Source organism: Geobacter hydrogenophilus (assembly GCF_018501225.1).
Taxonomy (GTDB): domain Bacteria; phylum Desulfobacterota; class Desulfuromonadia; order Geobacterales; family Geobacteraceae; genus Geobacter; species Geobacter hydrogenophilus.
On sequence record NZ_JAHCZI010000013.1, the window covers coordinates 1 to 107,931 of the forward strand.

The 107,931-nt window shown below is 52.7% G+C and carries 102 protein-coding genes and 1 pseudogene; 40 read left to right on the forward strand and 63 right to left on the reverse strand.

The features are described from left to right. The 8 genes from KI811_RS15735 to KI811_RS15770 all read right to left on the reverse strand — a co-directional run. The coding region (locus tag KI811_RS15735; RefSeq protein ID WP_214187427.1) for a type I restriction endonuclease subunit R at window positions 1-3,188 on the reverse strand (3,188 nt) is incomplete at its 3' end. Further along, window positions 3,185-4,729, reverse strand: a complete 1,545-nt coding sequence (locus tag KI811_RS15740) for a Fic family protein (RefSeq protein WP_214187428.1) — start codon at window positions 4,727-4,729, stop codon at window positions 3,185-3,187. The genes KI811_RS15735 and KI811_RS15740, both read right to left, overlap by 4 nt. Next, window positions 4,726-5,451: an AVAST type 3 anti-phage protein Avs3b gene (avs3b, locus tag KI811_RS15745; RefSeq protein WP_214187429.1), complete on the reverse strand. Its 726-nt coding sequence runs from the start codon at window positions 5,449-5,451 to the stop codon at window positions 4,726-4,728. The genes KI811_RS15740 and avs3b overlap by 4 nt, the downstream gene beginning before the upstream one ends. Next, window positions 5,441-11,710 (reverse strand): AVAST type 3 anti-phage nuclease/ATPase Avs3a, encoded by a 6,270-nt coding sequence (gene avs3a / locus KI811_RS15750; RefSeq protein WP_214187430.1) that lies wholly within the window; start codon window positions 11,708-11,710, stop codon window positions 5,441-5,443. The genes avs3b and avs3a overlap by 11 nt, the downstream gene beginning before the upstream one ends. A 25-nt stretch (window positions 11,711-11,735) precedes the next feature. Beyond that, window positions 11,736-13,871, reverse strand: coding sequence for a GmrSD restriction endonuclease domain-containing protein (locus tag KI811_RS15755; protein WP_214187431.1), 2,136 nt, complete (start codon window positions 13,869-13,871; stop codon window positions 11,736-11,738). Then, window positions 13,868-15,208 (reverse strand): restriction endonuclease subunit S, encoded by a 1,341-nt coding sequence (locus tag KI811_RS15760; protein WP_214187432.1) that lies wholly within the window; start codon window positions 15,206-15,208, stop codon window positions 13,868-13,870. The genes KI811_RS15755 and KI811_RS15760 overlap by 4 nt, the downstream gene beginning before the upstream one ends. Continuing rightward, window positions 15,201-17,663 carry a type I restriction-modification system subunit M gene (locus KI811_RS15765; protein ID WP_214187433.1) on the reverse strand — a complete coding sequence of 821 codons (2,463 nt, stop codon included), beginning with the start codon at window positions 17,661-17,663 and terminating at the stop codon, window positions 15,201-15,203. The genes KI811_RS15760 and KI811_RS15765 overlap by 8 nt, the downstream gene beginning before the upstream one ends. Window positions 17,664-17,709: 46 nt before the next feature. After that, window positions 17,710-18,492 carry a type IV toxin-antitoxin system AbiEi family antitoxin gene (locus KI811_RS15770; RefSeq protein WP_214187434.1) on the reverse strand — a complete coding sequence of 261 codons (783 nt, stop codon included), beginning with the start codon at window positions 18,490-18,492 and terminating at the stop codon, window positions 17,710-17,712. Window positions 18,493-18,967: 475 nt separating this feature from the next. Between KI811_RS15770 and KI811_RS15775 the strand changes: the two genes are divergently transcribed. Together KI811_RS15775 and KI811_RS15780 are read left to right on the forward strand one after the other, a co-directional pair. Further along, window positions 18,968-20,314, forward strand: a complete 1,347-nt coding sequence (locus KI811_RS15775; RefSeq protein WP_214187435.1) for a tyrosine-type recombinase/integrase — start codon at window positions 18,968-18,970, stop codon at window positions 20,312-20,314. 143 nt (window positions 20,315-20,457) lie between these two features. Beyond that, complete coding sequence (locus KI811_RS15780) at window positions 20,458-20,739, forward strand: integration host factor subunit alpha (protein WP_214187436.1); 282 nt, start codon at window positions 20,458-20,460, stop codon at window positions 20,737-20,739. Between the two features lie 17 nt (window positions 20,740-20,756). Here KI811_RS15780 and KI811_RS15785 read toward each other — a convergent pair whose 3' ends face one another. From KI811_RS15785 to KI811_RS15895, 23 genes are all read right to left on the reverse strand, one after another. Beyond that, complete coding sequence (locus KI811_RS15785) at window positions 20,757-20,936, reverse strand: SAP domain-containing protein (protein ID WP_214187437.1); 180 nt, start codon at window positions 20,934-20,936, stop codon at window positions 20,757-20,759. 19 nt (window positions 20,937-20,955) lie between these two features. Further along, entirely contained in the window at window positions 20,956-21,600 is a 645-nt protein-coding gene (locus KI811_RS15790; RefSeq protein ID WP_214187438.1) for a YHS domain-containing protein, read from the reverse strand. Between the two features lie 34 nt (window positions 21,601-21,634). Next, window positions 21,635-22,066, reverse strand: coding sequence for a cytochrome c (locus KI811_RS15795; RefSeq protein ID WP_214187439.1), 432 nt, complete (start codon window positions 22,064-22,066; stop codon window positions 21,635-21,637). 22 nt (window positions 22,067-22,088) lie between these two features. Beyond that, window positions 22,089-22,943, reverse strand: coding sequence for a GerMN domain-containing protein (locus KI811_RS15800; RefSeq protein WP_214187440.1), 855 nt, complete (start codon window positions 22,941-22,943; stop codon window positions 22,089-22,091). Window positions 22,944-23,018: 75 nt separating this feature from the next. Further along, the gene (locus tag KI811_RS15805; RefSeq protein ID WP_214187441.1) at window positions 23,019-23,492 is read right to left on the reverse strand and encodes a hypothetical protein; all 474 of its coding nucleotides are present in this window, start codon (window positions 23,490-23,492) and stop codon (window positions 23,019-23,021) included. Window positions 23,493-23,829: 337 nt separating this feature from the next. Beyond that, complete coding sequence (locus KI811_RS15810) at window positions 23,830-26,967, reverse strand: efflux RND transporter permease subunit (protein ID WP_214187442.1); 3,138 nt, start codon at window positions 26,965-26,967, stop codon at window positions 23,830-23,832. A 38-nt stretch (window positions 26,968-27,005) separates the two neighbouring features. Continuing rightward, window positions 27,006-28,442, reverse strand: coding sequence for an efflux RND transporter periplasmic adaptor subunit (locus KI811_RS15815; RefSeq protein ID WP_214187443.1), 1,437 nt, complete (start codon window positions 28,440-28,442; stop codon window positions 27,006-27,008). A 26-nt stretch (window positions 28,443-28,468) separates the two neighbouring features. Next, window positions 28,469-29,872 carry a TolC family protein gene (locus KI811_RS15820; protein ID WP_214187444.1) on the reverse strand — a complete coding sequence of 468 codons (1,404 nt, stop codon included), beginning with the start codon at window positions 29,870-29,872 and terminating at the stop codon, window positions 28,469-28,471. Between the two features lie 216 nt (window positions 29,873-30,088). After that, window positions 30,089-31,456, reverse strand: coding sequence for a sigma-54-dependent transcriptional regulator (locus tag KI811_RS15825; protein WP_214187445.1), 1,368 nt, complete (start codon window positions 31,454-31,456; stop codon window positions 30,089-30,091). A 2-nt stretch (window positions 31,457-31,458) separates the two neighbouring features. Continuing rightward, window positions 31,459-32,562, reverse strand: a complete 1,104-nt coding sequence (locus tag KI811_RS15830) for an ATP-binding protein (protein ID WP_214187446.1) — start codon at window positions 32,560-32,562, stop codon at window positions 31,459-31,461. 128 nt (window positions 32,563-32,690) lie between these two features. Continuing rightward, window positions 32,691-33,194, reverse strand: coding sequence for a hypothetical protein (locus KI811_RS15835; protein WP_246551816.1), 504 nt, complete (start codon window positions 33,192-33,194; stop codon window positions 32,691-32,693). 26 nt (window positions 33,195-33,220) lie between these two features. Next, the gene (locus KI811_RS15840) at window positions 33,221-33,772 is read right to left on the reverse strand and encodes an OsmC family protein (RefSeq protein WP_214187447.1); all 552 of its coding nucleotides are present in this window, start codon (window positions 33,770-33,772) and stop codon (window positions 33,221-33,223) included. A gap of 9 nt (window positions 33,773-33,781) precedes the next feature. Continuing rightward, entirely contained in the window at window positions 33,782-35,146 is a 1,365-nt protein-coding gene (locus KI811_RS15845) for a nickel-dependent hydrogenase large subunit (protein WP_214187448.1), read from the reverse strand. Between the two features lie 18 nt (window positions 35,147-35,164). Next, on the reverse strand, window positions 35,165-36,346 hold the full coding sequence (locus tag KI811_RS15850; protein WP_214187449.1) for a hydrogenase small subunit: 1,182 nt from the start codon (window positions 36,344-36,346) through the stop codon (window positions 35,165-35,167). 32 nt (window positions 36,347-36,378) lie between these two features. Continuing rightward, window positions 36,379-36,957 (reverse strand): M23 family metallopeptidase, encoded by a 579-nt coding sequence (locus tag KI811_RS15855; RefSeq protein WP_214187450.1) that lies wholly within the window; start codon window positions 36,955-36,957, stop codon window positions 36,379-36,381. Window positions 36,958-36,973: 16 nt separating this feature from the next. After that, the gene (gene cysK / locus KI811_RS15860) at window positions 36,974-37,903 is read right to left on the reverse strand and encodes a cysteine synthase A (RefSeq protein WP_214187451.1); all 930 of its coding nucleotides are present in this window, start codon (window positions 37,901-37,903) and stop codon (window positions 36,974-36,976) included. 22 nt (window positions 37,904-37,925) lie between these two features. Then, window positions 37,926-38,327, reverse strand: coding sequence for a flagellar basal body rod protein FlgC (gene flgC / locus KI811_RS15865; RefSeq protein WP_214187452.1), 402 nt, complete (start codon window positions 38,325-38,327; stop codon window positions 37,926-37,928). Between the two features lie 30 nt (window positions 38,328-38,357). Next, complete coding sequence (locus KI811_RS15870) at window positions 38,358-38,750, reverse strand: DNA-binding transcriptional response regulator (RefSeq protein ID WP_214187453.1); 393 nt, start codon at window positions 38,748-38,750, stop codon at window positions 38,358-38,360. A gap of 20 nt (window positions 38,751-38,770) precedes the next feature. Then, window positions 38,771-39,445: an ABC transporter ATP-binding protein gene (locus KI811_RS15875; protein WP_214187454.1), complete on the reverse strand. Its 675-nt coding sequence runs from the start codon at window positions 39,443-39,445 to the stop codon at window positions 38,771-38,773. 13 nt (window positions 39,446-39,458) lie between these two features. Continuing rightward, window positions 39,459-40,619 (reverse strand): ABC transporter permease, encoded by a 1,161-nt coding sequence (locus KI811_RS15880; RefSeq protein WP_214187455.1) that lies wholly within the window; start codon window positions 40,617-40,619, stop codon window positions 39,459-39,461. A 23-nt stretch (window positions 40,620-40,642) separates the two neighbouring features. Beyond that, window positions 40,643-41,107: a DUF2318 domain-containing protein gene (locus tag KI811_RS15885; RefSeq protein ID WP_214187456.1), complete on the reverse strand. Its 465-nt coding sequence runs from the start codon at window positions 41,105-41,107 to the stop codon at window positions 40,643-40,645. Between the two features lie 27 nt (window positions 41,108-41,134). Next, window positions 41,135-41,563, reverse strand: a complete 429-nt coding sequence (locus KI811_RS15890; RefSeq protein WP_214187457.1) for a heavy-metal-associated domain-containing protein — start codon at window positions 41,561-41,563, stop codon at window positions 41,135-41,137. Window positions 41,564-41,575: 12 nt separating this feature from the next. Further along, window positions 41,576-41,971 carry a hypothetical protein gene (locus tag KI811_RS15895; RefSeq protein ID WP_214187458.1) on the reverse strand — a complete coding sequence of 132 codons (396 nt, stop codon included), beginning with the start codon at window positions 41,969-41,971 and terminating at the stop codon, window positions 41,576-41,578. Between the two features lie 179 nt (window positions 41,972-42,150). Between KI811_RS15895 and KI811_RS15900 the strand changes: the two genes are divergently transcribed. Beyond that, a complete protein-coding gene (locus KI811_RS15900) occupies window positions 42,151-43,404 on the forward strand; it encodes a hypothetical protein (protein WP_214187459.1) in 1,254 nt (417 codons plus the stop codon). On the opposite strand, the gene KI811_RS15905 is transcribed toward KI811_RS15900, so the two are convergent. Beyond that, on the reverse strand, window positions 43,405-44,379 hold the full coding sequence (locus KI811_RS15905; protein ID WP_214187460.1) for an HD-GYP domain-containing protein: 975 nt from the start codon (window positions 44,377-44,379) through the stop codon (window positions 43,405-43,407). It lies immediately after the preceding gene. Window positions 44,380-44,598: 219 nt separating this feature from the next. Between KI811_RS15905 and KI811_RS15910 the strand changes: the two genes are divergently transcribed. From KI811_RS15910 to KI811_RS15965, 12 genes are all read left to right on the forward strand, one after another. Further along, window positions 44,599-44,916 carry a hypothetical protein gene (locus KI811_RS15910; RefSeq protein WP_214187461.1) on the forward strand — a complete coding sequence of 106 codons (318 nt, stop codon included), beginning with the start codon at window positions 44,599-44,601 and terminating at the stop codon, window positions 44,914-44,916. A gap of 64 nt (window positions 44,917-44,980) precedes the next feature. Continuing rightward, window positions 44,981-45,160: a YHS domain-containing protein gene (locus KI811_RS18985; protein WP_214187462.1), complete on the forward strand. Its 180-nt coding sequence runs from the start codon at window positions 44,981-44,983 to the stop codon at window positions 45,158-45,160. A gap of 55 nt (window positions 45,161-45,215) precedes the next feature. Continuing rightward, window positions 45,216-45,377: a hypothetical protein gene (locus tag KI811_RS15920; RefSeq protein ID WP_214187463.1), complete on the forward strand. Its 162-nt coding sequence runs from the start codon at window positions 45,216-45,218 to the stop codon at window positions 45,375-45,377. A 19-nt stretch (window positions 45,378-45,396) separates the two neighbouring features. Next, window positions 45,397-45,567, forward strand: coding sequence for a hypothetical protein (locus tag KI811_RS15925; RefSeq protein ID WP_214187464.1), 171 nt, complete (start codon window positions 45,397-45,399; stop codon window positions 45,565-45,567). Window positions 45,568-45,649: 82 nt separating this feature from the next. Further along, on the forward strand, window positions 45,650-46,009 hold the full coding sequence (locus KI811_RS15930; RefSeq protein ID WP_214187465.1) for a hypothetical protein: 360 nt from the start codon (window positions 45,650-45,652) through the stop codon (window positions 46,007-46,009). Between the two features lie 133 nt (window positions 46,010-46,142). After that, complete coding sequence (locus tag KI811_RS15935; RefSeq protein WP_214187466.1) at window positions 46,143-46,649, forward strand: lytic transglycosylase domain-containing protein; 507 nt, start codon at window positions 46,143-46,145, stop codon at window positions 46,647-46,649. Next, the gene (locus KI811_RS15940; protein ID WP_246551817.1) at window positions 46,636-47,358 is read left to right on the forward strand and encodes a hypothetical protein; all 723 of its coding nucleotides are present in this window, start codon (window positions 46,636-46,638) and stop codon (window positions 47,356-47,358) included. The genes KI811_RS15935 and KI811_RS15940 overlap by 14 nt, the downstream gene beginning before the upstream one ends. Before the next feature lie 40 nt (window positions 47,359-47,398). Next, window positions 47,399-48,724 (forward strand): type IV secretory system conjugative DNA transfer family protein, encoded by a 1,326-nt coding sequence (locus tag KI811_RS15945; protein WP_246551818.1) that lies wholly within the window; start codon window positions 47,399-47,401, stop codon window positions 48,722-48,724. Next, complete coding sequence (locus tag KI811_RS15950; protein WP_214187468.1) at window positions 48,721-50,145, forward strand: HD domain-containing protein; 1,425 nt, start codon at window positions 48,721-48,723, stop codon at window positions 50,143-50,145. The genes KI811_RS15945 and KI811_RS15950 overlap by 4 nt, the downstream gene beginning before the upstream one ends. Then, window positions 50,130-50,969, forward strand: coding sequence for a conjugal transfer protein TraF (locus KI811_RS15955; protein ID WP_214187469.1), 840 nt, complete (start codon window positions 50,130-50,132; stop codon window positions 50,967-50,969). The genes KI811_RS15950 and KI811_RS15955 overlap by 16 nt, the downstream gene beginning before the upstream one ends. 37 nt (window positions 50,970-51,006) lie before the next feature. Continuing rightward, window positions 51,007-52,491 (forward strand): conjugal transfer protein TraH, encoded by a 1,485-nt coding sequence (locus KI811_RS15960; protein ID WP_214187470.1) that lies wholly within the window; start codon window positions 51,007-51,009, stop codon window positions 52,489-52,491. Window positions 52,492-52,514: 23 nt separating this feature from the next. Continuing rightward, a complete protein-coding gene (locus tag KI811_RS15965) occupies window positions 52,515-52,925 on the forward strand; it encodes a hypothetical protein (RefSeq protein ID WP_214187471.1) in 411 nt (136 codons plus the stop codon). 64 nt (window positions 52,926-52,989) lie between these two features. On the opposite strand, the gene KI811_RS15970 is transcribed toward KI811_RS15965, so the two are convergent. The 29 genes from KI811_RS15970 to KI811_RS18695 all read right to left on the reverse strand — a co-directional run bounded on the left by KI811_RS15970 (window position 52,990) and on the right by KI811_RS18695 (window position 83,235). Further along, entirely contained in the window at window positions 52,990-53,799 is an 810-nt protein-coding gene (locus KI811_RS15970) for a transporter family protein (RefSeq protein ID WP_214187472.1), read from the reverse strand. A gap of 481 nt (window positions 53,800-54,280) precedes the next feature. After that, entirely contained in the window at window positions 54,281-55,606 is a 1,326-nt protein-coding gene (locus KI811_RS15975; protein ID WP_214187473.1) for a hypothetical protein, read from the reverse strand. A gap of 265 nt (window positions 55,607-55,871) precedes the next feature. Further along, on the reverse strand, window positions 55,872-56,831 hold the full coding sequence (locus KI811_RS15980) for a hypothetical protein (protein WP_214187474.1): 960 nt from the start codon (window positions 56,829-56,831) through the stop codon (window positions 55,872-55,874). Between the two features lie 95 nt (window positions 56,832-56,926). Then, window positions 56,927-57,244 carry a hypothetical protein gene (locus KI811_RS15985; RefSeq protein ID WP_214187475.1) on the reverse strand — a complete coding sequence of 106 codons (318 nt, stop codon included), beginning with the start codon at window positions 57,242-57,244 and terminating at the stop codon, window positions 56,927-56,929. A gap of 207 nt (window positions 57,245-57,451) precedes the next feature. Beyond that, window positions 57,452-57,811 carry a hypothetical protein gene (locus KI811_RS15990; RefSeq protein ID WP_214187476.1) on the reverse strand — a complete coding sequence of 120 codons (360 nt, stop codon included), beginning with the start codon at window positions 57,809-57,811 and terminating at the stop codon, window positions 57,452-57,454. A gap of 68 nt (window positions 57,812-57,879) precedes the next feature. After that, window positions 57,880-58,278: a DUF302 domain-containing protein gene (locus tag KI811_RS15995; RefSeq protein WP_214187477.1), complete on the reverse strand. Its 399-nt coding sequence runs from the start codon at window positions 58,276-58,278 to the stop codon at window positions 57,880-57,882. Window positions 58,279-58,397: 119 nt separating this feature from the next. Then, entirely contained in the window at window positions 58,398-59,408 is a 1,011-nt protein-coding gene (locus KI811_RS16000; protein WP_214187478.1) for a transporter, read from the reverse strand. Window positions 59,409-59,621: 213 nt separating this feature from the next. Further along, window positions 59,622-60,194, reverse strand: coding sequence for a hypothetical protein (locus KI811_RS16005; protein ID WP_214187479.1), 573 nt, complete (start codon window positions 60,192-60,194; stop codon window positions 59,622-59,624). Between the two features lie 155 nt (window positions 60,195-60,349). Beyond that, entirely contained in the window at window positions 60,350-60,658 is a 309-nt protein-coding gene (locus KI811_RS16010; protein WP_214187480.1) for a hypothetical protein, read from the reverse strand. A 475-nt stretch (window positions 60,659-61,133) separates the two neighbouring features. Beyond that, window positions 61,134-61,496: a response regulator gene (locus KI811_RS16015; protein ID WP_214187481.1), complete on the reverse strand. Its 363-nt coding sequence runs from the start codon at window positions 61,494-61,496 to the stop codon at window positions 61,134-61,136. A 73-nt stretch (window positions 61,497-61,569) separates the two neighbouring features. Then, window positions 61,570-63,948: a heavy metal translocating P-type ATPase gene (locus KI811_RS16020; RefSeq protein WP_214187482.1), complete on the reverse strand. Its 2,379-nt coding sequence runs from the start codon at window positions 63,946-63,948 to the stop codon at window positions 61,570-61,572. A 76-nt stretch (window positions 63,949-64,024) separates the two neighbouring features. Beyond that, window positions 64,025-64,870, reverse strand: coding sequence for a c-type cytochrome biogenesis protein CcsB (ccsB, locus tag KI811_RS16025; RefSeq protein ID WP_214187483.1), 846 nt, complete (start codon window positions 64,868-64,870; stop codon window positions 64,025-64,027). Beyond that, on the reverse strand, window positions 64,867-66,246 hold the full coding sequence (gene resB, locus KI811_RS16030; protein WP_214187484.1) for a cytochrome c biogenesis protein ResB: 1,380 nt from the start codon (window positions 66,244-66,246) through the stop codon (window positions 64,867-64,869). Before resB ends, ccsB begins: the two co-directional genes overlap by 4 nt. A 577-nt stretch (window positions 66,247-66,823) precedes the next feature. Then, window positions 66,824-67,099, reverse strand: coding sequence for a hypothetical protein (locus KI811_RS16035; RefSeq protein ID WP_214187485.1), 276 nt, complete (start codon window positions 67,097-67,099; stop codon window positions 66,824-66,826). A gap of 179 nt (window positions 67,100-67,278) precedes the next feature. Next, complete coding sequence (locus KI811_RS16040; protein WP_214187486.1) at window positions 67,279-67,491, reverse strand: hypothetical protein; 213 nt, start codon at window positions 67,489-67,491, stop codon at window positions 67,279-67,281. Window positions 67,492-67,509: 18 nt separating this feature from the next. Continuing rightward, window positions 67,510-68,094 carry a hypothetical protein gene (locus KI811_RS16045; RefSeq protein ID WP_214187487.1) on the reverse strand — a complete coding sequence of 195 codons (585 nt, stop codon included), beginning with the start codon at window positions 68,092-68,094 and terminating at the stop codon, window positions 67,510-67,512. Between the two features lie 61 nt (window positions 68,095-68,155). After that, the gene (locus tag KI811_RS16050; protein ID WP_214187488.1) at window positions 68,156-68,497 is read right to left on the reverse strand and encodes a P-II family nitrogen regulator; all 342 of its coding nucleotides are present in this window, start codon (window positions 68,495-68,497) and stop codon (window positions 68,156-68,158) included. Window positions 68,498-68,527: 30 nt separating this feature from the next. Next, window positions 68,528-71,632 (reverse strand): efflux RND transporter permease subunit, encoded by a 3,105-nt coding sequence (locus tag KI811_RS16055; protein WP_214187489.1) that lies wholly within the window; start codon window positions 71,630-71,632, stop codon window positions 68,528-68,530. 14 nt (window positions 71,633-71,646) lie between these two features. After that, a complete protein-coding gene (locus KI811_RS16060) occupies window positions 71,647-72,903 on the reverse strand; it encodes an efflux RND transporter periplasmic adaptor subunit (protein ID WP_214187490.1) in 1,257 nt (418 codons plus the stop codon). After that, window positions 72,900-74,201, reverse strand: coding sequence for a TolC family protein (locus tag KI811_RS16065; protein WP_214187491.1), 1,302 nt, complete (start codon window positions 74,199-74,201; stop codon window positions 72,900-72,902). The genes KI811_RS16060 and KI811_RS16065 overlap by 4 nt, the downstream gene beginning before the upstream one ends. A 121-nt stretch (window positions 74,202-74,322) precedes the next feature. Next, window positions 74,323-74,691: a hypothetical protein gene (locus tag KI811_RS16070; RefSeq protein ID WP_214187492.1), complete on the reverse strand. Its 369-nt coding sequence runs from the start codon at window positions 74,689-74,691 to the stop codon at window positions 74,323-74,325. A gap of 170 nt (window positions 74,692-74,861) precedes the next feature. Beyond that, entirely contained in the window at window positions 74,862-75,434 is a 573-nt protein-coding gene (locus KI811_RS16075; protein ID WP_214187493.1) for a hypothetical protein, read from the reverse strand. A gap of 199 nt (window positions 75,435-75,633) precedes the next feature. Beyond that, the gene (locus tag KI811_RS16080; protein ID WP_214187494.1) at window positions 75,634-76,923 is read right to left on the reverse strand and encodes an N-acetylmuramoyl-L-alanine amidase; all 1,290 of its coding nucleotides are present in this window, start codon (window positions 76,921-76,923) and stop codon (window positions 75,634-75,636) included. Then, complete coding sequence (locus KI811_RS16085; RefSeq protein ID WP_214187495.1) at window positions 76,907-77,569, reverse strand: metal-dependent transcriptional regulator; 663 nt, start codon at window positions 77,567-77,569, stop codon at window positions 76,907-76,909. The genes KI811_RS16080 and KI811_RS16085 overlap by 17 nt, the downstream gene beginning before the upstream one ends. Before the next feature lie 36 nt (window positions 77,570-77,605). After that, the gene (gene feoB, locus KI811_RS16090; RefSeq protein WP_214187496.1) at window positions 77,606-79,600 is read right to left on the reverse strand and encodes a ferrous iron transport protein B; all 1,995 of its coding nucleotides are present in this window, start codon (window positions 79,598-79,600) and stop codon (window positions 77,606-77,608) included. Window positions 79,601-79,723: 123 nt separating this feature from the next. Continuing rightward, entirely contained in the window at window positions 79,724-80,098 is a 375-nt protein-coding gene (locus KI811_RS16095; protein WP_214187497.1) for a hypothetical protein, read from the reverse strand. 167 nt (window positions 80,099-80,265) lie between these two features. Then, window positions 80,266-82,317 carry a heavy metal translocating P-type ATPase gene (locus KI811_RS16100; protein ID WP_214187498.1) on the reverse strand — a complete coding sequence of 684 codons (2,052 nt, stop codon included), beginning with the start codon at window positions 82,315-82,317 and terminating at the stop codon, window positions 80,266-80,268. A gap of 140 nt (window positions 82,318-82,457) precedes the next feature. Continuing rightward, complete coding sequence (locus KI811_RS16105) at window positions 82,458-82,856, reverse strand: DUF302 domain-containing protein (RefSeq protein ID WP_214187499.1); 399 nt, start codon at window positions 82,854-82,856, stop codon at window positions 82,458-82,460. A gap of 94 nt (window positions 82,857-82,950) precedes the next feature. Next, a complete protein-coding gene (locus KI811_RS18695; RefSeq protein WP_281876291.1) occupies window positions 82,951-83,235 on the reverse strand; it encodes an ArsR/SmtB family transcription factor in 285 nt (94 codons plus the stop codon). A gap of 720 nt (window positions 83,236-83,955) precedes the next feature. On the opposite strand from KI811_RS18695, the gene KI811_RS16115 reads away from it, so the two are divergent. The 25 genes and pseudogenes from KI811_RS16115 to KI811_RS16235 all read left to right on the forward strand — a co-directional run bounded on the left by KI811_RS16115 (window position 83,956) and on the right by KI811_RS16235 (window position 106,856). Continuing rightward, entirely contained in the window at window positions 83,956-84,366 is a 411-nt protein-coding gene (locus KI811_RS16115; protein ID WP_192905740.1) for a single-stranded DNA-binding protein, read from the forward strand. A 109-nt stretch (window positions 84,367-84,475) separates the two neighbouring features. After that, complete coding sequence (locus KI811_RS16120; RefSeq protein ID WP_214187500.1) at window positions 84,476-85,432, forward strand: hypothetical protein; 957 nt, start codon at window positions 84,476-84,478, stop codon at window positions 85,430-85,432. A gap of 124 nt (window positions 85,433-85,556) precedes the next feature. Beyond that, entirely contained in the window at window positions 85,557-85,721 is a 165-nt protein-coding gene (locus KI811_RS16125; protein WP_214187501.1) for a hypothetical protein, read from the forward strand. Between the two features lie 12 nt (window positions 85,722-85,733). Further along, the gene (locus KI811_RS16130) at window positions 85,734-86,708 is read left to right on the forward strand and encodes a PD-(D/E)XK nuclease family protein (protein ID WP_214187502.1); all 975 of its coding nucleotides are present in this window, start codon (window positions 85,734-85,736) and stop codon (window positions 86,706-86,708) included. Window positions 86,709-86,792: 84 nt separating this feature from the next. After that, window positions 86,793-86,996 carry a hypothetical protein gene (locus KI811_RS16135; protein ID WP_214187503.1) on the forward strand — a complete coding sequence of 68 codons (204 nt, stop codon included), beginning with the start codon at window positions 86,793-86,795 and terminating at the stop codon, window positions 86,994-86,996. Next, window positions 86,993-87,262: a hypothetical protein gene (locus KI811_RS16140; RefSeq protein WP_214187504.1), complete on the forward strand. Its 270-nt coding sequence runs from the start codon at window positions 86,993-86,995 to the stop codon at window positions 87,260-87,262. Before KI811_RS16135 ends, KI811_RS16140 begins: the two co-directional genes overlap by 4 nt. Window positions 87,263-87,302: 40 nt before the next feature. Beyond that, window positions 87,303-87,707: a TSCPD domain-containing protein gene (locus KI811_RS16145; RefSeq protein WP_192905734.1), complete on the forward strand. Its 405-nt coding sequence runs from the start codon at window positions 87,303-87,305 to the stop codon at window positions 87,705-87,707. A 98-nt stretch (window positions 87,708-87,805) separates the two neighbouring features. After that, the gene (locus KI811_RS16150) at window positions 87,806-88,741 is read left to right on the forward strand and encodes an AAA family ATPase (protein WP_192905733.1); all 936 of its coding nucleotides are present in this window, start codon (window positions 87,806-87,808) and stop codon (window positions 88,739-88,741) included. A 2-nt stretch (window positions 88,742-88,743) separates the two neighbouring features. After that, window positions 88,744-89,151 carry a hypothetical protein gene (locus KI811_RS16155; protein ID WP_214187505.1) on the forward strand — a complete coding sequence of 136 codons (408 nt, stop codon included), beginning with the start codon at window positions 88,744-88,746 and terminating at the stop codon, window positions 89,149-89,151. 30 nt (window positions 89,152-89,181) lie between these two features. Continuing rightward, window positions 89,182-90,138: a DUF3150 domain-containing protein gene (locus KI811_RS16160; protein ID WP_214187506.1), complete on the forward strand. Its 957-nt coding sequence runs from the start codon at window positions 89,182-89,184 to the stop codon at window positions 90,136-90,138. Between the two features lie 9 nt (window positions 90,139-90,147). Continuing rightward, a complete protein-coding gene (locus tag KI811_RS16165) occupies window positions 90,148-91,875 on the forward strand; it encodes a VWA domain-containing protein (RefSeq protein WP_045667238.1) in 1,728 nt (575 codons plus the stop codon). Window positions 91,876-91,959: 84 nt separating this feature from the next. Continuing rightward, window positions 91,960-92,610 (forward strand): hypothetical protein, encoded by a 651-nt coding sequence (locus tag KI811_RS16170; RefSeq protein WP_214187507.1) that lies wholly within the window; start codon window positions 91,960-91,962, stop codon window positions 92,608-92,610. Beyond that, the gene (locus KI811_RS16175) at window positions 92,607-93,182 is read left to right on the forward strand and encodes a hypothetical protein (protein ID WP_214187508.1); all 576 of its coding nucleotides are present in this window, start codon (window positions 92,607-92,609) and stop codon (window positions 93,180-93,182) included. Before KI811_RS16170 ends, KI811_RS16175 begins: the two co-directional genes overlap by 4 nt. Then, complete coding sequence (locus KI811_RS16180) at window positions 93,154-93,378, forward strand: hypothetical protein (protein ID WP_045667240.1); 225 nt, start codon at window positions 93,154-93,156, stop codon at window positions 93,376-93,378. Before KI811_RS16175 ends, KI811_RS16180 begins: the two co-directional genes overlap by 29 nt. Before the next feature lie 92 nt (window positions 93,379-93,470). Then, the gene (locus tag KI811_RS16185; protein WP_214187509.1) at window positions 93,471-96,824 is read left to right on the forward strand and encodes a DEAD/DEAH box helicase family protein; all 3,354 of its coding nucleotides are present in this window, start codon (window positions 93,471-93,473) and stop codon (window positions 96,822-96,824) included. 76 nt (window positions 96,825-96,900) lie between these two features. Next, complete coding sequence (locus KI811_RS16190; RefSeq protein WP_214187510.1) at window positions 96,901-97,326, forward strand: hypothetical protein; 426 nt, start codon at window positions 96,901-96,903, stop codon at window positions 97,324-97,326. After that, window positions 97,323-97,844, forward strand: a complete 522-nt coding sequence (locus KI811_RS16195) for a hypothetical protein (protein ID WP_214187511.1) — start codon at window positions 97,323-97,325, stop codon at window positions 97,842-97,844. The genes KI811_RS16190 and KI811_RS16195 overlap by 4 nt, the downstream gene beginning before the upstream one ends. A 13-nt stretch (window positions 97,845-97,857) precedes the next feature. Beyond that, entirely contained in the window at window positions 97,858-98,373 is a 516-nt protein-coding gene (locus KI811_RS16200) for a CHC2 zinc finger domain-containing protein (protein ID WP_214187512.1), read from the forward strand. A 193-nt stretch (window positions 98,374-98,566) separates the two neighbouring features. Continuing rightward, a pseudogene (gene radC / locus KI811_RS16205) lies at window positions 98,567-98,941 on the forward strand (RadC family protein); the annotation flags it as partial. 139 nt (window positions 98,942-99,080) lie between these two features. Next, window positions 99,081-99,218 carry a hypothetical protein gene (locus KI811_RS16210; RefSeq protein ID WP_214187513.1) on the forward strand — a complete coding sequence of 46 codons (138 nt, stop codon included), beginning with the start codon at window positions 99,081-99,083 and terminating at the stop codon, window positions 99,216-99,218. Window positions 99,219-99,653: 435 nt separating this feature from the next. Beyond that, window positions 99,654-101,597, forward strand: coding sequence for an HAD family hydrolase (locus KI811_RS16215; protein WP_214187514.1), 1,944 nt, complete (start codon window positions 99,654-99,656; stop codon window positions 101,595-101,597). Next, entirely contained in the window at window positions 101,594-102,748 is a 1,155-nt protein-coding gene (locus tag KI811_RS16220; protein WP_214187515.1) for a phosphoribosyltransferase-like protein, read from the forward strand. Before KI811_RS16215 ends, KI811_RS16220 begins: the two co-directional genes overlap by 4 nt. A 10-nt stretch (window positions 102,749-102,758) precedes the next feature. Next, on the forward strand, window positions 102,759-104,699 hold the full coding sequence (locus KI811_RS16225) for an ORC-CDC6 family AAA ATPase (protein ID WP_214187516.1): 1,941 nt from the start codon (window positions 102,759-102,761) through the stop codon (window positions 104,697-104,699). Beyond that, window positions 104,696-105,787 (forward strand): hypothetical protein, encoded by a 1,092-nt coding sequence (locus KI811_RS16230; protein WP_214187517.1) that lies wholly within the window; start codon window positions 104,696-104,698, stop codon window positions 105,785-105,787. The genes KI811_RS16225 and KI811_RS16230 overlap by 4 nt, the downstream gene beginning before the upstream one ends. Window positions 105,788-105,800: 13 nt before the next feature. Beyond that, window positions 105,801-106,856 (forward strand): PfkB family carbohydrate kinase, encoded by a 1,056-nt coding sequence (locus tag KI811_RS16235; RefSeq protein ID WP_214187518.1) that lies wholly within the window; start codon window positions 105,801-105,803, stop codon window positions 106,854-106,856. Window positions 106,857-106,937: 81 nt separating this feature from the next. Here the strand turns inward: KI811_RS16235 and KI811_RS16240 are convergent, their stop codons facing one another. Further along, window positions 106,938-107,111 carry a hypothetical protein gene (locus KI811_RS16240; protein ID WP_214187519.1) on the reverse strand — a complete coding sequence of 58 codons (174 nt, stop codon included), beginning with the start codon at window positions 107,109-107,111 and terminating at the stop codon, window positions 106,938-106,940. 17 nt (window positions 107,112-107,128) lie between these two features. Then, window positions 107,129-107,842, reverse strand: coding sequence for a nucleotidyl transferase AbiEii/AbiGii toxin family protein (locus KI811_RS16245; RefSeq protein ID WP_281415243.1), 714 nt, complete (start codon window positions 107,840-107,842; stop codon window positions 107,129-107,131). Between the last annotated feature and the right edge of the window lie 89 nt (window positions 107,843-107,931).

Below are 107,931 nucleotides of genomic sequence, written 5' to 3' on the forward strand. Positions count from 1 at the left end.
TGAGAAGTTCTCTCCCAGGGAGTGGTACACTTTTCAATTCCCGTAACTGGTACACTTTTACGTTCCCATTGACACGGCTTCTTCCAGAAATCGATAATGCCGATGGTCCCTTGCAGCATCTCCACGATGCAGGCCATCAGCTTCTTCAGCCTTTGTCGGTGCATGGCGGGCACCTCGCCATTTTCGAAGGCGAGATGCACAACGTAGTCGTAGAAGGTAGTCGCTTCTCTGGTCAGTCCCTCCATGGTCTCGGTCCGGCCCGCCAATGCTTCATTGCGCAGGTGCTCGTACTCATGGACCAGCACCTCCCAGTTGTCCTTGTGCTCCTGGATCAATTTCTCCAGCTTTTCGCTCAGCCGCTTGTAGAAGGCCGGGTCTTCGTCGAAATGGACCGTGCAGTGTTTGCGGATCGCGTGCTCCATCTCGCTCGCTTTGGCCTCCGGGTTCCCCTGGGAGTGCTTCTGGACATTTGCGATAAAATCGTCCGACAGGAGTTCGATGGGTGGGATTTTTGGATTGATCCCCAGGTCGATCAGGTGCTCATTGATCAGCGCCTTCACCTTCTCTCCGGCGTCGGCAATATCAAGAGAATCGTCCTTGTAGCGCTCCTTGACCATACGGAGGAGATAGCCGAAGCGCCGCGCCGGTCCGCGATAGGTGTGCCCTGCCGTGTGGGGTAGGATCAGGTTTAGGCTCTGAAGAAACTTCTTCAGGTAAACCTCGAAGTCAGCCCGGCGCTTAATCTCCTGCATTGCCCCGACTGCCGCATGTACCACGGCCACATCGGCCTCTGGCGTTGGCAGCTCACCTTTAACGAATGCTTCGATTTTCCCCACGCCGGCCACCTGAAAATGCTGCACCAGACGCTGGTAGCGTTCTTCCAGGATCGGTAGCTCGGTGAGACGGTTTTTCAATCCCTGCTGGATGTCCTCAATGTCCTCATCGGAATAGATGCTGAGCGCCTCCATCAGGTGGTTGGCAAGGCCGATGTAATCGACGATGAAGCCCCGCTGCTTGTTGCGCGCCACGCGGTTCACCCGGGCGATGGCCTGCAGCAGGTTGTGTTCATACAATCGTTTGTCGATGTACATCACCTGTTCCACCGGCGCGTCAAAGCCGGTCAGGAGCATGTCACAGACGATCAGAAAGGCGATGCCGGTCAGATCCTTGTCCGGGTCGTCCAAACCGAACGGCTTGCAGAAGTTCTCCACCGCGTTCCAGCGCTTGGCCTCCTTGCGGGCCTCGGTGATGGCGGCCAGTTCGTTGGTGGCATCGGCGGAAACGACGACCACAGTCTTCAGGAAGGCGATACGGCGGATCAGCTCCATGTCGGGCTTTGGCTTGAGCCTTTCCCTGTCCAGGCGCTCGGCCAAAGCGTCGCGGATCGCCTTTTGATAGCGGATGGCCGCCAGCTTGGAGTGGCAGACTACTTGAGCCTTGAAGCCTTCAGGGAGGATGTTGTCGACGTAGTGATCAACCAGGTCACGGGCAATAGCGGCTATGCGCTGCTCGGCTTCGAGGAGGTCGCCGCTGGCGCCGTATTTCTTCTTGATGGCGAGAAGTTCCTCTTCGCTCCGGTCGCAGAAGAGATCCTCGAACTTGGTGTCGAAGCCGTGCTTGTCCTTCAGAGCAGTATCCGCCGTACGCCCCTCGTAGAGGATCTGCAGCGTCGCACCATCGTGCACCGCGTCCATCAGCTTGTAGGTGTCGATGTACTCGCCGAAGCGCTTCACCGTCCGCTTGGTGCCGTGCTTCTCGGTGATGAGCGGGGTGCCGGTGAAGGCGATCCGGGTGGCGTTGGGGAATGCCTCGAAGAGATTTTCCCCTAGGTCTGAGCCCTGGGTCCGGTGGGCCTCATCGATCATCAGCAGGATGCGCTCAGACGGATTGACCACGCCAAAGGTTTCCCCGGACGGCGGAGCGCTATAGGCGGCCAGTGCCTCGGCTACCATAGGGGGGAGCGACTCCTGACGCTCCATGAACTTGTGCACCATCACCATGTTGATGTCCGAGGCGTCGGTCGAAAGGTGCGCGCGGAGTTCGGCCGTGCTCTCGATAACGTTCACCTTCCCGCCGATGAGCTTCGCAGTTCGGGCAAGCTGATCCTCCAGGTCGATCCGATCGTTGACCAGCAGGATCTTTAAGTCCGCAAGGCCACGGGATGCCCGCAGCATCCGGGCCACAAACACCATGGTCAGCGACTTGCCGGATCCTTGGGTGTGCCAGACAACACCTGAACGTTCCTCCGGGCTCCTGCCGGTGCGCAGCCGCTCGATGATCCGACGGGCAGCGCGATACTGCTGATAGCGACAGACCACCTTGACCCGCTTCCCCGAATCGGTATCCATGAAGACGGTGCAGGTGCGGAGCACTTCCAGCAGCGTCTCCGGTGCAAGGAGACCTTGGATCAGCAGTTCCTGCTCCCGTTCGATGCCCAGCGGAGGGGTGTAGCTGCGGTGCTCCTCCCGACATATATCTTTCCAGGCGTAGAAGTGCTCGTGCCCCGAGGTGATGGTGCCGAATTCGGCCTTTTCGCCGCAGGTACGGATCAACAGGAGGTTCGTGTGGAACATCCGCGGCTCTCCCTCCCGCAACCCGGCGGCAGCCGTTTCGGGGCGACCGTTGCGGTAGCGGAGGAGTTGCTCGAAGGCGGCGTGCATCGGATTCGCCGTGGTGGCGTCGCCGATCTTGGCCTCGATCACCACCAGTGGGATGCCGTTCACGAAGAGGACGATGTCGGGGATGATGCAGCTTTTCACACCCCCGGGGGTATCGATACGGAACTGGTTGATGGCGTGAAATCTGTTTCGTTCGGGATGGGCGAAATCGATGAGCTGCACCACCGGATCGCTCTCGCCGGTGAGCTCGTTGCGGTCTACCTGGGCCTTGAGGAAAAGCGACTGGATTGCCTCATTGGCCTCCAGTAGGGTACGGTTCGGCTGGCGCAGGATCTGGGCGGCCAGGTCATCGAGCTGGCGGTCGGTCAGCCAAGGGGTGCCGTCGGCGGTGCGGTTGATGTCGTGTACGGTATTGCGGAACACCTCGGGGAGGAGCCATTCGCGGAAGGTGGTGCGCAGGCTGACCGTAGGGTCGGAGGGGATGAAGCCCTGGCCCTGGTCAATGACCATCCAGCCAAGCGCGGCAAGTTGATCGAGGAACGGTTTTTCGACGTGGAGGTATTCGCTCATTCCTCCCCCAGGTCTTTCAGCCGTTGGCGCCCCTTGTCGGTCAGTCGATAGCGCTGGTTGCTGCTGCGAGGTTTGTCGGGAATGGTCATTTCGACGAGACCTTCTTCAAGCAAGGGATTCAAAACTTGGTCCCTGAACTTGGTGCGGTCTGATCGTCCGACAACGACCATAAGATCGGTCAATGCTTTATTTTCAGAGCAATTACGCAGGATCTCAACTTGGTGCCGACTTAGTGCCAACTTGGTGCCGACTTGTGGGGTAACTTCCCCCTCAAGTTCCCTGGCAGCGCCTTCATGTACCGGTAGGCGAATCAGGAAGGATGTGCGATCATCATCCGTTTCGAATTCAGGCATCGGTGACCCATTCTCCTTCATGACCTTCAGGATCTTCGGAATCCCGGTGGAACGTCCTTCGGTTAGGTCGAGCTCCTTGAGGAATTCCCCGATCCGGCGATTGCGGTAACGGCGACTGACCGCCTTGCCTGCTTGCAGGTCTTCCAGCCGGATGGAACGGTCTGGGCCAGGGAAGCTCAAGACCACTAGGTCGTTCGGGGTAATGCGCACCTCGATAGGCTCCCGCTCCTGGTAGGAACGATGGTAGACAGCGTTGACCACAGCCTCTTCAACGGCAGCATATGGAAAGTTCCAGAAGCGTTCCGCCTCGGCCCGGTCCGGGTGCTTGACGACGGTCTCCTTGAGGTAGTTGCGCTGGATGAAGCCGAGCACCTCGCGGGTCATGCGAGAAAGCGGTCCCCGGAAGATTTTCTCGTCGAAGCGATCTCCTTCCGGACCTTCAGGGAACCAAACCACGTCGATCTGGGTAGCGGGGAAGAACTGGTGCGGCTCTTCGTTGAAGAAGAGGAGGCCGACGTTCTTCGGCAAAGGTGCTTCTGACGGGCCGACGACAATATTCATCTGCCGGCCGAGTGCTTCAATTGAAAGGGTGTGGGCCTCTTCCGCGAGAGCGCTCCCCACCTCGCGCAGGAATTCTTCGATCAGACGCGGCGAGAGATCAGCCAGCGATGCGGTTTGGTTGTAGCGGTCGTCAAAGGGGACCGTGGCGGCCAGACTGACCAACTCACGCTCGTCTTCACCCCTGGCCTCGATGGTGCTGGCATAGCGGCGGATGTAGTAGTGGTGCGTCTTGTGTTTCGCGGTTACGGCCTGCGGTGCCTTGTAAGGGCGATTCTGCCCGCCGGGCGCCCAGAGGACTATCAGTTTTTTCCCGACGTACTCCTCGACGCTCAGGATCGGAAAATAGGGAGGCTGGATCTGGTTACAGTAACCGAGCAGTTCCTGCTGGATTCTGTCCAACTGATCGTCGGGGAGCCCGACTGGCGGAAAGATCGGCCGGCCTGAGGCGTCGCAGTCCTGTCCAATGACGACATAGCCGCCACCGAGGTTTTCAAAGTCGTTGGCAAAGGCGCACAGAGTCCGGATGATCGGGTCGGGGTTCCAGCCCGCCTTATACTCTATCCGTTCGCCTTCGACGGTGCGTTGACGGAGGAGGTCGGTGAGGTTTATTGGGAGTTTGCTGGTCATTGGGGGGCCTCTGGCTGAGCAATGCAAGTACTGTTCAAGCAATCAGAGGTTGTCTCATTTGCTTGTAAGATGCTCAAAAAATGAGAATTGATTTTGCTGGCCATGCCAGAAAATGCTTCTAATCTATTTATCAGATCCTTAATTTTATCCTGTTTGATGTCTGCTGATGTTTTAGGCGTCAAAGTCTCTGCATCTTGAATGAGATTAATAACAACCCTAACATCAAAGTCGTTATTCTTCCCGGCAACATCTGCTAAGGCAACCCAATCTTTGCTCTTATCGACAGCCGCCTCTGCCGCCGCAGCCAAACAATAACGGATGAGTGCTCTTGCTGTGTAATCAATTCCAGAGGCAAGCCTCAGCCATTCAGCAGTTTCGGAAGACTCATCATGCTCGTCTTCTGCTGCAGATCTTATCTGACGGTAATATCGTGGCGTAGCATCATCTGGATCAAGACTCTGGAGTGCATTGAATACAGATTCGAACTCTTCAAATGGTCGCTTACCACTCGGCAGTTCGCTTCGATGAGTCCAAAGGTTCAAAATTGAGTCCGCGCAAATGGACATTTTCTTCTCACGATCTTCTCCGGTAGCAGATTCGACATCAGCTATCTTCTCTGAAATGTAATGGGCCATCCAGCGGCCAAGTGTATCCACCGACTGATCAAGACCGAGTTCCTCTACTATTTTTTCTCCAAGTTTTAAGACACCATCAGAGTGCATGTAATTCTCCGTTAGCCTTCAAAACTATGATTCTGGTATAGGGAGGTATGTATCCAAGACCGTCATCTTTGTAACCCTCGTAACGATAGCGGCGCATATCCCGTTCAATTTCGACTTCAACTATAAGGTCCATGTTCGATTTACCAAGCAATTCTTGGACAAAGGCAGATGAGGCAATAAGGCGCCTGCCACTTTCTGTTTCCGAGTCATCGTCCTTACTACGGCAACTGCCCCATACCTGTGACCAGAGCACTTCTTTACGGGTACCCTCTGATTGAAGATGCCACGATCGGAATTCACTGTCCGATTGAATCTGAAGAAGTTCGCAAACAAAATTTGCTGGTTTCAGTGTTGGATACCTGATGTCCCCCGCCCAAGGATCATATTGATCCAGCTTGCTATCATGATCACGGTTATTGACCCAACCTTTAAGCTGAAAACCCATAGAATCAAATTCCATACGATCATCATTAGCAGCAGGGATGCAATAGTCGTGGGGATTAGAGGCCGTTTGTAATGCCCTTAATAACGAAGCGGATCGATCTGATGAAACCAATGCACTACTGATATTCACGTTTTCCTCTCGTCGACCTGACATTGAAGTCCATCGCCCCCAGAGAGTCATTCTATCTTCATCGACGCTGAGAACACGGTTAAAATCCGTCTTGCATACGGACCACCGCCAAATATCTTCTTGCTTCTCATTTTTCCATTCTGGCCATTCTAAAGGGGTTGGGTCTCTTCGATCTGCCAACCAGAAGCCATCCGCCCGAGAAAGCAAGTGCCATTTAAGCCAGTCATTAAACTCATCGTCCAACTCATCAGGTTCCTGGTGAATAGAGACTGTTTCAAGTAATTTGCCGGCAACAGTCATCAACGCGTGATAAGAAAGGTAGAAATTGAGGTCATCCATCTGTGGATAGGACCCATGGGAATGGCTGGAAGCACCGTCACCGAAATAGCCACGTCGCGCACGAGCATCCTTATCCCAGTTTCCATACTCCAAAAGCCGCCAATCATCACATATGACCTTCTCTGCTTCAGTCTCTATCTCCGAAGAGCTCATCCCGAAACAATCGCCCAGATTCTCGAACCAATAACGACTAATATCGTATCCGAAGGTGAAGCGCTTTGCCCCAGACTCCCTGTGCATTGGGTGGACATGCTGTTTATGTCGCTCATATCGCTTTGATGAAATTACTGGCAAGGAAGGTTTATTCACGGCATTGAGTTGGTCAATCACGCCAACATCAAGCTGCAGGTTTCCACTAGTGGCTAATGCAAGAGCGGCCTTTGCAGCAAAATGCCGGACAAGAACGTGCCGCTCATCTTTCAGTGCACAGCGAACGAGGAAATCAGCGCAGGGAGTAATGGTATCTGGATGGTCCAACGCCGCTCGGGATAGAGCAATTAACAGCCATTGGCGCGCGTGGAGATGATAAAAATGGAGACGCGAATCTGCAAACGGCCCGCCTGATTTGCCATGAGTCAGTTCGATTAGATGACTTAAAACCGCCTGCTCACCGAGTGCGCAAAGCCCCCGAACAACGTGAGCAGCTTCCCAGCGAAGACTTGACTCGGGTGCGGCCAAAGATGACCAAATATAGCCAGCAAGAGCTGCATTAATGTCGTCTGGTGGCATTAATGCAGCAGCCCATGGACCGTCTCCGTCATCCTCATCAAGAATAGAATCGAAGAGACCTAAGCCGAATTTCAACGCTTCCAGGGCTTCGTCATGCGAGAGTTTGCCAGCCAGCAAACCGACAAGGGTGAAAAGTCGACCAGACCCAATGATTTCGCTAGCCTGACCGATTGAATCCAGAACAACGTCTATTAGGTCCTGCTCCGAGATTCCTGAAATTACTGAAGCGGTTTGCAGGGGAAGCTGCTGATAGTACCGGTTTTTCGTTATCTCCATGCAATGCCGACTTAAAACTCTTTTGACTGCGTCCGCAAGTGCTGATTTAATCGCCATGCGGGATTTCCATCTTTCGGGAAATTGCTCCAATAGAATGCGAACATGGTAAAGGTCAAATTCAGTTGATGCAGAAAAAGAGGCAATAAATTCGGGCTCTTTACCGACTGACACCCTGAGGAACAATTCTTCAAAAAATCTTTCGTGGAAGTAAGGGGGGGGATAACTCTTGAATCTAGCGTTTGCAGTAGAGAGTCCAGTCGAGGAGTGTAAGTCTAGGCCATCAAATATCACATCCCAATCTTTATCCTTATTTAGGACAGCACAATTGCCAGTGTAATGCTCCCTTTTGTAAGAATTGTTCTTGAGATTAGCAAATTGGATAATCTGATCGACATCTGGTATGCTGAGTCGATTTGCTGCCGCTATTTCTTTGAGATCTTCCCATACAGATGGATCTTGATTTTCCAGACGCACATAGCAAAGGACATGATTCAACACAGCTTCTCTGTCCCCATGAGAGGAACAGGCATTTAACGCCTTTCTTACCAGGTCAGAGTAGTCCCACTCCACCCTAAACCCGACCATTGCAGGTACAACCTTTGGGTCAAGGGCGCTTCGCTCGAGCAAATAGTGAATCGTTGTCGGAAGTAGGCGCTTTGACCACCCAAAATGCCTGTCTCGCCAACGGCTCATTATGGCTAGGCTCGAAGATGCACACAACCCCGCAATAGCGGTCATAGTGCCCTTCCATTCAAAGTGATCACTATTGTAGTTTTCCGCTACCTCTGTACATCTGGCCAAACGATAAGCGGTTTCCGGGACAGGACGGGTGGGATCGGCGGCACGGTCTGCTAAATCCAATAATGCTTGCCAGCGGTCGGGAATCTCATCTCCAATCTTGCTGGCAACCTCTACCGCTTTCTTAAAATACTCAGCAGCTTCCGATTTGTCCGCGCCTACAATAGCCCTTGCAAGCGCAATATATGACTGCGCTTTAGATTCGGCATCTTCTCTCGCATCCCTCGTACGCTCGTACGCTCGTTGCGCGAATTCATAAGCCGTGCTTTGAAAGGAAGTTAACTGGGCACACAGACGAGAGAGTCTTGTCAAAGTTGGAGTATAAAGTGGCCGTTTGAGCGAGTCTGCCCAGCTTATGTATTCCTGCAACTGAACGTCATTATAAATGCCGCTATCGACCAAGATGTCCAGCCAGATTTCCGCAATTTCATCCGAGGTATACGAATCTTCGCGATAGCTGATGCGCGTTGCGCTGGCAGATTCCTTCAGTACAGCCGCTATTTCGGTATCAAGGGCTGCAGAGTCTATTGGTGTGAGACGATTCTTCGCCCAAAGCACGTGCCAGGGGAGCAAAGCCCCGACGTTCTCCTTAAACTCTTGAACACCGCGAGAATCATGCGGACCTTTCTTGTCTTCAAGCTGTTTACGAAGTTCCGGATGAGCCAAATCTGCAGGTTGAAGGTTGCATTTCTGTAATGCAGCTCTCAGCGCATAAGCACGAAGGAAAGGAAGTCGATGTCCACCAAATCGCGAAGCCAAGCCAATTGGGGGCTTGTCTGGTAAATATCGCGTCAAGACTGACGCAAGAATGTCATTCCCACGTATCCTGTGCGAGTGTGCCGCCTCAACAAGAGATGTAATCGCTTGAAGCACCGTTTCTTGATGATCAAAACGGATAATCTCAACTCTTACTCGTTTATGGATAACAAGTTTCAGAGCTCGTTCAACAGCCCCTTTGGGTGGATTTTTATGGACTGTCCGTAGTTCAAGTGTGATTGCTAGCAGAAGGCAAAGATTGTTGGTAGCGTAGATGGCGAGTTCATCTAGATCATCGTATCGACAGTGGTCGATCAGTCGTTTCGCAATAATTCGTCCTGCTCTAAAGGAAACCTCTCTTGGTGTCCATCGGCGAAGTTCAGCAGCACATGCCTTTGGTCCATGCAGATTAAATTGTGCGATCGCTATCTCGGCGATATCGTCATCATCAACGCGTTCATGCTCTCGCTCTTCCTTTGGTAACTGACTCCAATTTTTTAGCCATTCGTAGGCCATACGGAGGCGGCTGCGGGCATCACCTCTGAAGTCATTAACATGAGAAAGAAGCCCTGCCTCGTAGGCATGATGGGCACCGACCCATCCGCCACCAAACGTCCTTCGCGAAACAATTTCCTGAATCCGCTCTGGTTCAAGGAGTGCCGCAACAAGGTCGGTATTGTCTTGGAAAAGTTTTTGTTGTCTGGCGTCTCCGGCTGTTTCCTCTCCGGCTTTGAGGGCGAGTTTGGTTGCATCGACATAGCGTCTTGCTCGAAGGCTTGCCTTGAGGGCAAATTGCAGCCGTTGGATCTCCACATCCCGCTTTTCGATTGGATTAGCTGGGAGAGAGGACGACGATAGAGCGAGTTCGACCAGTTCGGTTAGCTGGCCAGCTTCCAGCATCAGCTGTGGAAGGGTTGATGCTACATAGGCGCTTGTTGATGAAAGCGGCTGTAAAGCATCAACAAAGTTGGACAACCGTCGAGCAGCAGGTTTAAATCGCTCGCGGAACCATGTTTCAACGGGCTCATCCCTGAACTGAATTGCATCACCCATCAATAATAATGGGCGACCAAGGTCGTGCGCGAAACTCCTGACCGCTGAAACATGGACTCCAGAGACAGCAGCCAAAACCGTAACGGGGACGAGCGGCCGTAACACCGCGAGGGCCGCACAGATCGACTCAATTTGCGATTGCTCCGCATGGCCCACTCGATCGCGCATCTGAGCTATTGCGTGCTCTAGCAGAGCGGCTATCGTAGCATCTACAGTTGTCGGATTCGGTCCCAGAGACCGAAGAATTTCAGGAAGAGGACAAGCTTGTTCCAACGCAGTAGCCTGAACACGAGGGTTGTGCGATGTCAGACGATGGAATTCATCAACATCGTACTCAACTGCATCAGGATAAGTCTGTCGAAGAAGTGTTGCTGTCTCGTCACGGTTAAAAGGCTTCAGTTCGATAGGCAAAACTGATGGTGGGGGATCAAGCAGGTTTTGTCTTTCTGTTCGGCAAAAAACTACCAACCGCAAGCCGTCAGGTATTGGTTCCCGTAGTAGGTCGCGGGCAAATGAGTGTTCCCCGCCAAACTCTTCTGAGGCCATCTCAGCATTGTCGGCGGCATCGATGGCAATGCATAGAAGGGATTGTGTGTTCTTGGCTTTGATTGCCGAAATACTTTGCTTCACGCGATGGGCAAAGGCGCGCAGATAGTCCGTGCTGTCGGCATTAGTCGAAGGAATCAATGGATCACAGAGACCAAGCGAAGCAAGTTCATTGGCGATTTGAACAAGTGCATCCTTGTGCCGATGCCTAGGACTTCCCGCCCGCCTATATTCGCCGTTGCCGAAGCAGTCATAGACTACGGTAACCGAGTTCGCAGGCAAGTAGTCCTTAATCCTTTGTGACAGAACAGATTTCCCAACGCCTCCCTCTGCATGCACTATAACCGGTATCTGAGCCGCAACTATATTGGCCATAATTTCGGCTTCTTGAATGCGAGGTATAGATTTATCTGCAGATTCAATGCGAGAAGAGGCCGGGAAAAGCAAATCCTCGGTTATTCCCAGTACTCTCAATACATCAATTTTGGTTATGGATGGATTATTTTCACTTTCCGATAATGCTCTCCTAGTCACCAATTCCTTGAGCTGAATAGGAGCATCAACATCATTTCCGGCAAGATATGCTTTGGTTTCCAGTGCTAATATTTTACGTTGGATCCAGTAAGCTGCATGACCGCCTTCAAATTTCAAAAGCTGGCAAAATGCTGAAAGTTTCGAGCCTGTTAGTGACGTAAACCTTTCAAGCTTTTTAAGTTCGTTAGGATGCCGGCTTCTTGCCATAGAAGCTGCATCCTCGATAGCCTCGATAAAATCAGAATTAATAGGACGATTGGATATAAAGCAAAATTCAAATCGTTTACCTAGGTTCCCAGTCCCAAAGCGATTTTCGAGTTCAAGGTGTCTCTTTGCAAAGCCACGGATGGTTTTTTCTAAGCCACTGGGAGGCCATGCCTCGGTAGGATTTTGGGTTGAATGCTTTAGCTGAATATATCTGACAAAGGTCGCTTTCTCGAGATCCTGACTACCATAGTACTCGCCGACGTCAATCAGTTCTTCGCCGGCCTCAACAGAATCGCCAGATGCAATTTCCTCCGATGAAGGCCCTTCAATTGTGATTGCAACAAGGCCAGATGCGGGCGATAGAAGCCGCAGGCAACGACGGGTAGCCCACAGATAGTGAAACTGATCTCCATCCCTACTGAATCTGACTTTAGAACTTTCACCCATTATCTCTACCTAAGTATTATAAGCTTCAACTAAACCGCCCGCGAATATAGCCAGCCACTTCCTTCAACTGCAGTGCAATGGATGAATTCCCACTCCGGACATAGAACTTGTCTGATTTAACACCGTTTTTATCTGTTTCCTGAACATACAGAGGGGTACCCCCCTTTTTGATATCGATCCGGCAGATTTCCCTATCTTCAATCTGCGGGAAGCTCGCGGCAATACCTGTCGCAGCGAATGCAGCTCCAAACTGCTGATTCAGCAGATTTCGGAGATGGAGTTCGAATTCATCAGAGTTGCCGCTCAAAGAGTTGAAGTCATGTTCTAGCCCAAGAATTTCTCCTTCATCATCCACGCCGATTAGGAGTGTACCTCCTTCAGAATTACTGAAGGAGGTAATCGATTTTATAATCACTTGCTCCAATTTCTTATCAACAACCGATTCTTGATAATTCCAGCGGAGCGAGGACTTAAATTCAAGACCGGAGCTTTCACCTTCCTCAATTAGTTCCTCAATCGGAGTCTCTAGCGCTGTATCCTCCGTCTTTGTTATTTTATCAAGGAAGTTATTTAGCTCATCAGCAAGCATACGCCGGCGTTCCGCCAAAAACGCCTCAAAGTTTTCCAGCTTCCATAATTCACGATCTAGAGGGATCGATTGTAATTTCAGTGCGGTAGGATGGTTCTTTTCCACCCCATCCAGGTAATTTTCCGCCGCGATGTTTGATTTTGACCTGTTTGCCAACTGAGTGAGTACAGCCCTATTGGTAATTTCCTGGGCAAGCGAATATTTCAAGCGGTTGTTGATGTCGTAACCGTTCTCTTTCAGGATGGAATAGGGGAAGATGTGATCCCATTCGAGGACAAACTTCTTACCCATGTTCTTTCTGATACCCAGACCAGTGGTAAAGCAAACAGCATTCCTGCTCTTGAAATACCAACGCATTAACGCCCAAAGGGGGTGACGAATATCAACGCCGACAAATTCATCCTTGCTGATTGCCAGAGGTCGTTCCACCTTGATAACGTTCAGGAGATCGTCAAAAGGATTCGACGACTTGGAGACAATTCCCACGTCCTTATCCAGTTTTTGAGGGGTCTGACTGATATAGCGTTGCCGAATCTGGGAGTAATAGAACCATTTGATGATTTTCTTGATTTCATCTTGGGTCAGATGCTTCGTCCCGCTCCTGAAGCGATTAAACGTGTAAACAATTATTGGTACCAAGGCAAAAACCGAATTGATCTCCTGGGTATGATCGATATAAGCGTGGGTTTTTAGAATGTTCATCACATAATCGATAACATCCTTCTCAAGAAGCTCCCATGCTGCCTTGGCCTGCTCCAGATTGTCTGGAGTGTGCAGTTTTTTCATCTCCGATCCGGCGTTATGCAGGCATCCGAGCATCACGAAGACAAGAAAATCCAGTTTGAAAACGAAACCATTCTTCTCAAGTTCCAGGAGTTTCGCCTTGAACAATTCCCGGGCATTCGGCCAGTAACCGCACATCTGCGCCAAGGCAAGTTCGGCATCTGTGAGGTTAACGCCGCTGGCGTTGACGATATAGAAAATGTCGATTGCTTCCTTAATACTAGCCTTAACCGGGATCGACTGTTCCAGGAAATCACGTTCAGGAATCGCCTCAATAACCTTGAAATTGTCGTCGATGAGGTCATCACGTTCATCCGAGACGGTTTCTTTCTGCCGCAATGCCTTGACCACATCTTTTGACCGGACTTTCTTCTTGAAGATGTCGGTCACATTCACCCAAAGAGGATTATTCTCCATCAGCTGCTTTTTGAAGTATTGAAGGTCAAGAGTTTCCACGTTCACGTAAAGGTTGCGGGTATCGTGGGTAATCTCTTCAGGCTTGTAATAGGGGGGGATTTCTCCGCGAATGAGCATGTAGAGTGTGGTAATCCTCTGCTGGCCGTCGAGAATTAGCTTCACGGCCCCCTGCTTCGGATCGTACTTCCACTTCCCTTTCAGCTCTGGAGGGTTATTAGTTTCCCAGGTGAGCATAGTCCCCGTTGGGTAGTCCTTGATGAGAGAAGCGATGAGGTATTTCGCATCGTCACGGCGCCAAACGTATTCGCGTTGGAATGCAGGAACAAAAAGCTGGTTTTCGTCAATTTTGTCCAGTATCTGGTTAACTTTCATTGTGCTTCTCCTGGGTTAGCTTGAACCCGACCACTCAGCAAGTCATGCATGAGGCCGTTTTTTTGTCGGCTGAGCTTAGAAACAATTTTTTCTTCATTCTCAACAACCTGGTTTGCACTCAAATAACGATCGAGAATTTTCTTTTGTTCTTCAATTGGAGGTATTGGCAGCCTAAGGGTCCGTAAGGTGGATGACTGTATAGCCTCCATAACTGCGCCTTGGGAGTGTCGTGCAAACCAATCTTTCACCCAGTGTGCGTGGTTAAGCTGCCAACAGACAAGCTCAGGAATAACTAGTTCTGTATCGAACGTCATCGTCCAAATGTGCTTGGATGAAAGTGCCTTGGTAATGCCATTGGGAACCACGCAGCATCTGCCAACTGTGCCCATAATCGTAATAATGACGTCTCGCGGGAAAACAGAGTACCTGCTTAGTTCCTGAAACTTCCGTTCAGTGACGAATCGATGAAATCGGGGGGCAAATCGTTCAACGAAAATATTGTCGATACCAAGAAGTGGGATACCTTCTTCAACCAGCTCATCCTTCAGCAACGCACTGCCAAATGGACCGCTTCGCATTGGACATGCAGTCTTTGCCAGAAGTTGATCGACCGGCAGGCAATTCCACTCCTTCGGAATCCACCCAAGCGGCGACTCTTTGTAGAGATCGGGCGCCTGCTCGCGGGAAGGGCGGAGACAGCCGTCAGGGGTGACGCCGCGGATGAAAAGGTCGTGCATCAGACCAGCCTTGACCTGCTGCATCTTCGCAATCAGCGCCTCAGTCTGCTCAATCGCTTCGTCCAGGGTCCGAATTATGTCACCAATTTTTTTTTGTTCATCAGGGGCTGAAGGAGCCTTGAGATGAATTCTTTTGAGTGTCGAGAGGGAGATTCGAGTTCGTGTTGTACCCGTTGATAAACGCTCAGCCTCACGTCGAAATTCGGCTCCGTTTATTGAAGCTGCTATAAAAGTCGAATCGTGCCGCCTATCCAGTCGAAGTTTTATCAAATCAGCAACAATGAGGCCCTGCTCGACATTATCGGGTACAATACACGCACGCGCCAAAGGGTCTGCCATTTTGGCAATGAGTAAATCACCTGGTTTTACCAAGCATCGGGAGAGAGAAGCCGCTTTTAGTTTCGAAGTGTATTTCACGTTTTCATTGATAAAGTGCCCATCTCCTAAGTTTTGGAGTTGGAGGATTCGAATACCATCTTCTGTATAATCCGAAACCTTAAGGTCAGACCCAAATGGCCCATCCACAAAGGAATTGGGTTCGGTTGATGCGAACACACACAAAGGCTCTTTCACCCATCCCGCAGGTAACGAATCACTCATACCCCAACTCCACCAAAAACCCCTTCAGCTTCGCCGCCGCGGCATTCCGCCGTGCCTCGATCTCCCCGGTCGTCACGGCATACTTCCGGTGCAGGTTCTCCAGCGCCGCCAGGCATGCCCGCTGGTCTGCCCGTAGATACCCTTCGTAGGTTTGCACCAGCAACCGGCGCAAGCGGTCGAGGATCACCGCCTTGGCCTCCTCTGAGCTGATCTTATCCCGGGCAGCAGCAACCAACTCCTCCTGCTTCTTCTCCGTGGCCCGCAACTCGGCCTTCAACTGCTTTGCCTTGTCCTCCAGCGCCTTGTGGCGGGCAAGTCGTTCCTCGATCTCCCCGGCACGGGCAAGGAATACTTTGGCGTCACGGTTTTCCTTCTTGGCAAGCTTACCCTGGGCCTTGGTCTCCTTCAGTTCGGCCTTGAGTGCCTTGACATCATCGGCAGGAAGCACTCCGGTGTCGTCGCTGTCCTCGTAATCCTCCTCATCGGCAGCGGCAAACAGGGCGGCAAGCTCTGCCAGCCGCAGCCGTTTTTGCTCCATGTCCGCCAGGATCTCAGGGAACTGGCTCTCCAGGATGTCGGCGTCGGGGATTAGCTCCGCCCCCCAGCCACTGGCAGCGATGGATTTGAGGTCGGCCTTCAGGTCGTCCACATACCGGGCGAAGGCGCCGCGGATCTGGTAGTCATTCAAGAGGCTCTGCACTGAGAAGGCATCAGTAATGGAAGCTAGCAGTCCGCTACGCAACTCGTAAATGTTCCCCTTCTGGCCGTTCCTGAAGGCTATTTTATCGATCAGCGGCTGATTATTGGTCCACCAGTCGCCCAGGGTCTCCAGAATGCGACCGTGGGCCGCAACCACGCCAGGGGCGAATTTGACCAGCTCTGACAGGGCACGGCGGTCGGTGACAGCGGGGGCGAAGCCGGCATAGGTACTGTCGTCGCTCCGGGGAACAAAGCAACGTTCCCGCAGGCCGGGGTAGTTTTCCCAGTACCGGGAAAGGGCCTCGATCTCCGCCACCGGCACGCCGCCGTGCAAGTGTGCGCGCACGTCGTGGGGCTCTGGTGGCGGGGCGTTGTCCACGTAACGACGAATGTTGCAGTTGTACTCCTCGGCTTTGATCTCGTCTTTTGGCACCAATCGGGCATAGCCGGGCACGTCCTTCTGTTCGCGATAGACATGGACGATCTTGGCGATATCCTCGGGACGCAGGAAGTTCTGTGCCTTCCCCTCACGGTATTCCCGGTCGGCGTTGATGAAAAAGACATGATCGCGATTGGCTGCGTCCTGTTTGTTCAGCACCAGCACACAGGCGGGGATGCCGGTACCGTAGAAGAGTCCGGCTGGAAGACCAATGATCGCCTCCAGCCATCCCTTGTCAATGAAGTGCCGACGCGCCTCCTTCTCCTCTCCACCGCGGAAGAGGACGCCGTGGGGCATGACAGTGGCCATCTTGCCGTCGGCCTTGAGCACTGACAGCATGTGCTGGACAAACATCAGGTCGGCCTTCTTCCCCTTCTCAGGCATCCAGACGGCGAAGCGGCCGGGGTAGTCGATATCCTTCCTTATGTAATTCTGGGAAAAGGGAGGATTGGCAAGTACCCGGTCGAAACGGGCCAGCTCGCCGCTTTCGGCCTTGTGCTGCGGCCGGCGCAGCGTATCCTCCTGGCGGATGTCGGCGTGTTCGATGCCGTGGAGGAGCATGTTCATCTTGCAGATAGACCAAGTGGTGCCGATGCTCTCCTGCCCGGCCAGGGTCAGGTCGCGGGGGTCGCCGCCGCACTCGCGGACGTAGTCGCGGGTCTGGATCAGCATGCCGCCGGAGCCGCAGGTGGGGTCGTAGACGCTCATGCCCGGCTGGGGATCGACGATCTCCACAAGGGTACGCACCACATCGGCCGGGGTGTAGAACTCCCCAGCCTTCTTTCCGGCGGAGTCGGCGAAATACTTGATCAGGTATTCGTAGGCCGCCCCAAGCAGGTCGGGAAACTCGAAATTCTCGTCCCGCAGCGGGATCTTCTCAAAGTTCTGGATGAAGTTGGCCAAGGTGTCGTCATCGAGGGAACGCTGGCCGATCTTCTTGTTGAAGTTGATCCCCTTGAGCACGTCCTGGAGGGCATCGACATTGGCATCCTCTAGCGCTTCAAGCGCCTTGTTGAGGGCCGTGCCGACATTGGTCTTCAGGTGGCGGATCTTCGACCAGTGGGCTTCCTCAGGCACAAAGAAAGTGTACTTGTCCGAGTTGGCAAGTTGGGAAGCGATGACGGCATCTGCCATCCCCTTGGCCTTTAACTCCTGGGCGAGTTGTTCCTTCTCCTGGTCGAACAGGTCGGAGAGGCGCTTCAGGAAGAGCATGCCGAAGATGTATTCCTTGTATTCGGAGGCATCCATGTTGCCGCGCAGGTCGTCACAGGCGCGGAACAAGAGGCTGGAAAGCTGACTGAGGGTGAGTTTGGGCATCAGAGGAGTTTCTCCAGTCGCCAGACGGCAATGTAGTCGAGTAGGATCATAGTTCCGGCTCCACAGTATCATTCGGCAGGAGTCTCCAACGGACTACCTGTCGGACCCCTTTGTGCGGTTGCGATGAAGAAAGCGGAACAGGAACCGGTTTTCGGGTATTGATATATTCGGCAAGGCCTTCGGCCAGTGCTGATTCCCCAATCACCTCAAGCAAGTACCCGAGACGTTGTGACCATGCAACAGGAGATAGCTCGGCAATGGCCACCAGCTTCATGGCGTCAAGTGATTCCGCCAGTTCGGTCAGAACAGTGGCGGTATTGTCAAGCCCACCTGCATGGTGTGGATAGCCGGCCAAATCAAAGGCAGTGACCTCCGGCGTCGAGACCTTCAGGTAGCCACGATCTGTTTTGAAGTCCATGGTAGGCATGGCAGCAACATTCTTCCGGACAATGAAATCGATCCTCACGCCGCCGCAGGTAATCCCGGGGCGAGAACGCTGAACCACCACCTGGAAAGTCTGGGGATGATGGTGGGCAGCACCGTGATGCTCGGCAGCAGTAAGGAGTCCTGCGTAATAGGGCTCTTCAAGGTGGGTCATCAACGCCGGTATAAAGTGATTGGCCGGTAGACACCCCAGCTTTCTATATTCCGGGGTAACAATTACATAGAACCCCCGGAGCGGCATGGCGATCTTCCCTTTATGTCGCAGCCGACGCAAGGCAGCGCGGGTGGCAATGACACCGGACCCAAGCGCCGCAGCAGCCTCAACACCGGAGAAACAGTAGATTCCCTGGGCGAGCAGATCATCTATGTAGTGAGAGACAAGCATGTTCTCTTAGATACGCCAAATAAACATTAAAAGCAACATTGCCAGTTGTTTTTACGGCTTGACGTGTTTCTAATTGAAATTTCTATGCAAAAAAGAGGCTCGAGACCGGGAGTGGTATTAAAGGAACGGTACCACAAAAAAGTGGTATGTAAAGTGGTATGCAAAAACAAAAAGGACTTAAGCTAAGCGCCTAAGTCCTTGATTTTTTGGAGCGGGAAACGGGATTCGAACCCGCGACCTTCAGCTTGGGAAGCTGACATTTTGGTGTTTCAGCGTCTTTCAAAATGTTACTGTTTTTATCATCATTCAATTGTATATCATTGACATATTTCATATTTTACCCTATTTTCTATTTCCAGATGTTTCAGTTTGCCTCCCTGTTTGCCAACCATAAAACGGATGCAAAACGGATGCAAAGGGGTCAAGCGACACTCAAAAAGGATGCAAAACGGATGCAAAGAAAATGGGGAAAACGATGAAACAATTTACCGACCGTTACCTCACCTCTCTCAAACCTCAAGATAAAAAATATGTCGTAAGAGAGGGTCGAGGATTCGCGATCCAGGTACTGCCATCGGGAACAAAGACATTTATGTATATCTTTGAACTGAACAAGCAGAAGGGGTACCTGCTGCTCGGCAATTATCCGGCCATGTCCTTGGGAGATGCCCGAATAGCTTACAACGACGCATATAAACTCGTCAAGAACGGCATTGATCCACGTGAGGAAAAAAGAGCCGCCATTGAGGAACAATCTCGATTGGCAAATGAGGCTAAACTTCAAGCTGAAGTTGCAGCCCTTGCTGCCGTAAAACTGGAAAGAGACTCCTTCGAATCCCTCATCGCGGATGAAATCCCCGAAGGTTACACCCCGATAACCGTCGAGCAGCTTGCTGCGGTATGGTATATCAAATACTCGAAGGAGAACCATTCAGAACGATGGCGTGAGACGATCCTCAGCGCTTTCAAGACTCACATCATTCCCGGCATTGGCAAAATGGAAATTTCCACAGTCCGACACAAGCATGCTGTTTCTCTCATCGAACAAATTGCATCCAAGGTCCCTGGATCTGCTCGAAACGTTATGAAATTTGGCAGACAGATGTACAAATATGCCTGCCGGCAGGAGTGGGCAGAGATTCAACCTTTCCAAGAGATCACAGCATCTGTCCCTAAGATCGCCCCCAAAACTGATGATCGACATCTCGATGACGACGAGATTGTGAAAGCGTGGGCAGAGATCAGCAACTCCTCAAGCTCCAAAGAAGTCAAAAGAGCTTTGAAATTAATTCTTGTAACTGCTCAACGTCCTGGTGAAGTAGCACAACTTCATCGAGATCAAATCAAGAACAGATGGTGGACGATCCCTGCCGAGGTCGCGGGAAAGAATGAGCGTGAACACAGAGTCTACCTGACCAATACTGCACTGGAGTTGATTGGAGACGGAAAAGGACATATTTTCTCGTCTGTGAGGGGCAAAAGAGGACATATTTCCGAAAACGCTCTTTCACAAGCAATAAATCGAGGCTATTTGGACGACAATGTCGTGAAAGTTGTTGGGAATAGAAAGATCAAAGCGCGTAAAGAGCCCTATTTTGGAATGAAACCATGGTCACCGCATGATCTTCGACGAACTGCGCGAACAAATATGGCTCGGGTAGGTATTTCAGATGAAGTTGGTGAAGAGGTTATTAATCACATCAAGCCAGGTATTGTTGGGGTATACAACAAATATCGCTATGATGAAGAGAAAAAGGATGCCCTGCAAAAATGGGAGGTCCTCCTTCATGAAATACTGGCAGCAAAGCAGTCCGATGGATGAAATATTTTCTAACCTACTTTTCGGTTCAAGCCTAACTTTAGATGAGGTATTGTTTCAATTTGCTCCCCCCTGCCTCTCCCCTCAGACCGGGGGAGGGGGCACAACAGATTATTCCTAATTTTTGAAAAGGATAGGAAAGTGAAATGACTAAGGCTGATATTGTTGAGCGCGTATCAGAAGGATGCGGGATAACAAAAAAAGTCTCTTTTGATATGGTTGAAGCTGTCTTCAATATAATAAAATCCACGCTTGAAGCTGGCGAAGAGATTAAGATATCTGGTTTTGGGAAGTTCGATGTGAGGCAAAAACGTGAACGTAAAGGGAGAAATCCTCAAACCGGGAAGTCTATTGTTATAGAAGCCCGTCAAATCCTTTCGTTCAAACCAAGTACGATCCTCAAACAGTCTTTAAATGAAATAAAATAATGTTGCCACACCACAGATTATTTGCAATCGTCCCGCCAAAGACAGTTTGTTTGCCCACATTCCGATGCTAAGCCGGTGTCAAAGCAGGGAGTATTGCCCTCTTCTGCCTGAATTGCCCTGACGATCTCAACTTTTTTCAATTTGGTTGTACTCAGTCCGTGCTGAACGGCTATTTTCTTGATGTCGGTCAGATTCATCTTCGTGTTTCTCCCTTGGTTATTCGGTCTTTCTTTTAACAAACGCCTCTTTGCAGTGTTCGGAACAAAAGTAGAATATGCGGCCATGCCGCTCGACAGTACTCGTTGCCGCTATTGACGGGATGCGCATACCACAGACGATATCCACGACCGTGTTGTCTTTCTGGTACATAGGATGAGTTTCCAGGCGGAAATAAGTGTCGATGAAATCGAGAATTCTGTCCTCAACCCATCCAGACAGTGCATCGTCATTGCCTGAAATCTGGAAGGTGTCTTCAGTATTCCGAGTAAAATCCATCAGAATTGGGAAGATACTGAGGTCATAGCGGGCAGTGATGTTTTCTGTTTCTCCTGCTGACAATGCAATTGCAAGTCTCACTGTTGCCGGGAACCGGGGGGTATGGGCAAATTCGCAGGCGCAGATGCATTCCATGTCGGTAACCAGCATCTCAACCTGAGCATTTTCAAAGTTCGTCGCCAACTCCTTCATGCGTGGCTTTACAACGGATTCAATAGCGTTCTTGGCCACTGCTGCATAACGTTCCCTCTGATCCAGCATTTCCTTCATTTTTTCATCCAACTGGCGCTGGTTATCAGCTATCTCTCGTTGATGCAGTTCGAAACGGTTGCGAATCCTTTCCGTCAGGGAGATTCTTGGCTCCATGGCAATTCTCCTTCCTCAGCGGCTAAAGAAACAACTAATCCCTGAATTTTACATGACAAGCTGCACAGACTTCCTCAACCTTTTTGAATGCCTTTCTTGCACCGTTAAAGTCTCCCTTTCCCGCCATTAACCGAGTCGATATTAAGGTCAACTCCAAAGATTCGGCTAACTCCACAAATTTTTTGTGCTGCTTGACATTTTTATGCGGCCTTGACTTCTTCAAATCAGGGATTGCCCGCAGCATCTTTCCTGCTTGAAGTTCCACTGCTGCCGCATCACCCTTTTCAATAGCATTTTCAAGGTCTGCCACCACAAGGGAAAACATTGGCATTATTGCATGCAACCTTTTCATCTGCTCATCAGCTGCATGTTTATCATGCTTTTCCGTGCCATGGGCAGAAGCAACACCGGAATAGACCAGACCTGCCACAAGCATTGTTGCCGCAGCAACGTACCTGTTTTTCATTGAGTATCCCCCGACATTATTATCAATGCTCCTTCACTTCCAATAACCAGACATTATCACCCTCAGCTTGCCTGCCAAGTTTGTCAACTACTTTCCAGTGTACCCGTATCGGCAGTCGCTCTTTGAAATGGGATGAGTCCTTTGGTTTCAAGACTGCCGCCATGTCGAACACGGAATGGTAGATGTCCCCTTCATAAGGCTTGCCGTCTTTGGAGAACAGCTTCAACTCCTTCACGTCAACCGGACGGTCGAAGAATACATTCACATCCTCAACATTGCTGGCGCCTTTGTCACGCATGGCAGTGACACTCAGCAGACGAGGCGGTGTTGGCTGCTGAACTGTGCCATCCTCGGAGCCATTTGCCGACGCGGTTAATGGCACATCCTTCCCATCAACCTGGAACCGGATATCTTTGACTCCCTTGAACTGATGCAAGGTCAAGTTTAAAGCACGAGCAAAGTCATCAGAATTTGCCGCATTCAACTCTTTACTGAAGCTCAGGGTGACGATCCCTTGATCATCTTTTAAAGATAACAGTCGAGTCCCGCTCGCGACAGAAAGGAATTCTCCCTGATAACTGCCAATGTCCATGCCACTAAGCAGGCGCTCCACCGCTACTTTTTTTAGGCTTCCTTCGTCAAAGGTGAAAAAAGGAAATGGAACCACCTTTCCCATTTCTTTGCTCGACGGGAAATAGATCACAAAAGCATATGCAGTGCCTTTGTCTACAGGCGGCGCAGCACCAAAATATTTTTCATAGGCAGCGGTGGTCACTACTTTGCCAAGCTGAGTCGGTGCAGTTGATTGCTTACCCTTGTCGCAACCAGCAAGCGCTACCACAAAAACCATTATCAATAATACAACGAGACGTTTCATTCTTGCCCCCGAACGACAATGGGGATGGTCCATAGCCTGAACCATCCCCATGTTGCAACTTGGATGCAGGCTATCTTATTTAACCGTGTACCAGAATTTTGCGCTGCGGGTTTTACCGTCTTTCAGTTGAAACTTGGACATAACCCCGTATTTACCCTTCTTTGACAGGTCAAAATCGCCGCCGAAATGTCCCTGCATCCCCATCAGGTCCTTGGTCTGATCGCTTTTGTCCGGGTTTTGCACCTTGACCGTGACCTGTCCCTCGGTCAGAGCCTTACCGGTTTTGGCATCCTTGAACTCTACAGCGATATGGTGGGTCTCCTTCATCTCTTTCGGCATCTCCATGTTCATGGCCTTCATGTGCTCTTTCATGCTCATGACCTTGAAAGTCGCCTTTACACCATCCACAACTTCTTCATGGGCGACATCACCTTGATGACCGCCATGCCCCATATCGTGTCCGCCACCATGATCGCCATGGTCTGCAGCAAAAACTACCGGGGCACTGAGAGCAAGAATTGCGGCAACTGCCAGAATCAATTTTTTCATGTCGTAATTTCTCCTTTGTTTGAGGTTAAGATGTCACTGACGAATTAATGATGTGAATGTCCGCCGCTACTATACTGATCTGAGCGATAGGTTGACCTGTCAAATTCCGCGCAACCGGATACCACTGCCAAGAGCAACATCAGACTAACCAAAAGCAATACTTTATTCATGCCGCAAATTCTCCTTCTCAAGTGATTGACCACGATATCTATCAAGCAGTAACGATGCCAAACCATATCTATCTAATATTACTTACTTTGCTGAGACAGATCGCTTATCGCTTTAGAGAATATTCAACAGGTGCGTAGCATATTCCTCAATGCTGCGAGTGAACCCCTTAGTGCTTCATCCCCGAATAGTGCAACTTCCCTTTTTTCAGGTCCCGCTTCTTCATCAGCACAAAGATCACCGGCGTCATGATGAGGACGTGCACCGCCGAGGAGATCATGCCGCCGATCATTGGTGCAGCGATCGGCTTCATGACGTCGGCGCCGGTGCCGGTTGACCACATGATCGGGATCAGACCGAGGAGCGCTACGGCTACAGTCATCAATTTCGGCCTGAGCCTGAGCACCGCACCCTCGAAGGTCGCGTCGTAAATGTCCTGCTCCGAACAGGGGCCGTTGATCAGCTTTCTGTCCAGAGCCTCATGCAGGTAGATGACCATCACCACCCCGGTCTCCACGGCAATGCCGTACAGGGCGATGAAGCCGACCCAGACCGCCACCGACAGATTATATCCGAGCGCCGAGACTAAGTAGACCCCTCCCACCAGGGCAAAGGGCACCGAGAGCATGACCATGCTCGCCTCCAGGGCCGAGTGGAAGGTGAAGTAGAGCAGGATGAAGATGATCACCATACCGAGCGGTATCAGCACCTGCAGGCGGGCCTTGGCCCTGATCTGGTTCTCCCACTGTCCTGACCAGGTCACATAATATCCCGGAGGGAGCTTGAGTTGCTTCTCCAGTACCTGCTTGGCCTCGGTCACAAAGCCACCCATGTCTCTACCGCGCACATTGAGGAACACCAGCGAGCGGAGCAAACCACCTTCGGAGTTGATCTCCGGTGCACCGGTGGAGACCTTCAGCTTGGTGACCAGCGATAATGGCACTTGCGCACCTTCCATTCCGGCTACCAGGATACGGCGGATGGCCGGGATGTTGTCACGATAGTCGCGCAGATAGCGGATGCGGATCGGGAAGCGGTTGCGTCCTTCGACTGTGGTGGAGAGCATCTCGCCACCTAACGCGGTTTCGATGACATCCTGGATATCGCCGACATTGACGCCATAACGGGCCGCTGCCTCCCGGTCTATATCAATATCGATGTAGTTGCCGCCGGTAACCCGCTCAGCAACGACATCCGCGGCCCCCGGAATCGGCTTGAGTATCGCTTCCGCCTGCACTGCCAGATCCTTAAGCACGTTCAGGTCATTACCAAAAATCTTGACCCCCAGGTCAGTTCTGACCCCGGTGGAGAGCATGTTGATCCGGTTGATGATCGGTTGGGTCCAGCCGTTACGCACGCCGATCTGCTGCAGCTTGGAGTCCAGCTCTGCCACGATGTCGGCCTTCTTGAGTCCGGGACGCCACTTATCCTTGGGTTTCAAAATGATGATGCTCTCGAACATGGAAACCGGCGCCGGGTCGGTGGAGGTCTCGGCGCGTCCCACCTTGCCGAGGACATGCTCTACCTCGGGAACGCTTTTGATGATCCGGTCCTGAACCTGAATCAGCCGCTTGGCCTCGGTGATGGAGACGTTGGGGAGGGTTACCGGCATATAGAGCAACGACCCTTCATCCAGCGGCGGCATGAACTCAGAACCGAGCTTCATGAACATCGGCACAGCGATGGCCAGGGCAACGATATTGAGAAAGATGGTGGTCTTCTTCCAGACCAGTACCCAGCGGATGACCGGGGAATACAGCTTGATAAAGAACGTGGAAACTGGATTTGAGCTTTCCGGCGGCATTTTGCCGCGCATGAAGAAGTACATCAGTACCGGCACCAGAGTGATGGCGATCATGGCCGACCCCATCATGGAGAAGGTCTTGGTGAAGGCCAGGGGATGGAACAGTTTCCCTTCCTGCCCCTCCAGCATGAAGACCGGCACAAAGGAGAGCACGATGATCGCCAGGGAGAAGAAGATCGCCCGACCGACCTGTTTGGCGGAGGTGATAACCACCTCAAGCCGCTTTCCGGCACGCTCTTCAGGAGGCATTTCAGAGAGATGGCGGTAGCAATTCTCTACCATGATGACCCCGGCATCTACCAGCACGCCAATGGCGATGGCGATCCCTCCCAGTGACATGATATTGGAAGTGACCCCCATCAGCTTCATGGTGATAAAGGCGATCAGAACAGAGATCGGGAGCGTCAGCACGATCACCAGAGCGCTCTGAAAATGCAGCAGGAAGATCAGGATCACTAACGAAACAACGACCGATTCCTCCAGCAGGTTTTTCTTCAGCGTGTCAACTGCCCGCATGATCAGGTCGGAACGGTCATAGGAGACCATGATCTTCACACCTGGCGGCAGCCCCTTTTCCAGCTCCTTGATCTTTTCCTTGACCCGGTGAATGACGTCATGGGCGTTCTCGCCGTAGCGCATGACCACGATGCCCCCCACCGCCTCGCCTTCGCCGTTCATCTCCAACAGACCGCGTCGGATTGCGCCCCCCATCTGCACGGTTCCCAGGTTCCTGACATAGATCGGGGTGCCGCGCATGTCAGCGCCAACCACGACGTTTTCCAGGTCTTCCTTGGATTTTACGTAACCGCGACCACGAATCAGGTATTCGGCATCAGCCTGCTCGATAAGCTTGCCACCCACGTCTTTGTTGGAAGCCTTGACCGCATCCATCACTTTGCTGACCTTGATGTTGTAGGCAAACAGCTTACTTGGATCGAGGTCGATCTGGTATTCGCGCACCAGCCCGCCGATGGAGGCAACTTCAGCTACCCCTTGCACGGTGTTGAGCTGGTAGCGGACGAACCAGTCCTGGAGGGTGCGCAGCTGCTCCAGGTCGTATCCTTTGCCTTCGATGGTGTACCAGAAGACGTGCCCCACACCAGTGCCGTCCGGGCCAAGAGTCGGCACCACGCCTGGGGGGAGCAGCGACGCGGCGTAGTTCAGCCGCTCAAGCACACGGGTTCTGGCCCAGTAGATATCAGCCTTGTCCTCAAAGATCACATAGATCATGGAGAAGCCGAAGGCGGAAGAGGCGCGGACGGCGCGGACCTGGGGTAGCCCCTGCAGGTTCACCGCCAGGGGGTAGGTGACCTGATCCTCCACCACCTGCGGCGAGCGCCCGGGGTAGTCGGTAAAGACGATGACCTGATTGTCGGACAGGTCCGGTATGGCATCAACCGGCGTCTTGTACACCGACCAGACCCCCCAGGCGATGATCAGCCCAAAGAGCATCAGGACGATGACCCGGTTGCGGGCGCTATATTCGATGATTTTTTCTATCATGGCAGCATTCCTTGTCGGAGATCGTTAGGTAGTCGTCATTACATCTTCATGTCATCCATCTTCAGCGTCCCCTTTTTTGCCGGAGGCTGCTGCGTGGCCGGCGCTCCATGGCCCTCATGTCCTCCTGAAGGTTGCTGAGTTCCAGCAGGTGTCTGTCCTTGTGTCGCCGGTTTAGCACTTCCACCGGTATGTTTGCTGTGATCCTGGCCGCCGCCACCTTTCAGCTGCGATTCGGAATCGATCAGGTAGCCACCGGATACCGCCACTTTCTCTCCTGCTTTCAGCCCCGAAAGAATCTGGACTTTGTCATCGGTCTTTTGACCTACCTGAACATCGCGCGGCTCGAACATGCCTGGCTGTCCCTCAACCCAGACCACCTGACGCTTGCCGGTATCGATGACCGCCGTTACCGGCACCACAATCGACGTGCCGAGCGGCACCTTGATGATGGCGTTGACAAACATGTCCGGTTTCAGGCGCATTCCGGGGTTGTCCATCTCCACCCTGGCCTTGACGGTCCGGGTCTTGGGATCAAGGAAGGGGTAGATGTAAGCTATTTTTCCGCTGAACGGTTTGCCGGGGAATGACTGGGAGCGAATCTCCACCTGCTGCCCGATGTGGATGTTGGGGAATTCGTTCTCGTAAACTTCCACTTCAACCCATACCTTGGAAAGATCGGCGATGTTGAACAGTACCTCTCCGGTGTTGACGTATTGCCCCTGCTGCATCATTTTCTCGATCACCACTCCTGAGAGCGGGGTATAGATGGGGAGTTTGATATTCGGCTTGCCTGCCTTTTCCAGTTCGGCAATCTGGCTCTCCTTCACCCCGAAGAGCATCAGCCGCTGTTTTGCCGACGCTACCAACCCCTCGCCGTTCTGGGAGATAGCCGCCACCGGCGAGTTCTTCAACTGGTCGCGGCTCTTGACTGCCAGCAGGTATTCCTGCTGGGTAGCGACCAGGTCGGGGGAATAGACTTCGGCCACTGGTTTGTCTTTGCTGACGATATCGCCGACCTTGTTCACATGCAGCTGATCGATACGCCCGGCGATCCAAGCAGTCACCTTGGCCTGACGCGCCTGGTCGAACTGAACAATGCCGACAGCATTGATCTCTTTGTTCAGAGCTGTCTGTTTTACTGCAACCGTTGCTACATTTGCCATAACCCTTTGCGTCGGCGAAAGTGACACATGACCGAGCATATCGGCCTGCTGTTTCTGTTCAGCAGTCATCTCGCCACCGGCAGCACCTTCGATCTTCTTGATCAGTTCCATGCCGCAGATCGGGCAGGTACCCGGCTTGTCTTTAATGATGAAAGGGTGCATGGAGCAGGTGTAGAGCTGCTTACCCTGGGCTGCCTTCTGTTCTGTTGCCGGAGCGGCTTGTTTCTTCTGCCACAGATACCAGCCACCACCTGCCATAGATGCCAGGATGATAATTGCCAGGGGGATTGCGATTTTTTTGTTCAGGGCCATGGTGTCGTACCTCGTATATGGTGAATTTAGTGATGTTTTGAATGTTCATCCGCCGGAGTTTGTGGAGGTGTTGCCGGCTCTGCAGGGGCAACTGCCTGAGGCGCCGTCGGAGGCTGTGCCGCTACCGGTGGTGCAGTTGCCACGGTAATGTCACCCCCCACCGCCGCCTCAAGCTGAGCCAGCTTCATCATGTACTCGGCTTGGGATTCGTACAGTTCCCGCTCGTAGTTAAACAGGTTCATCCGGCCGTCCAGCAGGGTCAGGAAGTCCACCTTGCTCACCCGGTAGCTGATGACCGCTGACTCAAGGGATTGCTCGGCCTGGGGGATGATCCCCCCTTTGTACAGTTCGACCAGGCGCCAACGCCGATCCATCTGGGCCAGGGTGTCGTTGATGGTATAGGAGATGGTGTTCCTGAGCGCATTCAGCTCTTCCGTCGCCATGCTGGTTTCAGACGTTGACTCGGCCACCATGGCCCGGCGCTTTTCCTGCTGGAACGGCAGGTTGAAGGTAACACCGACGGTGAACATGTTGTAGCCGGGGTCTTTCACCATGTCGTTATCGACCTTTTCACGGAACATGTATTCAAAGGAAAGGTTGAAATCAGGCCAGTACTCTTTTTCGGCCAGGCGATGTCCGGCCTGCCCCTTGCTGACCAGTTCGGAAAGGCTCTTCATCTGGGGGCGTTTTTCTTCGGCCAGATATTTTAACTGTTCGGCGGATTGGGTGATCTTTGGCAGGGAGAAATCGGCAATGGGGCCTACCGGCGTATTCCCCGGACGATACAGGAGGTAGTTGAGGTTGGCCTCCAGGCTCTTGCGCTGCTGTTTCAGGGTGATCTGCATGTCGAGCATCTTGGATTTTTCCAGCCCGGCCTTATAGATATCCTGCTGCACCCCCTGGCCGACCGAATATTTCGACTCGGCAATGGTCACGAAGTCGCCGAGCAATTGCAGGTTTTTAGCCACGATCTCCAGCGACTTGTCTGTTGCCCAAATCTGGTAGTAGGTCTCCTTTACCATGCGGGCCAGTTCAAGCTTGCGCTCCTCGATGGACCAGCGGTAGGACTCGGCCTCGTGCTTCGCCATTTCCTGTCGGATATCCCGTTTCCCCCAGAAAGGGAGCTGCTGAGAGATGCCGATCACCTTGGCGGTCTGAGGGTCGCTGCCACCGAAAGAGAACGGCTCACGCGCCACCAGATTCTGCAGCTTCAACATGAACATCGGGTCTTCCAGGCTTGCCGCTTGTTTGGCCTTGTTGGCAAACATCTGCCAGCGGGACTGGGAGGATTTCACTTCCGGATTGCCGGCAAGAGCGGCATCAATGAGTTGCGGCAGGTTTTCGGGCGGCAGTTTTATCTCCTCCGCCCACGTCACGACTGGAAAGAGGAATATGAGCAGCAGTAAAGCAAGTGAGCGCAGATATTTCATGGGAACTCCTGATTCGTAAATTGACGATATCATTAGGATTACACACTGCATGCCAATTGTTATCTAGCTGATTTAATGGGTTATTTACTGCGAGAAGGGTCAGCTGCCAGAAGAATATCCCCCAAGAGTGGTGAATATTCTACAAATAATCCCCCTAGCAATTCAGTGTGGCATGGCACTTTATTTCTGTTCGGCGTTTACTTAAGATTACTTAAGCTATTTGCCAGCCGAATGCCCCGGAACGGTAATTCCATATTTCTCAAGCCGGTAGATGAGCGTATGCCGGGGAATTCTGAGAAAACGCGCTGCCGCCGTCTGATTCCATGCATTGCGCTCCAGCGCCTGGACAACAACTTCCCGTTCAAGTTCTTCAAGCGGATACCCATCATCTGGGAGCTTTATCACGGCGTGCCCGATCGGGGCAGCTTCCCGGAATTTTTCCGGCAGCTCGTCACGGCTGATTTCATCTCCGTTCCGCATTATCAACAGCCGTTCGATGGTGTTTTCCAACTCCCGCACGTTGCCCGGCCACGGGTACATGACCAGGGTTTCGAGCGTATCTTTTGCAAAAGTGACCTTTTCGCTCCCATGCTTGCCGCAGAAATATCGGATCAGCAGCGGAATATCCTTGCGCCGCTCCCGCAGAGGCGGCAGATGGACCGGGATGACCGACAGGCGGTAGTAGAGATCCTCACGAAAAGTGCCGCCGGCAATGGCCTTGTCGATGTCCAGGTTGGTGGCAGCGACGATCCGGACATCCACCTTCTGGACTTTGGTCCCGCCGACCGGTTCCACCTCTTTTTCCTGCAGCGCCCTGAGCAGCTTGGGCTGCAGTTCCAGTGGGAGCTCACCCACCTCATCCAGGAACAGGGTGCCGCCATCCGCCAATTGGAATTTGCCGGTCTTGTCCTTGATTGCACCGGTGAAGGCCCCCTTGAGATGGCCGAACAGCTCACTTTCCAGCAAGTCACGGGGGATGGCGGCACAGTTAATGGCTACAAACGGTGCTTCCCGGCGGGAACTGTTGGCGTGGATGGAGCGAGCCACCAGTTCCTTGCCGGTGCCGGACTCACCAGTGATCAGAATCGATGCCTCGGTGTCTGCCACCTTGCTAATTACCGCAAAGACCTTTTCCATCTCCCTGGATTGCCCCACAATGGTGCGGAAGTCGGCCTTGTCCGACAATTCGCTCTTCAGACGTTTATTCTCTGCAGCCAGCCCGTTGAACTGGAGCGCTTTTTTGACCGTCAGTTTGAGGGCGTCCCGGTTGAACGGCTTGGTGATATAGTCGTAGGCGCCGGCCTTCATCGCTTCAACCGCAACATCGACCGTGCCGAAGGCGGTAATGATGATGACCAGCGTCTCCGGGGAACGTTCCTTGATGGACTTGAGCACCATCAGTCCGTCCATGCCAGGCATGTTCATGTCGGTAATAACCAGATCGGGGCGGGACTGGCCGAACCAGTACAGACCTTCCTCGCCTGACGAGGCGGCCTGCACTGCATACCCTTCTTCCTGGAGATTGTATTCCAGCACCCGCCGCAGCGAGTTGTCGTCATCGATGACCAGTATTTTCTGCTGCATGATTATTCTCCCGTCTGCTGCGGCAGCCTGACGAAAACGGTCGTTCCGCGACCGGTTTCGCTTTCAACCAGCAAGGTGCCGCCATGGCTCTCGATAATCTTTTTTGTAATCGCCAGACCTAAACCGGTACCGTCCGGCTTGGTGGTGAAAAAGGGCTCAAAAATGCGTTTCCGGGTCTCCTCGTCCATTCCCGGGCCGGTATCGCGGAACTGGATCTCGCACAAGCCGTCCTGATATGTTTTCGTGGCGATGATCACGCTGCCGCCGGGCTTGGTGGCCTGCATAGCATTGATGATGATATTGAGAAATGCCTGGCGGAGCTTTTCGCCATCGGCCCTGATTATTACCGGAACAGGTGGCGGTTGCATGACGAGCTTGATGTTTCGCTCCCTGGCATCGTTCGATACCAGGGTCACGATTGTTTCCAGCTCCTCCTGCACCGGGCATGGCTTCATATCGGCCGGTTGCGGCCGCGCCATGTGCAGGAAATCTTCCACCACCCGGTTCAGGCGCTCAGTCTCCTTGATCTGGATCTCGATAAATTCGTGCTTGGGGTCGCCTGGCCTGTAGTCGTCCTTCAGGATCTCGGCGGTTCCCCGGATGGAACCGAGCGGATTGCGGATTTCGTGGGCCAGTACCGCTGCCATTTCGCCCAGGGTCGACAGTTTCTCGGCCCGGCGCAACTGTTCTTCGATGGTGATGATCCGCTCCGACTGGTGCTGCAGCTTCTGGTACGACTCCTCCAATCCACGGGCGGTTTTCTGGAGTTCCACCGTTCGTTCCCGCTCCCGTTGGGAGAGCAGACCCGTAACACTACCAACAACGTTGTACATCAGTATCTCAAGATACTTCTCCATCTCCATGGTCAGGTGACCACCCCACTGGAAAAGAAGATGGGGTGCATAGGCAATGCTGACGATGACCGCGCACAATAACCCGCCCCGGAAGCCGAACCAGAGGGCCGCCAGAATGATCGGCAGGTAATAGAGCCGCTGGAATATGTCGTGCAGGTAAGGAAGATGGAGCGGGGTCAGATAGTGGAGTAGACTGATTGCCACAATGAAAAAAAAGAGGATGATTGGCCGAAGAATCGATGACTTTTCCATGTGGCGGGTTTTCTCCAGGAAGCGATGCCTTAGATTTGCATGAGTATTGTTTACCACGCAGCTACAACAATGCAACTAACTGTTTGATATCACGAATTATCTGTATGGGTAATTTCGAACTGACCGGATTACAGGACAAGTATCATCATGGGCACCATCATGAGCAGCATGAACCCGGCTCCCCACCATCCCCACTTACCACCGCCGAAATGATGGGAGAAAAAGCCATGTTCACCATGCTCATTGACGGCATTCATGACACTGGCGTTCACTTCGTACTGGATCAGCTCAGACTGATTCCGGCGATCCGCGATCTTGACCAACACCCTGTAGTCACCCGGTTTCTCGAACTTCCAGGAATCGACATATTCGTTATCGAGCAGATCGATCTGGCGTTTGGCCAACGGTTGCTCAGCACCTTGCTCATAGAGCTCCAGCGTTACCTCTCTATCGGTAAGGCGGATTCCGTCCTTGCTCAGCGAGAGTGAGAGCTGGACATTGGCATTCGGTTCGATCTTGTCAGGGGTTAACTTTACAGTCGCCTTGAGCCCTTGCTGGGTAAAGCTCTGCTCAAAAGCAAATGCGACGGAGGGAAGAGACAGGAACAAGAGAAACAGAATCAGTTTTTTCATGATTGGTACTCCTTGGCTTATAGTATTCAGACAGACGACGTTAGGATTTCGATAGCTCCGGCAGGGTCGCCGGGCTGCAAGAGTTCAACCTTGCCATTTACCGGTATGGGTCGGGCCAATGTATCCTGTACCGGACAGTGTTTCTCCACGAGCCTTGCAAGCTGGCTGATGCTTTCCGGTGACGCCGATGAGACGATACGGGTCGTGAAACTGATTGATGAGAAGCCGGCAGGAACCTCCGCCAGCCCCAAAAATCCATGGAGATCGATATTCCCCTTGGCATGGACTTGAATCCTCTGGATATCTATCCCCAGCACCGCTGCAAAGGCACGATAGACGATTTCCTGGCATCCTCCCAACGCGGCCAGCAAAAGTTCCACCGGATTGGGTGCGGTATCGTTGCCACCAAGATCACGCGGTTCGTCAATGTGGACGGTAAAGCCGCGTATCTCGGAGCGGACAGTAAAACCCGGATTGTCTGAATATGTTGAGGCACGAAAAACGGAATTGGCGAGTTTGGGATTTGCCTTGACCGTGGAGATGAGATGTTCCACTGAGGTTTTAATGGTGTCGGTCATTTCATCTCCTTAATGCACCGAGCAACTGGTGCACGGGTCAAATGAATGTATGATCCTAAGCAGCTCAATCGGCTGGTTCATGTCTTCCACACAGGTGCCTACCAAGGCCTGTTCAATCGGCCCCGGAACACCGTTGTCGTCACGGGGGGAAGCATTCCAGCAGGTGGGAGTGATTATCTGGTAACGGGAAATAAGCCCGCCGGTAGAACATTGCATCCAATGCCCAAGTGAGCCCCGTGGCGCTTCGGTCAGTCCGACTCCGCTCCCGGATGGAGGGAGCGCGATATCGGTGTAGGAAGCAACATCGGGAACCAGAGCATGTACCCACTGCGGAAGGCGTTCCGCCAGCAGTTTCGTTTCCTCCGCCCTGGCCAAGATCCGGTCCATGGCGGAACAGCCACCCCGGTAGTAGCCGTTGACCGTCATTCTGGCCAGGGGTCCTGTCTCGTACGGTTTGCCGCGGTGCCGCGGTGCCTTTAACCATGAGTAGCCGGGAGATCTTCCATAAGCCGGAATCGTTTCGCCGTGAATGGGATGAAGTCCGCTAGGGCTTGAGTAGTATGCGTACCGCACGAATTCCCGGATGTCCTGCAGGCTGAGCGATTCCCTCTCCATGTCAGTGAGTAATCCCTGGCGGAATACTGACTCGCCACGCGGTAAATCGAATGCAGAAAAGCAGAGTAGATTCCCGTTTCCTTTTCCGATCTTGAAGTAATCGGCATAGACCTGTGAAAGGAGATGCGCGTCAGGATAGTACCTGTTGAATACAAAATCTGTGATCGCCGGAAGATAACCCTTGATAGCATGAATCTGTTCATGCGACGGCGCCTGGGTCACCCCTCCCGGAACGACGCTCATGACATGCGGCATGCGTCCGGCCAGGATTGCCACCACTTCCTGTGCCTGGCGCCGGATTTTCAGCGCTTCGACGTAGTTGTTCACCAGCTTTTCGGTCTGGTCCGCACCGAACCGCAGGTCACGGTTGTATGCAGGCCGCAGCGGAGCGATATCCGGGGGGGAAATGTAGTCGGGCAGGTTCAGGTGATAGAAGTGCAGGATGTGGTCGGAGATGAAGTAAGCACCCTGGATAATGGCGCGAATCAACAGGGCCTGGTCGCCAGGAATGAACCCGGCCATCTGTTCCGCCGCTTTGGTGGCGGTTATGGCATGAGAAATGGGACAAACGCCGCATATTCTTTGCGTAATATGCACCGCGTCCCACGGTTTCCTTCCCTTGAGGATGTTCTCGAAATCCCGGTAGAGGTTTCCGGTCATGTAGGACTTTTTCACCCTCCCGTCATCGTCGAGATCCACTTTTATCTTGAGATGCCCCTCTATCCTCGTCACGGGATCAATCGTGATAATGCTGCCCATTGAAATTCTCCTATGAGTTCAGTGTTGGTGTTCAACCGAAGGTTCCGGCGTTGGGGCAGTGTTCACTGGAACAGGGTCAGCACTCACCGGAGCAGTCGTGCCGGTATAGCAGGCGCACCCCTCGTTGGAGGGACAGTCCGCGCACGCCGCGGCATTCGCGCAGTCGAGACATTTCTCGGTGTTGTCGCAGGCGGTGCAGACGGTGCAATTGGAGCAGTCTACACAATCCGCACAATCCCCGAGGTTGGCGCATTCGGAACAATCAACGCATTTGCTGCACATTTCGCAGGTAACGCAGCAGGGCATCAGTTCCTCAAGTTTCCCGTAGAATGGGGTGCTCGGGAAGTTCGGGGAGGAGCAGCCTATGCAGAGACTGTTGGTCTTGTCGATGCACCAGTTGACGCCGTTGTTCCATTTGAGGTTTGGACAGGTGAAGCTGGTGTGAGGACCTTTACAGCCTACGTGTTCGTAACAGCCGAAGACGCCGATCTGCTGTACCATGGGAGTCGTGAGCCTTGGGCATATGTGGTGAACCGAGGTCCCATAATACTCAGTCGGTCTGCTCCATGCGTCCAGCGGCGGTACCCCGGAAGTCAGGAGTCGGACGAGGGTCCCCACAAGGACGATCGGATTGACCGGGCAGGCTGGCAGGTTGATCACCGGGTTTTTTGTACTGCCCTGAAGCACCTCGGCAAGTCTCCGCACCCCGGTGTACTCTGATGGCTTCACGACTCCGCCGAATGATGCACAGGTACCGACCGCCACCACATATTTCGCCTTGCATCCCAGCTCCATAACGGCATCGAGCATCGTCCAGGGTTCTCCATCCCTCTCGCCGATGATCGAATACCGCCCATCAATGCTGGTGGGAATGCCTCCTTCGACGCAAAGGATGAACTCTCCGGCACCGGCTTCGGCAGCCCCGGTAAGCGTGGTGACGGCCAGCTCTCCAGCAGCGGTCATCAGGTTGGGGTGATACTTGAGGCTGATAGTATTTAAGAGAATATCGTCTATTGCCGGCGCCGCCGAGTTTAGCAGCGAGATGCTGCACCCGGTGCAGACCGCCCCTTGAAGCCAGATTACGGGCGGAGCGGAGCCGCTGGCAAAAACCTCACGAAGTCTGAAGAGGTCAACTCCGGTAAGCCCCAGTGAAGCGGCAGCGGTTGCCAGTTTGAGGAATGTTCGACGGGAAATCTGCATATTTCATCTCCGCGGGTTGTATCTGTTGTAAACTACGAGCCGCCTTGCCCTGTCAGGGTGGATCTGTTGAGTGTCCGGAAGATGGAATTTACCGATTCTTCCATTTTCTGCTCCAGCAGATAACGTTGATTGTTGCCAGCGGCAAGTTGCGCTCCTCCAGCTTCTTCCTTCTCCAATTCTTCTTCAATGACCGGTCTGCCGCTGGCAATCTGTTCATAGTGGACATGGGGGCCAGTCGAACGGCCACTGTTGCCCGAAAATGCCAGAACGGTTCCCGTCTCGACCATTTCACCCGGAGTGACTCTGACCATGGAGTTGTGCCCATAGAGAGTACGGTCGCCATTGTTGTGCTCGACAATGACGGTGGCACCGTGACCACTTCTCTCCCCGGCAAACAGTATCCGCCCTGGCCTGGTAGCCCGAACCGGCGTACCGACCGGCACCGCGATATCGATACCGCGATGAAAGAATAGTTTGCCGCTGCCAAAGGGGTCAATTCGCCAGCCCACACCGGAAGTTACGACACCGTTCTCAACCGGCAGGCCATCGTCTGCCAGGGCCATTGCCGGAATGGTCAACAGGGCGATTATCATGGTGATAAGGAGTTTCATGTCAGCCTATCGTCAGTTACTGATCTTGAAAAAGTACCGTGCTCAGATAGCGCTCACCGGTATCCGGGAGAACGACGACGATCATTTTTCCCTTGTTTTCAGGCCGGCGAGCGATCTCCAAGGCAACGAAAGCGGCAGCTCCGGACGATATACCCACAAGAACCCCTTCTTCCCTGGCAATTCGCCTGGCAGTTTTCAGGGCATCGTCATTGCTTACGGTAACGATCTCGTCAATAATCTCCCTATTCAGCACATCGGGCACGAAACCGGCGCCGATCCCCTGAATTTTGTGGGGGCCTGCCTGCCCACCCGAGAGTACCGGTGAATCGACCGGCTCGACGGCAATCACCTGCAGGGCAGGTTTGCGCTTCTTGAGCACTTCGCCGACCCCTGTTATGGTTCCGCCAGTACCGACCCCTGCCACAAGGATGTCAATCTTCCCATCCGTATCTTTCCAGATTTCTTCGGCAGTGGTGAAACGATGAATGTGGGGATTTGCCGGGTTCTTGAACTGTTGAGGAATGAATGAGTTCGGCATCTCGGCAGCCAACTCCTCGGCTTTTCTTATGGCGCCTTTCATTCCTTCTGCGCCCGGAGTCAGGACCAGTTCGGCCCCATACGCCAAGAGGATTGTCCGGCGCTCGATGCTCATGGTTTCCGGCATGGTGAGGATCAAACGGTACCCCTTGGCGGCACAGACATAAGCCAGGGCGATGCCGGTATTGCCGCTCGTCGGCTCAATGATCACCGTATTCTTGGAGATGCGTCCACTGGCTTCTGCATCCCGGATCATTGAAAAACCTATCCGGTCCTTGACGCTGCCACCGGGGTTAAACGATTCCAGTTTGGCCACCAGGGTCACGTCCAGACCAGAAGCGAGTCGGGAAAGTCTCAACAATGGGGTTTTCCCGATCAGATCCGTAATATTGTCGTGTATCAATGACATAATCTCTCCTTAGTTTTTGTGATTATTTCGAAATCTCCAGGGCTTTCATCTGCATGGACATCCCCGCTTTCATGGCAGTCAGGTTTGCTTCGTACGCCCTGGTCGCCGCTATCATATCTGCCATCTCTTCGACAACATTCACGTTCGGATAGGCCACATAGCCCTGCGGATTTGCATCGGGATGGACGGGGTCATACTGCAGCCGGGGAGAAGATCGATCTTCGATGATGTCGACAACTTCAACCCCGGCATTCATTTCCTTCTCCGCTTTATCGAGCACGGTGGCAAAAACCGCATCCTTGCGCTTGTATGGCCCGCCTTCCGCTGTCCGAGTTGAGTTGGCGTTGGCAAGATTCGACGAAATGAGGTTCATCCGCGTCCGCTCCGCGGTCAGGGCCGAAGCGCTTATTTCCATGGCATCCATTAATGACTCCTTCCGTCAATGTAATCTGTTTTACCGCAAGACATACGTTTTTCCGTTCTCATTATTGAACAGGGTCAGCAACATGTCTCCAAAATTACAGGGGTTGCACACGGTTTCGGAAACTTCATACACCGTGGGGTCTAATATCAGTTTCATAATATCGTTCGGCGTATCACCGATAATTAAAACCATGTTAAGCGCCGGATATAGTACTCGAATACCGTTACTGAGCTCCTCCCCTGAAATATTCGGCAAGTCGAAACGAATTACCATGGTGTTGTAAAAACACGATGTCAATCGCTCCAGCGCCGAAAACATGTTTGGCACACACTCAGCCTTGACGTCGAAATGGCCGAACAATCTTTCAATCATCTCCGTGATATCCGGATTTTTATCGACAACCAAAATGCCAAGGTCTCTCATATGATCCACCAAGGGATACCTCAGGCCTGCCCAAGGACCATGCCGTCCCGCAGGTTGATGGTCCGGTCCGAATAGGCGCCGTTCTCCGGGTTGTGGGTCACCATGACCACGGTCTGGCCGGCAGCGTTCAGTTCGCGGAACAGGGCCATCACCTCTTCGCTGGTCTTGGAGTCCAAGTTGCCGGTCGGTTCGTCAGCCAGGAGGATATGCGGATTGTTGACGATGGCCCGGGCGATAGCCACCCGTTCCTGCTCGCCGCCGGAAAGCTGGTTGGGGAGCCGATCCAGCTTGGCGCCAAGACCAACCCTCTCCAGGGCGGTGCGGGCGGCACTCTTCTTGTCATTCGTGCTCATCTTGGTGATGGCCAAGGGGAGCATCACGTTCTCTATGGCGGTCAGATACTGGATCAGGTGGAATGACTGGAAAACGAATCCCAGGTTCTGAGCCCGAAAATCGGCCAGTTTCTCCCCCGGCAACTGGTAGAGCTTGACCCCGGCCATCTCGACCTCGCCGGAGCTGGGGTGATTCATCCCCCCCAGCACCGAGAGCAGAGTGCTCTTGCCGGAACCGGACTGCCCCATGATGGTGATGAATTCACCCGCTTCGATGGTGATGTCCACACCCCGCAGCGCTTCGACCGTATCTTCGCCGCTGGTGTACTGTTTCTTGACGTTCCTGATTTCGATGAGTGCCATGATTTCCTCGCAGTTACAGAGCCCGCAGGGCTTCCGTCGGGTCCATTTTCGATGCGTGCAGTGCCGGATAAAGACTGGCCACCAGCCCCAGGGTTAATGCCAGGCCGATGGAGCCGAAGGCCACGGTAGTATCCCAGACCAGATGGGCGTTCTTACTCTCCGCCATGAACGGCAAGGCCAGCTTGGCACCACCCATCCCGGCCGCATAGCCGAGGAAGCCGGCCAGCAGGCTGACTAACGCCGCCTCGAACAGGATGATCCGCATGATGTGGGCTTTGCGGAAACCGATGGCCCGGAATACGCCTATCTCAGTGGTCCGTTCGTTGACGCTTCCCATCATGGTAACGAAGACGATCAGAGAGCCGATGAAGACGACAACCCCGGCCATGGCGTAAGAGAAGCGCTTGAACTGGTCCAGGGCCTTGAGCCGCCCTTCAACCACCTGCTGGATGGCCGACACCTTGGCGTCAGGAAGTTTCTCGGCGATCTGGGTCACCATGTCGCTGATGGGGCAGCCGGAACAGAGCGCCGCCACTTCGGCCAGGGTGATTTTTCCTTCCTTGCCCAGCAGCTTTTGGGCCTTAGGCAGCGAGGCGAACACGAGTGAATCGTCTTGTGAGCCGGTCTGATCCAGCACTCCGGCCACGGTGAACGACTCACCCTTGATGGTCAGCTTGTCGCCGGGATTGACGTTCAGCACCTTGGCGGCATCGGTGCCGAGCAGCAGGTCCTGATCGGACTTCGGCTCACTGCCGAAGACCTTCCACCACTGCTTCATCTTCAGCTCACTCTCGAAGTGGACCCCCACCAGCAGGACATCGTGATTATTGACTGTGATCCCCCCCAGCACCTTGGGGCTGACAGCGGAGACGTTCTTGCTGTTCTTGATGGTCTTGATCTTGGCCAGGTCGCTTTCCAGGATCTCCCGCTGGTCAAAGGTTACGCCCCCGAGGCTGATACCGCCGTAGTTCATGGCCAGGCCGTTACTCTGGGGGGTGATCAGGATGTTGGCACCGAACTCGTCCATCTTCCGCTCGATGTCGCTGGACATGGAGCGGGTCAGGGTAACGAGGGTGACAATGGTGGCGATCCCCACCATCAGGCCGATGGTCAGAAACGCCATCTTGGCCTTGCGGCGCTTCAGATTGTTAATGGATATGGTGTGCAGTTTCATTGCCGCCGGTCCTCTCGATTGAATTAGAAGTAGCGTGCGCCAGTTTTCAGGTCATCCACCCGGATCGAGATGGTGGTGCCCTTTACCTGGCTCGGCAGGTAGCCGGGGTTGCAGCCACCGGTGGCGTTCGGCCCGAGCCGGCCAATGGCGAATTTCTGGTTACAGTTCCTGCAGTTCATCTTGTCTCCCTGCTGTTCATACCCTTTTCTGGATTTGAAACAGGAGTCGCAAGCGTCGAAAGCGGTCTTAAAGGTGCCGTCGGCTGCCTTGACGGCAAAGAACGTGATCTCCTTGCCACCGTCGTCATAGCGATAGAAGTGCGCCTTGCCATCGGCCAAGGCGGCAACAGGGATCGTTGCCGAGTTCCCGTTGATCTTCAACTTTTCATACTTGCCGAACGAAAAGGCGAATACAGTGACGACACTAACCAATAGTACCCCAATGAATGTTGTTACCCAGACCAGCCGATGAGAATTCTTTTGTGCCATTTTTGATCTCCTTTGTTAGTTCCTATTTTATGAATTGCCGCCACATCCGCCCTTTTTTGTGCCACACCCACCACAGCCGCCAGATGTCGCGGCCTTCTTGCCAATGTCCCTGCCCGTAATCTGCTTGAACCGGTCAGGCGTAATCACCTCGGCAACCATGCTGTAATAGCCTGTTTCTTTAACCTTTTCTGCCAACTTTTCCGGCTGGATCTCTTTGGCCTCATAGCCTACGATGACCCAGCCGTTCTCCACATCCACTTCGGTAACCGCAACTCCCTTTACGGATTCCAGTGCCTTGCTGATCTTGCTGGCGCAGCTGCCGCAGGTCATACCCGTGGTCCGCAGGACGGCAACTGAATCAACAGTCGCACCAATACTGACGCGGAAGGCGAGGACGATCAAAAGCGTGGCGGCAGCAAGGACAAGAAGAACGGTGGATAATCTCTTGGTGTTCATGGGTAACCTCCATCAATTGCCGTGAACAAGTGACTGTGTCGGGGCATTCCCCTGCCAGTTCCGCAGTTCATACAGATTAATGGCGACCCCGGCACTCTGCAGGGCCAGCCATCCGGGGCGACCGAGAGAAAATGCTACGACTCCGAGCAGGAGTGCGGAAAGTGTCCAAAGAATAAATGAGCAGCGGTGTCCGCGGGCATTGAGAACTGAACCGGCAAGGGAGCTGGCAACTCCAAACCATTCGATGATGTTTAAGGCACTATGGCTGACAGGGGACATCATTACGTTCCTTCTGCTAAATTGTTTACGAGTGTATTTATCAAGTATCATGCCAACTACCCGATCATGGTAACCGGCTATTATTGCAATTGTTTTTGTTTCCAAAAGAAGAGGAATGCCAATTTTCAATGAGAATATTCAACTGGGGTGTAGAATAACCCACATCATTTGCCAACTTGGGAGGTGATTATCGGGAGAGTAGATAGCCGAGCATACTGCTAAGGAATATGGACTTGCAGCAATAAATATGCGAAAACGGCAGCGATGCTTTTTGAATTACAAGACTGCCTTGTGAAGGAGTTTTTCCGGTGAACGCTGACAGTATCAATGAGCTTGTTACCCGCTACAGATCCGACAACGAGTCCGTGTACAATACCTGGTTCATTGACAACAATGCCCGCATGAAAGCATTCCGGGCCATCCGGCGTGGCGTTATGACCATCGTCGAATCAATCAAAGACGGCAGCTTCGGCAATGACTTCAAAGGCTCCCCCTTGGAATTCGTCATGTCATGCATCACAGAGCAAAAGCAGGTGTTCGAGGGGGCGGCGCATCCGTTTTACTGGAAGCCGAAGCTGCGCATTCCGGACATCTACGAAAACGAGGAGAATAAACGCGCATTCGGCTCGTTCCTGGAGGCCTGCCTATCGGCCAACTCCGCCGACAGGCTGATAAAAGAAATTCTCACTCTCGACGGGTGCCGGATCAAAGGACTTGGGCCGGCGGTTGCCAATATCCTCTATTTTCTCCATCCGACCCTGATGCCGCCGTTCAATACAGCCATGCTGAATGGCTTTAATGCCGTCTTTGAGGACAAGAAGAAACTGGGCTCGTGGCAAAGCTACCTTGAAATGCGCGAAACCATCATTGCGGCACATGAGAACCTGAAGCCTGCACTGTCCAAGGACCTGGGTGCGATTTCCGGCCTGTTGTTCGATGTGGGTGTGGGCAAGATCGCCCTCGGCCAAAATTGGGAGAACGCGCTGCAAACTGAGAAAACTAAGCTGGAGAAAGCGTTGAAGAAACGGCACCAGGAGGTGCAGGAAGAAATTCGGGAAGAAAACGAGCACCTGCGGGTGCAGTTCTTGCTGACGGAGATCGGGAGGGATCTGGGATACGACGTTTTTGTTGCCACCAACGACCGGACCAAGTCATTGAACGGGCGGTCTCTTCAATTCCTGACACTTCCAGAACTGCCGCCCCTGGAGATTTCGCCGGATGTGATCCGGACGGTATCACTCATCGATGTCATTTGGGTCACCAGGGACTCGAAGCGGATCGAATGCGCCTTTGAAATCGAAAAGAGCACCTCTATCTATTCCGGCATGCTGAGGCTCATGGACTTGGCCTCTTCATTGGGCGATAAACAATACGATTTCTTCCTGGTGGTACCCGATAAGAGAGAGAAGGAAGTGTTGGCCCAGCTCAAACGCCCATCATTTCAGAACAACAGCTGTGTCGGTCTCAGATACATTCTGTTTTCGGACCTCGAAGAACATTGTCGCGGGTTATGCAAGTTCGGGGAGGATTTCCGGATTCTGTTCAAACTGGCGAAATGCTGATCAGTGTGTCAGCGAAAACGTATCTTTAGAATTTGCATCATGGTAACGTTCAGCAATCTGCCGTAATTCTGCAGGTTCGATTGCCAAGAATGTCGTTACCACTTCAGGGTCCAACTGGGTGCCTTTCTGTTTCTGAATTTCGGTTGCAGCATCTTCATGGGCAAGGGCCGGCTTGTATGGGCGCTGCGAAGTTAAGGCATCATAGACATCAGCCACCATGAACAATCTCGCCCCAAGAGGGATTGCATCGCCCTTCAGCCCGCGGGGATATCCCGTGCCGTCAAATCGCTCATGGTGCGCATGGACAATCTCAGCCGCCTCTTTGAGAAATCCAATACGCTTCACGATCCGATACCCTGCTTCCGGATGCTTGCGCATCTCCTGCCATTCTTCATCCGTCAACTTATCTGGTTTCAATAAGATCCTGTCAGGTACTGCGATCTTCCCGACATCGTGTAATAACGCACCAAAACCGATCTCCCGCAGCACCGCTCCGTCAACCCCATACCTGGTTGCCAACAATTCGGTGTACTCCCTTACCCGTTGTGAATGCAGGCGGGTGTTGTGTTCCCGCAGGTCCAGCGCCGACACGAGGCCGAGAAGGGTTTCTTCATTGGCATTGGCAAGTTCCTGGAGCAGTGTCCGTTGTTTGTCAAACAGCCAGCCAGGGATGACAGCCGCCATCCAGAAACCTGCCAGTTCTCCCACTTGGTTCGCCTGTTCCATGTAATTGCCCGGCCAGTCGAGAAAAGCATGCAGAATAAACAGCAGACTGACCGCCAGGGCAGTGAAGCATGCACCCCTCAGCCCGAACCATGCCGCAGCCATGACCGGCGGCAGGAAGTAGAGCTTGCGCAGCACAATATGGATTTTGTGGTAATCGTGCGGTTCGGTCGGCGTCAGATAGTGGAACAGGGCAATTAATCCTGTCAATAAAGCGAGAATGATGATTTTTCTTTTTGCATTCCGGTCCATCAATAACTCCCTCCTGAATGGAGAATACTCTCCAATTGTAGGATGTAATTGTAGCATATTCTTAGCTTTTCCAAATCACTCTAACTGCAAATATAATAAATTATCATCATGATATCAGCATGTTAACCTCTTGTCTCCCCCTTGGCATATTTGTTGATTTATTGATAAGCAAATACCAGGCTTTCACCTGAACAAAACGTGCTCAAAGGAGAGACTACAATGAAAAAGAACATGATCGTGGGAATGGCATTAGCTTTGGGGATTCTTTCAATTGGGGCAACTTCATCTTTGGCAGCCAATCCATGTTGCAACAATGGAAAGTGCGCTGACAAACAGGTAGTTCAGCAGTTCTCCCAGGAAACCTCAACCCTGTCTAACACATTGAAGTCCAAGAATCTGGAGCTGCGCGGACTATACAGCTACGACGGTATCGACATCCGTAAGGTCGATGAACTTGAGGCAGAGATAAAAGATCTGAAGGGCAAGATCAAGGTTGTTGCGGATAAATACGGCATTTCGTCCTGCTGCCTCAGTTAACGACGTTGAGCAAAATCTGGGCCGGGAACAACGACTTCCCGGCTCTTCTCCAGAGGATATCGTGATGAAAACGTTTGTGCTTGATCCTGTATGCGGAGAGTTGATTATCTGGGAGAATGCCGTCGCAATTCTCAGTTATCATGGCTCACTGCATTATTTCTGCAGCATCAGGTGCCGCAAAAGGTTTCAGCACGCTCCATCTAAATTCACGCAACAAATACAGGTGTTATCGGGCGTACCCTAGAATACCCTCCTTGCTGGGGTACGCTATTTTTTTCAATCAACATAGAGGAGTCATCATGAAAGTGACGCTATTTGTTTTATTGGCCGCTGCTCTACTTGTATCTTCAGGTTGCGCAGTCATCGATTTCCTTGATGGCAAGCACATTCAGCATACCCCAGATTATGACCGCCCTCGGTACAATACGGGATACGGCAGCGGCGGCGGTCACTCACACTAACCATGAAAGGATATTTACCATGAACAGGCTTAAATTTGTTGGCCCCATGCTCTTCTTGAAATTCGGCATTCTTGTGGCAATAATTGCTTCACTCACCGTGGTCAAGCCAATGGCAATAGCGGCTCACAAAGGCACACAAAAAATATGTTCATTCGTCATGCCTGCCGATGAGTGCGCCAAACACTGTTGAGTAACCTCACTGGCCGGAAAGGAGGTAATGGATAGTAAAGGCTACCCAGTTGTAAAACAATTTATTCAAAAAGGAGTCTAAGATGAAAAAATTCAGCATGTTGTTCACTGCAGCAATCCTTTCCATGATCGTGGCCATGCCTCTTGCCGCTCATGCAGGTGAGAAAAAGGCAAAAAGTGAAGTTGTAATGAAAATGGGCAATAAGCTCCACCTGTTCCATAGCGGAAAAGTGGACGCCCAGAAAGAAATCGCTATCGGCGACGTAATCACTGTTTACCGTGAAGTTGGCAAAACCCCAACCGCAAAGGAAGTAGGTCAGGTCAAGGTACTTTCTTTCATCGGTGAGCATTATTTTGAAGCGGAAATCGTCAAGGGTGAAATCAAGATTGGTGATATCGCCAAGAAAGATGCAACATCACTGCTGGTACAACCGGCGAAATAGCTCGCCCCTGAAACCGGGCCAACGGCGTCCCGGTTTTCTCCAAATCACTTGCAATGATTTCCATGAAACACTAGACAACCAATCGAAACCCTCCTACCTGCCCCCCCTATAGATTATAGACGTAGGGGGATTCATGCGCCTTGCCACTCTTGCGTTCCTGCTTTGCCTATCAATCGGCTCATCAAATCCGGCTGCTGCCTTCTGTTTTGAAGAGGCCGGTAACCAATATGGCATATCGCCCCAACTCCTCTACGCAATTTCCAAGGGGGAAAGCAGCTTCAATCCCCTAGCTATCAACTACAACACAAACGGCACTTACGATTACGGCCTCATGCAGATCAATTCCACATGGGAGCCGGCACTGCGCAAGCTAGGCATCTCTTGGAACAACCTTGCCGATCCATGTACCAATGTCATGGTCGGCGCCTGGGTTCTTTCCCAATGTATTCGGGATTACGGATACACCTGGTCGGCAGTCGGCTGTTACAATTCACGCACACCGTCCAAACGCGACCGCTATGCCGCCAGAGTAGCCCGCATCGTCAAACGCGAGCTTACACATTCACAGCCGGTTCAGGTGGCATCAGCAACCCATGTCGCTACTCCGTGGGAAGAGGCATTTGGCCTTGAATCTCGATGAATTCATGCCTGAAAGCGATCTGACCCGAGATGAGACTCTGGATGCGATAGAGGTCGCCGTTGCCAGAACGCTAACCCATGCCTTCCAGACCAGTGTCACTGTCAGGGTCGAGGATCAGTTGCAAATCCTCGTCTATCCATACGGTGGCGGAGCCCCTACTACAATTACTCTTGGCGACATCGAGCGGAAACTGCGGCGGCATGTGCAGCACCAGGTCGATCTGGAACTGCAACTGCGGAAAACCCTGCATGAAGCGAAGCACCTGAAGGAGCTGAGAGGCTATACGGCCCCGGGAGAGATTACACGCGTAGGTGACGATGGCTCACTGTTAGTCACTCTGGAAATAGCAGACCACTATCGGCGACTGATCCTTTCCGGAATCTGCCCGACCCGTTTTCAGCCCAAACATGAGCGCGGACGTTACATTCCGGGAACCGTGAAGGAATTCCATATCACCAGCGTCGTCCCGGTCATGGTCAACCATAGGTCAACTAAGGTCCAGGTACAACTGAACCGCATCTCGAAGGAGCTGCCACGTCTGCTCTTGCAGGAGCGTAGCCGCATTTCCGGAATTCAGTGCCTGAAACGTATTCCCGGCGCCTTCAGCACCATAGTGGCACAGTCACGAATATCTAAGGACGTCATAAATTCCGTCGGGAAGGAGTTGGAAGAGCACCTGTATGTTTCCATTCAAGAAACGCATCGCTAAACCGACCGGACCGATGACCAACTTGGGCACCGGTGTGAACATGGATCATCGGACAAAGATCGTTCCCATCGCCATACCCGATGCCGACAGAAAACGGCACACATTTGTCTTCGGCACCACTGGTGTCGGCAAGACCCGCCTGTGCGAGAACCTGATCGAGCAGGACATCCGTAAGGGGTATTCGGTGGTTTATTTCGACCCCAAAGGGGACCAGCAGATCTTCACCAAGATCTATGAGGTCGCCAGAGATGCAGGTCGCCTGGAAGAACTGATGCTCGTAACTCCCATCTTTCCCGAATACTCAGCCGTTGTCGACCCGATGGCCTTCTATTTCATGCCGGACGAACTGGTCGGGCACATCGTGTCGGGCATAATGGGTGGCCGCGAACCATTCTACCGGAACATCGCCAAGGAGATCACCACTGCGGTAATTTCCGCCTACATCATCCTGGCCAAGAGGCATGGGAACATGCCGATCATGAACATTGACACCATCCGTCAGAACATTCGGCGTGAATCCCTTGAAACTACCATGAAGTCGCTTCGCAGCATCGGTTCTCCCGAGGCGTCGTTGACTGCCGGCATGCTGGAGGACATCCTCAAATCACCACTGGAGTACTATGCCAAGGTTTCCTCGACACTGCGCACCGCGTTGATGGAGCTTTCATCAGGCAATATCGGCAAGATCATCGGCCAAGCTGATTCCAACCGTTTCATCAATAATCTGGAGGCCGGCGGGCGGGTCATCCTGGTAGTCCATACCGGCGCCATGATCACCCGCGAAGCCTCCGCTACTCTCGGCAAGGTGCTTCTCTCCATGATCCAATCCTTTGTGGGTCGGGTCTACCTCTCCAACCGACAGAAGGTCGATCCACCGCTTTCCATCTTTATCGATGAAGCACAGAGTCTGCTTTACCAGGGTGTGGAAGAGCTGTTCGCCAAAGCGGGATCAGCCGATGTCATGGTGACCGCTTTCGCTCAATCGGTGAACCAGATCTATGCAGTCATCGGAGAAGAGTTCGGTAAGAGCATACTCGACAACACCAACACCAAGATCTTCATGCGCTGTTCAGATGCCGAGACCAGCGATTACGTGGTCAAGCATTTCGGCGTACAGAACGTACTGACAGGGATTTTCGGCTCGAATCAGGTTACAACCCGTGAGGTTGAGCAGGATATTTTGCGGGTTCAGGATGTCTTGAGTCTCCAACCGCGTGAATTCTACATGATGACCTACTCAGGACGCTTCAAGGGGACCACTCTCGACGCCCGAAATCCAAAAATAAAGATCATATTCCCGGAGGCTCCGGCAGTCATTACCTCAATGCTGTCACCTTTCCAGTCCGAGACTACGGACTCACCATGAATACGATGCTGTTAGGTATGTCCGCAGCCGTGGGGATCGGCTTTGCCATTTACGGCACCAGAAAATGGCTGCCAAACCAACCACCAGCGCCGCAAGAGGAAAAACCGTCCGAGGTAACCAGGTTGTCCGACTTGAGCCACCTCTGGACTGACAGTGAGGTTGAAATCAAAGATGCTTCAAACCTCTGGCGGGAGCAGACACAGAAGAACCGTACAAATATGCCACGCCCAACCTTTCAACACGATGAGATTGAGCAGTTTTTCAGCGAAATGATCGAACATCGGTCATCTATCAATGGAGTCCGCAGGAACCTGATCATCATGATTCTCACCCTGCTCGACAAGGAGGGAGACTGTCCTTCCGTTGTCAGGAAACACAAGGATGAAGCGGAACGCATCTACGCCGAGGACTCCTATGCCCTGCTGGAAACAGTGCCGCTGTACCGCCATACGCTGGCGGTCACCCGCAACTTTATTGCCAAGGCCGACCAGGAAGCTCTGCTGGCAGACATGATTCTCATTGCTCTGGCCCATGACATCGGCAAGATCCCCTCCTACCACGACGGCATGTACAGCAGCGGTGACCATCCAATCATAGCCGGGCTTATTTTGAAGGGAATTCCGGAGTTCATGACTCTCCCCAACAAAGAGGACATCTGCCGCGCTGTCACCGGCCATCACCTGATGAAGTGCGATAACATCCTTACTGATGGCCTCAAACAAAGCGACCATGAGGCTCGTCAAGCGGAGTTGGCAACCCTTTATGCCGACCTACGGGAACGTAAGCACAACAGCTTCGAAAGCAATGGCGCACAGTCAGCAGAACAGAGAGATTCTGTGCCTGCCTCTGCCGGAACGATACCGCCCCCTTCTGAAGAACGAGAACACCCTCTCGGATTTGCGCCCTCCAAAGAGAGGTACATGCCAACAATAATGGATATCCCGGCATGTATTGACCTAGATGCGATAATTTCCTCGCTGAAGAAAAAGATCAACCTGGTGGAATCCACTCCGAAGGGTGAGCAGTGGTCAGTGGTTTCCATGCCCAACGGGGTGATCTATGTCAACCCCGAGGCGCTCTGGGAAGCCATCAAGGAAGTAAGCAACCATGATCCCATGGTGTGTGCATCGGAAGGCTTCGAGTCGGAGAAGCGCAACCTTATGTTCACCGTCGTAACGGAACTGGCCAGAACCAGATCTGCCCTGGCAACCGAGCATGTTGCTGACGGCTACTTCACGTCACAGGTTTCCATCATTACCGGAGGTGGCAAGCGCCTTTCACATCTCCTTATTCCCTTTACTGCAAAATCATTCGGTGTAATGCCGTCGGCATTGGAAGAACAGAAAACCCCGCAACTGAAGCGGATGGTGAAAGATATCAAGCCCAAGAATAAGGAGGTGGAACAATGCGTTGGCCGCTGATGGCTGCGGCGATGCTCTCGCTGTCCGTGTCCGCCTCTGCGAGCTACTACACCGATTCAGCCACTGGCTGGTGGTGGTACCAGAAGGAGCCGGAGAAGCAGGCCGAGAAGCCGGCCAGAAAGAAGAAACCGGCCAAGACCGCTCCGTCCCTCAAGGACTACACCTACGAGCAGATCTGGGAGATGCATCCGGACCAGTTCCAGGAGTTTGCCGAGGCGCTGAAGAAGAAGGCGGTCCAGAAGCCGAGCGAAGAAAATGTGAAGGAGTATTTCGAGGTTCAGGAGATCGCCCGCAAGAAGGCGCTCGCCTTTTCCAATGTGGCCCAGTTCGTCTGGCAGAAATATCCGGAGCTGACCACTAAAAAGGACTACCCGATCACCACGCCCGGCAACCTGGCCCGGATCGCCCAGATCAACGAGGAACGGCAACGCGTCCTAAGGGACAACCGGGATGATTTCGCCCTGATCTATTTCCAGCGGCCCGACTGCAGCTACTGCGACGAACAGTCTCGCATCCTGGACTGGTTCACCAATGCGACTGGCTGGACCGTGAAGCGGGTCAATATTCAGGAAAATCCGGGGTTGGCAGCCAAGTTCAGCGTGGAGATCACCCCGACCCTGATCCTGATCCAGAAAGGGAACCAGGATTACCTGCCGGTCTCGGCCGGAGTCATCTCCGCCGACGAAATCGAGGACAAGGCATACCGGGCCGTGCGCCTCCTGAAGGGTGACATCTCCCCGGAGGAATATTCGCTCTACGAATTCCAGAAGGGAGGCGGCTTCGATGTGAGGAAGCGCCGCCTCCTGGATAAGGAACAGCCGTGAGTTTCATGTCCATCAGCGACAGAGAAGAGGTGCCCGTGTGAAACGAACCGTATGTACCAGAACCACCGCCGCCTGCCTGGCGGCAGCGATTGCCCTGAACCCTGTCCTGTCCTGGTCCGGCTGGGTCGATGACTGGGTGCAGCAGAAGAGCTCCACCTCGCCCAGTTACTACGAAGGGTCGAAGCGCGGCTACTACACCGGGGGGAGCTTTTCTGCCAGGTGGGCGAACACCGATGACCACTTGTTCACCGCCTCGCTCCCGAAGCTGAAGTCCGGCTGCGGCGGCATCGACATGTTCCTCGGAGGCTTCTCGTTCCTGAACGTTGACTACCTGGTGCAGAAGCTTCAGAACATTCTGTCGGCAGCTCCGGCTGCGGCCTTCGACATCGCCCTGAAGACCCTGGCACCCCAGGTGGCCGACACCATCAAGACCCTCGAAGCCATCACCGACCGGCTGAATTCGCTACAGTTGAACGACTGCAAGGCAGCCAAGGCGCTGGTGGCAACCTCTGCCAGTCCGTTTTCGTCAGTCATGTCGGACAGCCTGAAGGCGGAGATGAAGACGGCCCAGACTGATTTCATGGTGTCGAGCGGCGCCAAGGATCTCTATCAGGATGTCAGCAAACTGTTCGAGAGCGAGCAGAAGACCAACGCCGGCAACAAGCCGGGAGTTCCGGGCACTACCCAGACCTCGGCCACCAGCGCCACCGCCGGTTGCCCGGCCGAAGTCCTGCAGATATTCGGGGACGGCTCGGTTCTGGAGAACCTGGCCAGCAAAAAAGGGATGAATAGTGATTACGTCAAGCTGGTGCGCGGCTTTATCGGCGATGTGGTGATCCAGAGCCCGGCGACGACCGGCACCACCTACCAGGCCCAGTACGTTCCCCCGTGCGACAAGAACAACAGCTTTGACTCTTTTATCAGCGGCTCCGCCCAAGGGCGTGATACCGCCGGGGCCTGTGCCGACATCACCGACGCCAACAAGAACCTGATGGTCTATGTGGCCGGCAAGATGCAGTCCATCGCCGGGAAGATCAAATCGAAGACAGCACTCACCGCCGATGAGGAAGCGTTCCTCAAGAGCACGCCACTGTCGGTCGGTCTGATCCTCAAGAACGCAACAGCCACCAATACCGAGGGAGAAGTCATCGGCAAGCTGGCTGAACTGACTGCCCGGGCCTACGGCTATTACATGCTGCTCGACCTGTTCGGGCGGGCGGTGCAGTTGCAGGAGATGGCCCGGAACATCATGTCCACCCAGAAGGGGAACAAGGCCGGGGCATCTCCTGAAACGTGCCAGCTGGCGCTCCTCGGCGAAGGTATGCAGCACATCCAGACTCTGGAGGAAAAGACGCTGCAACTGCTCACTGTGGCCCAGCAGAGTTATGCCAATGCGGCATCGGAGATCAATGCAGTGGAAATGATCGTCCAGAACATGAAGAAGTTCGACGATACGGTATTTTCGGAATTATCGGATCGCTTCGGCAAAGGGATTGCCCTGCGGGCAACCGGCAGAATTTAACATCAGAACACAGGGGAGGAATCATGGCAGACAACAAACTGGAATCAAGCGGCAAAAAACCATCGGGAAAGCAGTCCTGGCAGGATCGTAAGCTGAAAAAGGTAGTCCGGGATGACATCGATGTCATCTCCAGGAAGACCCTGGATCAAAGCGACTTCATCACCATGCTCAACACCCACGACAATGTCCTTCACCGATTACGCATGACAATGGGCCGTAACAAGAACATCACGTTTGAAAAAGCGCAGGAGTTTATCGAGAGGAGTCAACAGATTCGTGAGGAAATCAATCTGCTGAATGCCGAGATGTGCGAGTTGATGGAGTGGGACTATACACCACCTCGGGGCTTTATCAACCCACTTGCGAAAAATGGCGAAGAAGAGGAAAAACGGGGGGGAAAGAAGGCGATGTCAACAGCTGCAGCTCAGTCGTAATGTTTCGGTTGATACTGATAAGGGGCAACAGGTGTTGCCCCTTATCTTCCTTGTTTACATGCCATCAAAACAGAGGATGCTCGAAGGATAGATATACGAGTCCCCCATATTCACCTTCCGAAGGCCCAATGCCGATTGGCACCGAAAGCCCGGGCACGATCTGTAGACCTGATTTCAAGTTAATTGCGAACCGAACACCGGGATTGATGAAAAAAGTGCTCTCGGTTGTTGTAATTCCATTTTTGGGCACTGTTTCAGTAGTGGTCCCTGCTGTTTCCAGCATCAGGTTAAAGTTCTCATTCACCAGATAAATCAGGCTGGCTCCATAGTTGAAACCCCGGACATTTGCCTTGTCTCCTGCATTATCCTTGGCATCCGGAGTAAACGTAGCCCCCATGTTCCAGTGGGTTACGAGTTTGTCGGAAAGCTCAACACTCAGTGGAATGTTGACCTGGTAACCGACAGTATCAGTGCCGAGACCTTTCTTGTAGTCACCGGTGGGCAGGATAAGTGAAAGACGAGGGGCCAGGGCAATTCTGTCCTGCAGAATTGCTTGATAACGATAGTTCAATAAAATGTCGCCAACTCCGGTTGAGTCGTTATCGTGGAGATGCGTTACCGGAACAGTATAAGAAAACTGATGCGTCTGTTTTGGAACCGGCCATTCCTGAGTAAAGGTGTACTGCCAGTCCTTTGATTTTTTCAGGTACTGGAATACAGAAATGTGCTGCACAACCCCGTCTTCCTGATTGTACGCCTCTTCCAGAAGAAACGAGTTGTCCTGAATCTTCTTTACTTCCTCCGCGAATCCAGACCTACTTATTAGCAGAAAGCCTGCCAGGGCGAAATAGGGCAAATACTTGTAAAGCGTCATGAATCCCTCCTTGATTAGTGTGCATTTTCCCTAAACTGGGGCTTGATCGATAGTAGATTTATCGGAAGCAGACAGATTAAATTGAATTATTTCATTGCCGATTAAGCCATCATGCATCGTCCTCACTGTTGAAATTGATAATAGTTTTCAATATGACGTTTGTCAAGAACTTCTATGAGCAACAAGAATCAGCAAATATATTTTAGGGAGTAAAAATGAAAATGGGGGCATATCAGCCCCCTCTCTCAATCCGGTCTCCAACGGCACGAAATTTCGGGTTCATTTCATTCTTCGTTCCGATTCTCAGCTGTCCCATAAATTGATTGAATAGATAACTTGTTTGGTCTCTCACTCAATATATCAAAAGTTTTGGAAGTATCACGGCTGAAAAAATTGCCCACCCGTTCTAAGGAGGGAGAGCGGGTGGGCGAATCACAATGAAATGATTACTGAAGCTTTTAATTCTTGTTAACAAAATTTCCTAGAAAAAGTAAAACGCTGCCAGACGTGCCACATTGGCGGTGCCGGTACCGGATGTACCTGCCGAATTATTGCCATACTGGGTATTCAGATTCTGATACTCTGCCGCCACCCTGATAGCGGCATTCAAATCATAGGCAACGTTTGCGTAGAGATTGGAGCTGGATTTCTGGAAATTGCTGATGCCGCTGTAGCTGGCATAGTTATAAGCATTTCTCCTGCCGTATCCGGCGGTTATCCCCAGATGCTGGGTCGGGTAGAAGATCGCCTGGCCAGCCAAGCCGTAGCCCTTGGCTGCGGATTCATTACCAGCCGTTCCTACTGTAGTGCCTGCGGTGGCGGTGTTGAAGGCCATGTTGGCCGCCATGTAAGCCTGCCCTTCAAGCGACAGGGTCATGGCCCGATTCTTTCCGTCTTTGGACTTCAGCACCGGCACGAAGGTATAGAAGCCGTAGCCGTATGAATCCACGCTCCGGCCGCTGGCTGCGACCTTTTCATTGCCGTACAGGCCGAAGAATCCGGCAGTCAGGGAATTCATGGACATGCCGAAGTAGCCCGGGGCCACACCCAGCGCCTTACTGACAAACATGACCTGTCCTGCCGTATTGACCATGTTGCCGACTGTAGTACCGGCCGCGTTATTGTTGTTGCCGTTCTGATTCGGGTCCTGGACTCCAAGCACCAGTTTCAAGGAATTGTCGGCGTTCAGATTTACCTTCTGCGTAAGCCGGACCTGGGGGACGCGGGGATTGTTCGGGGTACCGAACGCCGCGCCGGAACGGAAGTCTATGGTGGAGGCAATCATCGGCCCGAAAATGTCGTATGCCTGGCCAAACAGCACCTGCGTATTGGCCCAGTCCATGGAGCCCCATGCTTGGCGCATCCTCAACTGCGGGCTTTCGGCAGCGGCAGACGGGTCTCCGTAAAAATCAGCTTCGATGAGTGCATTGGTCTTGGCCCCGAGGAGGGGCGGACCGGCAACCTTCAGCCAGAAACGGGACTGACGGGCGGTCAGGATCGACTGGTCTTGCTGGCCGGCGGTTGAAGAACTCTTGGGGATTGCCCCGCTTCCAGGCGCAAGTGCCCCGCTGGGCCCCAGGTTGACGGAGTTGTAAGCATAATCGAGCTTTACGAATCCGCCGATGGAGAGATTGAATTTGCTTGTTACGGGAGAGGCCATTTTGCCGTAGATGCCGGGCGCCACCTCGCAGGCCGGCTCGAAATCACAGTTATAGACCGGGGGAGTAGGCTGCGGCACTTCCTGCGCCATTGCAGGGACCGAGAACATAAGACCAAGTGCTACTAATCCAAACATCTTTTTCTTCATGTCTGCCTCCTTTGTTTATGATGACGTACAATACAATCACTCTTTTCAAATACCCACTTTCCGACCTTCCCTCCTTTCATTCAAGAATGACCGCCGGTTTTGTTCACATCTCGTCCGGTATGGAAAAGACACGCCGAAGCGGGCCTGTTGTAGGAAAAATTGGGGGATCAAAGCCCCCCATATGAAGGAGGCACAAATGATCTTGCGCCTTTGTTGCCGTAAGTAACGTGGTTCTTACCCGCTTTATCATTCTTGTCTTCAAAAGCTATTCAGTGGCTACCATATCGCTGACACGGACTCGTTGCCCATCCTTGACAACGCCATATGCGCCGTTCGGACCAGCGAAGCCCTGTATCTTCAACGTGCCTATCATCTCACCGGGAGCAAAGCCGAGCCCTGCCACAAACTTGCCGCCACGGAAGATTTTCAAGTCCTGTCCGATAGTTACCCCGGCTTCTTTGCCTGCGTTGATATAGACCCTTTCACCGTCAATTGCGACTATCCTGCCGTACCAGGGGACAAGCGCTACAACTTCTTTGACCTTGCCAGTTACACCGGCCAGGGCTGATGCAACGGCGGAAGCCCTGGCAGCCTGATCGGCGGCATCGTATGCCGGAATGATTGCGTCGACCTCGCGGAGAACGCCACCGCCCATGCCGTCATGGATTTCGACCACGAACTTTTTCCCGGGAGCAATTTGGTCAGGGGCGATGATAAACAGAACCAGATTGCTGCTGAGGTCCTGGGATAGGCGCTTTGACAAAGAAAGACGTTCCTCTTGACTGGTAATGGAACCAAAGCTGGCAATGCTTCCCAGATCAGGCTCAAGCAGTATTCCAACTGAAGCACTTTTCAGCTTTTCTCGAAACTGCGGCAAAAACCTATTCTGCCCCATTTCCAGCGCCACGATTCTGCTTTTTACAGCGGGGGGATTTACCGTTGCTTGTGGAGCCTCGTTGATAACCGGATGGGCCGGCGCGTTACCCGTCGCCCCTTGCTTTACCGCTTCATATCCCTTCTTCAACAGTTCACTGCCACGGGGCACCCCTGATTCAACGTAACTCCTGGGAACCCAGATTGTGGCCGGGGCATCCTTTGACATGGTGAATGCGGGATTTTCTATCTCAACATAGCCGTCTGGCGGCGTGCTGCCGACTCTGTTGCCGGCACAGGCGGTGAGCAGAAAAAGAAACGGCAAAACAACTGATAATCTGTGGTTACGCAAATTGAGCTCCTTTCAGCGGTAATGACAGTAAAAACTACCCGTATTTCAGCAGAGAGGAGCCGAGGTGGCTCCTCTCCTTAACTTCCTATTACATGCTACAGCTGGTAGCACGATCCGGGTTCGATGTTTAACTTTCTGGCTTCAGCCTTAATTTTTTCCTTGAGTTCGCGTAGTTGACCTTCAAGCTCATCGATTCGACTTGTGTTGAGACCGTCGTAACCATACTGTTGGCGCAACTCAAGATTCTTGGCAGAAAGCTGCTCTCTCAAGGTCGCAGTGTTTTGTCGAAATTGCTTAACCGTTTCCGCGTTGACTGGCACACAAGGGTTGATAAGTGCATCCTCGGCATAAACTACACTGACGAAAGCCATCGATGCTGTGACGACAAACGCTATTACTATCCGAAATTTCATGTTTTTTTCTCCTTTAGGTCTTTGATTATAAATACACCACCGCTAGGCAGATAATGGACGTAGTCAATCCCATCAAAGAAATGGGATTAAGACGCACTCCGCTTGAGATGGGGGAAGCCAAAAGCTAATGGCATTCCACGCAGCAGATGCTGAGTTCAATCCAAGAGACCAAGCGACAAAATTGGGATGAATTGTGGTACTACGATTTCAGGCGAGTGAGGGTGGGTGGAAAATTGAAGTTATGAAGGGGGTTGGGATATGTGCTGGAATGAAACCAAAGAAAGAAACCTTTTGCAGAGGAGCAGTTATTAGTTCAATCGTTGAAGGAAAATCGGCAACCATGCAGGTGAAAATCGGGCAGAATGCGCTATCACAGGGGGTGGGACATTGCCCCTCATCCTCAGGACATTGATCTCCTTTGTCGTTCTGTTTGCCGTCGCCCTTACAGGAAGATTTCTCGATCTTTAAGACATGAGCTGCGGAAAATTTAGTTCCCAAGCCGGTTACCATCGAGATCACCGCGAGCAGTACGACCAAGGATATTACACGAAGTGCTTTTGTAGCCATGGGCACAGATTATCATGATTGAATTAATTGTCAATCGTGTTTGTAAACATTGTTTTAAAAATATGCGATTACAAGGCGGCAAGTACCCGATGCATCTTCTCGGCAACCTTTTTCGCAATTTCCGTTATCTCCGGGTTGCCGATCATAGAGAGTGCCGCAACCGGGTCCATGACCATGACCGCCGTCTTGCCGTCATCCCTGGTATAGACCACGACATTGCAGGGGAGGAGCGTTCCCAGGTTAACCTCCCGGCCCAAGGCTTCAAAGGCCAGATGAGGATTGCAGGCACCTAGGATCAGGTAGTCGCGGAACTCCTTCTGGAGCTTTTCAGCAAATTTCTTTCTGACGTCGATCTCGGTCAGCACTCCAAAGCCCTCCTTTGCCAGTTCTTCACGCACCCTTTTTTCCGCTTCGGCGTATGCGATGTCCACGGTCTTGCCAAAAGCATACGGTGTCTTAATCTCCATTGCATTCTCCTTTCCTAGCTCCCCTGTTTTCTATTTGTTCCGATCTCTTCGCTTTAATAAGCTACCCGCGTATTCATAGGGATACTCCACCTCAATTCCAACATCTGAATTATTTAGCATCAAAACCCCTTGGTCAGTCCGCCGACCAGGCGCAGATCGGTTTCATGCTGAACCCCGTTTCGCTCCTCGATAACAGGGACTCCAACCGAAAGTGTCGCGGCCCAGCCGCTGTCGCTGCACAATCTTGCACCGGGGGAAATATAGACAAGGCTCCCCCCGCTATTCTCATCAACAACACCTGAAATCCTCTGTTTCTCTTGCCATTCACCGTTCATTTCGAGGATCAGGTCCCATGCCAGGTGGTGATGATCAGCCATCCCATTAGAGTGGTGATGACCTTGCTCTTTGCCCAATCGGTACGAAGTCGCGAAATTGTAATGCAGCCGGTCACCTAGGTTTGTTCGCTGCGCTCCCCTAGTGGCAAACGTATAGAGCAGATTCGCATCGAATGACATCGCTCCTATTCGCTTGCTGACCGCCATGCCGAGTAGCGGGTCCCATGACCCCGAACCGGGCTGATGTTCTGTCTCAAACAGCACCCCGTTCCTGACTTTGACTCCGGTGGCCCCGGTCGGCATCTTGAGCCCGCCCAGCAAGGCGGATTCCAGATTGAAGTCCTCATTCCTCAGGAACCGGTATTGACCAAGGAGTGTAAGATCGCCAACACCATCCGCGTCTCCATGGTTGTCGATGGCTATCTCGCCCCCCTCGTCGTGTCCTTCCCGGATGCCTGTCCGCAGCACATAGGGGAGGCGCATGCCGATGGTCAAACTATCTGTCAGGCCATAACCAACACCGACGGATGGGCTGAGAAGATAGTCTACGCTATGACCTTCGGTCCCCTGCGCGGCAAAGCGTGCAAGTTCGGCATCGGAGAATGCGTGAAATTTTACATACTCCACGCGCAATGTGACTGCCCCACCTCCCTTTGGCAAGGTAGTCGCCGGAATAGTTATGGCCGGGCCGGCGATTCCCGCCCCGAAGCCGACAGTCGGATGATCGGCCCGAGCGAAGCCATAGCCGACGGCTATCATTACCGCGGTCAAAACAAGTATCCGCTTACCGCCCATTCGAAAGTCCTTGTCTTATACAGAGCTGAAATGCGGCTCGTAATTCCCGTGCGAGAGAGCAGAACGTGCCCTTAAAGTAAATGCATTCTAACGCGCTTAGCGCCAAGTACAAGCCCTGCAATAAGACATCCTGCTGTCTTAGTGGATTCAAAACAAAAATGAGGGCTTCTCAGCCCCCACTCTCAATATAAAAATCAGAGGCTTCTTCTAAATTCATTTTACAACAACATCTAAAGCTTTGACTCCAGCAGTGAAATTTTCTCCCTTGTATGGACGAAGATTTTTTCTGGTATAGATAGGTGTAACAGTGATTGAATTTACTCCTGTACGCAACTCCACCTCCCTTTCAACAATCACATCATCTATCGGAAGCGCAATTGTCAACTTGTGTTTACCTGGCGCAAGGGCAATTCGCTTGCTGAACTGGTATTTCCAGCCGATACCGCTCTCAGGAATGGTCGAATCAATTGGTGATCTGTCTTCAAGCACAGGCTCTGCTTCAAGGACTATTGGTTGACCGTCAATATTGAGGTGAACGCGGTAGGGAGGGGCAGTATGCTTGCCGTACGTACCCATGAGGTAGTAGGAATTGCTCTTAACCGCAAACGAGAAGTCGATTATGGCTTTTGCAGTTTGAACGTCTGAGTTGACTGCCTCGGTAAAGACATCGCTCCTTGTCGCAGTCGAGGTCTTGGTGATAAGATCCCGGTTATTTGCACAACCGCTCGCAACAACACAGAGCATTAAAGCCGCTCCTGCCATACCCAGATTCATTTTCATTGTCATTTTATCCACCTCTCCAATTTTTCTAACATCACTAAGTTCTCAATCAGTTTCAGTATAATGTTATGAATGCCTCAAATGAACATTCAGGATTTTCAATGTCAGCAGAGACTGCGTGAGAGGGAACACGGAGTCCCCTCTCACGTGTTTACACGTAACTACAGACAGTTACAGGGTTCAAGATTCATGCTCACTGCAACGGATCTGATCTTCGCTTTGATTTCCCTTATTTCCCCTTCCAGTTCATCGACTCGCCGCATATCAATGCCATCATAAGCATAGAGCCCACGCAGTTCCAGATCTTTAGCTTTAAGCTGTTCCCTTAAATCAACCGTATGTTGCCTGAATTTATTCAACGTATCGGCACTGATAGCCTTCACGCCTACCTGGCCGGTTTCGGCAAATGCAACACCACCAAAAGCCAAAATTGCTGCGACTAGCAGTAATGCCATAACTTTATTCTTCATCGTATTCTCCTTGAAAGTAGTGATAATTCAGATTTCATTGAACTAAACAATCTCAAGAACGTAGAAACCCACTTAGTAGTCTCGGAGGATGAAAAATCTCGTTCAAATACGGGTCTGGAATCGACTGCGCAACATCCGGGAATTCAAATTCAACTATCTGGAAGGTGGTCTGTATCTCAACCGGTTGAACAGTATCAGCAATAGCGCACACACATAATGGGCAGACAGGCGTGGTGCAAGGGAGCGGACAACTCTGCGCCCCGTCGGGGTTGCAATGATTATTTTTGACAGCTCCAATCGCTGCCGGAGACTCGGCAGTTGCAATGAGCGTAACGCCAGAAAACAGCATCGAGAAAGATAACAGCAGCAGTACACAGATTGTCCGAAATACACGGGGCCGCATTATAAACCCGCCAGATCGACGGAGTCGCACAACTCAACCGTAACTGGCGCGGACGCGACTACGGCATGGATGTTAATTTTCACGCAACTCATTTCTTATTGCCTCCAGCATAGCGCAGGGGTTAACAGGTTTTGCCAGAACCCTGGAGATCCCGACCACCTCTGCCAGCAAGGGAAGTTCCGGCGATATGCTGCCGGAGTGCAAAAAAATCGGCATGAATGGCAGTAGTATCAATGCTTTCTTGGCCAATTCAATTCCATTCATTTTCGGCATGTTCAGATCAGTGATCATCAGATGAATAGATGAATCTTTCAGGATCGAGAGAGCTTCCTCGCCGCTGGTCGCGCATTGCACCGAAAAGCCTTCCTGCACGAGAAAATTCCTGAACATTCCAAGACAATCCCTGTCATCGTCAACTATCAGGATGTACTTCATTGCGGGGCCACAACCTGCCTAAATTCTACGGCAGCCTTTCCGTTCAAGATAATGATCCGGCATATAACCGATACTATTTACGCAGCAGGCGCAGGCCATTGCCGACGACAAGAAGACTCGCTCCCATGTCGGCGAATACCGCCATCCACATGGTGCCGTACCCGAATATCGTTAACCCGAGAAAAACCGCCTTGATTCCCAACGCAAGGGTAATGTTCTGTTTGAGAATCGCCGAAGTGGTGCGGGAGAGTCGTACGAAAAGAGCCACTTTGCGCAGATCGTCGTCCATCAGCGCCACATCTGCCGTCTCGATGGCGGTATCCGTTCCGGCAGCCCCCATGGCAAAGCCGATATCGGCGCGCGCCAGTGCCGGCGCATCATTGATACCGTCGCCGACCATGCCGATAGTCCCGCCGTTGCCCTGAAACGTCTCGATGATTTTCTGTTTGTCTTCCGGCAAAAGGCCGGCCCTCACTTCATCAATGCCTACTTTTCGGGCTATGGATTCTGCAGTGTGTTGGTTATCCCCCGAAAGCATCATGGTACGCACGCCGAGCCTGTGCAGCTCAGCTATAGCATCAAGGCTGGATTCCTTGATCGTGTCAGCGACACCGAACACCGCCAGCGGTTTTTCTACATTTGCCAGAAGAACCACACTTTTCCCCTGGCGCTCCAGGTTGGCGATCAGGGCAGATAACCCGGACTCATTGAAGCCGTTTTCTGTCATCAACCGAGGGTTTCCGAGAAAATACATCCGCTCGCCGACACGACCGACGACGCCGCGGCCTGCCAAGGCCGAAAACTCAGAAACCTCCTGCAACTCGATGCCGTCCGCCTCGGCAGAAACGGCAATGGCATGGGACACAGGATGATCGGAACGGCTGGCCAGACTTGCGGCGAGACAGCGAGCTTCTTGCGTGTCGATTCCATTCAAGGGCTCAAAGTCGGTCTGCGCCGGTTTGCCATGGGTGATGGTGCCGGTCTTGTCCAGCGCCAGCCAGGCAAGCTTGCGTCCCTCCTCCAGGTAGACCCCACCCTTGATCAGGATGCCGTGCCGTGCGGCAGCGGCAAGACCGCTGACGATGGTGACCGGTGTCGAAATAACCAGCGCACAGGGACAGGCAATGACCAGCAGCACCAACGACTTATAGATCCAGTCCAACCATCCGCCGCCAAGCATAAGCGGCGGGACAACCGCGACCAATAAGGCAATGGCAAACACAATGGGGGTATAGACTCGGGCAAACTGGTCGACAAAGCGCTGGGTCGGCGCACGACTTCCCTGTGCAGCCTCGACGGCATGGATAATCCGGGTAAGCGTGGAATCATTGGCTCGTGCCGTGACACGGAAGTGGAACGACCCTGCCTGGTTGATCGTACCGGCAAAGACCGGCTCTCCAGGTCCCTTCTCCACCGGCAGGCTCTCCCCAGTGATGGGGGACTGATCGACCGTCGAGTTTCCTTCAGTCACAACCCCGTCCAGAGCGATCCGTTCGCCAGGTCTGACGCGCACGATGCTGTCCAACGCTACATCCCCCGCTTGAACCTCACTCCAAGAGCCATCGGCAAGCTGCACCGTGGCAGTCACCGGAGCCATAGCCATCAGCCCCCTGATGGCATTGCGGGCCCGGTCGAGAGACTTGGCCTCGATCAGTTCGGCCAAGGCAAAGAGGAACATGACAATGGCAGCCTCAGGCCACTGGCCGATGCACACGGCACCCGTTACGGCAATGGACATGAGAGCGTTCATGTTCAGATTGCGATTGCGCAGGGCAATCCACCCTTTTTTGTAGGTTTCAAGGCCACCGGTCAGAATCGCGACAAAAACCAGGAGCAGGGTCAGCCAGTGATGGCCGGTGGTCAGCATCTCGATGATTTCGGCACCAAGAGCGGCAACACCCGAAACAATCAACGGCCACCAATTGGTCTTCTCAACCTCGGGCAATTCGTCCTTCGCCTCCACCGGTCCGACCTGCATGCCGACGGACTTCAGCGCGTCTATCACCGGATCGAGCGATGGCAGGGAGTGGGAAATAATGAGGTTTCTCTGCAAAAGATTGAATTCGAGGCCCGTCACGCCGGAAAATCCCTTCAATTTGTTGCGGATCAGCGCCTCTTCTGTCGGACAGTCCATATTTTCGATGTGCAGCATGTCCTGGCGCCCCGTCGAAGTGCCGGGCTCTAGCTGTTGAGTTATGCTTGCAGGCTCGATAACCGCCTCTTCATCGTCACTGGCTACGACAGCATAACCGGCATCTTCTATTTTTTCGCGAATCGCTGCCGGCGTGGTTTTAACCGGGTCGTAAAGGATTACCGCCATTTGTTCAACAAGCAGCATCGTCACCTTGGTGACACCAACAATTTCTTTTATGACGGTCTCCAGATGCCCGGCACAGGTGGGGCAATCCAATCCGGCAATATTCAGTTCAAGGGTTGCATGTTGCGGGGTCATCGATAATCCTTTTCTACCGGCAAAATATGAACGAGCCTTTTAGGGTCCTGCTCAGGACAATCGATTAAATCGCGAGCTACCCACCGTAGCTGTGAAGCCCTGAAAGAAGCAGATTCACCCCGAGATAACAGAAGATGGTCGCGGCAAAACCGATGATCGAAAGCCAGGCTGCCCGCTGTCCGGCCCAGCCGCGTGTGATCCGGGCATGAAGGAAGGCCGCATAGACAAACCAGACAATCAGCGACCAAGTCTCTTTCGGGTCCCAACTCCAGTAGGTCCCCCAGGCGTAGTTGGCCCAGGCAGCGCCGGTTACTATGCCAAGGGTCAGGAGCGGAAACCCGATCATGATCGACTTGTAGTTCAGGTCGTCGAGCACCCTGCCGGCCGGAAAAGTGGCGACAATGCTCTGCTCGTTGTCAGGGGTTGATTTTTCATGTTTTGCACGGATCAGGTACATGATGGAGATGCCGCAGGCAACGGCGAAGGCGGCATATCCCAGGAAACAGGTTATGACGTGATAAGTGAGCCAGTTACTCTGCAAGGCCGGGACAAGAGGTTGGATGCCACTGTCAAGGCTGAGCTGTCCCCAGGCCATACCCAAAAGGGCGAAAGGCATGACGAAAGCGCCGATTACCCGATAACGGTACTTGAGGTCTAGCAGGCCATAGATGAGAACAATCGTCCAAGAGAAAAAAACCACAGACTCATAGAGATTTGATAACGGCGCATGGCCGATACCGAGAGCGTAGGACTCTTTCCAGCGAAGGCCGATGGCAACTGTCTGCGCAAGCAGACCGCCATAGGCCAGGGCGCTGGCTGCCGTGCCAAGGACCTTGCTCCGGCTGACGGCAAAGGCAAAAAAGCCAAGCATGGAAAGCAGATAGGCAAAGGTGGTTATATTAAACAATGATGAACTGGTCATTTATTATCCTCCAAAGGGAGCTGTTTTTTGAGCTTCGTCATCAGTTGCTCCATGAACAGTTGAAACCCTCCCTGGTTCTTGCTGCTATTGCCCCCGATGGTTACGGTTCCATTCTCGACGCGCACCCAGATACGCCGGTGTGCCATAAAGAAGGCGACATAGATTCCCACCACCATCAGGATGCAGCCAACCCAGACCACCCAGACGCCAGGGTCCTTGGCCACCTGCAGGCCGGTGTACATGAACTCTTCTCCCCCCCGATACTGGAGTAGCTTTCCACCGGTGTAGGGGAGATTCATCCTGTTCATGGCCGGATTGTTGGAATAGACGATGAATGTCTTGTTCTCACCATTTGCCAGATGCACCTCCACCTGGGCCGCCGGCCCGTTCAGCCCCGATTGGAACCGGGAAATATCCGGGGTCGTCTCCTGAAGACAGATGCCGCTGCCGTCGGGCAACTTTGCCGACCCGTTACTTTGCATCTTCAGCGGTTGTGGATTGCTGCCATCCGGATCGCTGACAGTGAATTCGTGCTCGCCATACTTGCCGTAACTGGACTGGTAAAAGGTAATCCCCTTGTAGTTGAGAGGATCATTGACAATGACCGGCACCCGGTCATAGCCCGCCACCGGTCGGCCATTCTCAAGCACGGTCAGGATGCTCTTGAATTCCTTGGGGGCCCCGTTGGGATAATGGGAAACACTGAATTTCTCGCAGCGTACCGCAAAGCCGAGATCGATTTCCTTTTCGGAGCGAGACATGACCTTGCCCACGCTCTCTCCTTCAGGGATATTGACGAATCCCTTGTATCCGAACAGGGAGCCGATGATGGCGCCGATGAATATGACGAGCACACTCAGGTGAACGGCATACACAGCCAGCCGGGACCAGGGTGCCGTCTGGGCGAACAGATGGTAAGCCCCGTCTGTTTCGGTAACCACCGGTTCGGCAAATTCCGCCTTCAGGACAGCGGCGACCCGGTCCTTGAGCGTGGCAGCGTCCCCTGATGTCATGATTGAGGTGAGATTCGAAATCGATCTCTCCAGACCATCATCCATAACTCTCACGGGGCGGGTTATGGTTTTACAGATAGCCGGGAGCCGCTTAACGGAACAGGCGATCAGATTCAGAGAGAGCAACGAGAGCAGGAGGATGAACCACCATGAGTGGTACATGTCGAAGAAGCCGAGGCTTTTATAAAGCTTCAGCTTGTTCTGGCTGATGGTATGTAGGTACTCGGGGGGCGGCGTACCCTGTGGAATAACCGTTCCGATGATTGAGATCACCGCCAGAGTTATCAGGGTAAACATCGTCAGCTTGAGTGAGCAGAAAAAATCCCAGATGGATTGGGATATTGTTTTTTTACTTGAAGTCACGAGAATGCTCCTTGGCTATAAGGTTGCGGCAGACAGTCTGTACGCATGACACCTTCGCCCGGACACACGACCGAAGAAATCTGATAATACTTAATGTTGTTATGCTTCGGCATGATGTCGGGACTTATGACCAGAAGCGGTTTTGAGGAGGAACAAAGATAGGCAGATAGACCTGTGGCAATAATATCGGTGGCTCAGCAGAGTAAAAATTCTTTGACCTGTGTGGAGTGTGAAAGGTTATCCTTCCAAGCAGAGCCGCAAAAGTGGCACAGCAGGCACAGGATAGATCACATTGCCCACTTTCGTGATTATCCTTACAGGGGCAATCATCATTGGGGCTTTGTACCGTATCGCACGCCACCTTCTGAATATCTGGTGCAGCACCATGCGGAGCCGCTTGCACAAATGACTGCATGACAATCAGAGCACAGAGGCAACTTATTACAATCGTCCTGAGATTTTTCCAGATATTGATCGGTTTCATGTCCGCCTGACAATGACATCAATTTCAAAGGCAACGATAGCGAGCCTTTATTCGTCATGCTCAGGACTGGAACTGAATCTACGATTTTACTGGTTATTTCCCCGGTTTCTGCAATGCCCTCATCGTCTCGTTGTCCTGTTTCAGCTTACGCTTGAGTTTGTTCAATTCTTCAGACGTGTAGACCTTTTCACCTTTTGCAATTTCCTTATTCAATTTTGCTATCCGTTCCGGCAAGCTATCAAGCACGTTCGGGCAGTTCTTGCCATACAGGAGGCAGTCGTCTTTCCCCTCTGGTGGCACAGAAGCAAATGCCGGAATAGCAGCCAATGCGAGAGCGACAGCACAAACAGACACGATGATTTTCTTCATGGGTTAGTCTCCTTTTGTGTAGCCTGCCACGCTTTCCGCATGGCAGGACGGTTGAGGTTGTATTTAAGCAGAATCTTGTGAATAGACTGACGGCTCAAAGATATTCCTTGATCTGCAAGTGATTTTTTCAGCCGTTGTGTCCCCCGTTCGGGATTTAAAGCCACCAGCGCAAGTATTTTTTACGGCGCTCCAAGTGCGGCTGCTTTCGAGAAGTATTTCTTGGGCTTTGCCTGGTGAATCTTTTCTGCTGCCCTCTCTTCAGCGAGTGGAGCAAGAGAGCATACGGTTTTGCTTTTCAACCTCTCAGCGACATCGTCAAGGATCTCTGCCAACTCTGCCATGGTGAGCCGCCTACGCTTTCCAACGTTTCCTGACCCCGTAGTAGCATCCATTCGGCCCCTCCAAGTGGTCTAAACTTCCTTGCCATTCAACATTACTCTCAGCGATCTGATACCTTCGGTAAAACTGGTAGTGCTATACATTCCCGGACGCCGCTTCCCCGGCTTCGTACTGTATATTGGCTCTACCACCAGGCTGTTGCGATCTCCCTCATTGAGGGTAATTTCCCTCGCAATGGCAACTTCGTCGTCGGGAAGCGCAACGACTATCTTGTGGATACCGGCCTTCAGACGGAGATTCTTGCTGAAGCGGTACCTGATACCGTCGCCAGCTTCCGGGTCCACCAGTTTCATCAGCTCGTTGTTTTCCTTCTGCAAACTTCCTTGTAGCAGCACGGCTTGACCGTCGATATTCAACAGCAGCTTATAATCTGGCGTTCCATGAATATCCTTTGCGGAATAAATGCCAGGTTTGTGTGTCTTGAAAGTGGCTGTTACGCGCACGTCAACATACCCTTGCGGCGCAGTCGCACCGTTCGTCAACTCCTCAAATACATCGGTGCGTAAGCTGGTGCTGTTTGCCTTGATCAACGCCGAGCTTTCCGCACAACCGCTTAACAACGAAATTGCTAGTATCAAAAGGCATAATTTCTTCATAATCCAACTCCTTTCACGGTGTTGATTGTCGCCCAGGGCCTTTCGCCGGGACTGTACATAGTTAAACTGCGTCATTGCCCCGTTCATTCGTCCTGATCTTCACTACGTCGTCGATTGTGGATATGAATATCTTCCCGTCACCCGTGTTGCCGGTATGGGCATACTTCTGAATCACGTTGACGACTTCATCCACCATGTCATCAGTAACAACGAGCTCCAGCTTGACACGAGGGATGAACTCCACCATTTCATAGAGAATCTTGTCCGTGGCGTTCCTTGCTTTACCTTTGCCGAATCCCTTGATTTCCGAAACCGTCACGCCGGGCATGCCATCAATGGCGTGAAGTTCCTCGGCGACATCCCGTAATTTCCCTGGCCGAATGATTGCTTTTATCTCTTTCATCGCATTCTCCTTTCGAAGTTTATTCAAAACCTACATCTCTTCTTCAATTTTCCGATTCTCAAACCAGCCGTACACCGCCGGGATGATCAACAGAGTCAGCAGGGTCGAGGTAATCAAGCCACCCACAACGACCGTTGCCAGCGGCTTCTGGATCTCCGACCCGGTGCCCTGTGCCAGCAGCATCGGCATCAGGCTGAAGATGGCGATGGATGCTGTCATCAGCACCGGTCGCAACCGGTCAACGGCCCCTTTGCGGATCGCCTCACCGAGTTCCATCCCTTCATCCCTGAGCTGCGCGATGCGGGACACCAGTACCAGTCCGTTCAGCACCGCCACCCCAAAGAGGACGATAAATCCGACCGACGCCGGGACCGAAAGATACTGACCGGAGAGGAAGAGCGAAAAGATGCCGCCGATGAGCGCGAATGGCAGGTTGGAAATCACCAGCAGCGCCAGGCGAATGGAGCGGAAGGTGACGTAGAGCAGCAAGAGGATCAGACCGATGGCTACCGGGCCGATGATCATCAGCTTGTTCATGGCCCGTTGCTGGTTTTCGAACTGGCCGCCCCATGTGAGATAATACCCGGGGGGAAGTTTGACCTGTTCCTTGATCTTTGCTTTCGCCTCGGCCACAAAACTCCCCATATCCCGGCCGGTGACGTTCATCTCGATGCCGATCCTCCGCACGCCGTCCTGACGGCTGATCTGCACCGGTCCCTCTACCATCTTCACTTCGGCCAGCTGTTCCAGCGGAATGTTCATCCCTGTTTTGGTGGTGATTAGCAGGTTCTTGATGGTCTCAATGGAGTTCCGCTTCTCCTCTGGCAGCCGGACCGTGATGTCGAAGCCCCGGTTTACCTCATAGAAAGTGGAAGCCGCCTTGCCTGCCACCGCTATCTCGATGACATTCTGCACGTCGCTGATATTGAGGCCGTAGCGGGCAATTTTGGCCCGGTCGATGGTGACGGTCAGGTAGGGCTGGCCCGAGACCTTTTCCGTGTTCAGATCGGTCCCACCCCTGACAGTGGAAAGCACCTTGGCTATTTCCGCCGACTTGTCCCGCAGTACGTCAAGGTCTTCGCCGAACAGCTTGACGATCAATTGGGCTCGTGTGCCGGCCACCAGTTCGTCGATGCGGCACTGGATCGGCTGGCTGAAGCCGAAGCTGATCCCCGGGATGGTCTCCAGCGCCTCACGCATCTCGTTGGTCAACTCTTCCTTGGAGATATCCCGCTTCCATTCGCTCTTCGGCTTGAACACGCCCACGTAGCCGGTTTTGTCCACGCCACGGGTGTCGAGGGCGACGCCGGTCTGGCCGATGCGACCGATAACCACATCCAGTTCGTCGAACGTCTTCAATTTGGCGGCAGCCTGCTGGTTCACCTCCTGCGATTTGGCCAGGGAAACACCGGGAAGCATGGAGATATCCATATCAAATGAGCCTTCATCCATAATCGGGATAAACTCCGATCCCAGCCTGGTCACCAGGAACAATGAGACCACCAGCAACCCGCCAGCAATGCCGAGGACAACCTTTTTCTTGTTCAGCGCATACTCCAGCATCGGCAGATACTGGCTCTTGGCATAGGCCATGATCCTGCTGTCTTTTTCCTCCTCCGGTTTGAGAAACAGGCTGCAGAGCACTGGGATGATAAAGATGGAAAGGAGCAGAGAGGAAAGCAAGGCGATGGCTACGGTGATGGCTAGCGGGCCGAACATCTTCCCTTCGATCCCTTCCAGGGTCAGGATCGGGATGAAGGTGAGGGCGATTATCAGTTCACCGAAGATGCTCGGCTTGCGCACCTCCATGACCGCCTTGAGCACCGTAGCGAGCTTGGGGTGCAGATGCCCCTCCTCGCTCAGATGCCGCTGGACGTTTTCCACCTGGATGATGGTGGTGTCGATGATCATGCCGATGGAGATGGCCAGGCCGCCAAGGGACATGAGATTGGCGGTAATCCCGGTCAGTTTCATGACGATGAAGGTAGCCAGGAGCGACAGCGGCAGCGCCAGCAGCACGACGATACTGCCGCGAATGCTGTTCAACAGCAGGTAGAGCACGATCAGCACCAGGATGGAGCCTTCGATCAGCGCCTTGTTGACCGTGCCGACACTGGCCTTGACGATATCGCTCCGGTCGTAATAGGGAACCATCTTGACCCCATCCGGCAGCATGTTGCTTTCGTTGATCTCCTTGACCTTGGCCGCCACCCGGCGCACTACGTCGCGGCTGTTCTCGCCCCGCAGCATCATAACAATGCCGCCAACCGCCTCGTCGGCACCGTTTTTGATGGCGGCCCCCATGCGAACCGCCTCGCCTACTTTGACTTGCGCCACGTCACGCAGATACGTGGGTGTGCCTCCGGTGGATTTCAGGACGATATTCTCGATATCACTGATACTCTGTATCAGGCCGACGCCGCGCACGATGTACTGGTCCGTGCCCCGTTCCAGGATATTGCCGCCGACGTTGCTGTTGTTGCTGCCGATGGCGTTATACACATCGTCCACGGTGACCCCGTATTTGACCAGCTTCTCCGGCGAGACGAGCACTTGGTACTGCTTGAAATAGCCGCCGAAGGAGTTGATCTCGTTCACCCCGGCGACGCTCTTCAACTGGGGAGTGATGACCCATTCCTGCATGGTGCGCAGGTTGGTCAGATAGGCCCGTTTCTGTTCCGGGTCCTGGGGCACCTTCCCTTCCAAGGTGTACTGGTAGATCTCCCCCATGGCGGTGCCGATGGGCCCCATGGCGACCTGAACACCCTTCGGCACCTTCTCCCGCGCCTCGGCCAGCCGTTCGAAAACCAGCTGCCGGGCGAAGTAGATATCCACATTGTCCTTGAAGACGATGGTGACAATGGAGAGGCCGAACTTGGTCACGGAGCGGAGCTGCTCGATGTCCGGCAGGCCGCGCATGGACATTTCTATCGGGTAGGTGACATTCCGTTCGATTTCGACCGCCGACAGGCCATCGGCGTGGCTGACCACTTCCACCTGGATGTTGGTTACATCCGGGAAGGCGTCAATCGGCAATTTGGTGTACGAGTAGAAGCCGAAAACAACGATCACCAGCGCAGCGAAGATGACCATCCCTTTCTGCTTCAAGGTATATGCGATGAGTTTTTCTAGCATGGGTGGTTATCTCCTCAGTGTTCGTCGTCCTCTAGTTCTTCCTTCTTCAGTTCCGACTTCAGGGTGAAAGCGCCCTTGGTGGCATAGCGTTCACCTTCCTTGAGGCCGGAAACCACTTCCACCATGCCGCCCACAGTCCTTCCCAGCTCTACGACCCTCGGTTCGAACTCGGTCTCCTTTTCAGCGACAAAGATCACCTTCTTGCCGTCCAGTTCCAGTACGGCCTCTTCAGGCACCGCCAGCACGGTTGGCGAATCGGCCGCAATGGCCAACTCAACGGTGGCGAACATCTCCGGTTTCAGCTTGCGGCCCGGATTGGGTACTTCGACCCGCGCTTTGACCGTGCGGGTAGCCTCATCAACCAGGTCGGCGAGATAGGTTATCCGACCGCGGAACTTCTGATCGGGAAAGGCGCCGACGATGACAGTTGCCGCCTGTCCCCGGCGTACCTTGGCCAGGTCTTTTTCATGGATGTCCACCAATACCCAGACCGATGAAAGGTCGGCCACGGTATAGAGGCTCTTGGCGGGGTCGGAGAGCTCGCCGACGATGGCATGTTTCTCGGTGATGATGCCACTAATAGGGGAGCGTACCGGCAGGATCGGCTTCTTGTGATTGTCCCCTTGCAGATCGGCAACCGATACTCCGTACAGGGAGAGGCGTTCTTCGTCGGTATGCAGTTCGGTCTGGGCGGTTTTGTAGTCGGTTTCGGCCTGGAGGATCTCCTTACGGGCCGCTATTTTCTTGTCAACTAGGGCCTTGACCCGGTCCATGTTGGACTGGGCCAGGGTGAACTTGGTCTTTGACTGATGGTAACGGTTGAGGGACTCTCCCAGTTCGACGCTGTCGAGGGTCACCAGTACCTGACCGGCGGCGACGCTGTCCCCCAGGGAGGACTTGACGGTGACAACTTTCCCGGAGATGCGCGGCGACACATGGGCAATTTTGTCGGCATTGGCCTCTACCTTGCCGGTGGCGCTGATGACGCCGGCCAGGCGCTGCTTCTTGGCCGGGGCCACAACCACGCCGCTCTGCTTCTGCACTTCGACGGTCATCTTGACGAGTTTCTCCTCGCCGTGTTCGTCGTGGCCTTCATGCCCTTCCTTCTTTTCCTTGCCTTCGTCGTGGCCGCCTTTTTCGTCCTTATGGCCGGACTCTTTATGCTCGGCTTTTTCTCCCCCGCCGGTGGTGGAATGGGTCAGCCGGTAGGCGACGCCGCCCCCCAGGGCCAGGGCCAGAATGAGTCCGATGATGATTGCTTTCTTGTTCACTGCGCACCTCCGTTGATGTCTGTCGCCACTGCTGATTCGAGTTTTACGAGTGCCAGTTGCCGGGCATGGAGCGCCGTCAGATAGCCGTCGCTGACTTCGAAGAATTTCTTCTGTTCCTGGATGACAGAGAGAATCCCGACCTCACCCAGACGGTAGGCCTCCTGGGTCAGTTTCAGGTTTTCCTCAAGCTGGGGAATGATGTTTGACTTATAGAGCGATAGCACCTTTTCGGCATTCTGAACGCTGATATAGGTTGTTTCTACGTCCCGTTCTACATTCCTGGTGGCGGCTGTCAGACGGCTTTCGGTGCTGCTCCGTTTGGCCCGCGCCTCCTGGATGCCGGCCTGATTCCTGTCGAAAAGCGGAATCGGCATCGACAGCTTTACGCCAATTAGATAATCCGTATCTTTGTGTTCGGCGCTGCTCACTTCTATGGCAGTCGCTTCACGCCTGAACGCCAGGCCGGCGGTGAGATTCGGAATAGCTTCGGATTGTGCCAGGACGATCTCCGCGTCGCCCCTCGACTTCTCCGCCTCCAGGGCTTTCAGGTCCGGACGTTTTCCGAGCGCCAGCTGCTTCAGATCGACCATACTCTTGTTGAGAGAGAAGCCGTTATCCAAGTTTCCGGTAATTGCCGGTGCTTCACCGGAAGGGAGCCCCATGAAGGTGAACAGTTTCGCTCTTGTTTGCAGCAGCGCCCGTTCGACCTCGATCCGGGTTCCTTCACTGCGGGTCAACTCAACCTTGGCCAGATTCATTTCCAGCTCGGGAATGTCACCGGCGGCCAGACGGTCCTTGGTGACCTCAAGCAACTGCCGGTTAAGCTCAATGGAACGATCCGTCAGCTTGAGCCGCTGCTCGGCAAGCATGGCATCATAGAATGCCGTCTTCACTTCTTCAGCCAGTGTCCGCTCCCGGTCAGCCAGCTGCCAGCGATAAGCTTCAAGTTCCCTCTCGGCGACAGTCAGGCGCTTGTCACGCTTGCCTGCCAACAAAAATTCCTGAGAAATTCCAATCGCCAGATTGTTTTCGGCACTGCTGCCGGTCAGGGTCCCAGTTCCACCCTCCAGGTCCAGAGTCGGGTTGGGCAGTAGTCCCGCCCGGGTTTTGCCAGCATCGCGAATTCCTTTCTCCTCACGGAACGCTTTTAGATCACCGTTATTGTGCAGTGAACTTTCGATCACCTGCGGCAACGCCAACTGTTGTGTCTCTGCTGCCAGGGCTGGCACCGATGCAAGCAGGCACAAAATTCCCGGCACTAGCAGGCGTGCTCTTCTTCCAGATACAGTTGTTCCCAATGAAATAACCTCCATATTCAGTTTTGTTACAACGATTCAAAAAGGTGCGGACGTACCACGACGGACAACTCGGATGCAGTTGTCCCTTGGAATCAGGACAAACTGCTCCCGTCACAGATGTTTAAGCGTGGATTTGAGGGGGGATAAACTTGGAAAGATAGACTTCGGGTAGATATTGGTACGGATCGGAAAAACCTAAACTCAAAATGATTGGATTGTAGTGCACCACCAGTTGCTGAACAGCCAGAGGAGCATGGCATGCGCAGTTGATGCAGGTGTCGCAGCCATCGTAGTCCTTATGCTCATCAGGCGGAGTGCAGGGGCACTTATGGGGTGCAGAAAATTCCCCATGGCTGATGGCTGAATCGCTCGATGCCATGACATGACCCTGCATGGCGTGTGCGCTCTCGTGAACACCATGTACCGTTACGATAAACATGATCAGGAGCAGCAGTTGTGATACGAATTTTAGAGGGATGAGTTTGCGCATAAATTTATTATCGTAAAAATAAACAATTACTGTGGCGAATGTCAAGAAGCATTATTCCGGCCAGCCAGGCAAACAGCTGCTGGATGGGAGAAAACTCATCATTGCGTGCTCCAGAGAACGTAAAAACCCTCTGATATGACGCGGTCAAGTATCCTCTGACAAGTAATATTTCATCTCACCAAAGTGATCATTACCGAATCAGAAATCGAAGTGCTGCGCTTATTGTCATGAATGGTCACGAGAATCTTCCATTCGCCTACTGGTTCTGAATTGTCGGCTTTAAGACGCATGAAGGCTTTTGCCAAATAAGCGTTGCTGCTTGATCTCTGAAGTTTACCCGTAATTCCTTCCAGTCCGGGATATTTCTTTATTATATTTCCAGGTTTGATGATTTGTACATCGAATGTCACATCAGCAAAATTATTCTCATCTACAAGTGGATTTGTAAATATGACATGGAGTTCAGCCTGTTCGCCGATCCTTAGGGTGTCAACTCTGGTAAAGTCAGTTCTGTTATCCGGTGGCATGTTCAATATCTTATCAAACTCATCACCAGGAGTGACAATCAAGGCGGCATTGAACCCGGGGAGTGGCTCAAAAGCTTCTTGGTGCAGATCCTGCGGGCTGACCTGATGACGTTCCAAGCTGCCGGTAGACGCCAGGGAACAAACTGCCGGAACCGTCAGCAACAATATTATCAGCCAAAACCTCATGCGGCCTCCAGCCAAAATAAGTTCACCCATACAGCAATTACTTTTCGGATGCAAATTCCTTATCTTTAGAATTTCGACTGCAAGTGGTCAGGACTTTGAAGACCCACTTTCTCGCCAAAATCGTTTCAGTACAATTCAGTTTTATTTCAACATGTTAGCAGTTAAATTTAACATCAGCACATGAGGTTATAGTCTGTTATAGAGTATACTGTATTCACCCACAGAGTGGTTAATCACGCCTCAAGCCCGTAATATAGCTTCCAATACCTTTCAAAATCCCTTCCGCCGTGGCATCTTGATATTGAGGATCAGCCAGCCGTGCTTCCTCCATTTCGTTGCTCAGAAAGGCGGTTTCTACGAGGATACTCGGCATAGTCGCTCCCACAAGAACAAAAAAAGGCCCTTGCTTGACGCCAAGATTTCTGGACCCATGAAATTTACTGCTGACCCTCTTGTAAAGCGCCTTCTGTACCTCATCAGCCAGATGGGCAGAGTCGTTGAGCTTGTAATTGGCCATCAGGTCAAACAGGATCGCCTGAAGAAGGCTGACCTTCTCAAGTGAGGTGCCGTTCTCATTGGCTGCAAGCTGCGCCGCCTTTTCCGTCTTTGCCAGATTCAGATAGTAAGACTCGATCCCTGCGGTATTACGGTTGGGGGATGCATTGGCGTGTATCGAAACGAAGAGATCCGCCCCCACTTTATTGGCGATGGAGGTCCTCTCCTGCAAAGGAATGAAAACATCTGATGTACGGGTCATCACCACATTGATGCCAAGCTCTTGTCTGATCTTGTCTGCTAACTTCGTACCTATGGCAAGCGCAACATCTTTCTCCATAACGCCTTTGACACCAACCGCCCCGGGGTCTTTGCCGCCGTGGCCCGGGTCGATTACGATCCTCCGGATTTTGCCAGGCTTTAACTTCGTTTGGCTCGATTTATCCTTCCCCGGTTCCGGCTTTTTCTCATCGGCAGCAGGAGGCCGGTTTTGAATACTTTCCTCGTGCTTCGAAATCTCGGTACGCCGCTCGCCATGTATATCTAAAATGATGCGAAATGGGTCGTAAAACGAAAATACCTGGAAATCTTTGATGCTCTCTACATCAATTATCAGACGGACCAGATTACCATTAAGCTTGCTAATTCTGGCAGACTTCAGGAGACCGCCACCGGCCGGAATATCATTAAGCCACTCAGACAGCCCTGCATCTTTAATATCAATGCAGATACTGTGAGAAATGGCCGTTTCACGATCCTGTTTCAACAGACGGTGCTCGTATCGGGTTTCACGGTCAAGGGTGACGGAGATACGGCTGTAGGCTGGGCTTGACCAGTGCCGGATCTCTGTCACATAGGCCGGTCCGGAGAGATTTATTAACCCGCCTTTGGTGCTTTTAGCTTTTTGACTCTTCGCGGCAAAGGCACCGCGCGGAAACAGCATTGATGCCAGAAACAAGCCGATATTCTTGACAAAAATCCGGCGTGCCAGCAATGGCTCACCAGCTTCATTTAACGTGATCATGCACACCCCTCTTCACGTAAATGGCGTCAGCCATATCCCTGTCCACGGCGTACTGGCTGTAACCGACAGTAAATACGAAAGAGGGAAAGGCGTGGGTCAGGGTAATAGGGTTGCCCGGCAGTATGCCCATGGCCATGAGTTTCTGGAGTTTTTTAGAGTCTCCCGCCTTGATATAGGCGATTACACCTTTTTCTCCTCTTTTCAATGAAGCCAGAGGAGCCACAAACTTGTCGCCGCTTAACCGCGCTTTTTGACAGCACGCGCCGGCTGGAATCGGCTTACCATGGGGACAAGTTTCTGGATGCCCGAGCAGTCGGCAAATCTCTTCTTCGATCTCCTTCTTGACCACATGTTCCATCTGGCATGCGGCTTCTTCCATATCATCTTGGTTCGTTTCGATGATGTCGTGGAAAAGACGCTCAGATAGACGATGTCTGCGGATTGCCAGTCGAGCCTCCTCCCGCCCTGTTTTGGTAAACCGGATACCGCCTTGGAATATTTCAACAAGCCCTTTTTCCACCAGAGTGTCAAGGAAAGCGTTCTGTTCCGGGTCAAGTATCTCCGGCGATATATTCCCGCCTGTGTTTTCTTCCAGTTGTTCCCAAAGTTTCTCCAAAGTCTCTTCAATGCGCTCGTTCGTTTTCATAGTATCTCCTGGATTAGTTATCTTGGCTCACGAATCTCAAAGCTGAATTCCGGTCAGTTTCAGCAGGACATTCACCAGCCCTCCGACCAGAAAGGCGAAGGGGAAGATGAACAGCGCCATCGTGCAGGCCATCTTGAGGCCGCGCTCCTTCTTCATCATCAGAAACTGAGCAATGCATGGAACAAAGAGGGTCAGTGTGATAACTGCCACTGCCAGTTGATTGCCACTAAGGGCGCCGGCCTTCTGGAGATCGTAGAGCCCGGCAGCGCCGTAATCCCTTCGAAAGAAGCCAAACAGAAAGGCCACCGCGGCCTCTTTGGGCAGGCCGATCCAGTTCATGACCGGCGTCAGCCACGAGACGACCACCTTGAAGGTGTCAGTAATGTTGCCAAGCCAGATCATTACGCTGGCCAGGATGAACATCGGCAGGATCTCCATGAAGTACCACTGCATACGGGTGTAGGTCTTGATGAAAACCGCTCCGGGCCTCGGCATCCGTAGTGGCGGCACCTCCATGTAAAAATTGGGGCGGTCGCCAGGCATGAGCCGGGCGGTGAGAAAGCCGACAAGCAGAAATATCCCGATCATGAATGCGGCCCAAACACCCATGGCTGCACGGTTATTCGCCACCATACCGAGAACGACACCGAGTTGTGCGCTACACGGGATGGCCAAGGCCAGCAACAGAGTAGCGATGATCCTTTCACGCTTTGTCTCCAGGGTGCGAGTGACCATTGTAGCCATGGTGTCGCAACCGAACCCGAGAGTCATTGGAATGACCGCCCTTCCATTCAGACCGATCTTTTTGAAAATTCTATCGACCATCATTGCTAGTCTGGGCAGGTAACCGGTATCCTCGATGATGGAGAAGGCAATGAAAAAGGTGCCGACGATGGGCAGGATGATGGCGATAGCGTAGCGTATGCCGAGGGTAACTATGCCGTACTGCATGCCTATCAATTCCCGTAATGGAATCCAGGGCACATAAGCGTTGAGCGTGTCATTAATCCACGGACTAAGGTATTTCCCAAATATATCCTCCTCTAAAAAACCGACGATAGTGCCGGCTCCGAACTCGCCGACAAACTTGTACAAGCCGTAGTAGAGGACGATCAGAAGAATGGGGATACCGGTCAACGGTTCCATGGTCCAGTCACTAAGACGCTGTGCAAAGGAGCGTTTCCTTTCAGCTGGAGGATTAAAGGCCTCATTGCAAATGTCTTCAGCGGTATTGTGCTGCATCATAGGGACTGTGTAGCTTACCGGCTCGGTCAGTTTCTTGTCCAACTCAGCAAGGGTACTTTCGAGGAAATCTGGAGAACTTACCTCCGTCGAACGAACCAGTGCTGCGATATTGGAATCATTTTGGATAAACAGAAGAGCAAGCGCTCTTTGTGACAATCCTGCTTCTGCGGGCATGAGCGGAGCCAAAGCATTGACGGCCCCCTCGACCGCATCACCATAAAAAACCTCGGCAGTTGTCTCCTGACGGTGGTAGGACCGTATCCGACTTTTCAGTATGTCTACGCCTTTGCCTGAAAGTGCGGAAATACCCACCACAGGAATACCCAGCCTCTTCTCTAACTCGCCCTCGTCGATCTGGATACCCAACCGGTTGGCCTCATCCATCATGTTGAGCACAAGAATGACCGGGAGGGATGCCTCTACCAACTGTAAAGTAAGCGTAAGCATGCGTTTGAGGTTCTTGGCGTCGACCACACACAGGACGACATCGGCTTTGCCGGCGAACAGGATATCCCGGCTTACACGTTCTTCTTCAGTAATCGGCAGAAGTGAGTACATGCCAGGCGTATCTTCGACGAAAAACTCCTCACCGTCGATCTTGCATTTGCCTTGCGAGACCTCGACCGTAGTTCCAGGATAGTTGGACACTGTGACATAGGAGCCTGTCAGCCGATTGAACAGGGCGCTCTTCCCAACGTTAGGGTTACCGACCATTACGATGCTTCTGAGTCCAGTCTTTTCACATGATTCTCCGGCATGACAGCCGCAGCTACTTTGCTTACTCATTCTTCCTCCAAATTAAGCTTGTTTTATAAAGTAGAGATATTGATATTCATTTTCAGACACAAGTTACTGCGACCTAAGCCACGGATCGTGTCACCTATCGCCGTATAAGATGCTAAAGATGAATCAGACGATGTTTTGGGGGGGAATAAATATGGATAGATAAACTTCGGGGAGGGCTTCTAAAGGTTCTGAAGAAGTAATGATATGTACCTGTGAAGTGGGGCTGGCTACATGCACCGGCTGAGAGATCAACGGTGCATGACAGGCGCAATATCGACAAGCGTCACAGCGGTTGCCGTCGTCAGAATTCTGGTCAGGAAAAGCACGGCTCGTTTTTGCGGACATCAGGGTAGTGATAGTGGAATGTACGGCTTTCACCGATTTGGCCGAGGAATTTTCACCTTCACCGCTTTCCTGGCAAAAACCTGTCGTCGCCAAGGTGAGCATCACCAGAAGCATGACAAGGGCGACAAATCTGTGGTAAAATGAAAAACTCATGAACTGCTCTTTTTCTTAAAAATCAGGTTAGATTGATATCAGAAACGGTGTAGGTACCCATCAATTTTGCAGGGATTGGTTACAAGCTGTCATTCACTTATTGAATATGGTTTTCATTATTAACTTAATGAGCGATGCAAGTCAATGCAAAAATTAGAAGCTGAGTCTTACCTGCCTTTTTCGACAAAGGCACAATTTCCTCGCACCCGCAACAAGCGCGATGAGTTGGCCAAAATCCCCAGATCGGGGAGTGACTGAAGAGCGGCAGCAAGGGTAAGAGGTAACAGGCCCGAGGCTGCTAGCGACAACCCCGCCACATTATAACAGGCAGTGAAGACGAGGTTCAACCGCACAACCCCCATGGTCCGGCGGGCGATCCTGAAAAGTTCCGGCACCAGGGTCCAATCCTCCCGCATCAGTGCGACATGGGCTGCCTCAATAGAAATATCGCTCCCGGCCGCCCCCATGGCAATGCCGACATCAGCTTGGGCCAAAGCCGGAGCATCGTTGACTCCGTCACCCACCATGACGACAACGTGCCCTTTTGTCTGGTATTCCTTCACAATGGCAATCTTATCCTCCGGAAGAAGGTTGGCGCGGTAGTAAAGCCCCAATCCCTCCGCCACGGAAGCTGCCGTACGCTTGTTGTCACCGGTTAGAAGCTCGATCCGCTGCATCCCCAGTCTTCGCATTTCGGTAATGGCCGCCGGTACTTCGGGACGGAGCGTGTCGGCAGCGGCCAGCACACCCGCAGGCTTTCCGTCGCAGACTACATACAGTGTCGTTTTCCCTTGGGCTTCCAGATCGGGCAATGATGAGAGCGAGTCAGACTCTAAAATTATTCTGCGACTGCCGACCGCGACAAGTCGATCATTTACCCATGCCCGGACACCGATACCTGGAACGGACTCAAAGTCTTCCGGGTCGCCGAAAGGCAGGTTGCGCACCTTTGCTGCATCCCGCACCGCACAGGCCAGAGGATGCTCTGAGTAACGCTCCGCAGAAGCGGCCAGCGCCAGCACTTCATCAGAGGAAAACCCCGTAAACGGGATAATTTCAGTGACCTCAGGCCGACCCAAGGTGAGAGTTCCAGTCTTGTCGAGAAGAAGCACATCGGCGCGGTTGAGCGCCTCCAGGTATTTTCCTCCTTTGATGAGGAGGCCCCGTCGTGCACCGGCGCCGATAGAGGCAATCATGGCGAGCGGAGTAGCAAGGGCGAAAGAGCAAGAACAGACCACCACCAGGACTGCCGCCGTGGCCAACGGATTACGGCTGAGGATATACGTGAAAAGGGCGACTGACATGACCACGGGGAGGTAGTACCCGGAGAACCGGTCGGCGAAACGCTGCACGTCCCCCCGATTGGCCTCCGCCTCCTCCACGAGCTTCACCACTCGGCCAAAGGTGGTGTCCTCGCCAACCTTCTGGGCACGGACCCTCAGGCTTCCCAAGCTGGCGATGGTCGCAGCGAAAACCTTGGTACCCGGTCCGGCCTCCACCGGGATCGATTCCCCGGTGATGGTCGCCTGGTCCACCGTCGCCTGCCCGCTGACGACTACCCCGTCCACCGGGATCTTCTCACCCGGCCGGACTAATATCGTCTCGCCCACCCGCACATCCGCAACCGGCACTTCAATTTCGGTACCGTCACGCTCCACCCGCGCCGTCTGCGGAGCCATGGCGGTCAGATTCTTCACGGCACGGCGGGCCTGCTCAGCGGTGAAGCTCTCCACAAATTCACCGACCCGCATGAAGAAAACTACGATCACAGCAGCGGCCCACTCCCCAACTGCCATTGCCGCCAACATACCGACCGTCATCAGGGTGTGGGACGTAACCCTCCTTCTCAGGCCAGCCCTCACAACTTCGGAAAGGACCGGCCAGCCGCCGACTACCACAAAGACGAGCCAGAAAGGCCACGGCACTCTTTTGGTGAGCGATTCAAAAAGCCCGAGCCACTCCCCGATGACTGCCACAAAGAGCACCGCGCCGAAGACAATGCCAAAGAAGGTAATGATTCGACGACTGAAGCCGGCAAGTGGGGAAACAGACTGCGACTCGTTTTCCGTCGACTCTATCGCATATCCTGCTACTTCCACGGCCCTGCGAATCAAGTCAGGAGAGGTCTTTGCCGGGTCGTAGGCAATGGAAGCCTTACGGGACGAGAGGAGAAGAGTAACCTCTACAACCCCGTGGACCGATCTTACGGCACGCTCCACGTGCCGGGCGCAATCAAGTCAATCCATTCCCTTGATAGGAAGCTCAAAGAGCTCTTGTTGCCTATTCATAATGTATCCTCTGTTTGAATATTGGATTATTGGTGTGACTTCATGCAAGTTGTGTCACGCTCAATGACACGTTACAACGCGGCAAGAACCCGTTGCATCTTTTCAGCAACCTGTTTTGCAACTTCTGTTATCTGCGGATTACCGATCATGGAAAGCACTGCTACAGGGTCCATAACCATAACCGCAGTCTTGCCGTCATCTCTGGTGTAGACCACTACGTTGCAGGGGAGAAGCGTACCCAGATCCGCTTCCCTCCCCAAGGCTTCATAAGCCAGCGGCGGGTTACAGGCGCCAAGGATGATGTAGTCGCGGAACTCTTTCTGGAGCTTCTCCGCAAACTTTTTCCTGACGTCGATTTCGGTGAGCACTCCGAAACCCTCCTTAGCCAATTCTTCGCGCACCTTCCGTTCAGCTTCGGCATACGGCATGTCCACGGTTTTTCCAAAGGCATACGGTGTTTTCAGGTCCATTTGTAATCTCCTTTCCCCACACGATTTGACTCAGTTCAGTACACCCTATTGACTTGCGGAGGGAAGTCACATTGGGTAGCGCCGCTCCTTCGGATCATGGAGCGTCCCCTTGTGACACTATATGGTTAAGCCCTTCTCGAAGTAGATTCCTCACATGACTGTCGTCTAGCGAGTAGTAGACGACACGACCAACCTTCCTGAATTTTACCACCCGCAGGGAACGAAGCAGCCGCAGTTGATGGGATACTGCCGATTTAGTAGCACCCAACAGGCAGGCGATGTCGCAAACGCAGAGTTCTTCCAAGCAGAGGGCCTGCAGTATCCTGACCCGTGTCGGGTCGCCGAGAACTCGAAAAGTTTCAGCCGACCTTACAAGTATCTCTTAAGGCGGTATGACATTTCTAACGGTAGCGACCCTTTTTTCGCCAATCAGGTTGATTGAGCAGACAGCACGTTCAGACATTATTCACCTCAAAGGTTGAGCAACTGTTCAATTAACAAAATAGTCGTCTCGCAAACAACCTGTCAAGCATGATTGACAGCAAGACCATTTTGAGAGGACACAGGTAATCGCCTGGATCGAGGATTCTCATTTTGTTGCATCATGACTCCCTCTGTTTCAACGACAATCCCGGAACCATTTCCGGTTGACATACAATCCTAACACTGCTAAATATTTAACATATTTTAGACTCTTTCAGAGAAAGAGACTCCGCAAGCCATAGTGCTTCCGGACAAACTTCTTCGGAAAGCCCGAGGAAGAATCGCCCCGGCAGGGATGAAATTCCCGGATAGATCAGGCTGCTGTTGCCCCTGTCCGGATGAGATTCGGAGGCATATTTGCCAACCGAGCAGTCGTTTGGGTAAAACGACGTAAATCCTAGCAGTAGTGCATCCAATTTCTGGAGCACACATAATTCCCGCAAAAATTATGACCCGTTCCGGCATAGCTGGAGTGGGTTTTTTGTTGCTCGACATCCGCGACAAGCCTTGTAAGCGGCGGATACTTTCACCACATCCCGATTGGGAGACACTCTGTTCTCTCCCTACGGGACAGACCATTGTCTCCTTGCTTCGGGAAAACCAACAAGGAGGCAGTATGGCAAGTTTGAACCGCGTGGAACTCATCGGCAATCTGGGTCGTGATCCTGAAATCAGGTACACACCCGGGGGAACGGCTATCGCAAGTTTTTCCATTGCGACCAGCGAGAAGGTAAAGAACAAAAGTGGCGAATGGGAAACCCGCACCGAGTGGCACAACATCGTCCTCTACGCACGTCTCGCAGAAGTAGCTGGCGAGTACCTGTCGAAAGGAAAAAGTGTCTACCTCGACGGCAAACTCAAAACCCGCAAATGGCAAGATCGGGACGGTAAGGATCGGTACACAACCGAGATCGTCGGCGATAAGCTTCTCATGCTGGGCGGCAAAACTGGTAGCATTAGTGATGAACAGCCAGTAAACAGCCCGACAAATGAGGACATTCCGCCTGATGACACCGATCCGTTCTAACAACCAGTAACCACAACTCAACAGTCCTACGGGGAGACATTACCACATCCCCAAAGGGATTGGTCTGTCTCCCCTGTCGGACACAACCCACAGAAAAGGAGACAGACAGATGAACGCACCAGCTCAAATCATTCCCATCAACCCCGCAGCATCGTCCCTTACCCATCACGCCGTCAACATCAGTGAACTGAAGGCACAGGTAAACCTGATCCAGTACGTCATGCGTGACGTCATGAAATCAGGCGAGCACTACGGCACCATTCCCGGCTGTGGAGACAAAGCAGTTCTTCTCAAACCGGGCGCCGAAAAGCTCATGCTCACCTTCAGGCTGGCAAACGACGTGGAGGTGGAAACCATCGACCTGCATCTCGGCCATCGTGAGTATCGCATCAAGGTGACGCTCTACTCACCAGCAGGCCAGCGTCTCGGTACTGGTGTCGGTTCATGTTCGACCATGGAAAGCAAGTACCGCTTCCGTGTCGGGCCAGTTGAACTGACAAATAAATCGGTACCGAAGGAATACTGGGATCTTCGCAAGGAGAACCCGGCAAAGGCGCAAGAGATCATTGGTGGACGCGGCTTCAGTGCAAAAAAGGATGACAGCGGCAACTGGAAGATCGCCAGGCAGGGAGAAAAAGTCGAACACGACAATCCTGCCGACTTTTACAACACCTGCCTGAAAATGGCCAAGAAGCGGGGATTGGTGGATGCAGTACTCACCTCAACCGCTGCCTCAGACATCTTCACCCAGGACATCGAAGAAGATCCTGACCTTTACGGACAGACAGAAAGCAACGGAGGAAACAGTGCCGGCAGCACCAGCACTACCTCCGTGACTTCACAAACTGCCAAACCGGACAGCACCCAATCCTCCAACGAAGTCGAACCTGTTTCGATTTCCGAGATTATCGCGTATCTGACGGCCAAGGGAATCAGGATGGAACTCTCCGCAGATGAATCGGAGATCTCCGCCTTTCCGGACTTCAACGACACCTCAGCCCGCCAATGGCTGAAAGACCACGGTTTCAAATGGGACGGCAAGGGCAAATGCTGGCAGTACCGGTAGCGCCTGACGTTCCAGACTGAACCTCACTCACAACCTACCTCAGCAGGGAGACAACGACTTTCTCCCTACCGGGGGTGTCTTGTCTCCTCTGCCGGGTACAACCCACAGACAAGGAGACAAGAACATGAATACCCAGATCATCAAACATGTAACAATCAAAGGCTGTCAGGTGCCGGTTTATGCTCCCAGGAAGGAATTCCAGGTCAGCATTGACGTCACCCGGATCATTACCGGCGTTATCTTCGGCTCGCTGCTTACCGCAGTCGGCGCCATACCGTTTCTGATCTGAAAGGAGACAGCCATGAGCAAACTCGCTGCTTTTCTGGGTAAGGCTATTCCAGCCCATCAGCAGAAACAATCCTCACACCTCGGTGACCGAACCTTGTACGTCGGAGCATCCGATATTGCCGGCTGCCCACGCAAAGCGGCACTCGGCAAACAAAACCCGACCGGTCACGACATCAAAACACTCCTGCGCTTTTCCCGTGGCCACGCCGCGCAAGCCATGTATGCCGATTTCTTCAGGACCGGTGGTGCCCTCTTCGAAGAAGAAGTCGAAGTGCGGCATCCGGCTATTCCTGAGATCAGGTGTCACATTGACTTTCTGTTCTATGCAAACCGGCAGACCAAACGGCTGCACATCGTGGAGATGAAGTCGACCGACGGCATCCCCGACGAACCCTACGCATCATGGGTTGATCAACTGCATGTCCAGATGGGACTGCTGCAACTCACCCTCGATCCGACAGTGGAAATCGGCGGTTCGATCCTGGTGGTTGACCTCAATGCGGGAACGTACCATGAGTTCAACAGCTATACACCCAACAGACTGGTATTTGACCAGCTTGTAGAAAAGGGAAAGCACATCCTTGCGGCAGCGCGAGGTGAGTGTACTCCCCGAACCGAACCGGGAATTCTCTGCGGCTACTGTCCGTTTCGCACCGGCTGTCCTTCCCATGCCGTCGCCCTGGATCTCCCCCGGGAGATACTTGATGCCGGCAGGAAATATCTGGAGCTGAATGAACAGAAGAAGGCTCTCGAAACCAGGCTGGACATCCTGAAAAACGACATCCTCACCTTTGCGGATGGCACGTTCAAAGGGGCTTCGGACGGAATACTGATCAATGTCACCTCAGTGGCTGATTCGACAACCATCGACAGCTACAAGCTCAAGAGAAACTATCCAGATATATACGATCAGGTAACGAAACCGAAGTCAGGTTACGTCAAACTTGAAATCAAGCCATTCACGCCGCTCGCAGCTCAAGCGGCTTGAACCAACCCCACCAGGGGGCATCACGCTCCCCATGGGAACTCTCCATTCATGGAGGCGTGCGCCCCCATTGAAAGGAGATTACCGATGAAAATCTATCGTACCGGTACGTTACCGCCTGATCTTAAGTCCTTCACCCGCGAGAACAGATACGAACATCTGAAGGAGGCTCTTCAGACCATAGCGTCGCTGATCCTCATAGCTGCAATGCTCTTCGTGTTCATGTTTGCCGCTGCTGCTCCACCGGAACCCCAGGTTTATCCAAAGGGCTGGGAGGAGGTGCGAGGATGAATGGATCGGTCAATATTATCTGCTCAGGAGATGCAATTCATCTTCCTGCTGTCGCCATGGAAGAGGTCAACCTGTCACTGCATGGGGCAAACCGCTTCCTGGAGCGCGACATTCCGCTGGAAGCTGTCGAGGGTGTCCGTCACCTTCTACCGCTCCTCAACGAGAAGCCGCTCACGTTCAGGTACAAGGGAGTACTTGTCGTTGCCCGTCTGGTCAACGGCTCTCCCAGGATCATCACTGCCTGGAAAGTCCCTCCCTCAGCATAGCAATCACACGGCAGCACACTGCCAGAACAAGGAGGCCATTATGAGCCCAAAGATTCCACGGCCGAAGGCTGTTACCGGTTTCACCATCGAACGCCGGTCGTCATGCGGCAAAATCTACACTACGGTAACACTCTCTCCGGGCACTGCTGTTCCCATGGAAATATTCGTGCGCTTCGGCAAAGCCGGAGGGTGCGGTTCTGCCATGGCCGACGGCATTGCCCGGCTGGTCTCGTACGGTCTCCGTTCGGGACTGGAAGCAACCGATGCCGTCAAAGCATTGAGCGGTATCGGTTGTCATCTGGGAAGCAATACCTGCATCAACTGCGTTGCCGAATCAATCCGTCTGGTACTTGTACATCTTGATACCGGACGAGATCTGAATGACCTGATTGAGGAAGCGGCTCTTGCAGAGGCAAATGCCGTAAGCGCCCACGAATTCAACTGACACACACTACCCATCGACACCTGGCAGGGAGAGCATGACATCCCTGCGGGGGAGTCTGTCTCCCTGTCCGGTTACCACTCACTGCACAGGAGGCAGACATGAACTACGAAATCAGAAGCACGTTCAATATTGATGCGCCAAAATCCGTCACCATCAAGGGGAGAACACCGGGACATCCGGCGGTTCCCCAACAAGACATCCAATACATTTTCCGGCAGTCAACCCTGTCGGACCTGTTCACCTGGTATCTCCTCGGTGAACGTTCTCTCTACCTCACCGGCCCGACCGGCTGTGGCAAATCCTCCGTCATCATCGAGGTCGCCGCCCGGCTCAATATTCCCCTCTGGAATGTCGTTGCCCACTCCCGGCTGGAAACACCGGAACTGATCGGCGGCTACCGGCTCAATGCCGGCGGCGGGATGGATTTTGTGCACGGGCCGCTCATCATTGCCATGAAGGAAGGTGGCTGGTTCCTGATCGACGAAATCGATCTGCTCGATCCTTCCACTGCTGCGGGACTGAACGGTATTGCCGAAGGCCGCCCCATCACCATTCCGGAAACGGGAGAAGTGGTAACGGCTCATCCGGACTTCCGTTTCATCGCCACCGCCAACTCAAATGGAGCCGGCGACGCCACAGGCCTCTACCAGGGAATACTGCGGCAGAACCTGGCGTTCCTCGACCGCTTCTACATGATTGAGGTCGGTTATCCCGACCAGGACATTGAAAAGAAAATCCTGACCGAAGTGGCACCATCAGTCGGCAGCGACATCAGAGACCGCATGGTGGCCATCGCTAACGAGATCAGAGCCCTGTTTGTCAAAGGGGAGACGGAAGTCACCCTTTCGACCCGCACCCTGACCCGGTGGGCACGCATCACTGCCTTCCAAGGACGAGCCGCGGCCAGCCAGGGGATGTCCAACGGCGAAACACTTACCAAGGCCTTCGACCGGGCACTCGGCTTCCGGGCTGAACCCGATACCCGAACCGCACTGCATGCTGTTTTGCAGCGGCACTTCGGGGACAGGAGGTAGCCATGACCCGATACAGGAGCATCAAATCATCACTGGATCTGCATCTGCTGGACCGGGTCAGGAATCACGACAAGGTTTATCACCTGGCGGTATTCGAACGGGATGACGGCGGTTATGACGTCCTGTACCGCTATGGCCGTCGCGGCTCGACATTGCGCCTCGGCATCCTGAAAGGTGGGGAAAATCTTCGTGATTATCAGACCGCCAGCAGACTTATGAACAGAAAGGAAGCGGAACAGATCAGAGGCGACGGCTATGAGTATGCCGACGGCATTACTCCCGGTGTCTGGAATGATCTGCTTGCCGCATCCACTACAACACAGAATATCCAACAGCCAACCGTACCACCTGAGCCAGAGGTTCCTGCACCGGCAATTGGCGGCAACGGACCGAAGTCATGGTTCTGGTAACCAAATTACAGTCCCACGAAAGGAGACATCATGAACAACACTACCATCAGCAAAACACTACAGGGCCTGGTCCTGGTTCACCTCAGCTTCTCCGTCTGGTCCGGCAAGAAGAAACTCCGGCCGGAAGATTTGAAGGGTGTGAATCTGCCACCCGACAAACTCGCCTCTCTCGGGTCAAAGCGCATTTTTGATCCTGATGCCCTCAAGGTGTTCGCCACCCTGAAGCGCCAGGCTGAACGCGCCTGCGAAGAGGTAGGAGTCAGATTTCTTGGTGGCTACGCCATTCCCGAGGAAAAACTGGCTCCCCTGATGGAGAAGATGGAACAGGTCGAACAGAGCTTTGCCACGGCAAAGACGAATTTCCTGTCGGCATACGACGACAATCTCAATGACTGGCTCGCCGAAGCCGGTGAATGGTCCGAGATCGTCGCCCGAGCCGTGGAACCTGCCAATCGGGTTGCAGAACGGCTCTCATGCGGCTTCACTGCCTTCAAGGTGGAAGCCCCCGGAGAAACTGCTTCAGCGGTACAACCTCTGGAACGTCAGGTTGGCGGTCTTGCGGATCAACTGATCCATGAAATCGGCGCCCTGGCAAAATCAACCTGGGAGGAATCGTACCGGTGTCGCACTTCCGTGACCCGGAAGGCTCTTCGCCCGCTGAAGGCAATCCTCGACAAACTATCAAGCCTGAGCTTTGTTGGCCCTGACAAGATCAGCGGCCTCGTTGCCAACGTACATGCGGCGCTCGCCACCGTACCAAGATCCGGACCAGTCACCGGGGCAACCCTGATGGGCCTGGTCGGAGTATTGTGCGAGCTGTCCGACATTGCCGGCTTCATCACGACCGAGGAACGGGAAGAAATGTTGCAACCGCTCCCCGAACCTGAAGTCGAACCGGAACCATCTGCATCTCTTCCACCAAAGACCGTAACTTTCATGCCGCAGCCGGTACAGCAGATTGAAGCGCCGGCTGTCTGGTTCTGGTAAGGAGTCGCCATGAAAACACGACCTCTTGCCCTGATCGCCAAAGTCCTTGGCCGGAAATACGATGTCACCGTAACCATTGCCGGACAGGTTGCCTGCACCAGCGGGAAGGAAATCACTATCCCGGTAGTGTCAGGCCCCCACTCCGAAGCGCTTGCCCATGGCTATATCGATCATGAAGCGGCGCATGTCCGGTACACCGATTTTTCCGTACGCCTTACGAACGATTTTGCGGGGGATCTGCTCAACATCCTGGAGGATGTGAGAATTGAACAGGCAATCGGCCTGGAATATCCCGGCTGTATCGCCAATCTCCGCGAGCTGACCCGTCTTCTGGTTGAACAGGAAGGCGTATTCAGACCAGACCCGTCCCATCCATCCCAAAGCATCCTCGCCTGGATCATGGCCGTGATCTACATGGCAGTACTTGGTCATGACTCGTTGCGGCAAACCAGGGACAGCGCCGAACCTTTGGTTCTGCAGGCTCTGGGGAGAAACTTCGACCAGGCTTTGTTGCTACTGGATCGGGCCGGCGCACTTACATCGACCCGTGAAGCAGCGGCGCTCCGGGATGAGCTGATGAAGCTCATCCGTGACTCCGCACACCAACAACCGAAAAACAGGCAATCCCGGCCTTCCCAGAGTCAATCCGGCAGTCATGGAGAGCAAAATGATGGGACCGGCAGCGATAACTCCCGGCAGCAGGATGGAACTGGCAGCACCGGCGTTCAACAGGCACAGAACGGGGAGAAGCAGCAAAACTCCTCGCAATCTGCCGGGTCCGGTCAGGATAGATCATCCGGGCACTCTTCACAGGGGCAATCCGGGACATCTGATTCACCATCCCAGGAATCTGTCCGCCAGGCATTAGCGGAAGCTTTGTCCGGCAAGAGTGTCGGCTCCTACGGAAACGTGGGGGAGAAACTGGCCGAACTGCTCTGCCAGAATGCCACCGAAAGTTCATTCAACGGGACAGCCGCAGCAGCACCACGGCTGCCAACAGCCCACCCACTGAACCAAACCGGCGGATACGATGATCTTTCCGCGCTTCGTGTCCACACGGCAGCCTTGCGAGCCCGGCTTCAGGGGCTTGTTCAGGCATCGAAACAGAAACGATCAACCCCTGTCAGCGTCGGGCACCGACTGGATTCCCGTGTACTGACCCGTCTTCGTATCTGCGACACTCGGGTCTTTACCAGGAAAGAGGAAAAACGGTCAGTCAACACGGCTGTCTGTATGCTTCTGGACAGCTCCGGAAGCATGGGCAACACCACCGTCCTCAACAAGATGGGCATCGCTTCCCGCGCCTGTTTCGTGGCGGCAGAGGCGCTCTTCTCCATTCCCGGTGTCCGTACGGCGATTGCCACCTTCAAGGGGCATGACAATCACGTCTTCCCCATGGTTGGTTTCGGGGAAAAGCCTGATCACAGTAGATTCAATATTACCGGTTCCGGCGGCACCAGGCTCGGCCATGCCCTTTGGTGGGCGTGGGGCGAACTCTGTCTGCGCCGGGAAACACGTAAAATCTGCATTGCCTTCTCCGATGGTGACACCGGTGATGGCCCTGTCACTCAAGCCGCTATCAAGCGGATGAGGGAGTCGGGAATCGAGGTAATCGGGATTGGTATTCAGGACAGCAGCATCAAGCAGTACCTGCCTGACAACCATCGGATCATCAAGAACCTTGACCAGTTCACTCCAGCGCTTCTGGAATTGCTGCGGGAAAAACTGGTCGCATAAAACTTACTATTGCCAACCCGTCGGGGATGCGGATATTCCCCGTCATGGGGATATCCGCCTTCTCTGCAAGCAAGGAGGACATCAATGGCAAAACCACGATCACGTAAGGAGATGATTGCGTTTCTCGCAACCCACCAGCGCTACGACACCATGTCCAGCTGGAACAGGGGAACGTCATTCTCCCGCAACATCAAGCTCCACCGCATTCAGTTTCCTGACAACGCTACCCGTAACCGAGCCTGGGATCTGCTGGACGTAGAAGATGCGTTCGTGGAATTCGACGATACCATCGCTGGATTCAACGCCCGCAACGACTACCGCTACCAGATTCACCGCAACGGGCGCAGCGGGGGCTACCTCGTACTGTACCGCGGCGGCAGGAAGGACACCGGCTACAAGTCGTACTGTCCCGCCTGCGGCCAGAGAAACTACCGGATAGCCGAGGAAGGGAAAGACCTGTGCGGCGTCTGCAAACACCCGCGCCGCAACTACACCCACCCCGTCATGACGGCATACACCTCCGGTGAATCGGTTGGCGAGCCTTCCGGCGACTACGATGACTGGAATACCTCAAACCTCAAGGAGCTGGTTGATATCGTCTGGGACTTCGACAGAACTGTCGATGCCGCAATCAGGACGTTCATCGACTTCACTCTGCACAACGAGGCTGCCGATGAAACCATCATGGTCCCTCGCACGGTCAAGGTAAGCCGACCGCTCGGGGGTGCGTCATGAAAATCACCATTTCAAATGACAAGGCGTCGGCAACGGTCATCTGCCGGGATCTGTTTCTGGACGATACCCAACCCGGCGCCCGCACTATCTTCTATCTCATTGCCTACGGCCCCACCCAGGAAATCCGGGCATTCGCCCAGATCCTGGCCATGAAGGGGATTCTTGAGTGCCACGGCAAAGAAGACAGATCTATCAACATCTGGAGCAACCACCCCCTGCGGGTCATCCCGAAGATGGGCGAAGGCTACTCGGGCATCTACATTACCCCGTCCGCCGACTCACCCTATCTCATCGGTGCCTCAAAGGCTGAGTGCTACCAGGTCTTTGCCAGGATTCTCGACCAGCGCGAGTTCGTTCATCGCGATTGGTACGAGACGCTGTTCAACGAGGTCTCCCGGGAGATCGAACCGGTCACCGGCATCAAGCGGTGCTGGAAATTCCGGGCCCACGACCTGAAATCCGAGATCATCAACCGGCTCAGGTACGGCGGACTCAAGATGCCGCAGGCATCAGCACATTTCACCATCAACATGGAGGAACGCCATGAGCACACTCGCCAACAGGACCGATAAGAAGTTCCTGCTCGCAGCTCTCCGGGCCATCCGGGAGCTGGATCGGGCCAATATCGGTGGCATCACCAAGGAGGACGACGCCGATATGACGGCCGCCAGGAATCATCTGCTGGCGGTCATCCAGTCCAACGGTTTCCAGATCAACTATGACACGTACCGTTTGACCAGGGACACTTCCCCGGCAGCAGTCCATTAATCTATCCCGCTTCGGGGTAGGCGGCATTGACCACCTTCCCCACGGGACGAGTGTATCTCAATCCGCCTGCCCCCGTTATCAAGGAGACAGGCATGGAACTTACCTCAAGCATCAACAGCTCGTTTTCCCGCACCCGGGGGAACGAACTGAACAAGGGGTACTACCCGACCTTCCCGTCCGACGTCCAGACCGTCCTCAAGACACTGGAGCCGTCGTTCGGCTGGAAGAGCCGACGGAGTAACCCTCTTAAAACCATTTCCGTCCTTGACCCCTGTGCGGGTGAAGGCGATTTCCTCACTACGGTGACCAAATGGCTCAAACGGCGCAATGCCGCAGCCGACGGCTCACCTCACGAAATCCTCTCCTATGCCGTTGAACTGGATGCCGGCAGATTCGCCAGGATTCACGGAACAACCCAGAAGCTCAACGCGTCGTTCTTCGACGTGGAGATCGCCGGGAAGTTCAACCTGATCCTGCTGAATCCCCCCTACAATAGGGCCGCCGGCAACGAACTGGCAACCTGGGTCGAAAAGACGGCTCCGCTACTCGCCTATGAAGGGGTGATGGTTCTCATCATCCCGGAGTACGAGCTGAAGGGGAAACTCCTGGAGATCATTCAGGGGACGTTTCCATTCCGGTACGCCTTCCTGAGCGATGAACATGGTCGCTTCAAGCAACTGGTCGTGTTTCTTGCCAAGGACCAGGACAACAGCGGCGAGTATTACCGGCAGTATGCTCGCTTCCAGAGCTGGCCCCCGGCCAATCTGGAAGACGGAGCGGTGCGCACGAAATTAACTTCAAACGAACGCCAGACTCTCTCTCTCAGAGGAAGCAACGGGAGTAACCGCCCGCTCATGACCGCCCGCGACCTGTCTGAGTTCTACCGGGAGTGCGAGGAGCGGCTCGACAAGGCGGCAGGGATGGTGTTGGACCGACAATACCCGTCGTCCTACGACACCAGCATCCAGCCCATATCGACCCTGCGCACGGCCCACGCCGTGCAACTGGCCGCAATGAACAGCCAGATCGAATCCGTCACCATCAACGGCGAATTCTTCCTGGCCAAGTTCATGGTCATCACCAGGACCGAGACCTTCAAGGACCCGGAGAGCAACAGCGAAACGACCGTCTGCAAACCGACGGTTGAAGCATTCCTCATGGACCGGCATGGCAATGTCCAACCGGCCCGGGAACACGGGTTCGACTATTACGAACTGAACAGCAACCTCTCCTCGGTACTGCTGCAGAAGCTCTCGCGGCTCTACCGGCCCCTCCATGAAATCGGTCAGGACGAAGCATTCCTGGCTGATGAACTGCAGGGGATCGGCCTGCTCCCCCCACAACGGGAAGCGGTGAAAGCCGTCATCAAGGCATACCGCACCGGTCGCCGGGGGGTCGGCATTCGTGCCAATACCGGCACCGGGAAGACCTGGATGGCGAAAGCGGTGAAGTACCTGACCAAGGCAAAACGGACGGTCATGGTATCGGAACCGCAGTTAATACCTCAGCTGGCACGGGAGTACGCCAACGAGGGGTTCGCCGTGCATGTCATCGACTCCTGGGACGCCATGAAGGAGTTGGCCGTCACCAGGCCGCACGGACTTTATCTCATCGCCTACACGCGGCTCCGGATGCACCCGAAATATCGGCTCTGCCTCAAAAGCCGCAAATCCATCGTCAAGAAGAACGGGCAAAGCTCCGTGGAGTATGCGGAAGTCTGCCCATCATGCCGGTCGCCGCTGACCGAGAAGATCCGCAAGGGTGACAAACCCAAATGCTGGTTCTGCGGCGAACCGCTCTTCACCTATATCCCTGAAAATGACCGACCGGTCATGACCTATCGTCGCTGGATCAGCGAGATCGAGAATAACGGCACCGCAACGGAAGCCCGGACGCACAACAAGCAGCTTCCGTACATCCGGCTCTTGAAGCGGATACCGTTCGACCTTGCCATCTTCGACGAAGCCCATAACGCTGCCAACCTGATGAGTAACCAGGGGACCGCGTTCATCCGGCTCGCCGCAACCGCCAAGAAGGTTCTTGCCCTCACCGCCACCGTGACCAACGGCATGGCGAAATCCGTCTACAACATCCTGTGGGGGTTGAATCCGCAGCAGATGCGCGACGCCGGCTGGGAAATGAAGTCGGCCACTGATTTCCAGACCAAGTATGGAGCATTCAAAGAAGTCAGGAAAACCGACGAGAAGAACCGCCACCGGGAATCGGAACGTGTCACCACCTACGATACCGCCGGGATATCGCCGGCAGCCCTGATCTATACGCTCCCCAACTTCGTCAATGTGGACAGTGACGACTTCGATGATCTGCCCCCGGTGGAACGGGAGGTCATCAAGTGTCCGTCACACGCACTGGTGGAAACCTGTCACCGGAGCATCGAAAACATCATCGACAATGCAGATCTGCCGCCGGAAGACCTCCTTGCCGCCGCAGCCGTACGTAACGCCGCTTTTCTCCGTGTCAGCGACACGTTCCGGCATTACGACGACGAACTGAAACTGCGGGATATTCCGCTCGGCACACTGCACCGGCTGTCGCTTCCCGACGGGGAGCTGCTGCTGGAAAAAGAAGAAAAACTGATCGGTATCGCCCAAGGGGTGATCGACCGGGGAGAGCGTCTACTGGTCTATACCGGGAACACGCAGAAGATCGACATGCGCCCCGTCCTGAAACGCATCCTTCGGGATAACGTCCAGGGCGCCAGCATCGAGATCCTGCCCGACTCGGTTGCACCTGAAAAGCTGGTTGGATGGTTCGAGCAGGTAACGGCTCAAGTCGTTGTCGTCTCGTTCCATCGCGTCGCCACGGGTCTCAACTTGTCCCAGTTCAACAACCTTGTCTGGTACGACTACACGTCCAATACCAGGCTGGCCGAACAGGGGGACGGGAGAATCCGTCGCGTCAACACTGCTGACATCCACCGGGCTCAGTTCGGGGAAGTTCGTCCCGTCCGTTATTGGTATCTCACCTCTTCGGAAGTCCAGGCGCTGCAGCTTGCCTACACCCTGGAGAAGAGGATGGTCGCCAAGCTGGCGGAGGGGGAAACCCCGGACATCGACCCGGCGGAATGCAGTAGTAGCCAGTCCTTTTCATCCCTAATGACAAAAGCGCTCAAGGAGGGGAACTTCAACTACACCGACCCGTCGGCACTGTTGAAGAAGATGACCCAACACGAGAATGCCCGCGTCAAGGGAGACAACAAGGCAGCACCGTTACTCAGAAACAACGTCATCCAGCTGCCGGTCACCAGACCGGAACCCGCTTCTGATCCATCATCCATTGCCGTCATCCATTGTGAAGGGGGCAAGGAGGTCACCCGGGAACTGCCGTTCGGCACGTACCAGACCTTGCTGGATACGGGAGCACTGGAATTCACCCTGTTCGGCGTCTATCTGCGCCAACCCGCTCCCCTGCGGAAGCGGGCCTGACCATCACCAACAACCCTCGCGGGGATCGACTCCCCGTAAGGGGGGCCGGTCTCCGCCACCAACAAGGAGTCCGACCATGACCGATACAAACACCGTAAAGCGCCTCATCATCCCCGTTCACGACAACAGCGAGTTCTTTTCCGACAACGCTGACTACGCCGTCATCGATCTTGACGCCGCCCTCATCGAGCGGATCAAGAAGCTGGCGGTGGTCGTGAGGCAGATGAAGGCCTACAAGATCAGTGAATTCAACCATACCTGTGATTTCAGGACTGCCGACTGGGATGCCGAGCCGGACAACGGCAAGGTAGCCCTGAAGGAGTTTGAGGGGCGGATGGAGTGTTCCACTCTTAACGTCACCGACAGCGATTTCTTCTGGTCGGGCTACTACAAGCACACCGATGTCCGGTGGGAAACCGACACGGTGCTGATCAAGTCGCTCGATGAACCGGACATCCTGGATGAGCGGGAAGCGTGCGGAGAAAAGGAGGACGCAGCATGAGCCCTCTCGACCGACAGAGTGACGAACCGACCAACGAGGAACGTGCCGGCAGGATCGACACGGTCATGCAGGCCTACTGCCTGACCCTCGAAGGGCGGGATTTCGACGGCGACGAAGACGACGTGAAGGATCTGCTCACCGACCTGATGCACTTCTGTGAACGGATGGAGATCGACTTCGAAGAGAATCTCCGCGTCGCCCGCAACAACTACAACCATGAACGAAACGCGGAACAAGGCGATACCGACCAGCTCGGCTGCCCGGTGTGCGGCCGCTTTCTGGAAGTCACCCGTACCGACACCCTGTTGGGGATCGACCGGGAGCTGTATGACTGCCAGGAATGCGACGAAACTTTCATCCGGGAGCTGAATGCCCCGGACAGCCCACTCCAGCGAGCGGTCAAATGTGTCGGCTGCGGCAACATGATTTCGCAGGCCTCGGCGCGCATCCTTTACCAGCGTGACGACTACGCGCACTTCATCGGCGAGTGCTGCTGGGACGAACGGCTGCGTGAGTGAAAGGAGGCTGACAATGACCCTGAACACGACGTTGCAGGCGGCACGGGATATGGGCGTGCCGGAGCGTTACGCGGTAATGCGCCGGCTGGCCTTCCTGCAGCCGCAGATCAAGCATCTGGAGCGGGAAATCTGGGGGGCGCGACGCCGGATGGATCGCAGTCGCGACCCGCTGATCAAGGCCCTGTCCGAATCCTTCATCAAAGACCAGGAAAAGGAGCTGCGCCCCCTGAAACGTGAGGCGACGGCTCTCCTGAACCATGTCAACGGCAAGGAGACTGTGCAGGCGCCCGGCGGAATCACCCCGGAGATGATCGACCTGGCCCGGCAGTATCCCATCACCAGCATCATCGAATTCTCCAAGGGGCGGTACCGCTGCTGTCCGTTTCACGAGGACCGCAATCCGTCCATGGCCCTGTATGAAAACCACGTCCACTGTTTCGTCTGTAACCAGACCTGGGATTCGATCAGTGCCACGATGGCGCTAGATGGCGTGACTTTCCGGGAAGCCGTACTGGCTCTCCAGAGCTGAACAAAATCTATCTCAAACCCTATGGGGGCGATGACTGCCCCCAGGGGGAAGTCCGCCCCCGCTATCGGAGGAGGACATGAATCTCAATCTCTTCGGTGAACCGGTACCGCCGGTCACCAAACGAATCATGGTGCGCTCAATCGAGGCCCGCTACCGAAACGAAGTCGTGCGTGACGATGCCCCGGAATGGGTGTCGATGCGTTTTACGAAACCAGAGCAGGTCTATGAGATGTTCCGGGATCTCCGGCGTGAGACGAAGGAACATTTCGTGGTGTTGCATCTCGACGGCAAGAACCGGATCGTCTGTTTCGACCGGGTATCCATCGGTTCGCTCAACCAGGCCATCGTTCATCCGCGGGAGGTGTTCAAGACGGCATGCCTGTCCAACGCGGCAGCCATCCTGCTTGTGCACAACCATCCGACCGGTGATCCGAACCCCAGCAGCGAAGATATCGCCATCACCAAGCGGCTCAAGGAGAGCGGCGACATCCTCGGCATCCGGGTACTGGACCACATCATCGTCGGTGATGACGAGTTTCTGAGTTTTGTCGAACAGGGACTCTTGTAAATAACGGGGGAGCGGCGCTTCAAGCGCCCTCCCTCGACTCTTCCCCCCGGCTCAAGAGGGTTCCCTGGAGCCACCGTACAGACGGTGGTTGTAGGGAGCCCTTTTGGGCCACCAATACAACTACAAGGGGGATAGAGTCATGTCAGTCAGAGCACGTATCAACGGCAGGGAATTCACGCTGAGCTGGGAGGAATTTGAGAAGGCGCTGCACCGGAACAACATTGTCGGTGGCGAATTCGAGGTTCTTGCCATATATGCCGGCGGGAGACCCTGCTAACATCTTCAGTCCGGATACCCGTCCGGCCTGGATAGAGGCGGCCCATGTGGTCGCCTTTTTTTCATTTTTCAGCACAATAACCTAGTAATGGCAATACACAATAATCTAGCTGAGACCAACGTCACTGGAATGATAAGATGGCGATAGTTAGGCAATCTTCCGCAGGGTTTTCTCCGCCTTTCCCACCTTTCTTCAGCATTATAATATCTTTGTGCATACCATCAAAAACATCAATTTTATCAAAATGTTAAGCATGCGAATCAGCATAACGCAAGTTGCCACCAAACTTGACAATTAGCACCAATCTATAGTATTTTAGCCCAATTTTAGATTGAGAGTTCTCTCGACAATAAAATGCCGCATTATGCAATAGCTAAATGCGGCTTCATTGTTTCGCCGAGTAAACCACTTAATTCCACGGGAAGAATAAAAGTTATGGGCAAACCGTACCTTAGCGAACTCTCCAAGTTGGCCGAGACATATGAGTGGGCAATTTCACAGGATATCACAGCCCTTGTGAATGCAGTGAATGTTACAAACTCTCTACCGCTGCTAGCTGTTGGATCAGGCGGTTCGTTGTCTGCGGCTGAAGTGATGGTCTCATGTCATGAAAAAGTCTCGCATTATTTGGGACGCGCAGTCACTCCATTGGAGCTGCTTTCAGCGTTTCCCTACAACCGAGACACTTCGGTTTGGTTTTTTTCTGCGGGTGGCGGTAATGTCGATATTCGTCGCGCCTATAAACATGCGCTCTTGAAAGAGCCCAGGCAGGTTGCCGCTCTTGTCGGGAAGCTTAATAGTAAACTCTCTATCATTTCAGGCGATCATCACTACACCGACCTCATAGAAGTTGAACTGCCCGCCGGACACGACGGTTTTTTGGCAACGAATTCACTCCTCGCGTTTACTGTTTTAATCTGCCGTGCATACGACAAACTAAGTAACTGCTCAGAAACCATATACAACTCGCTAAATGATTTAATGGCAGCTGCATTGCCTGCCGGTATCAATTTGAGCCAATTGAGCAACCTGTCTGAAAATCTATGGAGAAAAACAGCAATTCACGTGCTCTATAGTAATCAACTAAAACCCGTCGCTGTCGATATAGAGTCAAAATTCATAGAAGCTGGTTTATACTCCGTACACCTTGCTGATTTTAGAAACTTTGCACATGGACGTCATCACTGGTTGTCAAAGCATGGTGAGTCATCGGCTGTACTAGCACTGTCCGTACCATCAGATGCCGAATTGGCTCAAAAAACATTATCGCTACTTCCGTCTCAAATCCCGCAACTACATCTCCCATTAAGATTCTCTGGGACCAATGCCCTGATCTCTGGTATTGTCCTGTCGCTATATCTAACTGGTGATGCTGGCAAAGCCAGAGGGATCGATCCTGGTCGACCTGGCGTACCAGATTTTGGTAGCAAGCTTTATAATCTTGGGACAAATACAGGTTTTTGTAAATCTGTCAAACAGCCCAATATGGCTATACAAAGAAAAGTTGGTTGCGATATTTCGTCTCTGGCCCCTCAACGTAAAGCTCTTTGGGAACAAGCATATCAACATTTTAGAACCAAGCTGATTAAGGCAAAGTTCAGGGGAATCGTGATGGACTACGACGGAACGGTCGTAGATACTCGCTACAGATTCGATCCACCTACCTCAGAAATGGCAAAGGAAATCGTTCGTTTATTAGAGAATGGAATCCTTATTGGGTTTGCTACGGGTAGAGGAAAATCGATTCGTGATGATTTAAGAAAAGTAATTCCAGATTGTTACTGGGATCGAGTAATCGTTGGATATTATAATGGTGCTGAAATTGCCCAGTTGACTCAGGATGAAACACCAGATTGTAAATCTCCTCCCTGCGCCGATTTAGAAAACGTATTTCAATCAATCCAGAATCATATTGAAATCAAATCACTCGCAAAAATAACGAGCAGAAAATTCCAACTTACCGTTGAGCCAACTACAATCATTCCAGAAAATAAGCTTTGGGAGCTAGCGCAGAATGAAATTAAAGGGGTGCACCTGCCCACGCCTGCAATTTATCGTTCCAGTCATTCGATAGATATCCTTGCACAAGGTGTTTCGAAATTGTCCGTCATCAATGCCTTGCTAGCCAAAATTGATTCAAGTGGTGACGTGCTGGCAATCGGGGATCGAGGGAAATGGCCCGGGAATGACTCATTGCTGCTAAAGCATGTTTATTCTCTAAGCGTTGACGAGGTTTCCCCTTCTCCGGAAACCTGTTGGAATATCTGCCCCGCAGGAGTACGTGGCGTACAAGGGACGCTCTACTGTTTGCAACAGCTAGAATTTGATGAGGTTTCTGCCGGGGTTGCCAAATTCAGTAAATCCGGGATAAAGCTGTGAATCATGAACTCGGACTTCAAGTCCTTAGCCAGATCATGTCTTGGAATGACGATGAAGCGAGACAGGAATTCCGTTGGCTGACTTTTATGTCCCAGTACAAGTATGATGATTATTCTGATTATCTAGCGGGCGTTCGGTTTTTGGAGTGTCTTGCAACGTGGTTACAACAATTTGATGGTGCCGACAGACAGGTCGCCTATCAGTATCTTAAAACTAATCTCATTTATAACAGCACCGCTGAACTCCATCGACTGGTAGAAAAGCTGTATCCGGAACATATCCAACCGGATATTGTCCAAGCAGTCTCTGAGAAACTAAACATCCCACGTTATAAAGTATGGGCGACAACCGATGCCGCAAGCGAATTCGACTGGCAGCTACGCAAGGCATTATTTTTGGGGTTAAGTGATGGGGCCAGAATCGATGTCTTGAGACGAGCAAACGCTGGTATTATTTCAAACGAGCAAATTGTCGCTTCGACGCAGATAGACACAGCTAAATGGCGGAGTTTAGTAAAGGACCTCAGACAAGATCTCGAACAGATCAAACCGGGCACTGGAGAGAGTGCAAAGTTTGCCAAAATTTATCTTATTGACGATTTTACAGCCTCGGGAACTTCTTTAATAAGAAAAAATCAGGATGGAACAGCGTTTAAAGGGAAACTCGAAAGGTTTCACCATTCCATAGAGTCGGCAAAAGCCGACCTGCAAGCAGAGTATGGTGAAATACTTGAAGAAAATTGGGAACTCGTCGTTCATCATTACATTTGTACTGAAAACGCAAAGACCGTTATTCATACTAGATATCAGGAAGCTCTCGACTCAGGCGTTCGATGGTTCCATAATGTACGCTTTTCCTTTAGCCTGATACTGCCTGCTGAGGTCGCTTTGGACACAACATCAGGCCATCCTTTTGTGGAAATTTGTAGAAAATATTATGACAACTCCATTGAAAACAAGCATTCAGCAGAGTGTGGCGACAAAGATATGACATTCGGCTATTGCAAGTGTGCTTTACCGTTAATTTTAGAACATAATACCCCGAATAATTCTTTACCGCTATTCTGGGCTGAGACGTCTGGTCAAAATGGGCAACACGCTATGCGTCCATTATTCCGCCGCCGTCAACGACACGTCGAACTTGTAGAATAAATAAAGAGTTATGGCTAATCCATTCGAAAAAAGAGCAACTGAATACTTACGTGATGATGCGGCGTTTTTATCCGTTGTCACCCCGGAGCCTCTGCATACCTTTTTTGAGCGTCATGCAAAAGATGGTACGTTATACGACCGTCTCTGTACTGTCATCGGGACTCCGGGAAGCGGCAAAACCACCATAGCCACTCTACTGCAATACAAAACTGTTGAGACACTGCGCAATAGCCCCAATATTGCTGAGTATAAGGCGCTCATACATGCATTGACGAAGTGCGGCATAGTTAAGGACAACAAAACCCAAATCCTGGGTTGTCGATTGCCGCTTGAATCAGAATATCGCGAATTTTGGGAGTTACCGTATAAAGATGAAATTAAACTAGGCCTTCTTAAATCCTTTCTCCAATCCAGGGCAATTATTGCATGGATGAAAAATCTACAGGAAAACAGGCGATATGATCTCGCCAATGTAAAAATTATTTATAGAGATCAAGCTGACGTCGCAGCGGATAGCATTGGCGGTCAGAACGCGTTAGACGTATTCGAAAAAGCTAAATCTGTTGAAAGAGCAATTTACGAAATTAGCGCGGCTTTAATTGCACCCAAAGAAAGTTCACTTAAGGACGATGCCATTGCACCGTACCATCCTTTTGACGCAATAGATCATTTCGTTGTGAACTATGGAGCAAATCCCGCTCAAGTATTAAAGCCGCTAGTCATGCTGGATGATGCACATACATTGCATCGATCTCAACTTATTGCTGTGGGTAGTTGGTTGGCACGCAGAGAAATGAAAATTGGTCGATGGTTGCTTATGCGACTAGACGCGCAAACACCTGAAACGGTCCTCACAGAGGGTTTTGGCAAAGATTCTGGAATCGTGTCAGAGAGTGAAATTAAAAAAAGCCGCGAAATCACATATATTTGGCTTCAAAGCAGTATTGATCGCAGAAAACAACGTGAAGATTTCAGGAAAATGGCTCGTAGTATGGCCGATAAATATCTTCGTCTAATGCCAGTGTTTACCAGACAAGGCATATCGAGGTTTTCTGACATACTTAACACGGGCGTTTCTGAAATTTCTGAATCGAAGTATATCGAGTTATCAAGAAAGATCGACCGAACTCAGAAAAATTTAGGAATTAGCAACCTTCGCCGTAAAACATTCGAATCAGAGATTGATAATTATTTCAATAATTCAGAAACGACTGACAAAGGTAGAGATGTTAAACTAGCTTTGTTGAGCATAATAATGCATCGATATGCCAACAGAGTTCCTCAAGAAAGCTTATTCCAACTTGAGCCTGTTGATCCTGAACCAAACAAACCAATAAAGATCAAGGCCGGTTTAGCAGATGGTGCAAGAGTCTACCTTATGCACAATTATAACCGCCCTTACTACTTTGGTGTTGATGCCATCTGTGATGGTAGCTCCGATAATGCGGAGCTCTTTCTTCAACTTTCGGGCAGATTGGTTGAAGCGGCTGAAACTCGTATTATCAAGTCACCTAACGGGAGCGCAGCACTACCGCCGGCATATCAACACAAATTGCTGGTTGAGCGGGCTCAGGAAATGATGGATGAATGGTCATTTCCTCTCTATGGGGAAGTAAAGAGTTTATGTAAAACCATTGCTAAACACTGCGTTGAGAAGTCCCTTGAGCCTAATGCACCACTTGATGGGGGAGCAAATGCTTACGGTATCCTTCAAGACGAGTTCGACACCATACCCGAAAAATTCCCAGAGCTTGCAAAGGTAATTAAATTTGCCGTAGCCTATAACGCAATATCGCTAAAACCAAAATATTCCACAAAGCATAAGGAATGGTGTCTGGTGGAATTAACAGGGCCAGTGCTCATGGTTTCTGGGCTTACTATGAACCGTGGTGGTTTTCTTGAAAAGACAGTTGCAGACCTATTAGATGCAATTGAGCGAAAACAACTATGAGATACCGCTGGGATAAATGCATAAAACACTACGACTGTGACGTCGATCCTTTTTTAAAATTACATTTTTCAGAAACGCACAGAAAAGTTTTATTAATAGCTGGAGCTGGTTTTGATCCAAGGGCGAAAGAAAATGTGCTGGCATTACATGAGATTCTTGGCAATAGATTAGAATGCATCTTCATAAAAGAGGAACGTCCTGAGCCAGATCCTAAATTGGTTCAGAAGGCAAATGAAAATCTTGATCAGCTGACGTCAATATATCCAGCAAGTACAGTTATAGCCATTGATATCTTCGCCGATGACAACGCTGTTGTTGGCGGCATTAATATAATAAAAAGCCTACAGGATATAAGTATTGATGGCTTTACAGATCTAATAGTTGACTTTAGCGCCTTATCAATAGGAGTTAGTTTCCCTATTGTAAAATGCTTTTTTGATTTAATCGTTAGGGATGAACTAAAAGTCAACATTCATCTGCTTGTTATATCAAATCCAAGTATGGACGGAATGATATGCTCCGTACCAAATGATCGGGCAACCGAAATTCGGGGGTTTGCGAGAAGTGATCGCCTCTACGGTGAGGCAGATAAGGCAAAGCTATGGTTGCCTCAATTATCTGGCGGTCGCAAAGAAGTGCTTCGGAGAATTCATGATAGTGTGGTTCCTCACGATGTATGTCCGATAGTACCGTTTCCTTCTGGAGATGTGAAAAAGGGCGATAATATTGTCATTGACTTTATAACTGAATTAGAGAGTGAGTGGCGTGTTGACAAGCGTAATTATGTTTACGCAGATGAAAACCAGCCTCTTGATATCTATCGGACAATTTTAAAAATAGACGATCAACGGCGGCCTGTTTTTCAGACATTTGGCGGATCAGTAATAATTTTATCGCCGCTTGGCAGCAAATTACTTGCTATTGGAGCACTTATGGCGGCCCTAGAACGAAAATTTCCAATAGTGTATGTAGAGGCACTTGAATACACAGTAGATTGGGAAAAAGTAGACCTACTTCAGACTGATACCTCAAAGAAAGCCCACATTTGGCTTTATGGTGAAGCTTATCAGAATGACTTTACGATATAAATAGGGCGGCGAGATGAACTCAAAGTTACAATTAAAACCTTCGATATATGGAACTGGTCTTATTGCTTTAGATTTGGTTGTCAGTGCACAGCCTAATCAACCTATTCAAAGCTGGGCAGGTGGTACATGTGGTAATGTATTAACCATATTGAGCTATTTAGGATGGAACGCATACCCTATTGCCCGGTTAAATGGTGAAACCGCGTCAATTCGAGTCAAAGACGACATGACGCGCTGGGGGGTTAAGTTAGACTTCGCCGAACAGCCACCAACTGCAAGCACTCCAATTATTGTTCAGAAAAACTCTCAAGACAAATCCGGTAATCCTATTCATAAATTTTCATGGCATTGCCCCAACTGTGGGGCGTGGTTGCCAAACTACAAAGCTGTTACATCTGCCTCTGCTAAGGAGCTTGTAACTCACCTTAAAAATCCGAATGTATTTTTCTTTGACCGTGTATCGCCGGCCGCGCTAATTATTGCCAAAAAATGTAAAGAGATGGGGGCACTAATTTTTTTTGAACCTTCTGGAAAGTGTGACCCAAAAAAGTTAGAGCAAGCTTTAGAATTAGCGGATATTGTAAAATACAGTCATGAAAGAATAGACTCTCTCGAAAGTCAATTGACAGGTGACTGCAAAGTTTCACTGGAAATCAAAACATTAGGATCGAAAGGGTTATCATTTAGATCGCATTTGTTCGGAAAGAAAAAATGTAAATGGTTTGATCTTGAAGCACCAATAGTTGACTCAGTCAAAGATACGTGCGGTTGTGGCGACTGGACTACGGCAGGGATTATTTCAAAAATATGTGATCAACGTGGCGTGGATTCTTTACACGGAAGAACCTTCGAGCAGATCATTGAAGCTATGAATTACGGGCAAGCGTTAGCTGCGTGGAATTGTGGATTTGAAGGAGCACGCGGCGGCATGTATAGCGTTAACCGAGCAAAATTTAATAGTGATATCAAAAAAATACTACATGACAAATCTCATACCCCTTCAAAGCTGACAAAATCAGCTGCTCTCGACAAGCCACCCTCTTCGGTTTGTCCCTCTTGCTGCCCATAGCTAAGTGCAGGCTAATCGCCGCCGAGCCTGCTAACGCCCTCGACTGGTCAATGGCCATCGATATCCCCACCTCCGAAGAATCTACAGACGGGAATTCTTGGCCTTCTCCTCACGATCAATCAACCGTTGCGCCCACTCCCGGGCACGCTGGTAGCGTTCAAGCTGGCTTGCCGTCGGCAACTGGCCACTGGTCATGGCGCTGGATGCTTCAAGCAGCTCCTGAAGGGCAGCCAGCAAATCTTCGTAATCAACCACAGAATCCTCCAACAAAATTATTCGTTACATTGAATGCGACTTGCCACGTCACGGAAAAAGTCGTGAGACCAGAGTGCAAGCTGTTGCTGATCTTTGACAAACGGGGCGACATCTTTACGTGCCTGGTTCACATCGAGCCGGTCAATGGTCTCGAACAGCAGGTCTCTGAAAGATGTGAACGACAAAGGTTTCTCCCCGCTCCAATGGCCGGTCTGGCGCATCCTCTGCTCAAGATGGGCTAGGTGTAACTGAGGATGGTTGGCGGCATACCAGACAAGATCATACCAGTCGCGCCCCTTGACCCGGTTTTTCCATTTGCGGAACAGCAGCGCATGCATCTTGCCGGCAAAAAGGTCCGGGAGCGAATAGCTCCGAACGGCAAACGGTATCGGCTGCAACAGATAACGGGTCTGGGTGGAAAATCCCGGCGGCGGGTCCGTGTCCACCTCGATCTTAACCTTCAGTACCTGACCGGCTTCAACCTGACCGGTAAGCTCCTCACCGGCTTCAATGACCAAGAGTTCATTACGGGTGTTCGCCTTGAGGAAGGCAGACTGCACAGCCGATTCCACCGCTTTGTCTACCATCTCCACCCGGACATTGAAACCGAATGCCTGCAGTTCCTCCTCAAGTGATGCCGTGTACCGCGCCAAGTTAAAGTCGGGGGATGGTGTCAGCAGCGAGAAATCCAGATCCTCGGAGAAGCGGTCGAGTCCGTACAGTATGCGCAGGGCCGTACCGCCGTGTCACTGGTAATGCAATAATGGCCCAAAAGCGGGAATGAAAAGTGTACCACCCTGGGACCTATGGTATCCCTCTC

Excerpts from the sequence above, each read along its gene's own strand:
- KI811_RS16190 (WP_214187510.1), top strand. The coding sequence starts at position 96,901 with ATGACCGATACAAACACCGTAAAGCGCCTCATCATCCCCGTTCACGAC.
- flgC (WP_214187452.1), bottom strand. The coding sequence starts at position 38,327 with ATGGATGCCATGGAAATAAGCGCTTCGGCCCTGACCGCGGAGCGGACG.
- KI811_RS15890 (WP_214187457.1), bottom strand. The coding sequence starts at position 41,563 with ATGAACACCAAGAGATTATCCACCGTTCTTCTTGTCCTTGCTGCCGCC.
- KI811_RS16000 (WP_214187478.1), bottom strand. The coding sequence starts at position 59,408 with ATGGGCGGTAAGCGGATACTTGTTTTGACCGCGGTAATGATAGCCGTC.
- KI811_RS16005 (WP_214187479.1), bottom strand. The coding sequence starts at position 60,194 with ATGACAATGAAAATGAATCTGGGTATGGCAGGAGCGGCTTTAATGCTC.
- KI811_RS16095 (WP_214187497.1), bottom strand. The coding sequence starts at position 80,098 with ATGAGTTTTTCATTTTACCACAGATTTGTCGCCCTTGTCATGCTTCTG.
- KI811_RS15910 (WP_214187461.1), top strand. The coding sequence starts at position 44,599 with ATGAAAAAGAACATGATCGTGGGAATGGCATTAGCTTTGGGGATTCTT.
- KI811_RS16185 (WP_214187509.1), top strand. The coding sequence starts at position 93,471 with ATGGAACTTACCTCAAGCATCAACAGCTCGTTTTCCCGCACCCGGGGG.
- KI811_RS15800 (WP_214187440.1), bottom strand. The coding sequence starts at position 22,943 with ATGAAACGTCTCGTTGTATTATTGATAATGGTTTTTGTGGTAGCGCTT.
- cysK (WP_214187451.1), bottom strand. The coding sequence starts at position 37,903 with ATGTCATTGATACACGACAATATTACGGATCTGATCGGGAAAACCCCA.
- KI811_RS15775 (WP_214187435.1), top strand. The coding sequence starts at position 18,968 with ATGAAACAATTTACCGACCGTTACCTCACCTCTCTCAAACCTCAAGAT.
- KI811_RS16180 (WP_045667240.1), top strand. The coding sequence starts at position 93,154 with ATGAGCACACTCGCCAACAGGACCGATAAGAAGTTCCTGCTCGCAGCT.
- KI811_RS15740 (WP_214187428.1), bottom strand. The coding sequence starts at position 4,729 with ATGACCAGCAAACTCCCAATAAACCTCACCGACCTCCTCCGTCAACGC.
- KI811_RS16150 (WP_192905733.1), top strand. The coding sequence starts at position 87,806 with ATGAACTACGAAATCAGAAGCACGTTCAATATTGATGCGCCAAAATCC.
- KI811_RS15840 (WP_214187447.1), bottom strand. The coding sequence starts at position 33,772 with ATGACCGACACCATTAAAACCTCAGTGGAACATCTCATCTCCACGGTC.
- KI811_RS15985 (WP_214187475.1), bottom strand. The coding sequence starts at position 57,244 with ATGAAATTTCGGATAGTAATAGCGTTTGTCGTCACAGCATCGATGGCT.
- KI811_RS16045 (WP_214187487.1), bottom strand. The coding sequence starts at position 68,094 with ATGAAGAAATTATGCCTTTTGATACTAGCAATTTCGTTGTTAAGCGGT.
- KI811_RS15780 (WP_214187436.1), top strand. The coding sequence starts at position 20,458 with ATGACTAAGGCTGATATTGTTGAGCGCGTATCAGAAGGATGCGGGATA.
- KI811_RS16210 (WP_214187513.1), top strand. The coding sequence starts at position 99,081 with ATGTCAGTCAGAGCACGTATCAACGGCAGGGAATTCACGCTGAGCTGG.
- KI811_RS15995 (WP_214187477.1), bottom strand. The coding sequence starts at position 58,278 with ATGGAGATTAAGACACCGTATGCTTTTGGCAAGACCGTGGACATCGCA.
- KI811_RS15850 (WP_214187449.1), bottom strand. The coding sequence starts at position 36,346 with ATGCAGATTTCCCGTCGAACATTCCTCAAACTGGCAACCGCTGCCGCT.
- KI811_RS15760 (WP_214187432.1), bottom strand. The coding sequence starts at position 15,208 with ATGAGTGATTCGTTACCTGCGGGATGGGTGAAAGAGCCTTTGTGTGTG.
- KI811_RS16165 (WP_045667238.1), top strand. The coding sequence starts at position 90,148 with ATGAAAACACGACCTCTTGCCCTGATCGCCAAAGTCCTTGGCCGGAAA.
- KI811_RS15885 (WP_214187456.1), bottom strand. The coding sequence starts at position 41,107 with ATGGCACAAAAGAATTCTCATCGGCTGGTCTGGGTAACAACATTCATT.
- KI811_RS16140 (WP_214187504.1), top strand. The coding sequence starts at position 86,993 with ATGAATGGATCGGTCAATATTATCTGCTCAGGAGATGCAATTCATCTT.
- KI811_RS15855 (WP_214187450.1), bottom strand. The coding sequence starts at position 36,957 with ATGAAACTCCTTATCACCATGATAATCGCCCTGTTGACCATTCCGGCA.
- KI811_RS15905 (WP_214187460.1), bottom strand. The coding sequence starts at position 44,379 with ATGGACCGGAATGCAAAAAGAAAAATCATCATTCTCGCTTTATTGACA.
- KI811_RS15870 (WP_214187453.1), bottom strand. The coding sequence starts at position 38,750 with ATGAGAGACCTTGGCATTTTGGTTGTCGATAAAAATCCGGATATCACG.
- KI811_RS15805 (WP_214187441.1), bottom strand. The coding sequence starts at position 23,492 with ATGAAAAAATTGATTCTGGCAGTTGCCGCAATTCTTGCTCTCAGTGCC.
- KI811_RS16155 (WP_214187505.1), top strand. The coding sequence starts at position 88,744 with ATGACCCGATACAGGAGCATCAAATCATCACTGGATCTGCATCTGCTG.
- KI811_RS16230 (WP_214187517.1), top strand. The coding sequence starts at position 104,696 with ATGAGATACCGCTGGGATAAATGCATAAAACACTACGACTGTGACGTC.
- KI811_RS15930 (WP_214187465.1), top strand. The coding sequence starts at position 45,650 with ATGAAAAAATTCAGCATGTTGTTCACTGCAGCAATCCTTTCCATGATC.
- KI811_RS15810 (WP_214187442.1), bottom strand. The coding sequence starts at position 26,967 with ATGATAGAAAAAATCATCGAATATAGCGCCCGCAACCGGGTCATCGTC.
- KI811_RS16175 (WP_214187508.1), top strand. The coding sequence starts at position 92,607 with ATGAAAATCACCATTTCAAATGACAAGGCGTCGGCAACGGTCATCTGC.
- KI811_RS16200 (WP_214187512.1), top strand. The coding sequence starts at position 97,858 with ATGACCCTGAACACGACGTTGCAGGCGGCACGGGATATGGGCGTGCCG.
- KI811_RS15875 (WP_214187454.1), bottom strand. The coding sequence starts at position 39,445 with ATGGCACTCATCGAAATCAGGAACGTCAAGAAACAGTACACCAGCGGC.
- avs3a (WP_214187430.1), bottom strand. The coding sequence starts at position 11,710 with ATGGGTGAAAGTTCTAAAGTCAGATTCAGTAGGGATGGAGATCAGTTT.
- KI811_RS15825 (WP_214187445.1), bottom strand. The coding sequence starts at position 31,456 with ATGCAGCAGAAAATACTGGTCATCGATGACGACAACTCGCTGCGGCGG.
- KI811_RS16020 (WP_214187482.1), bottom strand. The coding sequence starts at position 63,948 with ATGACCCCGCAACATGCAACCCTTGAACTGAATATTGCCGGATTGGAT.
- KI811_RS16225 (WP_214187516.1), top strand. The coding sequence starts at position 102,759 with ATGGCTAATCCATTCGAAAAAAGAGCAACTGAATACTTACGTGATGAT.
- KI811_RS16160 (WP_214187506.1), top strand. The coding sequence starts at position 89,182 with ATGAACAACACTACCATCAGCAAAACACTACAGGGCCTGGTCCTGGTT.
- KI811_RS15925 (WP_214187464.1), top strand. The coding sequence starts at position 45,397 with ATGAACAGGCTTAAATTTGTTGGCCCCATGCTCTTCTTGAAATTCGGC.
- KI811_RS15785 (WP_214187437.1), bottom strand. The coding sequence starts at position 20,936 with ATGAATCTGACCGACATCAAGAAAATAGCCGTTCAGCACGGACTGAGT.
- KI811_RS16015 (WP_214187481.1), bottom strand. The coding sequence starts at position 61,496 with ATGAAGTACATCCTGATAGTTGACGATGACAGGGATTGTCTTGGAATG.
- KI811_RS15830 (WP_214187446.1), bottom strand. The coding sequence starts at position 32,562 with ATGGAAAAGTCATCGATTCTTCGGCCAATCATCCTCTTTTTTTTCATT.
- ccsB (WP_214187483.1), bottom strand. The coding sequence starts at position 64,870 with ATGACCAGTTCATCATTGTTTAATATAACCACCTTTGCCTATCTGCTT.
- KI811_RS15770 (WP_214187434.1), bottom strand. The coding sequence starts at position 18,492 with ATGCTTGTCTCTCACTACATAGATGATCTGCTCGCCCAGGGAATCTAC.
- KI811_RS15975 (WP_214187473.1), bottom strand. The coding sequence starts at position 55,606 with ATGAAGAAAAAGATGTTTGGATTAGTAGCACTTGGTCTTATGTTCTCG.
- KI811_RS15815 (WP_214187443.1), bottom strand. The coding sequence starts at position 28,442 with ATGGCCCTGAACAAAAAAATCGCAATCCCCCTGGCAATTATCATCCTG.
- KI811_RS15795 (WP_214187439.1), bottom strand. The coding sequence starts at position 22,066 with ATGAAAAACAGGTACGTTGCTGCGGCAACAATGCTTGTGGCAGGTCTG.
- KI811_RS16010 (WP_214187480.1), bottom strand. The coding sequence starts at position 60,658 with ATGAAGAATAAAGTTATGGCATTACTGCTAGTCGCAGCAATTTTGGCT.
- KI811_RS15945 (WP_246551818.1), top strand. The coding sequence starts at position 47,399 with ATGGATCATCGGACAAAGATCGTTCCCATCGCCATACCCGATGCCGAC.
- KI811_RS16215 (WP_214187514.1), top strand. The coding sequence starts at position 99,654 with ATGGGCAAACCGTACCTTAGCGAACTCTCCAAGTTGGCCGAGACATAT.
- KI811_RS16145 (WP_192905734.1), top strand. The coding sequence starts at position 87,303 with ATGAGCCCAAAGATTCCACGGCCGAAGGCTGTTACCGGTTTCACCATC.
- feoB (WP_214187496.1), bottom strand. The coding sequence starts at position 79,600 with ATGAGTAAGCAAAGTAGCTGCGGCTGTCATGCCGGAGAATCATGTGAA.
- KI811_RS16085 (WP_214187495.1), bottom strand. The coding sequence starts at position 77,569 with ATGAAAACGAACGAGCGCATTGAAGAGACTTTGGAGAAACTTTGGGAA.
- avs3b (WP_214187429.1), bottom strand. The coding sequence starts at position 5,451 with ATGCACTCTGATGGTGTCTTAAAACTTGGAGAAAAAATAGTAGAGGAA.
- KI811_RS16040 (WP_214187486.1), bottom strand. The coding sequence starts at position 67,491 with ATGGATGCTACTACGGGGTCAGGAAACGTTGGAAAGCGTAGGCGGCTC.
- KI811_RS16080 (WP_214187494.1), bottom strand. The coding sequence starts at position 76,923 with ATGATCACGTTAAATGAAGCTGGTGAGCCATTGCTGGCACGCCGGATT.
- KI811_RS16050 (WP_214187488.1), bottom strand. The coding sequence starts at position 68,497 with ATGAAAGAGATAAAAGCAATCATTCGGCCAGGGAAATTACGGGATGTC.
- KI811_RS16075 (WP_214187493.1), bottom strand. The coding sequence starts at position 75,434 with ATGGGTGAACTTATTTTGGCTGGAGGCCGCATGAGGTTTTGGCTGATA.
- KI811_RS15965 (WP_214187471.1), top strand. The coding sequence starts at position 52,515 with ATGGCAGACAACAAACTGGAATCAAGCGGCAAAAAACCATCGGGAAAG.
- KI811_RS15845 (WP_214187448.1), bottom strand. The coding sequence starts at position 35,146 with ATGGGCAGCATTATCACGATTGATCCCGTGACGAGGATAGAGGGGCAT.
- KI811_RS15790 (WP_214187438.1), bottom strand. The coding sequence starts at position 21,600 with ATGGAGCCAAGAATCTCCCTGACGGAAAGGATTCGCAACCGTTTCGAA.
- KI811_RS15955 (WP_214187469.1), top strand. The coding sequence starts at position 50,130 with ATGCGTTGGCCGCTGATGGCTGCGGCGATGCTCTCGCTGTCCGTGTCC.
- KI811_RS15935 (WP_214187466.1), top strand. The coding sequence starts at position 46,143 with ATGCGCCTTGCCACTCTTGCGTTCCTGCTTTGCCTATCAATCGGCTCA.
- KI811_RS15765 (WP_214187433.1), bottom strand. The coding sequence starts at position 17,663 with ATGCCCAAACTCACCCTCAGTCAGCTTTCCAGCCTCTTGTTCCGCGCC.
- KI811_RS16070 (WP_214187492.1), bottom strand. The coding sequence starts at position 74,691 with ATGCGCAAACTCATCCCTCTAAAATTCGTATCACAACTGCTGCTCCTG.
- KI811_RS15835 (WP_246551816.1), bottom strand. The coding sequence starts at position 33,194 with ATGAAAAAACTGATTCTGTTTCTCTTGTTCCTGTCTCTTCCCTCCGTC.
- KI811_RS16120 (WP_214187500.1), top strand. The coding sequence starts at position 84,476 with ATGAACGCACCAGCTCAAATCATTCCCATCAACCCCGCAGCATCGTCC.
- KI811_RS16105 (WP_214187499.1), bottom strand. The coding sequence starts at position 82,856 with ATGGACCTGAAAACACCGTATGCCTTTGGAAAAACCGTGGACATGCCG.
- KI811_RS16055 (WP_214187489.1), bottom strand. The coding sequence starts at position 71,632 with ATGCTAGAAAAACTCATCGCATATACCTTGAAGCAGAAAGGGATGGTC.
- KI811_RS16135 (WP_214187503.1), top strand. The coding sequence starts at position 86,793 with ATGAAAATCTATCGTACCGGTACGTTACCGCCTGATCTTAAGTCCTTC.
- KI811_RS16125 (WP_214187501.1), top strand. The coding sequence starts at position 85,557 with ATGAATACCCAGATCATCAAACATGTAACAATCAAAGGCTGTCAGGTG.
- KI811_RS16235 (WP_214187518.1), top strand. The coding sequence starts at position 105,801 with ATGAACTCAAAGTTACAATTAAAACCTTCGATATATGGAACTGGTCTT.
- KI811_RS16130 (WP_214187502.1), top strand. The coding sequence starts at position 85,734 with ATGAGCAAACTCGCTGCTTTTCTGGGTAAGGCTATTCCAGCCCATCAG.
- KI811_RS16195 (WP_214187511.1), top strand. The coding sequence starts at position 97,323 with ATGAGCCCTCTCGACCGACAGAGTGACGAACCGACCAACGAGGAACGT.
- KI811_RS15990 (WP_214187476.1), bottom strand. The coding sequence starts at position 57,811 with ATGGCTACAAAAGCACTTCGTGTAATATCCTTGGTCGTACTGCTCGCG.
- KI811_RS15920 (WP_214187463.1), top strand. The coding sequence starts at position 45,216 with ATGAAAGTGACGCTATTTGTTTTATTGGCCGCTGCTCTACTTGTATCT.
- KI811_RS18985 (WP_214187462.1), top strand. The coding sequence starts at position 44,981 with ATGAAAACGTTTGTGCTTGATCCTGTATGCGGAGAGTTGATTATCTGG.
- KI811_RS16170 (WP_214187507.1), top strand. The coding sequence starts at position 91,960 with ATGGCAAAACCACGATCACGTAAGGAGATGATTGCGTTTCTCGCAACC.
- KI811_RS16115 (WP_192905740.1), top strand. The coding sequence starts at position 83,956 with ATGGCAAGTTTGAACCGCGTGGAACTCATCGGCAATCTGGGTCGTGAT.
- KI811_RS16035 (WP_214187485.1), bottom strand. The coding sequence starts at position 67,099 with ATGAAGAAAATCATCGTGTCTGTTTGTGCTGTCGCTCTCGCATTGGCT.
- KI811_RS15880 (WP_214187455.1), bottom strand. The coding sequence starts at position 40,619 with ATGAAACTGCACACCATATCCATTAACAATCTGAAGCGCCGCAAGGCC.
- KI811_RS15970 (WP_214187472.1), bottom strand. The coding sequence starts at position 53,799 with ATGACGCTTTACAAGTATTTGCCCTATTTCGCCCTGGCAGGCTTTCTG.
- KI811_RS15755 (WP_214187431.1), bottom strand. The coding sequence starts at position 13,871 with ATGAAAGTTAACCAGATACTGGACAAAATTGACGAAAACCAGCTTTTT.
- KI811_RS15950 (WP_214187468.1), top strand. The coding sequence starts at position 48,721 with ATGAATACGATGCTGTTAGGTATGTCCGCAGCCGTGGGGATCGGCTTT.
- KI811_RS15820 (WP_214187444.1), bottom strand. The coding sequence starts at position 29,872 with ATGAAATATCTGCGCTCACTTGCTTTACTGCTGCTCATATTCCTCTTT.